Source organism: Bradyrhizobium iriomotense (assembly GCF_030160715.1).
GTDB lineage: Bacteria > Pseudomonadota > Alphaproteobacteria > Rhizobiales > Xanthobacteraceae > Bradyrhizobium > Bradyrhizobium iriomotense.
The window spans coordinates 1-86147 of record NZ_BSOW01000037.1; the positions used below are offsets into that span (position 1 = coordinate 1).

Annotated in this window: 95 protein-coding genes, 2 pseudogenes and 1 riboswitch; of the genes and pseudogenes, 54 read left to right on the forward strand and 43 right to left on the reverse strand. The window is 64.1% G+C overall.

Going from position 1 to position 86147, the window contains the following annotated elements:
• The coding region (locus QQL28_RS37200) for a flagellar biosynthetic protein FliO (protein ID WP_284273699.1) at positions 1–507 on the reverse strand (507 nt) is incomplete at its 3' end.
• Between the two features lie 351 nt (positions 508–858).
• On the opposite strand from QQL28_RS37200, the gene flgB reads away from it, so the two are divergent.
• From flgB to QQL28_RS37250, 10 genes are all read left to right on the forward strand, one after another.
• Positions 859–1263 (forward strand): flagellar basal body rod protein FlgB, encoded by a 405-nt coding sequence (flgB, locus tag QQL28_RS37205; protein WP_284273700.1) that lies wholly within the window; start codon positions 859–861, stop codon positions 1261–1263.
• Positions 1264–1282: 19 nt separating this feature from the next.
• Positions 1283–1708, forward strand: a complete 426-nt coding sequence (gene flgC / locus QQL28_RS37210) for a flagellar basal body rod protein FlgC (RefSeq protein WP_284273701.1) — start codon at positions 1283–1285, stop codon at positions 1706–1708.
• 17 nt (positions 1709–1725) lie between these two features.
• The gene (gene fliE / locus QQL28_RS37215) at positions 1726–2034 is read left to right on the forward strand and encodes a flagellar hook-basal body complex protein FliE (protein ID WP_284273703.1); all 309 of its coding nucleotides are present in this window, start codon (positions 1726–1728) and stop codon (positions 2032–2034) included.
• Between the two features lie 193 nt (positions 2035–2227).
• Complete coding sequence (fliQ, locus tag QQL28_RS37220) at positions 2228–2491, forward strand: flagellar biosynthesis protein FliQ (RefSeq protein ID WP_007612284.1); 264 nt, start codon at positions 2228–2230, stop codon at positions 2489–2491.
• 17 nt (positions 2492–2508) lie between these two features.
• On the forward strand, positions 2509–3279 hold the full coding sequence (fliR, locus tag QQL28_RS37225) for a flagellar biosynthetic protein FliR (protein WP_284273706.1): 771 nt from the start codon (positions 2509–2511) through the stop codon (positions 3277–3279).
• A gap of 10 nt (positions 3280–3289) precedes the next feature.
• Positions 3290–4369: a flagellar biosynthesis protein FlhB gene (flhB, locus tag QQL28_RS37230; protein ID WP_284273707.1), complete on the forward strand. Its 1080-nt coding sequence runs from the start codon at positions 3290–3292 to the stop codon at positions 4367–4369.
• Positions 4370–4524: 155 nt separating this feature from the next.
• The gene (gene cckA / locus QQL28_RS37235; RefSeq protein WP_284273708.1) at positions 4525–7110 is read left to right on the forward strand and encodes a cell cycle histidine kinase CckA; all 2586 of its coding nucleotides are present in this window, start codon (positions 4525–4527) and stop codon (positions 7108–7110) included.
• A 293-nt stretch (positions 7111–7403) separates the two neighbouring features.
• On the forward strand, positions 7404–8369 hold the full coding sequence (locus QQL28_RS37240) for a Tim44 domain-containing protein (RefSeq protein WP_284273709.1): 966 nt from the start codon (positions 7404–7406) through the stop codon (positions 8367–8369).
• A 146-nt stretch (positions 8370–8515) separates the two neighbouring features.
• Complete coding sequence (locus QQL28_RS37245) at positions 8516–9205, forward strand: lectin (RefSeq protein ID WP_284273711.1); 690 nt, start codon at positions 8516–8518, stop codon at positions 9203–9205.
• Between the two features lie 234 nt (positions 9206–9439).
• Positions 9440–10147, forward strand: coding sequence for a glutathione S-transferase (locus tag QQL28_RS37250; protein WP_284273713.1), 708 nt, complete (start codon positions 9440–9442; stop codon positions 10145–10147).
• Between the two features lies 1 nt (position 10148).
• On the opposite strand, the gene QQL28_RS37255 is transcribed toward QQL28_RS37250, so the two are convergent.
• The 3 genes from QQL28_RS37255 to QQL28_RS37265 form a co-directional block, all read right to left on the reverse strand.
• Complete coding sequence (locus QQL28_RS37255) at positions 10149–10823, reverse strand: methyltransferase family protein (RefSeq protein WP_284273715.1); 675 nt, start codon at positions 10821–10823, stop codon at positions 10149–10151.
• Positions 10824–10905: 82 nt separating this feature from the next.
• Entirely contained in the window at positions 10906–11079 is a 174-nt protein-coding gene (locus QQL28_RS37260) for a hypothetical protein (protein WP_284273717.1), read from the reverse strand.
• Between the two features lie 123 nt (positions 11080–11202).
• Positions 11203–11682 carry a hypothetical protein gene (locus QQL28_RS37265; protein ID WP_284273719.1) on the reverse strand — a complete coding sequence of 160 codons (480 nt, stop codon included), beginning with the start codon at positions 11680–11682 and terminating at the stop codon, positions 11203–11205.
• A 250-nt stretch (positions 11683–11932) separates the two neighbouring features.
• Between QQL28_RS37265 and QQL28_RS37270 the strand changes: the two genes are divergently transcribed.
• On the forward strand, positions 11933–13588 hold the full coding sequence (locus tag QQL28_RS37270; protein WP_284273721.1) for a fumarate hydratase: 1656 nt from the start codon (positions 11933–11935) through the stop codon (positions 13586–13588).
• Between the two features lie 134 nt (positions 13589–13722).
• Positions 13723–15678 (forward strand): DEAD/DEAH box helicase, encoded by a 1956-nt coding sequence (locus QQL28_RS37275; RefSeq protein WP_284273723.1) that lies wholly within the window; start codon positions 13723–13725, stop codon positions 15676–15678.
• A 41-nt stretch (positions 15679–15719) separates the two neighbouring features.
• On the opposite strand, the gene QQL28_RS37280 is transcribed toward QQL28_RS37275, so the two are convergent.
• From QQL28_RS37280 to QQL28_RS37305, 6 genes are all read right to left on the reverse strand, one after another.
• The gene (locus QQL28_RS37280) at positions 15720–16679 is read right to left on the reverse strand and encodes an SH3 domain-containing protein (protein ID WP_348522548.1); all 960 of its coding nucleotides are present in this window, start codon (positions 16677–16679) and stop codon (positions 15720–15722) included.
• Positions 16680–16694: 15 nt separating this feature from the next.
• On the reverse strand, positions 16695–16991 hold the full coding sequence (locus QQL28_RS37285; protein ID WP_284273726.1) for a hypothetical protein: 297 nt from the start codon (positions 16989–16991) through the stop codon (positions 16695–16697).
• Between the two features lie 105 nt (positions 16992–17096).
• Positions 17097–17651 (reverse strand): inner membrane-spanning protein YciB, encoded by a 555-nt coding sequence (locus QQL28_RS37290; protein ID WP_284273728.1) that lies wholly within the window; start codon positions 17649–17651, stop codon positions 17097–17099.
• A gap of 15 nt (positions 17652–17666) precedes the next feature.
• On the reverse strand, positions 17667–18236 hold the full coding sequence (locus tag QQL28_RS37295) for a hypothetical protein (RefSeq protein WP_284273731.1): 570 nt from the start codon (positions 18234–18236) through the stop codon (positions 17667–17669).
• Between the two features lie 76 nt (positions 18237–18312).
• Positions 18313–18789, reverse strand: coding sequence for an MAPEG family protein (locus tag QQL28_RS37300; RefSeq protein ID WP_284273732.1), 477 nt, complete (start codon positions 18787–18789; stop codon positions 18313–18315).
• Between the two features lie 87 nt (positions 18790–18876).
• Positions 18877–20274 carry a carotenoid oxygenase family protein gene (locus QQL28_RS37305; RefSeq protein WP_284273734.1) on the reverse strand — a complete coding sequence of 466 codons (1398 nt, stop codon included), beginning with the start codon at positions 20272–20274 and terminating at the stop codon, positions 18877–18879.
• Between the two features lie 108 nt (positions 20275–20382).
• Here QQL28_RS37305 and QQL28_RS37310 point away from each other — a divergent pair, with 108 nt between their 5' ends.
• Positions 20383–21117 (forward strand): TetR/AcrR family transcriptional regulator, encoded by a 735-nt coding sequence (locus tag QQL28_RS37310; protein WP_284273736.1) that lies wholly within the window; start codon positions 20383–20385, stop codon positions 21115–21117.
• Here the strand turns inward: QQL28_RS37310 and QQL28_RS37315 are convergent.
• Positions 21114–21716 carry a hypothetical protein gene (locus QQL28_RS37315; protein WP_284273738.1) on the reverse strand — a complete coding sequence of 201 codons (603 nt, stop codon included), beginning with the start codon at positions 21714–21716 and terminating at the stop codon, positions 21114–21116. The genes QQL28_RS37310 and QQL28_RS37315 overlap by 4 nt on opposite strands.
• Positions 21717–21882: 166 nt before the next feature.
• Here QQL28_RS37315 and QQL28_RS37320 point away from each other — a divergent pair, with 166 nt between their 5' ends.
• Positions 21883–22446, forward strand: a complete 564-nt coding sequence (locus QQL28_RS37320; RefSeq protein WP_284273739.1) for an SET domain-containing protein — start codon at positions 21883–21885, stop codon at positions 22444–22446.
• Positions 22447–22586: 140 nt separating this feature from the next.
• Here the strand turns inward: QQL28_RS37320 and QQL28_RS37325 are convergent, their stop codons facing one another.
• Both QQL28_RS37325 and QQL28_RS37330 read right to left on the reverse strand, forming a co-directional pair.
• Complete coding sequence (locus QQL28_RS37325; protein ID WP_284273741.1) at positions 22587–22985, reverse strand: hypothetical protein; 399 nt, start codon at positions 22983–22985, stop codon at positions 22587–22589.
• A gap of 34 nt (positions 22986–23019) precedes the next feature.
• Complete coding sequence (locus QQL28_RS37330) at positions 23020–23250, reverse strand: hypothetical protein (RefSeq protein ID WP_284273743.1); 231 nt, start codon at positions 23248–23250, stop codon at positions 23020–23022.
• Positions 23251–23350: 100 nt separating this feature from the next.
• On the opposite strand from QQL28_RS37330, the gene QQL28_RS37335 reads away from it, so the two are divergent.
• Positions 23351–24172, forward strand: a complete 822-nt coding sequence (locus QQL28_RS37335; RefSeq protein ID WP_284273745.1) for a helix-turn-helix domain-containing protein — start codon at positions 23351–23353, stop codon at positions 24170–24172.
• Between the two features lie 170 nt (positions 24173–24342).
• Positions 24343–25008: a DsbA family oxidoreductase gene (locus QQL28_RS37340; protein ID WP_284273747.1), complete on the forward strand. Its 666-nt coding sequence runs from the start codon at positions 24343–24345 to the stop codon at positions 25006–25008.
• A gap of 3 nt (positions 25009–25011) precedes the next feature.
• On the opposite strand, the gene QQL28_RS37345 is transcribed toward QQL28_RS37340, so the two are convergent.
• The 3 genes from QQL28_RS37345 to QQL28_RS37355 form a co-directional block, all read right to left on the reverse strand.
• Complete coding sequence (locus tag QQL28_RS37345; RefSeq protein ID WP_284273751.1) at positions 25012–26202, reverse strand: GNAT family N-acetyltransferase; 1191 nt, start codon at positions 26200–26202, stop codon at positions 25012–25014.
• A gap of 213 nt (positions 26203–26415) precedes the next feature.
• The gene (locus QQL28_RS37350) at positions 26416–26742 is read right to left on the reverse strand and encodes a hypothetical protein (RefSeq protein WP_284273756.1); all 327 of its coding nucleotides are present in this window, start codon (positions 26740–26742) and stop codon (positions 26416–26418) included.
• A 141-nt stretch (positions 26743–26883) separates the two neighbouring features.
• Complete coding sequence (locus tag QQL28_RS37355) at positions 26884–27288, reverse strand: hypothetical protein (RefSeq protein WP_284273758.1); 405 nt, start codon at positions 27286–27288, stop codon at positions 26884–26886.
• Between the two features lie 157 nt (positions 27289–27445).
• On the opposite strand from QQL28_RS37355, the gene QQL28_RS37360 reads away from it, so the two are divergent.
• Together QQL28_RS37360 and QQL28_RS37365 are read left to right on the forward strand one after the other, a co-directional pair.
• On the forward strand, positions 27446–27676 hold the full coding sequence (locus tag QQL28_RS37360) for a hypothetical protein (protein ID WP_284273760.1): 231 nt from the start codon (positions 27446–27448) through the stop codon (positions 27674–27676).
• 15 nt (positions 27677–27691) lie between these two features.
• Complete coding sequence (locus tag QQL28_RS37365; RefSeq protein ID WP_284273762.1) at positions 27692–29734, forward strand: pyrroloquinoline quinone-dependent dehydrogenase; 2043 nt, start codon at positions 27692–27694, stop codon at positions 29732–29734.
• A 51-nt stretch (positions 29735–29785) separates the two neighbouring features.
• Here QQL28_RS37365 and QQL28_RS37370 read toward each other — a convergent pair whose 3' ends face one another.
• Positions 29786–30067: a PilZ domain-containing protein gene (locus QQL28_RS37370; protein WP_284273763.1), complete on the reverse strand. Its 282-nt coding sequence runs from the start codon at positions 30065–30067 to the stop codon at positions 29786–29788.
• A 153-nt stretch (positions 30068–30220) separates the two neighbouring features.
• Here QQL28_RS37370 and QQL28_RS37375 point away from each other — a divergent pair, with 153 nt between their 5' ends.
• Complete coding sequence (locus tag QQL28_RS37375; protein WP_284273766.1) at positions 30221–30514, forward strand: HdeA/HdeB family chaperone; 294 nt, start codon at positions 30221–30223, stop codon at positions 30512–30514.
• Between the two features lie 3 nt (positions 30515–30517).
• Here the strand turns inward: QQL28_RS37375 and QQL28_RS37380 are convergent, their stop codons facing one another.
• On the reverse strand, positions 30518–30982 hold the full coding sequence (locus QQL28_RS37380) for a PaaI family thioesterase (RefSeq protein ID WP_284273768.1): 465 nt from the start codon (positions 30980–30982) through the stop codon (positions 30518–30520).
• Positions 30983–31336: 354 nt separating this feature from the next.
• Here QQL28_RS37380 and QQL28_RS37385 point away from each other — a divergent pair, with 354 nt between their 5' ends.
• The 3 genes from QQL28_RS37385 (at position 31337) to QQL28_RS37395 (ending at position 32507) form a co-directional block, all read left to right on the forward strand.
• Entirely contained in the window at positions 31337–31642 is a 306-nt protein-coding gene (locus tag QQL28_RS37385; protein WP_284273769.1) for a lysozyme inhibitor LprI family protein, read from the forward strand.
• Between the two features lie 80 nt (positions 31643–31722).
• A complete protein-coding gene (locus QQL28_RS37390; RefSeq protein WP_027526271.1) occupies positions 31723–31953 on the forward strand; it encodes a hypothetical protein in 231 nt (76 codons plus the stop codon).
• A 203-nt stretch (positions 31954–32156) separates the two neighbouring features.
• Positions 32157–32507, forward strand: coding sequence for a hypothetical protein (locus tag QQL28_RS37395; RefSeq protein WP_284273773.1), 351 nt, complete (start codon positions 32157–32159; stop codon positions 32505–32507).
• Between the two features lie 9 nt (positions 32508–32516).
• Here QQL28_RS37395 and QQL28_RS37400 read toward each other — a convergent pair whose 3' ends face one another.
• Together QQL28_RS37400 and QQL28_RS37405 are read right to left on the reverse strand one after the other, a co-directional pair.
• Positions 32517–32750 carry a DUF6894 family protein gene (locus tag QQL28_RS37400; RefSeq protein ID WP_284273868.1) on the reverse strand — a complete coding sequence of 78 codons (234 nt, stop codon included), beginning with the start codon at positions 32748–32750 and terminating at the stop codon, positions 32517–32519.
• 173 nt (positions 32751–32923) lie between these two features.
• Positions 32924–33112 carry a hypothetical protein gene (locus tag QQL28_RS37405; protein WP_254105043.1) on the reverse strand — a complete coding sequence of 63 codons (189 nt, stop codon included), beginning with the start codon at positions 33110–33112 and terminating at the stop codon, positions 32924–32926.
• Positions 33113–33403: 291 nt separating this feature from the next.
• On the opposite strand from QQL28_RS37405, the gene QQL28_RS37410 reads away from it, so the two are divergent.
• Positions 33404–33574 (forward strand): hypothetical protein, encoded by a 171-nt coding sequence (locus QQL28_RS37410; protein ID WP_284273776.1) that lies wholly within the window; start codon positions 33404–33406, stop codon positions 33572–33574.
• Positions 33575–34216: 642 nt separating this feature from the next.
• Positions 34217–34384, forward strand: a pseudogene (locus QQL28_RS37415) (DUF2798 domain-containing protein); the annotation flags it as partial.
• A gap of 592 nt (positions 34385–34976) precedes the next feature.
• Here the strand turns inward: QQL28_RS37415 and QQL28_RS37420 are convergent.
• The gene (locus QQL28_RS37420; protein ID WP_284273778.1) at positions 34977–35153 is read right to left on the reverse strand and encodes a hypothetical protein; all 177 of its coding nucleotides are present in this window, start codon (positions 35151–35153) and stop codon (positions 34977–34979) included.
• A gap of 430 nt (positions 35154–35583) precedes the next feature.
• On the opposite strand from QQL28_RS37420, the gene recA reads away from it, so the two are divergent.
• The 4 genes from recA to QQL28_RS37440 all read left to right on the forward strand — a co-directional run bounded on the left by recA (position 35584) and on the right by QQL28_RS37440 (position 38971).
• A complete protein-coding gene (recA, locus tag QQL28_RS37425; RefSeq protein WP_284273780.1) occupies positions 35584–36672 on the forward strand; it encodes a recombinase RecA in 1089 nt (362 codons plus the stop codon).
• Between the two features lie 265 nt (positions 36673–36937).
• Entirely contained in the window at positions 36938–37732 is a 795-nt protein-coding gene (locus QQL28_RS37430; RefSeq protein WP_284273783.1) for a hypothetical protein, read from the forward strand.
• 14 nt (positions 37733–37746) lie between these two features.
• Positions 37747–37980: a hypothetical protein gene (locus QQL28_RS37435; RefSeq protein ID WP_284273785.1), complete on the forward strand. Its 234-nt coding sequence runs from the start codon at positions 37747–37749 to the stop codon at positions 37978–37980.
• 13 nt (positions 37981–37993) lie between these two features.
• A complete protein-coding gene (locus QQL28_RS37440; protein ID WP_284273787.1) occupies positions 37994–38971 on the forward strand; it encodes a hypothetical protein in 978 nt (325 codons plus the stop codon).
• A gap of 155 nt (positions 38972–39126) precedes the next feature.
• Here the strand turns inward: QQL28_RS37440 and gcvP are convergent, their stop codons facing one another.
• The 3 genes from gcvP to gcvT are packed head-to-tail and all read right to left on the reverse strand — an operon-like array spanning position 39127 to position 43536.
• Positions 39127–41994 (reverse strand): aminomethyl-transferring glycine dehydrogenase, encoded by a 2868-nt coding sequence (gcvP, locus tag QQL28_RS37445; RefSeq protein ID WP_284273789.1) that lies wholly within the window; start codon positions 41992–41994, stop codon positions 39127–39129.
• Positions 41995–42009: 15 nt separating this feature from the next.
• A complete protein-coding gene (gcvH, locus tag QQL28_RS37450; RefSeq protein ID WP_284273791.1) occupies positions 42010–42378 on the reverse strand; it encodes a glycine cleavage system protein GcvH in 369 nt (122 codons plus the stop codon).
• 9 nt (positions 42379–42387) lie between these two features.
• The gene (gcvT, locus tag QQL28_RS37455; RefSeq protein ID WP_284273793.1) at positions 42388–43536 is read right to left on the reverse strand and encodes a glycine cleavage system aminomethyltransferase GcvT; all 1149 of its coding nucleotides are present in this window, start codon (positions 43534–43536) and stop codon (positions 42388–42390) included.
• A gap of 143 nt (positions 43537–43679) precedes the next feature.
• Positions 43680–43770, reverse strand: a riboswitch (glycine riboswitch).
• Positions 43771–43990: 220 nt separating this feature from the next.
• Here gcvT and alaS point away from each other — a divergent pair.
• On the forward strand, positions 43991–46669 hold the full coding sequence (alaS, locus tag QQL28_RS37460; protein WP_284273795.1) for an alanine--tRNA ligase: 2679 nt from the start codon (positions 43991–43993) through the stop codon (positions 46667–46669).
• Between the two features lie 6 nt (positions 46670–46675).
• Positions 46676–47899: a cyclic nucleotide-gated ion channel gene (locus QQL28_RS37465; RefSeq protein ID WP_284273798.1), complete on the forward strand. Its 1224-nt coding sequence runs from the start codon at positions 46676–46678 to the stop codon at positions 47897–47899.
• A 23-nt stretch (positions 47900–47922) separates the two neighbouring features.
• On the opposite strand, the gene QQL28_RS37470 is transcribed toward QQL28_RS37465, so the two are convergent.
• On the reverse strand, positions 47923–48429 hold the full coding sequence (locus tag QQL28_RS37470) for a DUF3455 domain-containing protein (RefSeq protein WP_284273799.1): 507 nt from the start codon (positions 48427–48429) through the stop codon (positions 47923–47925).
• 101 nt (positions 48430–48530) lie between these two features.
• Positions 48531–49745: an NADP-dependent isocitrate dehydrogenase gene (locus QQL28_RS37475; protein WP_284273800.1), complete on the reverse strand. Its 1215-nt coding sequence runs from the start codon at positions 49743–49745 to the stop codon at positions 48531–48533.
• 340 nt (positions 49746–50085) lie between these two features.
• Here QQL28_RS37475 and QQL28_RS37480 point away from each other — a divergent pair, with 340 nt between their 5' ends.
• Positions 50086–51282 carry a TrmJ/YjtD family RNA methyltransferase gene (locus tag QQL28_RS37480; protein ID WP_284273801.1) on the forward strand — a complete coding sequence of 399 codons (1197 nt, stop codon included), beginning with the start codon at positions 50086–50088 and terminating at the stop codon, positions 51280–51282.
• A gap of 137 nt (positions 51283–51419) precedes the next feature.
• Here QQL28_RS37480 and QQL28_RS37485 read toward each other — a convergent pair whose 3' ends face one another.
• Complete coding sequence (locus QQL28_RS37485) at positions 51420–52067, reverse strand: TetR/AcrR family transcriptional regulator (protein WP_284273803.1); 648 nt, start codon at positions 52065–52067, stop codon at positions 51420–51422.
• Between the two features lie 247 nt (positions 52068–52314).
• Between QQL28_RS37485 and QQL28_RS37490 the strand changes: the two genes are divergently transcribed.
• The 7 genes from QQL28_RS37490 (at position 52315) to cynS (ending at position 58936) form a co-directional block, all read left to right on the forward strand.
• Entirely contained in the window at positions 52315–52857 is a 543-nt protein-coding gene (locus tag QQL28_RS37490; protein WP_284273805.1) for an OsmC family protein, read from the forward strand.
• 37 nt (positions 52858–52894) lie between these two features.
• Positions 52895–54007 carry an acyl-CoA dehydrogenase family protein gene (locus QQL28_RS37495; protein ID WP_284273807.1) on the forward strand — a complete coding sequence of 371 codons (1113 nt, stop codon included), beginning with the start codon at positions 52895–52897 and terminating at the stop codon, positions 54005–54007.
• Between the two features lie 51 nt (positions 54008–54058).
• The gene (locus QQL28_RS37500) at positions 54059–54937 is read left to right on the forward strand and encodes a sulfurtransferase (protein WP_284273809.1); all 879 of its coding nucleotides are present in this window, start codon (positions 54059–54061) and stop codon (positions 54935–54937) included.
• A gap of 120 nt (positions 54938–55057) precedes the next feature.
• A complete protein-coding gene (locus QQL28_RS37505) occupies positions 55058–56440 on the forward strand; it encodes a CmpA/NrtA family ABC transporter substrate-binding protein (RefSeq protein ID WP_284273810.1) in 1383 nt (460 codons plus the stop codon).
• Positions 56441–56606: 166 nt separating this feature from the next.
• Complete coding sequence (ntrB, locus tag QQL28_RS37510) at positions 56607–57446, forward strand: nitrate ABC transporter permease (RefSeq protein ID WP_284273811.1); 840 nt, start codon at positions 56607–56609, stop codon at positions 57444–57446.
• A 6-nt stretch (positions 57447–57452) separates the two neighbouring features.
• The gene (locus tag QQL28_RS37515) at positions 57453–58376 is read left to right on the forward strand and encodes an ABC transporter ATP-binding protein (RefSeq protein ID WP_284273812.1); all 924 of its coding nucleotides are present in this window, start codon (positions 57453–57455) and stop codon (positions 58374–58376) included.
• 71 nt (positions 58377–58447) lie between these two features.
• On the forward strand, positions 58448–58936 hold the full coding sequence (cynS, locus tag QQL28_RS37520; protein WP_284273813.1) for a cyanase: 489 nt from the start codon (positions 58448–58450) through the stop codon (positions 58934–58936).
• 114 nt (positions 58937–59050) lie between these two features.
• Here the strand turns inward: cynS and QQL28_RS37525 are convergent, their stop codons facing one another.
• Positions 59051–59374 carry a DUF1476 domain-containing protein gene (locus QQL28_RS37525; RefSeq protein ID WP_284273814.1) on the reverse strand — a complete coding sequence of 108 codons (324 nt, stop codon included), beginning with the start codon at positions 59372–59374 and terminating at the stop codon, positions 59051–59053.
• A 315-nt stretch (positions 59375–59689) separates the two neighbouring features.
• Here QQL28_RS37525 and purC point away from each other — a divergent pair, with 315 nt between their 5' ends.
• Positions 59690–60457 carry a phosphoribosylaminoimidazolesuccinocarboxamide synthase gene (purC, locus tag QQL28_RS37530; RefSeq protein ID WP_008974302.1) on the forward strand — a complete coding sequence of 256 codons (768 nt, stop codon included), beginning with the start codon at positions 59690–59692 and terminating at the stop codon, positions 60455–60457.
• A 14-nt stretch (positions 60458–60471) separates the two neighbouring features.
• Positions 60472–60711: a phosphoribosylformylglycinamidine synthase subunit PurS gene (purS, locus tag QQL28_RS37535; RefSeq protein ID WP_014494125.1), complete on the forward strand. Its 240-nt coding sequence runs from the start codon at positions 60472–60474 to the stop codon at positions 60709–60711.
• 14 nt (positions 60712–60725) lie between these two features.
• Here purS and corA read toward each other — a convergent pair whose 3' ends face one another.
• Positions 60726–61742, reverse strand: coding sequence for a magnesium/cobalt transporter CorA (corA, locus tag QQL28_RS37540; protein WP_284273818.1), 1017 nt, complete (start codon positions 61740–61742; stop codon positions 60726–60728).
• 170 nt (positions 61743–61912) lie between these two features.
• Between corA and purQ the strand changes: the two genes are divergently transcribed.
• Positions 61913–62614, forward strand: a complete 702-nt coding sequence (gene purQ, locus QQL28_RS37545) for a phosphoribosylformylglycinamidine synthase subunit PurQ (protein ID WP_284273820.1) — start codon at positions 61913–61915, stop codon at positions 62612–62614.
• Between the two features lie 144 nt (positions 62615–62758).
• The gene (locus QQL28_RS37550) at positions 62759–63496 is read left to right on the forward strand and encodes a tetratricopeptide repeat protein (protein WP_284273822.1); all 738 of its coding nucleotides are present in this window, start codon (positions 62759–62761) and stop codon (positions 63494–63496) included.
• A gap of 44 nt (positions 63497–63540) precedes the next feature.
• On the opposite strand, the gene QQL28_RS37555 is transcribed toward QQL28_RS37550, so the two are convergent.
• Complete coding sequence (locus QQL28_RS37555; RefSeq protein WP_284273824.1) at positions 63541–64020, reverse strand: PaaI family thioesterase; 480 nt, start codon at positions 64018–64020, stop codon at positions 63541–63543.
• A gap of 183 nt (positions 64021–64203) precedes the next feature.
• Between QQL28_RS37555 and purL the strand changes: the two genes are divergently transcribed.
• Entirely contained in the window at positions 64204–66417 is a 2214-nt protein-coding gene (gene purL / locus QQL28_RS37560; RefSeq protein ID WP_284273827.1) for a phosphoribosylformylglycinamidine synthase subunit PurL, read from the forward strand.
• A 92-nt stretch (positions 66418–66509) separates the two neighbouring features.
• Here the strand turns inward: purL and QQL28_RS37565 are convergent, their stop codons facing one another.
• Entirely contained in the window at positions 66510–67694 is a 1185-nt protein-coding gene (locus QQL28_RS37565; protein ID WP_284273829.1) for an acyltransferase family protein, read from the reverse strand.
• Positions 67695–67894: 200 nt separating this feature from the next.
• Between QQL28_RS37565 and QQL28_RS37570 the strand changes: the two genes are divergently transcribed.
• The gene (locus tag QQL28_RS37570; RefSeq protein WP_284273831.1) at positions 67895–68068 is read left to right on the forward strand and encodes a DUF1328 domain-containing protein; all 174 of its coding nucleotides are present in this window, start codon (positions 67895–67897) and stop codon (positions 68066–68068) included.
• Positions 68069–68089: 21 nt separating this feature from the next.
• Here the strand turns inward: QQL28_RS37570 and QQL28_RS37575 are convergent, their stop codons facing one another.
• Positions 68090–68449, reverse strand: coding sequence for a DUF427 domain-containing protein (locus QQL28_RS37575; RefSeq protein ID WP_284273832.1), 360 nt, complete (start codon positions 68447–68449; stop codon positions 68090–68092).
• 187 nt (positions 68450–68636) lie between these two features.
• Between QQL28_RS37575 and QQL28_RS37580 the strand changes: the two genes are divergently transcribed.
• From QQL28_RS37580 to QQL28_RS37595, 4 genes are all read left to right on the forward strand, one after another.
• Positions 68637–68873, forward strand: a complete 237-nt coding sequence (locus QQL28_RS37580; RefSeq protein ID WP_027525381.1) for a BolA family protein — start codon at positions 68637–68639, stop codon at positions 68871–68873.
• A 34-nt stretch (positions 68874–68907) separates the two neighbouring features.
• Entirely contained in the window at positions 68908–70095 is a 1188-nt protein-coding gene (locus QQL28_RS37585; protein WP_284273840.1) for a low temperature requirement protein A, read from the forward strand.
• A gap of 77 nt (positions 70096–70172) precedes the next feature.
• Complete coding sequence (locus tag QQL28_RS37590; protein WP_284273841.1) at positions 70173–70712, forward strand: CbrC family protein; 540 nt, start codon at positions 70173–70175, stop codon at positions 70710–70712.
• 20 nt (positions 70713–70732) lie between these two features.
• Positions 70733–71401: a hypothetical protein gene (locus tag QQL28_RS37595; RefSeq protein ID WP_284273842.1), complete on the forward strand. Its 669-nt coding sequence runs from the start codon at positions 70733–70735 to the stop codon at positions 71399–71401.
• A gap of 110 nt (positions 71402–71511) precedes the next feature.
• Here the strand turns inward: QQL28_RS37595 and egtD are convergent, their stop codons facing one another.
• Positions 71512–72483, reverse strand: a complete 972-nt coding sequence (egtD, locus tag QQL28_RS37600) for an L-histidine N(alpha)-methyltransferase (protein WP_284273843.1) — start codon at positions 72481–72483, stop codon at positions 71512–71514.
• 173 nt (positions 72484–72656) lie between these two features.
• Positions 72657–73904, reverse strand: coding sequence for an ergothioneine biosynthesis protein EgtB (gene egtB, locus QQL28_RS37605; RefSeq protein ID WP_284273844.1), 1248 nt, complete (start codon positions 73902–73904; stop codon positions 72657–72659).
• A 296-nt stretch (positions 73905–74200) separates the two neighbouring features.
• On the opposite strand from egtB, the gene grxD reads away from it, so the two are divergent.
• The 3 genes and pseudogenes from grxD to QQL28_RS37620 form a co-directional block, all read left to right on the forward strand.
• Positions 74201–74533 (forward strand): Grx4 family monothiol glutaredoxin, encoded by a 333-nt coding sequence (gene grxD, locus QQL28_RS37610; protein WP_284273847.1) that lies wholly within the window; start codon positions 74201–74203, stop codon positions 74531–74533.
• Positions 74534–74536: 3 nt separating this feature from the next.
• A complete protein-coding gene (locus QQL28_RS37615; RefSeq protein WP_284273849.1) occupies positions 74537–75085 on the forward strand; it encodes an O-acetyl-ADP-ribose deacetylase in 549 nt (182 codons plus the stop codon).
• A gap of 2 nt (positions 75086–75087) precedes the next feature.
• A pseudogene (locus tag QQL28_RS37620) lies at positions 75088–76361 on the forward strand (serine hydrolase domain-containing protein); the annotation flags it as partial.
• 2 nt (positions 76362–76363) lie between these two features.
• On the opposite strand, the gene QQL28_RS37625 reads toward QQL28_RS37620, so the two are convergent.
• The 6 genes from QQL28_RS37625 to murI all read right to left on the reverse strand — a co-directional run bounded on the left by QQL28_RS37625 (position 76364) and on the right by murI (position 81532).
• Positions 76364–77431, reverse strand: a complete 1068-nt coding sequence (locus QQL28_RS37625; protein WP_284273851.1) for a threonine aldolase family protein — start codon at positions 77429–77431, stop codon at positions 76364–76366.
• A gap of 318 nt (positions 77432–77749) precedes the next feature.
• Positions 77750–77977 carry a hypothetical protein gene (locus QQL28_RS37635; protein WP_284273853.1) on the reverse strand — a complete coding sequence of 76 codons (228 nt, stop codon included), beginning with the start codon at positions 77975–77977 and terminating at the stop codon, positions 77750–77752.
• Positions 77978–78084: 107 nt separating this feature from the next.
• Complete coding sequence (gene rpsD, locus QQL28_RS37640; RefSeq protein WP_018647416.1) at positions 78085–78702, reverse strand: 30S ribosomal protein S4; 618 nt, start codon at positions 78700–78702, stop codon at positions 78085–78087.
• Between the two features lie 192 nt (positions 78703–78894).
• Positions 78895–79674 (reverse strand): acyltransferase, encoded by a 780-nt coding sequence (locus QQL28_RS37645; protein ID WP_284273858.1) that lies wholly within the window; start codon positions 79672–79674, stop codon positions 78895–78897.
• Positions 79675–79902: 228 nt separating this feature from the next.
• Positions 79903–80676 carry an HpcH/HpaI aldolase family protein gene (locus QQL28_RS37650; protein ID WP_284273859.1) on the reverse strand — a complete coding sequence of 258 codons (774 nt, stop codon included), beginning with the start codon at positions 80674–80676 and terminating at the stop codon, positions 79903–79905.
• A 58-nt stretch (positions 80677–80734) separates the two neighbouring features.
• Entirely contained in the window at positions 80735–81532 is a 798-nt protein-coding gene (gene murI, locus QQL28_RS37655) for a glutamate racemase (RefSeq protein ID WP_284273860.1), read from the reverse strand.
• A 175-nt stretch (positions 81533–81707) separates the two neighbouring features.
• Here murI and QQL28_RS37660 point away from each other — a divergent pair, with 175 nt between their 5' ends.
• Positions 81708–82265, forward strand: a complete 558-nt coding sequence (locus QQL28_RS37660; RefSeq protein ID WP_284273861.1) for a cytochrome b — start codon at positions 81708–81710, stop codon at positions 82263–82265.
• Positions 82266–82337: 72 nt separating this feature from the next.
• Here QQL28_RS37660 and QQL28_RS37665 read toward each other — a convergent pair whose 3' ends face one another.
• Entirely contained in the window at positions 82338–83144 is an 807-nt protein-coding gene (locus QQL28_RS37665) for a Crp/Fnr family transcriptional regulator (RefSeq protein ID WP_348522549.1), read from the reverse strand.
• A 216-nt stretch (positions 83145–83360) separates the two neighbouring features.
• Here QQL28_RS37665 and QQL28_RS37670 point away from each other — a divergent pair, with 216 nt between their 5' ends.
• Both QQL28_RS37670 and atzD read left to right on the forward strand, forming a co-directional pair.
• The gene (locus tag QQL28_RS37670) at positions 83361–83510 is read left to right on the forward strand and encodes a hypothetical protein (RefSeq protein ID WP_284273863.1); all 150 of its coding nucleotides are present in this window, start codon (positions 83361–83363) and stop codon (positions 83508–83510) included.
• A gap of 182 nt (positions 83511–83692) precedes the next feature.
• Positions 83693–84814, forward strand: a complete 1122-nt coding sequence (gene atzD / locus QQL28_RS37675) for a cyanuric acid amidohydrolase (RefSeq protein ID WP_284273864.1) — start codon at positions 83693–83695, stop codon at positions 84812–84814.
• A gap of 68 nt (positions 84815–84882) precedes the next feature.
• Here atzD and QQL28_RS37680 read toward each other — a convergent pair whose 3' ends face one another.
• Together QQL28_RS37680 and QQL28_RS37685 are read right to left on the reverse strand one after the other, a co-directional pair.
• A complete protein-coding gene (locus tag QQL28_RS37680; protein WP_284273866.1) occupies positions 84883–85188 on the reverse strand; it encodes a response regulator transcription factor in 306 nt (101 codons plus the stop codon).
• 51 nt (positions 85189–85239) lie between these two features.
• Positions 85240–86147: ABC transporter permease (locus tag QQL28_RS37685; protein ID WP_284273867.1), on the reverse strand; the 908-nt coding region annotated here is incomplete at its 5' end.

An 86147-nucleotide genomic window follows, 5' to 3' on the forward strand; every position in this document is an offset into this window, starting at 1 on the left:
GGCGGTGAAGCCGGCCAGCGGATCGCTGCGGCGCTCGGCGAGCGCAGGCGCGGGCCGGCGCACTTCGTCGGCGAAGGAGGGGCGCGCAGGCCGCGGCGGCGGCTCGGGCATTTGCGGCTCGGGGATGTCGAGCAATTCGGGGCGCGGCGAGGGTTCATCCCAAGCGGAGGGTTCGGGCATCGGCGCAAGGCGCGGCGGCTCGGCGTTCCCGGAACGTTGCGGCAACTGATCGCGACTCGCGGCCGCACGCACGATGTTGGGCTCGACGACGATGTCGGTCGGGCCGCCGATCATCAGGAGATGTTCGACATTGTCGCGCCGGACCAGCACCAGGCGGCGGCGGCCATCCACGGCGGCAGCGTCGATCACGGCGAGCCGGGGCATCCTGCCGCGCTGCGTATTGGCACCCAGCCGGTTCGTCGCGAATCGGCGAACCAGCCACGCGGCCAAGCCGATCAGCGCCAGAACGACGATGAATGCTAGAATAAAGGTCAAAGGGCCTTGCATGCTTGTCCCCGGCAAATGGCGCTTGTCTCACGCGGCCAACGGTCGAAATCCATACCGACCGCCAGCCCGCGACGCCCCAGAAGTTCGATCCCTTAACACCTCACGGCAAGTTCTGCCGTCCCCAGTTCTTAATAACCCATGAATCGTCCGATCCAAAACGACTTTCTGGGGAATTGTTCCGGAGCCAAGCGATTGGGTTAACGAGTGTTTTGGACGCGTAGAATCACGGGGGCGAAACCGGCGCGTCTCGAGGAGGGACATCTGCCGCCGGCATCTTAACCAGCCGTTAACCATACACGCGGCAAATTCTGCCTAGCGCCGGGCCTGATCCGGGGCAAGGAGCCGCAAGCCATGTCCATCAACGATCTCCCGGTGCTCTCGGCGCTTCGCACCAAGATGCAGTGGCACCAGGAACGCCAGCGCGTCCTGTCCGAGAACGTCTCCAATTCCGACACGCCCAACTTCCGGCCGCGCGACCTGGTCGAGCCCAAGTTCGACAAGACCGGCGCGGTCACCGGCTCGATGGGGCCGCTCGCAATGGCCCGCACCAGCGCCACGCACATGACGCCGTCCGGCGCGCCGTCGAGCTTCGACCAGAACAAGAATGCGGGCTTCGAGACACGCCCTGCGGGCAATGCCGTCAATCTCGAGGAGGAGATGATGAAGTCCGCCTCGAACCAGATGGACTACGCGGCCGCGACCTCGCTCTACTCCAAGAGCCTGCATCTCCTGAAGACCGCGATCGGCAAGGGCTGAGAATTGAGGGAGGCGCATCATGGCGAATGACAGTAGCGACTTTGCCCGCTCGATGGCGATTGCGACCTCCGGCCTGCGGGCGCAGGCCGGGCGAATGCGGGTGATCTCGGAGAACATCGCGAACGCGGACTCCACCGCCCAGAGCGCCGGCGGCGATCCCTACCGCCGCAAGGTGCCGACCTTCTCCTCCGCGCTCGATCGCACGCTGGACGCGCAGGTCGTCACCCTCGGCAGGATCAAACCCGACCAGTCCAACTTCCGCGTCAAATACGAGCCGAACAATCCGGCCGCCGACGCGAGCGGCAACGTCAAATATCCGAACGTGAACTCGGTGGTTGAAATGACCGACATGCGCGATGCGCAGCGGTCCTATGAAGCCAATCTCAACATCATCAGTGCAACGCGCCGGATGATCCAGCGCACGCTCGACATCCTCAAGACCTGAACAGGGGGCTGAACGCCATGGCTTCACCGACGATTGCCGCCAACGCCTATGCCAACCTCGCGCGCGTGCTCGAAAACAGCGCCACCGGCAAGGGATCGGAGACGAACGGCCCGTCCTTCGCCGCGCTGCTCAAGGATTCCATCGGCAGCGTCATGGAATCCGGTCGCAAATCCGATGCGCAGACCGTGGCCATGGCGAGCGGCAAGGCCAATGTGATGGACGTGGTGACGGCGGTGGCCGAAACCGACGTCGCCGTCTCGACCCTGGTGTCGGTGCGCGACCGGGTGATCCAGTCCTACGAAGACATCATGAAGATGGCGATCTGACTCCTCCCACTCGTCATTGCGAGCCACCGGGTCCGCGCGTAGCGCGGCCCGATGACAGGCTCCGCGAAGCAATCCAGAAGCTTTCCGCGGGCGCCAGTCTGGATTGCTTCGCTTCGCTCGCAATGACGGGGAGAGGGCGTCGCGCGGCTTGCCAGAGCGGTAGGGATACGACTTTGAATGAAGGAAGTGCGCGATGACCGGACCTGAAACGCTTGACGTGGCGCGGGATGCGATCTGGACGATCGTGATCGTGTCGTCGCCGCTGATGGTGGTGGGGCTCGTGGTTGGTGTCGTGGTGTCGCTGTTCCAGGCGCTGACGCAGATCCAGGAGCAGACCCTGATCTACGTGCCGAAGATCCTCGCGATCTTCGCGACCATGCTGCTGGCATTACCCTTCATGGCCGACGCGCTCCATTCCCACATGCTGCGGATCTCGTCGCGAATCATCGGCGGCTGAGGCAGTATGCGTAGACCATGCGCATCGACGTCTCGCTGCTGCCGGCGCTCGCCGCGGCCTTCATGCTTGCCTTCGCCCGGGTCGGCGCGATGGTGATGCTGCTGCCGGGCCTCGGCGAGACCAATATTCCGACGCGCATCAAGCTGTCGATCGCGCTGCTGCTCACGCTGATCATCCTGCCGCTGCATCGGAGCGCCTATCACGTCGACATGGGCTCGATCGCCTCGCTTTTGGTGCTGATGCTGCATGAAATCGCGATCGGCATCGTGCTGGGCGCGACCGCGCGCGTGACGCTCGCCGCGCTCCAGGTCGCCGGCGCCGTGATCGCGCAGCAGATGGGGCTCGGCTTCGTCACATCAGTCGATCCGACGCAGGGCCAGCAGGGCGTGCTGGTCGGCAACTTCCTCACCATGCTGGGCGTGACGCTGCTGTTCGCGACCGACAGCCATCACCTCGTGATATCAGCGCTCAACGACAGCTATGCGATCTTTGCGCCGGGCGAGACGATGGCAAGCGGCGATGTCGCTTCCCTTGCAACGCGCGCCTTCGCCGCCGCGTTCCGCCTGGGCTTGCAGCTCTCCGGGCCGTTCCTGGTGTTCGGGCTCGTCTTCAATATCGGGCTTGGCGTGCTGGCGCGGCTGATGCCGCAGATGCAGGTCTACTTCGTCGGTGTGCCGCTCTCGATCTTCGCCGGCTTCCTCGTGCTCGCCGTGGTGCTCGCGGCGATGATGGGTACCTTCCTCGATTATTTCATCGGTGTGATGCACCAGATGATGCCGCTGAAGTGACGGGCGCAACATGGCGGACGACAACGATCCCGAGAGTCAAACAGAAGACCCGACGCAAAAACGTCTCGAGGAGGCGCTCGAGCGTGGCGACGTCGCCAAGAGTCAGGAGATCAACACCTGGTTCATGATCGCAGGCGGCACGCTCGTGGTCTCGACCTTTTCCGGCTCGGTCGGCAGCGGGCTGGTGACGCCGATGCGCAACCTGCTCGCCAACTCCTGGATGATCAAGACCGACGGCGGGAACCTGCTTGCGCTGATGCAGCAGATCGAATTCGCGGTGCTCGCGGCGGTCGGCGTGCCCCTGCTGATGCTGGTGTTGGCGGCCATTGCCGGCAACATGCTCCAGCACCGGCTGGTATGGTCGGCCGAATCCCTCAAGCCTAAATTCAGCAAGCTCTCGCCCGCCGCCGGCTTCAAGCGCATCTTCGGCAAGCAGGCAGCGGCGAACTTCCTCAAAGGCATCGGCAAGCTGATCGCGCTCGGCGTCGTCATGACCATGATCCTGTGGCCCGAGCGGCACCGCATGGAGGCGATGGTCAAGCTCGATCCGTCCGCCATGCTGGGCGCCACCACCAGCATGACCATCCATCTGCTCGGCGCGGTGGTCGCCGCGCTCGCGATCGTCGCCATCGCCGACTATTTCTTCCAGTACCGCAGCTGGTTCCAGCGCCAGAAGATGTCGCTCCAGGAGATCAAGGAGGAGTTCAAGCAGTCCGAAGGCGACCCGCACATCAAGGGCAAGATCAGGCAGTTGCGGCAGCAGCGCGCCAAAAAGCGCATGATGGCGGCGGTTCCCAAGGCCTCCGTGATCATCACCAACCCGACCCACTATTCGGTGGCGCTGTCCTACGAGCGCGGCATGCAGGCACCGATCTGCGTCGCCAAGGGCGTCGACAATCTCGCCTTCAAGATCAGGGAGATCGCCAGCAAGCACGACATTCCGATCGTCGAGAACGTGCCGCTGGCACGCGCGCTCTACGCTACCGTCGAAATCGACCAGGAAATCCCCACGGAGCACTACCATGCTGTTGCCGAGGTCATCGGCTACGTCATGCGGCTGAAGCGCGGATTCGGCGCCGGACGGCAATAAAGCACCCGAAAAGTACCGGAAATGGCTGTAAACTGGGAATCAGCGTACGTTTCGCCCCTGCCGCCCTTGCGCCTGCGGGTCCGATTCAGGCAGGGAGGGCCCGTTGCGCGCGGTTCGCGCGTTCTTTTCCTGCCGACAGGCTGTGCTGACCTGGGATGACCGCCGAGACCGACCACAACCTGTCACGAGAGCCTGTTGCGGTGCATGAGCCGCCGCAGCGCTCGGGCAGCATTGCGCTGGTGTTTCTGGTCGCGGCGATGCTCGTGGCGGTCGCCGTCGGGCTGATGACGCTCGGCCGGACGCAGGCGCAGCCCTATATCCTGGGCATCCTCGCCGTGCTGGCGATGGTCGGTCTGTTCAACCTGTTCGCCTTCGCCGCCGGCATCGTGCGTTTCGCCGACCGCAATCTCGACGATCCCATCATCGCTCGCATCTCCGATCATGCCTTTGACGGGCTCGCGGTGACCGATCCGCGCGGCCATGTCGTCTATTCCAACGCGGCCTACCTGACCATGACAGGCGCCTCCGGCCCGCAGGACGTGCGGCCCGTCGAGCGCGTCTTCATCGGCAACCCTGATGTGTCGGAGGCCGTGTTCCGCCTGTTGAAAGCCGCCCGCGAAGGCAAGCGGCAGCAGGAGGAGGTGCGCATCTCCGGCCATGATGGCAGCCAGGGGCGCTGGCTGCGCATGCGGGTGCGCCCGCTCGGCACGGGCAAGCGCGAGGCCAGATATGCGGTGTGGTCGATCGCCGACATCACCCGCGACCGCGAGCGCCAGGAGGACGTGTTCCAGGAACTCCAGCACGCGATCGAATATCTCGATCACGCGCCGTGCGGCTTCTTCTCGGTCAATCCGGCCGGCGAGCTCGCTTACGTCAACGCGACGCTCGCCAACTGGCTCGACTATGATCTCGCCGAGATCGGCTCGGGCGGTCTCAAGCTCACCGACATCGTCTCCGGCGATGGCGCCTCGCTGCTGACCTCGATCGTGGCGGTGCCGGGCGAAGTGAAGACGGAAGTCTTCGACATCGATCTGCGCATGCGCACCGGCAAGACTATGCCGGTGCGGCTCTATCACAAGCTGGCCTTCGGAGCCGACGGCACGCCGGGCCCGTCGCGTACCCTCGTGATCAGCCGCGCCCGCGACGAGCGCAGCGATCCCGACCGCGCCGCCGAAGTGCGCTTCATGCGCTTTTTCGACCACACGCCGATGGCCATCGCCACGGTCGACCGCGGCGGCAATGTGGTGCGGGCGAATGCGCGTTACGCCAAGCTGGCGCAGGGCCTTGGCCTCGACAGCGCCAGCAAGTCGATCTTCCGCGCGATCAATTCGCGCGACCGGCAGTTCCTGATCGCGGCGATCAACCAGGCCGCCGAAGGGAAGGCCGACATCGCGCCGGTCGAGGTGGCGCTGGAGGGGCCGAAGGAGCGCTGGGGACAGTTCTTCGTCACGCCGGTCGACGAGGGCGAGAACGACGCCGAGGCCGCGATCGTGCACATGCTCGAGACCACCGAGCGGCGCGCGCTGGAGAACCAGATCAACCAGTCGCAGAAGATGGAGACGGTCGGCCAGCTCGCCGGCGGTATCGCCCACGACTTCAACAACGTGCTGTCCGCCATCATGATGGCGAACGACTTCCTGTTGAACGCGCACAAGCCGACCGATCCGTCGTTCCAGGACATCATGCAGATCAAGCAGAACGCGACGCGGGCTGCGACCCTGGTGCGCCAGCTCCTCGCATTCTCGCGCCGCCAGACGCTGCGGCCGCAGGTGCTCGATCTCGGCGATGCGCTCTCCGATCTCACCATGCTGCTCCGCCGGCTGATCGGCGAGAAGGTGAAGCTCGATCTCGTCCACGGCCGCGACCTCTGGCCAGTCAAGGTCGACGTCTCCCAGTTCGAGCAGGTGATCGTCAATCTCGCCGTGAACGCGCGCGATGCGATGCCCGACGGCGGCAAGCTGATCATCCGCACCGCCAACGTCGCCACGGAGGAAGCGGGCAAGCTCGCCTATAAGGGCATGCCGGCGGCGGACTATGTGCGGATCGAGGTCGCCGACACCGGCACCGGCATCCCCGCCGACATCCGCGACAAGATCTTTGAGCCGTTCTTCTCGACCAAGGAGGTCGGCAAGGGCACGGGGCTCGGACTCTCCACCGTCTACGGCATCGTCAAGCAGACCGGCGGCTTCATCTACGTCGATTCCGAGCCGGGCAAGGGCACCTCGTTCCACATCTTCCTGCCGCGGCATCATGCCGAACCCGAAGCGCAGGTCGAGACGCCGGTGACCGGCACCGCCGCTGTCGCCACGACCAACGGTGCGGCCAAGGAAGCGCCCGCGGCCGAGGCCAAGCCGCGCACCGATCTCACGGGGCAGGGCACCATCCTGCTCGTCGAGGACGAGGAGGGCTTGCGCGCCCTCAACGCGCGCGGCCTGCGCTCGCGAGGCTACACCGTGGTCGAGGCCGAGAACGGCGTCGAGGCCATGGAGGTGCTGGACGAGCAGAGCGGTGCGATCGATCTCGTCGTCTCCGACGTCGTGATGCCGGAGATGGACGGCCCGACGCTTCTGAAGGCGATGCGGGAGAAGAACCCCGACATCAAATTCATCTTCGTCTCCGGCTATGCCGAGGATGCCTTCGAGAAGAGCCTGCCCGAAGGCCAGCAGTTCGACTTCCTGCCAAAACCGTTCACGCTGAGCCAGCTCGTTGCTGCCGTGAAGGAGACGATGAAGGCGGGGTGAGGCTGGACAGGACAGGACCACGCGCAGCAAACTCCGAAGTCGTCCTGGCGAAAGCCAGGACCAATTACCCCGACAGTATGTTGCTCAATGAAGCTGTCGACACAGCCCACCAAACCAATGTGAGCCGGTGATAATTGGTCCTGGCTTTCGCCAGGACGACCGTGGGAGGCATCGCGACAACAATCCTACAGCAGGGGTAATTCCGCACCACCCCGCGACTGAGGGCCGCAGCCGCAGGTTCCGAAACCGGCTTCACTTTTGCGTTCCACAGCCCATCTTAGTGGCACTTCCCCATGCCGGGGATTTGGGAAACGCACATGAATTTCTCGTTACGCGGCCGCAGTCTCGTGAAGGCGATGGCCGTCATGCTGGCGCTAGCGCTGCCGACCGCGCTCGCGATCACTTCCGCCGACGCTCGTGTCGGTGGCGGCTTCTCGTCGGGCTCGCGCGGTTCGCGGACCTTCTCGGCGCCGCCGTCGACCTCGACCGCGCCGGGCACGACCACACCCTTCAACCGCACCTATAGCCAGCCCGGCTCGACCGCGCCGACGGGCGGCGGCCTATTCAACCGTCCGGGTGGCAGCATGCTGCGCGGGCTCGCGGCGGGCTTCATCGGCGCCGGCCTGTTCGGCCTGTTGTTCGGCGGCGGCCTGTTCGGTGGCCTCGGCGGCCTGTCGTCGATCCTCGGCCTGATCCTCCAGATCGTGCTGGTGGTGTTCCTGGTGCGGATGGCGATGTCCTGGTGGCAGCGCCGCCATACGCCGCAGGCGGCCTATGCCGGGGCGGGCGCAGGCAGCGGACCGCAGCCAAGCTATCGCAGCGGACTTGGTTTCGGGCTCGGCGCCAACAACGCGCCGCTGGAGATCCAGCCGGCCGATTACGAAAGCTTCGAGCGCCTGCTCGGCGATATCCAGGCCGCCTGGTCGAATGAGGATGTTGCAAAGCTGCATACGCTCGCGACGCCGGAAATGGTCGCTTATTTCGAGAAGGACCTGGCCGAGAACCGCGCCCGCAACGTCGTCAACAAGACTTCCAACGTGAAACTGTTGCAGGGCGATCTGGCGGAAGCTTGGCGCGAGGACGTGACCGACTATGCGACCGTCGCGATGCGCTTTGCGCTGACCGACAAGACGGTCGATCGCAACACCGGCGCGATCGTCGCCGGCGGCGAGCAGCCGAGCGAAGGCACTGAGGTCTGGACCTTCGCACGACGGCCCGGCAGCAACTGGGAACTGTCGGCGATCCAGCAGACCAACTGATCGCCCTAGTTCAGGGAACAAGGGCGTCGTGCTCCGGCACGGCGCCTTTTTGTTTGGGTACTTCACGTTACGGCGGCGGAATAATGCGGCGCGCCTCGGGTTCGAGTCAGGCGGCGGCCGAAATAAAATCACAACCGGAGGAAGCGATGACCCGTTTCGAGAAACCGACGACATCCCCAAGCCTCGCGCTCGCCGTGGCTGCGCTTGCCTTGCTCGCAGCGCCGTCTGCGCAGGCGCAATCCGCCGACATGACCTTCTTCGTCACCTCCAGCGGGCCCGGCAAGGGCGCCGATCTCGGCGGTCTCGATGGCGCCGACGCGCAGTGCCAGAAGCTCGCGCAGTCCGCCGGCGCCGGCACCAAGACCTGGCGCGCGTATCTCTCGACACAGGCTGCCGACGGCAAGCCGGCCGTCAATGCGCGCGACCGTATCGGCAAGGGGCCGTGGCAGAATGCGAAGGGCGCCGTGATCGCCAAGGACGTTGCCGACCTGCACGGCGCTGCCAACAATCTCACCAAGCAGACCGCGCTGAGCGAGAAGGGCGAGGGGATCAATGGTGTCGGCGACTCGCCGAACCGGCATGACGTTCTCACGGGATCGCAGGCAGATGGCACCGCATTTGCCGGTCCGGACGATCGCACTTGCAAGAACTGGACGTCGAGCACGCAGGGCGCCGCGATGGTCGGTCATCTCGATCGCCGGGGCCTGCGCGACGACGAGCCCTCGAAGTCCTGGAACAGCTCGCATCCGTCGCGTGGGTCCGAAGGCGGCTGCTCGCAGGCCGACCTAAAGAGCACCGGCGGCGACGGGCTGTTCTACTGCTTCGCGGCGAATTGAGCAGCGCCCAGCTCTCAATTCATCGTCATTGCGAGGAGCGAAGCGACGAAGCAATCCAGGCTGTCGCAGAGGAGCGATTCTGGATTGCTTCGCGGAGCCTGTCATCGGGCCGCGCTACGCGCGGACCCGGTGGCTCGCAATGACAAGCCGGTGGGGGACAGCATTTCCTCCCGCCAGCGACGGAACTTGCATCGCGTGCTATACTTGTCCTGGAATTGTCCGGGACCTCCCCCCATGAAATACGAGCTCTACTACTGGCCCGAGATCCAGGGCCGCGGCGAATATGTGCGGCTGGCGCTGGAGGAGGCGAAGGCGGCCTATGTCGACGTGGCGCGCGGGCCGCGCGGCACGGGCGCGATGATGAAGATGATGGATGCGCAGGGCTCTGCGCCGCCCTTTGCGCCGCCGTTCCTGAAAGCCGGCAAGCTCGTCATCGGCCAGACCGCCAACATCCTGCTTTATCTAGGCGCGCGCCACGGCCTCGCGCCAAAGACCGAAGCCGGCAAATTGTGGGTGCACCAGCTCCAGCTCACGATCGCCGATTTCGTGCTGGAGGTCCACGACACCCATCATCCGCTCGGGCCGTCGCTCTACTACGAGGACGCGCGGCCGGCCGCGAAGAAGCGCACGGCGGAGTTCTGGAAGGAGCGCGTGCCAAAATATCTCGGCTATTTCGAACAGCTTCTCGATGCCAATGGCGGCGTCTACGTCACCGGCCGCAGGCTGACCTACGCCGATCTCTCGCTGTTCCAGATCGTCGACGGCCTGCGCTATGCGTTTCCAAAGCGCATGCGCGCCTTCGAGAAGGAGGTCCCCGGCCTCGTCGCGTTGCGCGACCGTGTTGCGTCGCGGCCGAACATCAAGGCCTATCTCGCAAGCGAGCGCCGCATTCCCTTCAACGAGCAGGGCATCTTCCGCCGCTACAAGGAGCTCGACGCGTAACTTACCAGACGCCCGGCAGCAGCAGATGGCGCACGCGCGCGGCATAGTCGGCATAGCCGGGCAGGCCCTGGATCAGGGTGCGCTCTTCGATGCGGATGCGGATCGCAAACAGGACGAGGAACAGCGGCACCATCGCGACGCCCCACCATGAGCCGAGCAGCAGCGGCACGCCGAGGAAGAACAGCACCATGCCGCTGTACATGGGGTGCCGTACATGGGCGTAGGGTCCGGTCGAGACCACGTGCTGCGCGCGCTCGGTTTGCAGCTTCACCACGGGTGCGGCGAACGAATTCTCGCGAAACACCCATAGGATGAACGCCGTCGAGGTGAGGTACAGCACGAAGCCGAGCACCTGCAAGGCAAGCGGCATGTCGGAGGAGCGATGGCGTCGATCCAGACCCATCGCCACCAGCCAGATCAGTATCGCCACGATGAACGCGGCCATGAAGACCTTGTCGGCGGCCGGCTGCTCCTTCTGGATGACGGGTCGGAGGCGTTCGGCGAGCAGCGCCGGATCGAGCCGGTACAGCCACCAGCCGCAGAGCGGGCCGAGCAGGGCGGCGGTGATCAGTATCACCCATGCACCCGGCCAATCGAGCGTGCCGGCGCCCGCAAACAGCAGCGCGCCCATGCCGACGACGACGATCGAGTTCTGCAAGAGCAGTCTTGCGATCATGCGCGTTTCCCTGCAATTTGCACATGATGCTAGAGCCGCTATCTGGCAAAGATGCGGCCCGAAGGCGGGCGAGAAGCGGAGGTTAGGCGTACTGATCGATCCGCGTGCCCTGGCCCGGCGGCAGCGGCGGAGCCGGCGGCGCCTGATAGCTGGAGTCGGAATCGTTGGCCTTGGTCTGGTCGTCCTGCTGCTTGGTCGTGTCGTAGTTCGGCACCACGATCGCGATCGGGGGCGGCGCAACGGTGGAAACACTCATCCGCAAATCCTCACAGATTGAAACACGCGACCATGACCCGCGGGAGCCGAAGCTTCCGTGAAGCAGATCGTTAAAATGCGAGGGATTTTTGGGCGGATTCCTGGGCGCGCTTGCGCTTCCGGCTCACTCGTCCTTCGGTCGCGTTATCGCGATCGCGGCGTCGGTCTTGCTGCGCGTGCACTCCATGTTCAGCCGCTTGTAGCGCATCGACACCTTGTCGCCGCGCAGGATGCCCATGCGCTTCAAGCAGCGCGTCGTGCCCGTCGTGGTGTCGTCCTTGGGCAGCGTGAAGATGATCGCCGCCGCCGAGGCCACCAGATCGTAGAACTGCGGCGTCGGCCGCCGGTCGCCCTTGGCATAGAGCTCGTTGGAATAGGTCTGCCCCTGCGCGCGACAGCCGAGCGACAGCTCCTTCGCCGCCGGGTGGGTGAGATAGATGATGTTGGCGGCCTTGAAGTTGACCTTCAGCCCGTCGATGCCATTGCCGAGCTGCTTTGCGATGTCGTCGCACTGGTCCGCACGGGCGGGGGAGGCGAGGACGGCAAGGCCGGTAATTGCGGCGGCAAGCAGGATCGCGCCGCGGACGTTCAAGTTCAATGTCATGATGAAAAGCCCCTTCGGGCGGGCATTCAACAGTCGGCGGGACCGAAGTGCAAGGGGTGCAACCCGGCATGGTTGTGCAGGGGGCAGTGAACCGTGACCGCCGCACGACAGCGACCGGAACGACCGACCAGGGCAGCGAATCGAGATGGCCGGACGGCACAGAGCTCCCTTCCTTTTGCGCCAAAAATGCGCTTAGAACGCTTCTATGCCAGGGGCCTGCAAGAGGGCTCCAGAACCCGAGATCCACCCCATGAACGCTCCCACCGCCTTTCCCGACCAGTCCCAGCCCGTTCCGCCCTACAAGCACACCCCGCTGTTTCCGTTGGGCAAGGACGAGACGCCCTACAAGAAGATTTCCAGCGAGGGTGTGCGGGTCGAGAAGGTCCTGGGCAAGGACATGCTGGTGGTCTCACGCGAGGCGATGCGGGCGCTGTCGGAGGCGGCCTTCGGCGAGATCAACCACTATCTGCGGCCGGGGCATCTGAAGCAGCTCCGTGCGATCCTGGAAGACGGCGAGGCCAGCCCGAACGACAAGTTCGTCGCGCTCGACTTCCTGAAGAACGCCAATATCGCGGCCGGCGGCGTCCTGCCGATGTGCCAGGACACCGGCACCGCGATCATCATGGGCAAGAAGGGCTGCAACGTCATCACCGACGGCGAGGACGAGGCGGCTCTGTCGGAAGGCGCGCGTGATGCTTACTTGCGCCGCAACCTGCGCTACTCGCAGGTCGCTCCCCTGTCGATGTATGAGGAGAAGAACACCGCCAACAACATGCCGGCGCAGTGCGAGATCTACGCCGAGGGTGACGACGCCTACAAGTTCATGTTCATGGCGAAGGGCGGCGGAAGCGCCAACAAGAGCTTCCTGTTCCAGGCAACGCCCTCGGTGCTGACCAAGGACCGGCTGCTCGCCTTCCTCAAGGAGAAGGTGCTGACGCTGGGCACCGCGGCGTGCCCGCCCTATCACCTCGCGATCGTGATCGGCGGCACCTCGGCCGAGCTCTGCATGAAGACGGTGAAGCTCGCCTCCGCCCGTTATCTCGACGCGCTGCCGACCCACGGCTCGCCCGACGGCAATGCCTTCCGCGACGTCGAGATGGAGCAGGAAATCCACAAGATGACGCAGTCGCTCGGCGTCGGCGCGCAGTTCGGCGGCAAGTATTTCTGCCATGACGTGCGCGTGATCCGCATGCCGCGCCATGGCGCTTCGCTGCCGATCGGGTTAGGGGTGTCCTGCTCGGCCGACCGCCAGGTGCTCGGCAAGATCACCAGGGACGGCATCTATCTCGAGGAGCTCGAGCACAACCCGGCGCAGTATCTGCCGCGGGTCGAGCAGACGCTCGGCGGCGAGGTCGTCAAGATCGACCTCAACCAGCCGATGAAGGACATTCTCGCGACGTTCTCGAAGCATCCGATCAAGACGCGGGTGTCGATGACCGGCACCATGATCGTCGCGCGCGACTCCGCACATGCCAAGCTGCGCGCGCGGCTGGAGAAGGGCGAGCCGCTGCCGGACTACTTCAAGAACCATCCGGTCTACTACGCGGGTCCCGCGAAAACGCCCGAGGGCTACGCCTCCGGCGCTTTCGGTCCGACCACGGCAGGCCGCATGGATTCTTTCGTCGACCAGTTCCAGGCCGCGGGCGGCTCGATGGTGATGGTGGCCAAGGGTAACCGCGCGCCGGCCGTGCGCGAGGCCTGCAAGAAATACGGCGGCTTCTATCTCGGCTCGATCGGCGGCGCCGCGGCGAACCTCGCCGAGCACTGCATCAAGAAGGTCGAGGTGCTCGAATATCCCGAGCTCGGCATGGAAGCGATCTGGCGCATCGAAGTGGTCGATTTCCCGGCGTTCATCATCATCGACGACAAGGGCAACGACTTCTTCAAGGAGTTGAACCTGGGCTAGGCCGCGGCCTCGCAAGAGGTCGCGAAGCATCCTGATCAAGTCGCCACGCGTTCGGCCGTGCCGCTGGCCGGCGCGCGGCCTCGTTTCGTTCGGCCGGGCCATCTCTGCCTGAACCAACCAAGGCTATTCATCTCGTGTCATTCCCGACCACAAGTCCGCCGCTCGCTCGCGCTCTCGCCGAGCGCAACTACGACCGGCCGACCCCCGTTCAGATCGCCGTACTTGCGGACGAAGCTGTTGACCGCGACCTTCTCGTTTCGGCCCAGACCGGCTCGGGCAAGACCATCGCTTACGGGCTCGCCATCGCAAAGAATCTGCTCGGCAGCTCGGAGCGCTTCGAGCGGGCCGCCGCACCGCTTGCCCTGATCGTCGCGCCCACCCGTGAGCTCGCCTTGCAGGTCCATCGCGAGCTCGCATGGCTCTATCAACATGCGGATGGGCGCGTCGTCTCTTGCGTCGGCGGCATGGACCCGCGCCGCGAACAGCGCGAGCTTGCCGCCGGCGCTCACATCGTGGTCGGGACGCCCGGCCGATTGAGCGATCACTTGCGGCGCGGCCATCTCGACATCTCGGAATTGAAGACCGTCGTTCTCGACGAGGCCGACGAGATGCTCAATCTCGGTTTTCGCGAGGATATGGAATTCATCCTCGAGACCACGCCGGACACGCGTCGCACGTTGTTGTTCTCGGCGACGTTTCCGCGCGGCATCGTTGCCCTGGCAAAGCAGTATCAGCAACATGCCTTTCGGATCGAGGTTGCGGGCGACGAAGGCGGTCATGCCGACATCGAATACCGCGCCATCCGGATCGCTCCAGGTGACGTCGAGCACGCGGTCGTCAATGTCCTGCGTTTCTGGGAGTCACCGAGCGCACTGGTGTTTTGCAACACGAGAGATGCCGTCAGGCATTTGCAGGCGGCGCTGCTCGAGCGCGGTTTCTCCGTGGTCGCGCTCTCCGGCGAGTTGACGCAGAACGAGCGAACCCAGGCTCTGCAGGCGTTGCGGGATGGACGTTCCCGCGTTTGCGTGGCGACCGACGTGGCGGCGCGTGGCATCGATCTGCCGAGTCTCGACCTCGTCGTTCATGCCGATCTGCCGAATGACGCGGAGGTCATGCAGCATCGCTCGGGTCGCACCGGCCGTGCGGGCCGGAAGGGCGTCAGCGTCCTGCTGGTGCCGCCGGCGCGACGACGGCGTGCCGAACTGCTGTTGAACCTGTCCGGCACCGACGCCGTCTGGGGCACGGCGCCGCAGGCGGATGAGATCCGCAAGCTCGATCATGAACGCATGTTGAAGGATGCGGTGTTCACCGAGGAGACGACCTCCGACGATCTGGTGCTGGCGCGGGCCTTGCTCGCCGAGCGGTCGCCTGAGGATATCGCCGCCGCGCTCGCGCGTCTCTATCGCGCGCGGCTTCCTTCGCCCGAGGACATTCTCGATCCCGGTGAGGGGAGCGGCCGGCCACGCGACGGGCGCGGTCGAGAAAACGCGAGAACCTTGCGCGGCGATGACCGTCCCGCCGGGCCCCGATCGAAGACGGGAAAATCATCGTCCCGTCACGGCATGGCGGAGGCCAGCGTATGGTTTCGCGCCGCCATCGGACGAAGAAAGAATGCGGAGGCGCGCTGGCTGTTGCCGATGATTTGCCGTCGCGGCGGCATCGACAAGCGCGACATCGGCGCCATCAGGATTATGGACACCACCACCGAGTTCGAGATTTCGGAGCGGGTCGCGGAATCCTTCGCCGTCAAGATCCGGCGTCCGGACAAGGAAGACAGCATACGCATCGAGCCGATGGCAGACGCTCCCCAGGGACAGGTGCCTTCGGACAAGCGCACGCACGCGCCTCGGCGCGAGGCCGGCGACACCGATCACAGCGCGCGTCGCGGCGACGAGGCTCGTGACCCGACAACACGGAAGCAACGCGGCAAGCCGCACACCGACGGCGGGTCGAAATTCGGCAGCGATCCGGAGTTCGGAAAGAAGAAGCACAGGAGCAAGCCCGGCCACACCGGCCAACCGCACCAGGCAAGCGCATGGCCCGCGCAGGGCGCTCGCGGAAAGAAGGCAAAGAAGAAGCGTCGCGGCTGATCTGTCGAGAAGTAGCCAATCGGCGAGACGGACGGCTGAACTCAGCTACAGTTCGTGACCTGATTGGAGCAGAGCGAGCGCCACCAGCCGCGCACACCGTCGTGGCTCTCGACGAGGCCCCAATGCCCGCTACAGGCGAGAAGTCGCCTCGGTCCGCCATCCGTATCGAGTGCGCCGCCGAGCTCGCGCTTCGCCGGCGTCCATTTGGCGTCGACGAACGGGGCCTGGAATAATCCGCCCATGCGTGTGCCGCCGTTGGCGAAGGCTGCACCAACCTTGTTGGCCGCGACCCAGCCGCGTCCGGCATAGGGCTTGGGCGCGTTACGCGGATATTTCCTGTCGTCTTCATAGTCCTTGCCGGGCGGCTTCGCGCCCTCGATCAGAAACCAGCCGTCCCTGAAGCCGATAATGCGGAACTCGTTCAGCCAGCCGCCCTCGGGCGTGTTCTCGCTGCCGCCCATCTTGAGCCGATAGGGTGGGGGCAGCGTGCCGAGCACGCGCGCCTTCACCGACGGCTCGGCGCGCACGTTGAGGCCGTTCGGGTCCTTGTCCTCGGACCATGCACCGAGATCGCAGGGCTCGGTGCCATCGGGGAGCGCGTCGCGTCTTGTCGCAAGCTCGGCCTGGAGCTTGTCATACTCGCTCTCTTCGCTATCGGGATCGCTCATCGTGGTGTCGCGGTTGCCGCGCGCCGGATCGGTGCGCGGCTTCAACTCCGCCGACACCGCGCGCGTCGCATCCGGCGAGAGCTTGACGACAAGCACCTGACGCGGCGCGAACACGCTCGCGGGTGCCCTCGGATCGTTTGAATTGGAGCGATCGACCGCGAGGTAGCCGGTCATGCCGGCAGGATCGGTGCGATAGGCCTCGCCTGCGACATATCCCGCAGGCACCAGGGCGAGCGCGCTTGCGCGCCACGCCGGTTCATTGTCACTTGCACGGCTCCCCGTTGCAGTTGCGACGGACAGGACCGTCGCAGCGATGAGACGAAGAGCGCGCATGGGTGAAGAGGGCGGCTAGGCGCGCGTGCCGGTGAAGGGGAAGCTGCCCATCGGGCCGATGCCCATCTCACCGCTCATGCTGTCGCCGGAAACCGTTCCGATGAATTCGAGCGTCAGCGGCATCGGATTGGTGATCGAGACCTTCCAGTTGACGGCGTCGCCGCTGACCGCACCGTCGAAGATCTCGGCGGTGTTGCCTTCCGCGCCCTGCGTGCCCGTGAGCGTGCCGCCCGAGCTCGTCAGGCTCAGCGTCGCCTGGCGCTCACCCATCGGCGTCGTCATGGTCAGATTCCAGTTGCCGTCCACAGCCATTCCCGTCTCCCTAAACTGTCGTGGTGAGCCCGCGTTGCGCGGTCCGACCGGAGTTGAGCGTATAGCCCAACTCAAAGCCGCTGCCTAACGCTCTCTTCGCCGCAGTCAGGCGCGGGCGGCGGCGCGCAGGCGGCTGGTGATGATGATGCGGAAGATCACGTACTGGATGGCGAAGGCCACGATCTTGGCACCGACGGCGACGACCGAGACGTAGAACGCCCACAATTTGAGATCGCCGGTCCAGGCGACCGCGATGGTGCCGGCACCGAGCACGAACATCAGCACGGCCCAGGCATAGCCTGCGGCGGTGACGTATTCCGGAATGACGTCGGTCACGCGTGCCGGCATGTAGCGCAGCATCCAGCCGGGCTTGAGCATGATCGCGCCGATCGCGAAATGCGCGATCGAGGGCTTTGCCAGCACGAAGCGCGGATCCTGGGTGAGAATGGTGGCGGTCCCGAGCACGATGACGAGCGCGAGCGAGGCATAGGTCATGTAGCCGAGCGCCTTGCCCTTGACGCGGGCATAGATCACCTGCGCGATTGCCCCTGCAACGGCCAACGATGTCGCCAGGATGATGTTGTCGGTTACGAGATAGATGACCAGGAAGACGATGGTCGAGAGGAAATCGGAGGCGAGGCGGGCGAATACGTCCTTCATCGTCGGTCCTGTCGGTTAGGCGTTGGGCAGCGCGGCGGGCGAGCCGTACTTGATCCTGCGGTACTCAGGATACCACTTCGTGAAATAAAGTGCGCTGTTGCGGGCGGCGATCGCGACGGCAAGGCTCGACCAGATCGGCAGGCCGGGGACGTAGAGCAGCACGATGTTGGAAGCCATCATCAACAGCGCGGCCGCGGTCCAGGCGGCGGTGATCGTGTAGTTGGCGCGCAGGAAGCCCGGCATTGCCGCCGTCTCGGCGGGGACTTCTTCGAGGGCATATTGCAGCGTGAAGGGGCGGCGGGCCAGCATCGAGCCGAGCGAGATGATGAAGATGCCGGCATCGACCGACACTTTCACTGCGAGCGCGTTCAGCGCGGGATCGACGATTGCGAGGTAGACGCCAATGCCGGCGAACAGGATCGCCGATCCGGCGGCGAGGATCTTCACGGAGCGGCGGCGCAGGACGTCGATCGTGATGGTGGCAAGGCAGATCGCGGACGCCGTGAACACGCTGACCTTTGCCGAGACCAGGAACATCAGGAAGCCAAAGGCGCCATAGGGGGCAAGGATCAGGAAGATTGTCATGAGCCGCCTCGATCAAGCCGATCTTTACAGTGTAAAGATCAATAATTCAGGCCGAAGGCGTGGTCAAGCAAAATCTTTACAGTGTCAAAATGATGTGAATGACCTGTAAAAAATGAATTACGGCAATGGCTTGCGACGATATTTCGTCGGCGAAATCGCCCAGCGGCAGCCGCGACAGGATTGTCAGGGCGCACGTGATCAACAGGCAAATGGTGACGGTAATGCCGCCGACGCGGCCGATCTGAAACCGCAGCGAGTTCGGCGCGGCGGAGATGCCAAAGGGGTGCAGCAGCCGCGACAGCACGAGTGCGCCCATCAGGAGGTGAATGCGCAGTGCGGATGCGCCCGACATCTCGATCATGGCCACCATCAGCGTGATGATCGGCACATATTCCATGAAGTTGCCATGGGCGCGGATCGCGTTGCGCAAGCTCGTGTTGCCACCATCGCTGAAGGCGGCCTTGTTGCTCCGCCGCAGCCTGATCACCTGGAGTGCCAGCGCGGCGTAGATCAGGGCGAGGACCGCGAGATAGAAGGCGGTGATGGCCGGCATGTGCATGAGGCTTCCTCGTGACGCATCCGCAGTGTCATTCCTGGGCGCGCCGCTTCGCTCCGCCCCGGAATGACCGAAGGGGAGGGCTTACGCCGCTCCGACCCAGTTGCCGTGAAAGCCGTCGGGCACGCGGTGGCCGAGCTGCACGAGCGCGACAGGGCCGTCCTCGACATCGGTGGCGTTGAACACGGCGAGATCGCTGCGGTTCTCGCGGGCGCGCCAGACCACCGCGAGCAGCCAGCCGTCGCCTTCCGCGGCATCCTTGCTTCGCTCGACGAATACCGGCTCCGAAATGCTGTCGCCGGCCGGCAGCAGATAATGGCCGAGGCGGTTTCCCGCACCATTGACGTGCACGATGCCGGACAGTGCGGTGAACATCGGCAGTTTTGGATTGGCGCAGGCGTACCAGCCGTGGCTGGTCTTCGATCCTGCACGCCGGTCATCGACGCGCGGGAATTCGCCGGTGAGATCGTCCAGATAAGTCTGCTGGAAGCGGTCGGTATTCCCGGCGAGATCGAAGGTCCAGCGGCAATGCCGCGCGAACGATTTCTCGGGATTGGTCGGCCTGCCGTCGGGATGCGGAAACAGCGGTGCCTCCTCGAACTGCATGACGTCGGCGACGATGCGGTTACCGTCCTCCCAGGCGTTCATGACGTGGAAGACGTAGCAGGCTTCGGTGCGGAACCAGACGATGTCCTCAGGTTTGCCGTTGCGCTTCATCACGCCGACATAGGCGCCTTTCTCAGGATCCCAGGCATAGGGCGGCCGGCCCTTCATCGCGCGCTCCATGCTGCCCGTGATGGGCAGGATCGGAAACAGCACGTGGTTCTCGGTGACGATGAAGTCGTGCACCATGCTGGCATAAGGCGCCTCGAAACGCGTAAAGCGCGTCGCGTTGCCTGCGGCGTCGATCGCGCCGTAGGAGAGGGTGGGCGTGAGCGGGCCGCTCGCATTGTAGCCGAAGAACACCATCTCGCCGGTCACGGGATCGATCTTCGGATGTGCGGTGAAGGGGCCGGCGATGCGGCCCTGGTAGTTGCAGTAGCCGCGCGTAGCGAGCGTGCCCGGCTCGATCTCGGTCGGCAGATGGCCTTCCTCGAGCGCGAGCAGCTTGCCGGCGTGGAAGATGACGTTGGTGTTGGCGACGCCGCCGTCGGTCGCGCTTGCCGGCGCATCCGGCAGCTTGCGGCCGAAGCCGCCGAACAGCGCGCGGCCGGCATCGTGTTCGGCCTGCCATTTCGGCGTGCGGACCCAGCGGTTGCGATAGCTGGCGCGGCCGTTTTCGAGATGGAAGGCGTGCAGCATGCCGTCGCCGACGAACCAGTGCGCGCCGGGTGAGTCGAACTGCGGATTGGGGCCGTTGCGGTAGAGCGTCCCGTTCAATTCGCGCGGCAACTCGCCGACGATTTTCAGGAACGGCGCGTCGGCCTCGAACGGGATCGGCGCGCGATTGGCCGGCACCTGGCTGAACACATCCTGCTGCATGGCGGATCTTCCCTGATCTTTACATCGTAAAGATAACGCTAGTGCCACTTCAAGCTTCGGTCAAGCGAAATCTTTACACTGTCAAAATGACGTCATATAACGGCAGTCATGGCCAAGACCGAAACCATCCGCCGTGCACGCCCCAGAAAATCGCCATCATCCGCCGCGAGGGAGCGGCCGCGCCGCGCCGCGAGCGCAAAGGCCGAGACGCCCTATCATCATGGCGCGCTGCGCGAGGCGCTGCTGAAGGCGGCGGAGAGCGTGCTGGAGCGCGACGGGCTCGCCGGACTGACGCTGCGTGCGGTGGCGCGCGAGGCGGGGGTGTCGCATGCCGCGCCGACCCATCATTTCGGCGATCTCACCGGCCTCGTCAGCGAGCTCGCCGCGGTCGGCTTCCGCCAGTTCAACGCGGCGATGGCCTCGGCCTGCAATGCCGCGACGACGCCACTCGAGCGGGCGCTGGCGCGACCCAAGGCCTATGTCGCCTATGCGCAGGCCCATCCCGGCATGTACGGCATCATGTTCCGCACCGAGCGGCTCGACTATTCCAGGCCCTCGCTGCACGAAGCCGCGGAGGCCTCCTTCGCGGGACTTGCCAACGCCATCGGCGCGATGCGGCAGGAGCAGATCAACCGCGATACCATGACGCTCGACCAGGCGGCCGCGATCGCGCGCGCCTGGTCCATGGTGCACGGCTTCACCATGCTGCTGCTCGACGGTCGTCTCGAGGACATTCTGGAGCGGCTGCCGAAAGGCACCACGCCCGAGCAGCTTTTGGAAGCCATCCTGAAGTCGACGGTGACCGGGAAGTTGCCGGTCGAGAGCGGCGCGGCCAATCCCTAACGCGTGGCGAGCTCGATCGCGCGTCCGCTTGTGCCGATGATCTTCACCTCGTCCTTGCCGCAGGTGAAGTCGCGCGCATATTGGTCGGCGGCCTTGCGCGCCAGCTCGTTGGCGTTCGCATTCGCCTTCACGTCGACATAGGCCACATGGCAGACTGGGCCCGGCGGCAGCCGCGTCACCGCGAGCATCGCCTTGGTGTTCGGCCGTCCCTCCTTGTCGAGATCGGCGCCGTCGGCGATGTGCCACCGCTGGATGATGGCGAACGGTCTTGTGCCTTCGGCGCGCCATTCCACCGTGTATTCGGTGGAATTGAAGGGGTGGAACCAGAGCTGCGCGGCCGGCTCCCTGGCGGCAAGCGTGCGGTTGCGGCCGACCGAGACCACCTCGCGCAGATCGTCCTCGGCAATCAGCACCACGAGCCCCGCCTTGCCCGGGCAGACCCGCGTCGTGCTGCCGTCGGGCTCGCTCGGCTTGCCGATCTGGCGGCAATCCTTGGGCGCGGTCGAGGTGTAGGTGCTGCCGAAGGATTGGGCGCCGGCCTGATCAAACGCGGCGCAGACGAGCAGTGCAGTCAGCCATCCGAGTGTGACATGCTTCATGACGAAGTCCTCATGCCGCGGAACTCCCCTCATTCAGACGTGTTCGTTGTGGGGAAGGTTCAAACGGGGCGTTGAGACACCTGACATGGCCGCGGAATCGTTCTAGAAGAGCGCCTTCGCCTGCCCAGGCAGGCCTCTCGTTCGTGTTTATCGTATTCGTCTGATCATGCCAGCCATCTCCTCGAACAAGCCCTATCGCGTCGGCCGCTCCAAGACCGGACTCGGCCTCTTCGCCACCAAACCGATCAGGAAGGGCACCCGGATCATCCGTTATTTCGGACCGATCCTGGACTCGCGGATTCCCGAGCAGGACGACATCGAGAACAAATACCTGTTCGAGCTCAACGGCCGCTGGACCATCGACGGCTCGGTGCGCAAGAACGTCGCTCGCTACATCAACCATTCCTGCCGGCCGAACGCGGAATCCGACGTGCGCCCGCGTGAGCGCAAGGTCTTCATCCGCGCGATCAGGAACATCGAGGCCGGCGACGAGATCAACTACGATTACGGCACCGACTATTTCAAAGCCTATCTCAAGCCGATCGGCTGCAAGTGCCCCTCCTGCGAGAAGAAGCGCAAGAAGCTCCGCGCCGAGGCGCGGGTCGAGCGGGCCAAGGTGAAGGCGCGCGCCGAGCGCAAGGCGCAGAAGGCGGCTGCGAAGGGCGCGGCGAAGAAAAAGCTCAACGGCAAGCACTTCAAGGGCAAGGTCAACGGGCAGGCGCGGGTGTAAGCCGCGACCTCCGCCGTCATGCCCCGCGAAAGCGGGCATCCAGTACTCCGCGGCTTCTCGGCTCACTCACTGCTGTCTCTGGAATACTGGGTCGCCCGGTCGCGCCGGGCGACGACTTCTCTGCGTGGTCGCGATGCGCATCACGCCATTGCAGCACTCCCGCTCCTCCGCAACCCCACATACTGCAACTCCGCGAACACGCCGGTCGCGATCGCCTGGGCGACGACCATGAGCTCGCCGGCAAGATTCGGCGACACCGCGCCGGAGAATAGCAACGCGATGCTCGCCACCGTCCAGGCGGCGTTGCCGACCACGACGAGGATCACGAGTGCTTTCGGCACCGAGCTGCGCGAGGCGAGCCATCCGACCAGTGCGGCATAGGCGATCAGGAACAGGCCGGTCTCCCGCAGCAGCGCCTCGGGCAGATTGAAGAGCGAGGCGAAGACGCCCGCGCCGAACGTGAGACCGACGGCCGAGACACCGCTGAAGATCGCGTCGGCGAGCAAGGCACGGCGCAGGAAGGTGGATGCGAAGATCATGGTCGTTCTCCTTCTGTGGGCTTCGGGGTGAAGATCAGCGCAGGCCGCGCCAGACGGCGCGAATGATGCGTGCGAGACGGAACGGGCGGAGGCTTTTTCCCACGCTGTGCTCGAAGGCCAGCACCTGCGCGAGCACGAAGTCGCCGGTCGAATGCATCAGCGGTTCAGGCATGTTGAGACTGCGCGCGAGCATGCGGGTCGCAAACTTCACCGCCCAAGGCAGCAGGGTATCGGGAATGGTCCGGTAGAGAAGCAGCACGATCATGGTCATCTCCTGTTGCCCGAGAAGATGAGCCATGGCCCTGCTCAATTCGATTACGTCCGGGGTAATGGAAGGGCCGAAATACGCATGCTAGTTTTCGACCATGAACGCACATGCATCCACGGCGCGAGCCGAGCGCGCCCAACCGATCCATATCGGCGATCACTTGCGCGACTGGCGGCAGCGCCGCCGCATGAGCCAGCTCGATCTCGCGGGCGAAGCGGAGATTTCAGCGCGGCACTTGAGCTTCGTCGAGACCGGCCGCGCGACGCCCTCGCGCGAGATGGTGTTGAAGCTCGCCGAGCGGCTCGATGTTCCCTTGCGCGAACGCAACGTGCTCTTGGTTTCGGCCGGCTACGCGCCGGCCTTTCCGCAGCGCCCGCTGGAGGATCCGGCCTTGAAGTCAGCCCGCCAGGCGATCGACCTCGTCCTCAGGGCGCATGAGCCGAACCCGGCGCTCGCCTACGACCGGCACTGGAATCTGGTCTCCGCCAACCGCATGGTGGCGCCGCTCCTCGATGGCATCCCGCAGCGGCTGCTCGGCCAGCCCTTCAACGTGCTGCGACTCGCCTTCCATCCCGAGGCGCTCGCGCCGCGCACCGTCAACCTCGCCGAATGGTGCGGGCATCTCCTGGAACGGCTGCACAGGCAATGCGAGGCGACCGCCGATTCTGAACTCATCAAACTCTACAATGATCTGAAGAGCTATCCCATTCCAGCGCGCTCCGCGCCGCTCTCGCATGACAATGTCGCGATCCCGTTCAAGCTGCGGCATGAGGGCGAGATACTAAGTTTCTTCTCCACCACCATGGTGTTCGGCACGCCCGTCGACATCACGCTGTCGGAGCTGGCGCTGGAGACGTTCTTCCCGGCCGATGAGCACACGGCGGAGCGGCTGAAGCAGATGGCGGCCAAAATGGCCTAAAGCATGATCCGGAAAAGTGTGAAGCGGTTTTCCGAAAAGATCATGCGCAAACAACAACCTAAAGCGCGATGAAGATTCATCCCAATCTGATCGCGCTTTAGCGCCCTTGCCTCGGGGCGCGTTCGGCCTATCTTCCGGCGGAACCAATGGTCCGCCCGAAGGAGATTGCCATGAGCACGCTCAAGCCGCTTCAGATCGACGTCGTCTCCGACGTGGTGTGCCCCTGGTGCTATATCGGCAAGCGCCGAATCGAGAATGCGCTGGCGCTGGTGCCGGACGTGCCGGTCGAGCTCAACTTCCGCCCGTTCTTCCTCAATCCCTGGGTGCCGCGCGAGGGCATCAGCCGCGAGGAGTATCTGACCAAGAAGTTCGGCTCGGTCGAGGCCTATAAGGGCATCGCCGGCCGCGTGGTCGCGGCCGCGGGCGAGGAGGGCCTCATTTATCGGCCCGATCTCGTGCAGCGCCAGCCCAACACCACCGACTGCCACCGCCTGATCCACTGGGCGGAGGCTGCCGGCAAGGCGCCTGAGATGAAGCAGCGGCTAATGGAGCTCTATTTCCGCGACGGCGGCGATCTCACCGATGTGAACGTGCTGGTGCAGGCGGCGGCCGATGTCGGGCTCAGTGCTGACGACGTGCGACGACGGCTCGGCACCGACGAGGACGTGGCGCTGATCTCGGCCCAGGCGCAGGAGGCCGCCGAGAAGGGCATCTCCGGCGTGCCGACCTACGTCTTCGCGCAGAAATATGCCGTCTCCGGCGCCCAGGATCCGAACCTGCTCGCCCGGGCCATCCGCCAGGTGTCGGAGGAGATCAACGCGCAGGCGGCGGAGTAGGCGTTACCTGCGAATCAGGTGAAGCACTCGCCGCGCGGTGTCCAGTGCGGCATTGCGGGCGACAAGGGCCGCATGGATCAGCGTCACCATCCGATCGTTGCGCCTCAGCGGAATCAGCACGTCGCCGATCGCAAGGCGGCCGCGCCAGATCGGGTTGATCATCGGGTGATTCGCGCTCGCGGTGGAATCGGCGCTCGCGACCGCGGGATCGGCGCAGAGATGGCGCGTCAGCTCGAGCGTGAGCTGCACGCCCGGCGAATACTTTGCAAACCGCTCCTCGATGCCCAGCTTGAAGAAGAAGGCGCGATCCTGGTGGCGCAGCACGATGCCGGCGGCAACCGGCGTCGTCCCGGCGCGCAGGCTGATGATCTCGCATTGGCCGGTTTCGGCGAGCGCGGGCGCGGCGCGGCGAATGAAGCTGGCATCGCCTGCGTGCTGGATCAGGGCGGTGCCGCGCTTGCCTTTCCAGCCGCTCGCCTCGAGCTGCAAGAACGTTTCGAGCGCTGCTTTGACCTCGTCGGGCGTGCGTGCGACGTCGAACGTGAGCGGACCATGCACTTCGAGTCTGTGCCGCTGGCGCCGAAGCTCCTTGAGCTTCTTCGCCCCGAGCGCATCGCGCAGCAGCGTATCGCCATCCTGCGTCGCATCGAGACTGGCGCGGACATGCGAGCTCAGCACGCGCGGCCTCAAGCCGTCGCGGGTCGAGATTGGAGTCAGTGATCTCATCGCTGCGCCATCGAGCGCGACGTCGCGCAGGATCAGCGCATGGGCGCCGGCATCTCGTGCCCGATCGAGCAGGCGCGCTGCGGCTTCGCTCGCGGTGTGACGATCAAGCAATGGGCTGCACAGCGTGCCGTAGGGATGCGCGCTCACCAGCGCGGGCAGGGGGATTTTCCAGGCGCGCCACAGCGAGACGACCGGCATCAGCCCGATCAGTTGCGCAGATGTGCTCACTGCGCGCAGCGCCATTGCGCCGGTGCGGCCCCGGGCAGTCGCACTGACGGCGAGCTCCCAGGGCGGCAGATAATAGCCGTTCGGCTCGATCGCCTGCGCGCTGAGCGCCTGCCATTGCCCCAAATCGACTGAGGCAAGCGGGACGAGCGGTGCGGTGTCGGAGAGGTTGCGGGCGCGCGGAGCCGTGGCATCGCTCGCCGATGCGCCCTTGATCGCAGCTCGATGTGCGATATCGACCACGTCCAGTCGTTCCCCGTTCACGCCGGCCGGGCCGGAGCCCGAGCCGCGTCACAGGCTCATGCTTAGCGCAAAGATTGGAAAATACGGTTGGCGCAAGGCTTCAATTCGAGCGGTAGCGTTAACGTCCTGTTGACCATTCGCCTGAGACCTCGCACGAGAAAGGGACCGCACGGCCATTCCATGCGGTCCCCACGATCTCGATTGTGAATGGAGCTACCAGCGATCCTCGCCAACTCCCACGCCTACGCTGACGCCTGGCGCGCGAATGCCGACGCCCGCACGCGGTTCGTCCCAGTCGCGATAGGTGCGTCGCTCATAGTAGCGCTCGCGCGGCATGTAACCGTAGGAGTCGCGGACGATCACGCGCGCGCCGTTGTGGGTACGATAGCAGCGGCCCGCGTCGTCGCAGACGAGGCGCACCTGCTGCACGAGATCGGGATTGGTGTATTCGCTGGTCGTGTAGATGTCGGCAGCCTTCGCGGCTCCAGTCGCGGCCAGGGCCCCGACGCCTGCCAGCAGCGCAACAATCGTTGTCCTCATCAGTCTTCTCCGTGGCAACTGCCCTCGGGGTGACAAGAGTGGGCGCACGCATTCGTTCCGGGTGTTTTTTCGGGTTTTTCCCGGAACACGGCTGATGTTCTGGGGAACATGATGAGATTGCTCGGACGAAGAAACTGTTCCCTAGATCGGCTCGTAGGTTTCGGATCCGCAGATGTCGTCGGCTTCTGCGCGCCGCCGGTCGACGACCTTGCCGCTGCTGATGGTCACGACGTAGGTCTGGGCACCGAGCGCGGTGCCAGTCGCCGAGGTGAGCTGCGCGCGTACGCAGGACGTCCAGCCCAGCCCGCGAACCTCGTGATGGGGCGGGGCGACCTGCACCTCGCGCGGATATGACGCCGCCATGAAGACGACGTCGATCTGCTCGCGAACGATTTTCTTGACGTCCGGTGGCGGTTCGGGGGGCGGCTGCTCGGCGTCCTTCATGCGCATGAATTCGGGCACCGGCGCACGGCTGTCGGCGAAGCCGCACGCGCCGAGCGCAAGCGCGCCGGCGAGTAGTGCCGCATGAGCAACGATCCGTAGCATCCGTGAAGATCCCCTGCGTCCCGAAAGATGGGTACGAAGACGGCCGATCGAAGTCCCCCTCGATCAACAATTCCTGAGCGGGACCGAAGGGCCGGTGGGGATTTGCCAATAAGGCAATGCAGGCTAGGCTGATACGCCAGATGGGAGGGATTGACGCATGAGGATTCTTGTCGTCGCGGTGACCGTGCTCGCATTCGTTGCCGCGCCTGCACAGGCCCAAATGGGCGGCCGGCGCCACGGCAATGACGGTCCCAAGACCGAGAAGAAGGCTCCCGAGGTCGACGAGAAGGCGTACAAGGCCGCCCTCGAGCGCATTCCCGATCCCAAGGAGAAATACGACCCATGGGGCGGGGCGCGCCAGGCCGAGCCCGCCAAGAAGCCGAAATAGCTCCGGGCGAGTCCCATGATCCGCGTGCGCCATCTGGTCGGTCTGCTCGCGATCCCGTTGCTTGCTTCTGCGCCAGCGTTGGGTGCGGATGCGGGCTGGAGTTCTTGGGGCGGCGACCCCGGCGGCCAGAAGTTCTCGACGCTGAAGCAGATCACGCCCGACAATGTCGGCAATCTCGTTCGCGCCTTCGAGTATCACACCGGCGATCTCGTGACGCGTCCGCCCGAGGTGATGAAGCGGACGAAATTCGAGACCACGCCGCTGTTCGTCGAGGACAGCCTGATCTTCTGCTCGCCCTTCAACGAGGTGATCGCGCTCGATCCCGGCACGGGTGCCGAGAAGTGGCGCTACGATCCGGAGATCAGAACGGATTATCGCCCCGCTAACCGCTTCGTCTGTCGCGGCGTCACCTATTGGCTCGATGACCAGGCGCCGGCGAATGCCGCCTGCCGGGCCCGCATCTTCATGGGCACCAACGATGTTCGCCTGATAGCACTCGATGCCAACACCGGAATTCCCTGTGCCGGTTTCGGCGACAGGGGCGAGGTCAGGATCGACGTCGGCATGAAGCTGGAATGGCCCGGCGAATTCCAGATCACCTCGCCGCCCGCGGTCGGTCGCGGCGTCGTCGTGGTCGGCTCTGCGATCGGCGACAACCGGCGCGTCAACGCGCCGGCGGGCACGGTGCGCGCCTTCGACGCGCGCAGCGGCCAGCCGCGCTGGAGCTTTGAGCCTCTGAAGCACGACGGCATCGAGGCCGGCCACGCCAATGTCTGGGCACCGATGTCGGTGGACGAGGCGCGCGGACTGGTGTTCTTGCCAACGACCTCGCCGTCGCCGGATTTCTGGGGCGGCAAACGCCCCGGCAACAACGAGCACGCCAATTCGGTCGTAGCCCTGCGTATCGAGACCGGCGAGCTCGCATGGTCGTTCCAGGCCGTGCATCATGATGTCTGGGACTATGATCTGCCGGCGCAGCCGACGCTCGCGCGCATCGAGACCGGTGAGGGCCCACGCGACGTCGTGATCCAACCGACCAAGCACGGCTTCGTCTTCGTGCTCGATCGCGACAGCGGCAAGCCGGTGTGGCCGGTCGAAGAGCGCGCCGTGCCGCAAGGCGGAGCGGAGGGCGAGAAGCTGTCGCCGACGCAGCCGTTTCCGACGCATGTGCCGGCGCTGACGCAGCAGACGATCTCGGCCGACGATGCCTTCTCGCCGTTTCCGGCCTTCATGCACTCAGCCTGCGCAGAGCGCTTTGCAAGCGCGCGCAACGACGGTCTCTTCACGCCGCCATCCACGCAAGGCACGCTCGAGTTTCCGTTCACCGGCGGCGGCGTGAACTGGGGCAGCGCGGCGTTCGATCCCGTCAACCAGATCCTCTATGCCAACACCAGCCGGGTTGCGCATCTCATCAAGCTGATCCCGCGCGCGGAGGCGGCCGGCTTCAATCCGCCGCCGGGCCATGATTTCGGTCAGCAGCAGGGTGCGCCGTTTGCGATGTCGCGTTCGGTGGTGATGTCGCCGGTGGGGCTGATCTGCGTCAAGCCGCCATGGGGCGAGACGGTCGCCGTCGATCTCAAGGCCGGCAAGATCCTCTGGCGCTCGACGGTCGGCACCACCGAGGATCTCGCGCCGCTCGGCCTGCCGTTTGCGTGGGGCACGCCGCTCGTCAACGGCGTCGCCATCACGGCGGGCGGTCTTCTCTTCACCGGCGCGATGGATGCCTACTTGCGCGCCTTCGATGCGCGCGATGGACGTGAACTGTGGCAGGGCCGCCTGCCCGTGCCGGGCATTGCCAATCCCATGACCTATCTCTGGAAGGGCGAGCAATATGTCGCGATCGGCGCCGGCGGCCATTCGGAAGGCGGCACGTCGATCGGCGACAGCGTGGTTGCGTTCCGCCTGGCGCGGGCAGGGGAGTCGCCGTCGCTGGTGTCGCGTACGCTCGATCGTCCCGGCGGCCGGTTCTGGGCCGCGGTCTCCGTGCTGATGCTCGCGACGATCGCGCTCGTCATTGCCGGCCTGCGCTGGCGCGTGAGTCGTCGCAGGACGGTCTAGTCGCCTGGCGCGAAAGACGCGTTTTGCGAACCGCGGTTCACAGCCTGCGCGTTACTGTTCGAAGGCGAGACCGAGGCGTTTGTCGTTGCGCCACACGGTGCGGCACTTGCGCGCGAACTGATCGCTGGAGATCGACAGGGTAAACGACGGCGGCAGCAAAACGCGGCCGTCGAGGTCGATTGCAGCGCCTCCGCTCGACAAATTGCGCACCGTGCAGGCAACGCCGCGGCTCTCAAAGGTGATCGTCCCACCTTTGAAAACCCGATGTCGCTGCGCTGCACGCTTCTCAATCATGTCCGTTAATCCAAACTGACAGTGCGTAAAATACGGCATGGAAATTACATCAAACTAAATTCAATGAACGCCGTGCTTGCAGAGCGCTTTACACTTCGTTTACGACAATGCGCGGAGGCGCGCGTTCGTTGCGCTTTCCGGTTTCCCGAAGAGACCGATCAATTGTGGCGTCCTGCGCCAATGGAGATTCTGATGAAGACCACGATTTCGATTTTGTTCGCTGCTGTCATTGCCATGTCGTCCGCTCCCGCCAACGCCACCAAGCTCGATCTGTCGACCATGAGCTGCAAGCAGTTTCTCGAGAGCGGCGACGACACCATCAAGCTGGTGCTGACCTGGATGGACGGCTGGTACAAGGGCGACGAGGACAACGCCATCATCGACACCGACGTGTTCGTCGACAATGCCAAGAAGTTCGGCACCTATTGCGGCAACAACCCGACGGTCAGCATCGTCACCGCCGCCGACGAAGTGCTGGGCAAGTAAGAGTTACCCGGGCAGCATCGCAAACGCGCTCGACACCATCGCCACCGGCTTGTTGTCGGTGGCGGACAACAGCGTGACGCGACCGAAGCTCATGGTGCGTCCGAGCCGCACCACCTTCGCATCCGCCAAGACGTCCGACGATGAGACCGCGCGCATGAAGTGCGTTGTCTGGTCGACGGTCGTCATCGGCCTGTAGCCGCGATTGGCGGCGAGGATCGCGATCACCATGGAGGTATCGGCGAGCGCCATCAGGGCCTGGCCGCAGACCACGCCGCCGCTGCGGCACAGCCGCTCCGAGAACGCCATGCGCAGCACCGCGCCGGGCTGCCAGTCCTTATCGTCCGGCGGCGGCTCGTGGTCGATGCGTTCGACCGAGAGGCCGAGATCCTGAACCCACGGCGCGAACACGTCGCCCAGCACGCGCCTCGCCTCCTCGATGCCGAATTCCGTCGTTGGCTGCGCTGGCATGAATTCCGTTTCCCCCTGTTGCCCGATGTTTCGGCTATTCTGCACGGTACGGCACGGCAAAGTCACCCCGTCCCGGCGCTTCTGGGCCGGCTTGAAAATGCCAGACTTCGCCCCCTATGATGCCGCGCCTTTCGAACAGGGTGGATGATGTTGCGGCGATTTGTCTTGGTGTTTTGCTTGGGCCTGGTCGGGCTTGCCCTGGGCGGGTGCACCAAATGCGGCCCGATCTGGGACGATTGGCTGCAATCGCCAAAATCCTGCAAATCGGATCGTTTCTAGCGGGTCGTACGGCGATTGCGGCGTCACGGGCTGACGACGCGCCGAACCGGCCATCGATGACCAAGGAGTGACGTGATGAAGGCTTTCCGTGTGGCGGCGCTGCTGGCGATCATCGCCGGGCCGGCCTACGCGCAGCAGATGCCCCACATCAATATGATGCAGGATGCGCCGGGCAAGACCGACGAAGAGAAGGCGGCCGACGCCGAGCGCGACCAGCGCTATAAGGAGACGATGAAGAAGATTCCGGACGCCAAGACCTCCAGCGATCCCTGGGGCGGCATGCGCGCCGATCCCCCCAAGAATGCTGCGCCAAAGACCTCGGTCGCGCCCAAGGCCTCTGCTGCGGCCAAGAAGACCAAGACCGCTCCGACCGCCAACTGACCGTCCCAGCCGGCCGGACTCCTCTTCGCTGTCCGATCTCCCTATATTCAAGGGGGCTTAGGGGGTGAAGGAGTTGCGGCATGGTGTTTCGCCCGCGGGATCTTGCCGACCGGATGGCGCGCCGGCGCAAGGCGGGCGACGGCTATTTGCGCGAGACCTTCACATTGCCCCGCGAGGCGGCCAGGGCGAAGGCGCAGGCCTTCTTCGCCCGCTATCCCAAGGCAGGCTATATGAGTGAGGTCGAGAGCTGGCGCGAACTGCCTGGCGGCGACATCGAGTTCACGATGCGGCGCCTGCCGAGCGCCGACTAAAGCGCGATGAGATTAGGATGAATCGACATCGTGCTTTAGGTTGTTGTTTGAGCATGATCTTTCCGGAAAACCGCTTGGCACTTTTCCGGATCATGCTTTAGGTCGCTTTGAACCGGCCTTCGGCTTGCAGCAACTTTTAGTCTTTTTCGGAAACCCCGTTCAAAGCTTTGCGGCTTACGGTCTCCTCTTCCCAGGGGAGAGCGATGGCTCGGCACCGCAAAGATCTCGGCGCCCGCAGACATGTGCGGGTTGATCTCTACAGGCCCGGATTTCTGATTCCGGCGCCCGACGCGCCATGGATCGAATGCACGATCGTCGATGTCTCCGACGACGGCGTGTCTCTCGACGTCGGTGCGCTGCCGGTGCCGAAAGTGTTCGGCTTGTCGTTCACGACCGGCGGCGAGGTGATCCGCATCTGCATCCTGACCTGGCGCAATGGCGAGCGCGTCGGGGCGCGCTTCGTTCGCGTCGGCGATTTGCGGCGGAAGCGCCAGCGCGAGGCGGCCAGGAAGGCGGCAGAGAGGCCCGCGGGCAGGGCGGCCGGACGCGGTTAACCTCGGAGCCTAATCAAAGGATTCCGCGACGATTCGAATCCGGAAGACCGGTTGCTTGGCCTCGTCCAGGAGCTCCATGTGCCATTCGGAGTTCTCTTGCAGCTTGCGCGCGATACCGGCGGCCATGTCGGCGCAGACATGGGTCATCTCCTTCCAGGCCGCATCGCGGTCGACGAATTCGCTGGCCTGCTCGGATGAGCCCGAATAGCGGCCGTTCCGGATCCGGAAGAAATAGAGCGGCATGGCTGCACCGATCGGGTAATGGCCGCGCCCCGGGGCCATGAAGGCGCGCAGTGCAATCCCAAACGGCAGGCAGATCAACTCCGGAACTCTACGGGATTCATAAGCAGCACAGCTATATACACCGCAACCGGGGGGCGCGGCGGGGTCTCGCCGACAATGTCCTCGCGACCGGCTCAGGCCGTCTTGCGATCGATGGCCTTGAGCTCCCGGTCGATACGCAGTTGCACGCGACGGATGGCAAGGAGATCGATCTTGGTCTCGGTCTTGCCGGTCTTGACCGTTTCACCGATGCGGAATTGCCACTGCCAGACGCCTTGTATCGCCGTCTTGGCCACGGTGAACTCGATGCCCCTGTGATTCATGGCCTACCTCCACGATTCACCTTTGGTTAACATAACATGCTGAACGTCATAATATTCCCCTCGGTCCGTCAAATCTGCCGCTAAGCCGTGGATAATGCAACGAAATCCTTTGCTCCGCGCGTGGTGCGAAGCAGACGAAGGGGCGTTGGGAAAGATGCCGCCGACAATTGGTGCGGTGCAAATTTCGGCAGGGCTGAAGGAACCAGTCGGCTGGCCGCGCATTGGCTCGGCAGGATTCATCCAACGCCATTCGGCTTAAAACCCGGCGGCCCGGTAACGCGTTCGGATTCCATGAAGCAGATCGTCGACCTCCTCAAGCGGGTCTGGCAACGCGGCCGGCCCGAGACAGATGGCTACATCCTGCGCGCAAGCGAAGGCGACGACCGTTCGAGCATGGCAGATTTCGTCCGCATCCTTCAGATGCACGACCGGGAGGGCGGCCGGACCAATTATCCGAATTGACCTGTTCCTGCTGCTTGGCGCGACAGGAACTTTGTTCATGGCCGGAGAACCACGGGTTCCACGAGCGATATGTCCTGCGAGCGACACGTGGCACGAACGCGGCATGTATCGTGAATGTGCAGCGGTAATGTGCAGCGCGTTGCGGCTGTCTTGCGAAAGGCTGTGCGGGTTCGGATGGAACCGACACGAGTGAGGACAGATCCTCGATTCGGGTTTCGTGTTGCAATGTTTGATCGCCCATGACAACGCTAGGTTTCATTATAGGGTAGTTGCTAACTTGACCTCGTAAGAAACTCGACCTCGTAAAAGAGGATGGCGTGGGCTGGCTTCGTAATCTCGTGGTGCGCTGGGGTGCGCGAAACTTTTCGCTGGTCTGTCCGCATTGCAGACAGCCGGCATCGCCTGCGGCCTTCAGGCGCGGGCGCTACAGCCTCGGCGAGGACACGCTCGCTTGCGAGCGATGCGGCGAGACGAGCGTGATCACCTTCTGGCGATTCGAGGGACTGTCGAAACAGTCGCCTGGCTGCGGTGGAGACGAATCCGCCGGGCCGCCGCTCGCGCCCGGGTCGCATCGCGCGGTGAGATGAGGTCGCGGCACGTGCCTTGCTTCGCCCGTGGCGGGTCGACAGACAAAGGCGCCTCATGCTCGGCATTTCCCGTCGCTACAGCCACTTCGTATTCGGCGCGATCCAGTCCGGCCTGACCTGCCTGATCGCCGCCGCCATTGCGAGCCTGCCCGCAAGCACAGCGCCCGACTTCGTCAAACACTGGCTCGCGTCCTGGCTGATCTCCTGGGCCGCGATGCTGCCGGATCCTTCTCTCTGCGGCTGACGCGCGAGCCCTAGAGCATGATCCGGAAAAGTGCGAAGCGGTTTTCCGAAAAGATCATGCTCAAACAATAAGCTAAAGCGCGATGACGATGTCATCCCAATCTCATCGCGCTTTAGGGATTGCGGGACAGCGAAAAAAAGCCCCGCCAGGGGAGAGCCGGGCGGGGCAGAAGGTTATTGGAGGCTGAGGTGCTGGGCTGCAACACCGTAGCCAAGCGAGGTTAACCCGCGCAGCTTACAGGGAGCTTACAGGCAGCAGCAGGCGATTGGCTCTTCAAGGCTGGATTGCGAATAGGTCGCCTTGCCATCTCAAGTACGAATCCCGTCCCAATTCCGACACCCACTCGCAGAAATTACGACACAGCAATTGAGGAGACTCAGCGCGTTCGGCGACGCCATGGGGGAACGTGGCCCGCCGATAGGGGTGGCATATGGATAATGTAGAGCGATCATTCGCCGCTGCGACGGCGATGGGTTTTGTCGTGCTGGTCGTGGGGCTCATTCTGTTGGCCGTGCTGTAGGCCGGCACGCGCGGAGAGAAGAGGCCGCTTGGCGGTGCGTCCTTGCTCGCTTCACGGGCCAAAACTGCGGACGGTGGCGATGAGAAAGGCCGCGGCGAGCGTGAGCGATATTGCGGCGGCCATGCCCTTTGCGAGCCCCTTCAGTCCCGGCCTTGGCAGCACGAGAGTGGTGGCCATGATCGAAAGTCCGGCAGCGACAGCGGCGATCTTGAAGACAACCGAAGGCATCTTTTCCACCGTTTCTTGGTCGGCGTCTGCCGAGTGATAAACGGCTTAAGGGGCTGTCGAAATCAACTCGGCGTCACCTGGGATCACGAGAGGCCGGCTCCTTTGCATGGGGTTGTTTTGGCGGATTTTGGTGAGAGCCCGACGCCGTCTCGACCTTGAACGATTTCCGCGCGGCGGTGGAATGGCACCAATTGCCCATCCCTTAAGCCTAATCCATCTGGTGGATGAACAGGTTGTGGCAGGTCACGAACAAATTTGGACACTCCGAAATTCAGCTTAAGCCACTAGGGGTTAAAACAGGCCAGTGCCCGCGAGGCGCAAAAGAACATATTGCGAACCTGGAACAAACAGTGTACATTACTTTTATCGCCGACCCGCTTCGCCAACCGTTTGTCCTCTAGCGAATCCCCGCAATAAGGAGCACGACCAGATGTCCGCCACTGCCCTGCGTATCGTCGAAGGATCTTCCATGGACAAGAGTAAAGCCCTGGCTGCCGCGCTCTCTCAGATCGAGCGCCAGTTCGGCAAGGGTTCGGTGATGAAGCTCGGCAAGAGCGACCGTTCGATGGACATCGAGGCGGTGTCTTCCGGCTCGCTCGGGCTCGATATCGCGCTCGGCATCGGCGGCCTGCCCAAGGGGCGCATCGTCGAGATCTACGGGCCGGAATCCTCGGGCAAGACGACGCTGGCGCTACACACGGTGGCGGAAGCGCAGAAGAAGGGCGGCATCTGCGCCTTCATCGATGCGGAGCACGCGCTCGATCCGGTCTATGCACGCAAGCTCGGCGTCAACATCGACGATCTCCTGATCTCCCAGCCCGACACCGGCGAGCAGGCGCTGGAGATCTGCGACACGCTGGTGCGTTCGGGCGCGGTGGACGTGATGGTGATCGATTCGGTCGCGGCGCTCGTGCCGAAGGCTGAGCTCGAAGGCGAGATGGGGGAATCGCTGCCCGGTCTCCAGGCGCGGTTGATGAGCCAGGCGCTGCGCAAGCTGACGGCCTCCATCAACAAGTCCAACACCATGGTGATCTTCATCAACCAGATCCGCATGAAGATCGGCGTGATGTACGGTTCGCCGGAAACCACGACCGGCGGCAACGCGCTGAAGTTCTACGCCTCGGTCCGCCTCGACATCCGCCGCATCGGCGCGATCAAGGAGCGCGACGAGGTCGTCGGCAACACCACGCGCGTGAAGGTGGTGAAGAACAAGCTGGCGCCGCCCTTCAAGCAGGTCGAGTTCGACATCATGTACGGCGAGGGCGTGTCCAAGATGGGCGAGATCCTCGATCTCGGCGTCAAGGCCGGCATCGTTGAAAAGTCCGGCGCCTGGTTCTCCTATGACAGCCAGCGCCTCGGCCAGGGCCGCGAGAACTCCAAGGCGTTCCTGAAGGCCAACCCCGACGTCACCGCCAAGATCGAGACCGCGATCCGGCAAAACTCCGGTCTGATCGCCGAGCAGATCTTGGCCGGCAATTCCGAGCGCGACGCCGACGGCGAGGAGCCGGCGGAGGAGTAGGACCTAACACCAGTCAAGTTTCGCGAGGGCGGGCGCTGAGGACGTTGAGTTGCCGACGTCTTCGGTGCCCGTTTTCGTCTTGTGTTGTAGTGATCAGGTGGGGCGATGAAGCGTCTGATCTTGACCAGTCCATCCGGTAGTGAGCTCGCCAAATCGGGGCTGGCCGAGCACGTCGTTTTCTTCTTCACTTCCAGTGGGGGCCGTTGCCCTCTCCTGAATCTGTGGCGTTGCGGCGCCGTTCTGACGAAACCCTGAGGCTGCGAGCATGGCGCGGCTCATTGTGACAACAGACTCGTCCACCGCCGGCGCCATCCAATACGCCGGCCTTGCCGATCTCGTGATTGCGATTGAACGCCGGCTTGTCTGGGGACCGATGCTATCAGCTGCGGAGCTCGACGCGTTCTTTGCGCCGCGTACAACGCAGCTACCCGGCCTTCATTGGCTCGACGATACGCCTGACTGGCGCCTCGAAGAATGGGGTGTGAAGGATCGAGGATTTATCGAATTGTTCGCGGCATGTGACTCGTTCGAGTTCTGGCAGGGGCCCGAGCCAAATGCGCAATTGATCCTGCTCTGGCTGCTCGATCATTGGCGCCGCGGGAGCGCTGCCAGTTCCAGCTTCATGGTGCGCCATCTGTACATGGACATCGGCGACATCGATCCACGGGAGCTTGCCAAGCCTTACCCGTTCGTTGACGAGATGAGGCCTTATACTTTCAAATTGGCCGGCCGTGCGTGGCGCGCCTATTGTGCGCCGTCACCGCAGAGTTGGCAGAATCTCTTCAAGTTGAATTTGGTCGGACTGCCGCAACTCAGTCATTGCGTGCACGCACTCCTCGAAGAGCTTCCGGGGCCCGCCTCAGGTCTTGGAGCCACGGAAAAGCAGATACTGACACTCGTCGCGCGGGGCGACGCGCAGCCCTTCGATTGCTTCCCCGGCTATCGGAAGCGCAACGAGCGGCGCGTGTACGGATACTGGGAAGTCGGCGCGTTGCTCGATGGGCTCGCGCGGTGCGGGAGGCCGGCGGTGTCAGGACTGGATGAAGGCCCTTTTCCCTGAACTTGCACAAAGATTTGGATCGCCTCGAGCGCTACAAGCGATCGCGGTTGTCGCTGACCGAGTTCGGGAAGGCGGTGCTGGCAGGCGACGAGGATTTTCGCCGCCACAACCCGATCGATCGTTGGTGGGGTGGCACTCACCTGACCAGCGAACGGATCTGGCGTGGTGCCGCGAGACCCGTTCGCTGGTTGCACCTCGCTGATGTGCGCGTCATTAAAAGCATTCCTGATTTGCGTATCGATTTTTGATTGAGAGGTGACCGTGTCGCATTTGATCCTGACCACGAACGATCGCGCGGCGGACACTCTGCGCGAGGCCGGCATGACGAACGTCGTCCTCGGCTTTTGCCTTCGCTTCGTGCAAGGCCGACTGCCATCCGAAGAACAGCTTGTGGTGGGGCTGGAGCGACGGTCGGCGAAGCACTGCAATAAAGGCGATCACTGGCTCGACGACGTCTGTCGGGAATGGCTGAAGGATTTCGGCACGCGCGATATCGGCCTCTTCGAACTTTGCGAGAAGTTCGACTCGATCGAAGTGTGGGTCGATCCTCAGCCCAACGATCAGCTCGTGCTTGTCTGGCTGCTGGACCTTCTTCGCCCCTACAAGGAGATCACGACGAAGCTGAGCCTGGTGCACACCGATGACACCGTTGCGAACTATGCTCCGCAATCTGTCGCGATATGGAAGCTGCCGGCGTTCAAGGTCACGGACAGTCACCTGACGATGGCGAGCCGAGCCTGGCAGGCCTGGCGTGCGCCGACGCCCGAACCGTGCTTCGATCTGCTCATGAAGGATCTGGCCATTCTGCCCCGGCTGCGGTCGGCTCTGGTCGCGATGCTCGAAGAATTGCCTGACCCGCTGACAGGTGTCGGCACGAGCGAAATGGGTATGCTGGGGTTTATCGAAGATGGAGGTACCGAGCCGCGCGTGGTGCTCCGTGGGGCTCAGGATACGTTCGATGAGCGCGAGGCCGGTGAGTTGCTCTATGAGTTGGCGGAGGGCAAAGCGCCGGCAATCTTTGAACTTGGCGAGGAGCCGCCGCGCACAAGCGAGGAGGTACGTTCCTTTCGGTATAAGGGGGGACGGCTCGCTCTTACCGAACTCGGGCGATCCGTTGTGGCGTACGAGGAAAACTTCCGCCGCCATAACCCGATTCACCGCTGGTGGGGCGGTACCGAATTGACCAACGAACGGCTCTGGCGGTGGGATCGCGAAACCCGATTGTTGGTCGCGCCTTAGATAAGCGTTCAGTGCCGTAGGGTGGGCAAAGCGGAGCGTGCCCACCACCTTTGCATGCGGTGAAAGAGGGTGGGCACGGCGCTGCGCGCCTTTGCCCACCCGACGAGACTGGCGTTGGCATGCGCAAAGCCGTTCGCTGGTTGCGCCTTAGCGCTTTACTCCGCGGCTTCCGCGTAATCGCTCACCGGCGGGCAGGAGCACACGAGGTTGCGGTCGCCGTAGACGTTGTCGACGCGTCCCACCGGGCACCAATACTTGTCGGTGCGCGAGACGCCGTCGGGGAAGCAGCCCTCAGTGCGGCTGTAGGCGCGGGCCCAGTTGTCGTCGGCGATGTCGTGCACGGTGTGCGGCGCATGGCGCAAAGGCGAAGCTTCGATCTTGAAGCGGCCGGCCTCGACCTCGGCGATTTCCTTCCGGATCGCGATCATGGCGTCGCAGAAGCGATCGAGCTCAGCTTTCGATTCCGACTCCGTCGGCTCGATCATCAGCGTGCCCGGCACCGGGAAGCTCATGGTCGGCGCGTGGAAGCCGTAATCGATCAGGCGCTTGGCGATGTCGTCGACGGTGACGCCGCTCGTCGTCTTCAGCGGCCGCGGATCGATGATGCATTCGTGCGCGACGCGGCCCTTCGCGTTCTTGTAGAGCACGGGGAAATGCGCATCCAGACGAGCCGCGATATAGTTGGCGTTGAGGATCGCGATCTCGGTCGCGCGCTTCAAACCTTCGCCGCCCATCATCAAAATGTAGATGTACGAGATAGTCAGGATCGAGGCCGAGCCGAACGGCGCGGCCGAGACCGGGCCGACCACTGTGTCAGCCTTCGTTGCGGGATGGCCGGGAAGGAATGGGGCAAGATGCGCCTTCACGCCAATCGGGCCCATGCCCGGGCCGCCGCCGCCATGCGGGATGCAGAAGGTCTTGTGCAAATTGAGATGGCTGACGTCGGCACCATAATCGCCGGGCCGTGACAGACCGACCTGTGCGTTCAGGTTCGCGCCATCGAGATAGACTTGGCCGCCATGGCCATGGACGATGTCGCAGATCTCGCGGATGTGCTCCTCAAACACGCCATGCGTGGAGGGATAGGTGATCATGACTGCGGCAAGATCTTTCGCGTGCTTGTCGGCCTTGGCGCGGAGATCATTGACGTCGACGTCGCCGTTCTTCTCGCAGGCCACGACGACCACCTCCATGCCGACCATCGCGGCGGACGCCGGATTGGTGCCGTGGGCGGACGAGGGGATGAGGCACACCTTGCGGTCGCCTTCGCCGCGCGCGATGTGATAGTCCCGGATCGCGAGCAGGCCGGCATATTCGCCTTGCGCGCCCGAATTCGGCTGGAGCGAGATCGCATCATAGCCGGTGATGTCGCACAGCCACTTCTCAAGCCGCGCGAACAGCGCGTGATAGCCGCGTGCCTGCTCGCTTGGCGCGAACGGATGCAGGTTGCCGAACTCCGGCCAGGTCAGCGGCATCATTTCGGTGGTCGCGTTCAGCTTCATGGTGCACGACCCGAGCGGGATCATGGCGCGGTCGAGCGCGAGGTCGCGGTCGCTGAGCTTGCGCATATAGCGCAGCATCTCGGTTTCCGAGCGATGCGCATGGAATACCGGATGGGTGAGGAAGGGCGTCGCTCGCTTCAACGCCTCGGGCAGTGCCTCGCGCGTGGTCGCGTCGATCTCGGCATAGGCGAGCTTACTGCCGAAAGCGCGCCAGACCGCCTCGATGGTCGCCGGCGTCGTGGCCTCGTCGAGCGCGATGCGCAGGCCGTCGCTGCCGAGGCCGAGATTGATCTTTTCGGCCGCCGCACGCGCGACGATCTCGTCGCGCTTCGCGCCAACGTCCACGCTGATCGTGTCGAAGAAGTTTTCGGAACGTGGCGCGAAGCCGAGCTTGCGCAGGCCCGCGGCCAGCACGGCGGTGCGGCGATGCACATTGCGTGCGATCTGCAAGAGGCCTTCGGGGCCGTGATAGACCGCATACATCGAGGCGATCACGGCAAGCAGCACCTGCGCGGTGCAGATGTTGGAGGTCGCCTTCTCGCGGCGGATATGCTGCTCGCGGGTTTGCAGCGCCAGGCGATAGGCGGGTGCACCACGCGAGTCCACGGAGAGGCCGACGATGCGGCCGGGCAGCGAGCGCTTCAGCGCATCGCGAACCGCCATGTAGGCCGCGTGCGGCCCGCCATAGCCCATCGGCACGCCAAAGCGCTGCGCCGAGCCAATGGCGATATCTGCGCCGAGCTCGCCGGGCGAGGCGAGCAGCGTCAGCGCCAGCAGATCGGCGGCAACGATCGCAAGCGCGCCCTTGGCGCGCAGCGTCGCAATTGCCGGCCGCAGGTCGCGCACCGCGCCCGAGCTGCCCGGATATTGCAGCAGCGCACCCAGCACGTCTGTCTTGTCGAGATCGGTGAGGGGATCGCCGACGATCAGGTTCCAGCCCAGGGGCTCCGCGCGGGTGCGCATCACCGCGAGGGTCTGCGGATGCACGTCCTTGTCCACGAAGAAGGCTTGCGCCTTCACCTGCGAGTGCCGCTCCGCGAGCGCCATGGCCTCCGCCGCAGCCGTCGCCTCATCGAGCAGCGAGGCGTTGGCGACATCGAGCCCGGTGAGATCGCAGATCATGGTCTGGAAGTTGAACAGCGCCTCCAGCCGGCCCTGGCTGATCTCGGGCTGGTAGGGCGTGTAGGCCGTGTACCAGGCGGGATTCTCCAGGATGTTGCGCTGGATCACCGCCGGCAGAATGGTGCCGGAATAGCCTTGGCCGATCAGCGAGGTGAAGACCTGGTTTTGGGCTGCGAGCTCAGCCATGTGCGCGATGGCTTCCGTCTCGCTCAAGGCCTTGCCGAGATCGAGGGGAGCTGCCTGCCTGATCGAAGCCGGCAGCGTCTCCGCCATCAGCGCGTCGACGCTTTTGGCGCCGACCGTCTCCAGCATCGCCGCGACATCGCGCGCGGAGGGGCCGATATGGCGGCGTACGAAAGAGGCGGCGGTATCGCCGTTGGATTTGCGGTGCGCGGTCATCGCTTGCTCCATCGCTTAAGCCGTGTGCGCCTTGTAGGCGGCTTCATCCATGAGACCGCCGAGCTCGCTCTTGTCGGCAATCTTGATCTTGAAGAACCAGGCCTTGCCTGCGGCATCCGAATTGACCAGCGCCGGCTCATCGACGACCGCCTGGTTGACCTCGAGCACCTCGCCCGAGATCGGCGCGTAGACGTCGGACGCCGCCTTCACGGACTCGACCACGGCCGCGGCTTCCGTCTTCTTCAACGCGCGGCCGACCTTGGGCAGCTCGACGAACACGACGTCGCCGAGCTGCTGCTGGGCGTAATCGGTGATGCCGACGGTTGCGACATCGCCGTCGATATCAAGCCATTCATGGTCGGAGGTGTACAGCGTCGTGGTCATTCTCGATCCTCAGCGTTTGTAGGTGTTTTTCACGAATGGCATGGCGGCGACGGTGAGCGGCAGCCGCTGGCCGCGCACTTCGGCAAACAGCTTCGTGCCGAGCGCGCTCTGCGCGGTGGGCACATAGCCCATTGCCACCGGCGCATTCAGGCTCGGGCCAAAACCGCCCGAGGTGACGGTGCCGACCGCCTCGGTCGTCGTCGCGTCCGCAAACAACAGCGCGCCTTCGCGCACCGGCGCGCGGCCCTCGGCGCGCAGGCCGACGCGGCGGCGGCTCGCACCCTGGTCGAAATGGGCAAGGATTTTCTGGGCGCCGGGGAAACCGCCGGCGCGGGCGCCACCGGTGCGGCGGCTCTTCTGCACCGACCATTCCAGCGCGGCCTCGACCGGCGTGGTCGCAGTATCGATGTCGTGGCCGTAGAGGCAAAGCCCGGCCTCGAGCCGCAGGCTGTCGCGGGCGCCAAGCCCGATCGGCAACACCTCGGAATTTGCGAGCAGCGCCTTGGCGAGGCGCTCGGCGTCAGCGGCCGGAACCGAGATCTCGTACCCGTCCTCGCCGGTATAGCCCGAGCGCGACACGAAGCAGTCGATGCCATCGACCTTGCGCGGGCCGGCGTCCATGAACTTCATGGAAGGCGCCTCTGCACAAAGTTTCGCCAGCACGGCTTCGGCCTTCGGACCTTGGAGAGCAATCAGCGCACGCTCGGTCAGCGAATCGATGATGCAGCCTTCGGTGAGGTGCGCGCGCAGATGCGCCTCGTCCTCGGCCTTGCAGGCGGCATTGACGACCAGGAACAGGTGATTGCCGAAATTGGCGACCATCAGGTCGTCGAGAATGCCGCCGTCGGCATTGGTGAACTGGGCATAGCGCTGCCGCCCCGGCGCAAGCGCCACGATGTCCTGCGGCACCAGGCGCTCCAGTGCTCTTGCCGCGTCCTCGACCGTGCCGGACTTCGACCGGAGCGCGATCTGGCCCATATGGGACACGTCGAACAGGCCAGCGGAGCTGCGGGTATGCAGATGCTCTTTGAGGACGCCCGCAGGGTACTGCACGGGCATTTCATAGCCCGCGAACGGCACCATCTTGCCGCCGAGGGACACATGCAGCCCGTAAAGGGGGGTACGTCTGAGGGAGTTTTTGTCGTCGCACGCAAGCATCACAGGGGCCCTCGCGGTTCCCGGGGAGGATTCCCCGAAAAACCAGTCGAAGCCCCATCTGTCGCTGTGCCTGAGAGTATTATCCCGTCGGCGGGTGCCACCCGGGCCTCGATGCCCGTCGGCGCCTCTTTCCAGATGCTGTCAAAGCCACGCGGTCCTTTTGCCTGAGAGTTTCCGGGGCGGTTGCTCCTTCGGCGCCGGCTACCTGAAGCCGGTCTCTCCCGACGTGGCCGTACGATACAGATAGGTACAGAACACAGGCCGGCCAAGGCTGTCAACGCGGCCGCAGCTTCTATCAACGGCCGATTGCGCGCCTGCGGCAACCCTCTGATCTCTCTGCACAGTTTCTGGACAGGGCAGCCCACCTTGTCTAAAAGCGCTATCGCCCGCAGATATCAGCCTTAATTTCAGGTTTGGGCGGATTCTGGCGGATCTTGCACCCGATTGGATGAACATGAGCGGCGTCAACGAGATCAGGTCGACCTTTCTGAACTTCTTTGCCAAGAACGGCCACGAGATCGTGCCGTCCTCGCCATTGGTGCCGCGCAACGACCCGACGTTGATGTTCACCAATGCCGGCATGGTGCAGTTCAAGAACGTCTTTACCGGCGTCGAGAAGCGCCCCTATCAGCGCGCCACCACCTCGCAGAAATGCGTGCGCGCCGGCGGCAAGCACAACGACCTCGACAATGTCGGCTACACCGCGCGCCATCTCACCTTCTTCGAGATGCTCGGCAACTTCTCGTTCGGCGACTACTTCAAGGAGCGCGCGATCGAGCTCGCCTGGAATCTGATCACCAGGGATTTCGGGTTGAAGAAGGACAAGCTGCTCGTCACCGTCTATCACACCGACGACGAGGCGGCCGGCCTGTGGAAGAAGATCGCGGGCTTCTCCGAGGACCGCATCATCCGCATCCCGACCTCGGACAATTTCTGGGCGATGGGCGATACCGGCCCGTGCGGCCCGTGCTCCGAGATCTTCATCGATCGCGGCGAGCACATCTGGGGTGGACCTCCGGGCAGCCCGGAAGAGGACGGCGACCGCTTCCTCGAATTCTGGAATCTGGTGTTCATGCAGTTCGAGCAGGTGACGAAGGAGGAGCGCCAGCCGTTGCCGCGCCCCTCGATCGACACCGGCATGGGGCTGGAGCGCATGGCCTGCATTCTCCAGGGTGTCGACAGCGTGTTCGAGACCGATCTCTTCCGTCAGCTGATCGATGCGACCGCGTCCGCGCTTGGCAGCGGACCGAATGAGCAGACCGTCGCCTCGTTCAGGGTCATCGCCGACCACCTCCGCTCCGCGGCCTTCCTCGTCTCCGACGGCGTGCTGCCCTCGAACGAGGGCCGCGGCTACGTGCTGCGCCGGATCATGCGCCGCGCGATGCGCCATGCGCAGCTTCTGGGCGCGAAAGAGCCGCTGATGCATCGCCTGGTCTGGGCGCTGGTGCGCGAGATGGGCCAGGCCTATCCGGAGCTGGTGCGCGCGGAAAGGCTGATCGAGGAAACGCTGCGGCTGGAAGAGACCCGCTTCCGCAAGACGCTGGCGCGCGGCCTTGCCATCCTCGACGAGAAAAGCGCGTCCTTGAAGAAGGGCGACATGTTCGATGGCGACGTCGCTTTCACGCTGTATGACACATATGGCTTCCCGCTGGATTTGACGCAGGACGCGCTGAAGTCGCGCGGCATCGGCGTCGACCAGGCGTCGTTCACCGACGCGATGGAGCGCCAGAAGGCCAAGGCGCGCGAGTCCTGGAAGGGTTCTGGCGAAGCTGCCTCCGAAGCGATCTGGTTCCCGCTGCGCGAGATGCTCGGCGCCACGGAATTTTTGGGCTACGAGACCGAGAGCGCCGAAGGCGTGGTGTCCGCGCTGGTGAAGGACGGCAAGGAAACCGACGGTCTCAAGGCCGGCGAGTCAGGTGCGATCGTGCTGAACCAGACACCGTTTTATGCGGAGTCCGGCGGCCAGGTCGGCGATACCGGCGTGATGGTCGGCGAGGGCGGAATCAAGTTCCGCGTCACCGACACGCAAAAGAAGCTCGGTGATCTCTTCGTGCATATCGGCACGGTGGAACAGGGCGAGCTGAAGGTCGGCACCGCGTTGCAGCTCGAAGTCGATCACGCTCGGCGGTCCTCGATCCGCGCCCATCACTCGGCGACGCATCTTCTCCACGAGGCGCTGCGCCAGGTGCTCGGCGATCACATCGCCCAGCGCGGCTCGCTGGTCGCGCCCGATCGCCTGCGCTTCGACTTCGTGCATCCCAAGCCGATCACGCCGGAGGAGCTCGCCCGCGTCGAGGACATCGCCAACGACGTGGTGCTGGAGAATGACGAGGTCACCACCCGCATCATGGGCGTGGATGAAGCGCGCGAAGCCGGCGCGCGTGCGCTGTTCGGCGAGAAATATGGCGACGAGGTCCGCGTCGTCTCGATGGGCAAGACCGCGCGCGAGCACGGTGCCAATGCACTCGGCTGGTCGGTCGAGCTCTGCGGTGGCACTCACGTCAAGCGCACCGGTGATATCGGCCTGATCACGCTGACGGGCGAGAGCGCGGTCGCCTCCGGCGTTCGCCGCATCGAGGCGCTGACCGGACGCCACGCGCGCAAGCACGCCAACGACACCATGGCGCTGGCGAAGACCGCGGCCGCCGAGCTGCGCACCTCGCTCGAGGACGTGCCGGCGCGCATCACCGCGCTGATGGACGAGCGCAAGAAGCTCGAGCGCGAATTGTCCGATGCCCGCAAGAAGCTCGCGATGGGCGGCGGTGCATCGTCCGGCAATGGCGCAGCCGCGGGCGTGCGCGAGGTCGGCGACGTCAAGCTGATGGCGCGCGCGGTCGAGGGCATCGAGATGAAGGATCTCAAGAGCCTTGCCGACGACGGCAAGAAGCAGATCGGCTCCGGCGTGGTCGCCATCGTCGGCGTCACCGAGGACGGCAAGGCCGGTGTCGTGGTTGGTGTCACCGCCGACCTCACCTCGCGCTTCAACGCCGTCAATTTGGTTCGCGTCGCCTCCGAAGCGCTCGGCGGCAAGGGTGGCGGCGGCCGGCCCGACATGGCGCAGGCCGGCGGGCCCGACGGCGCCAATGCGGCGGCGGCACTGTCGGCGATCGAAAAAGCCATGATCGGCGCGTAGATCGCCGTGCGCCTCGTTCCTCGAGGACGTGGCCTTCGCGATCCCAATCTGAGGGATCGCCTCTACGAGCTCCTGGAGCACGATCCGCTGGCCTATTCCGCCGGATCGCGCTTCATCCAGGTCATCATCTGCGTCATCGTGCTCGACGTCGTGGCGATGACGCTCGCCTCTGTGCCGGATCTGGACGTCCAATTCGACGCGCTGTTCACAGGCGTCGCCATTCTCGCCGTGATCGTGTTCGCGCTGGAATATGCGGCGCGGTTGTGGACGGTCGCGGGCCATACGCAGCGCAAGGCGTCGGCGCTTGCCGATCGGTTCTCCTACGTCTTCTCCGCGCTCGGCATCATCGATCTCATGGCGTTCCTCCCCGCGGCTGTTGTGCTGGCCACGGGGCGGCACGCGACGTTGGCGGAGCTCGGCGTGCTGCCGTTCTTCAAGCTGATCCGCTATTCGCCGGCGATGCGCTCGCTGCTCGCCGCCATCCATGCCGAACGGCGCGCGTTGATCGGATGCATCGTCATCCTGATCGGCGTGGTGCTCACCTTCGCCTCGCTCCTCTATGCCATCGAGCGCGAGGTGCAGCCGGAGAAGCTCGGCACCATCCCGCAGGCGATGTGGTGGGCGATCGTGACGCTCGGCACGGTCGGCTATGGCGACGTCGTTCCGGTGACGCCGCTCGGCAAGTTCGTCTCAGTCTTTGCCATCATCAGCGGCTTTGCCATGATCGCGTTGCCGGTCGCGATCATCTCCTCGGCCTTTGCGGAGGAGGTGAGGCGGCGCGATTTTGTCGTCACCTGGGGGATGCTGGCGCGGGTGCCGCTGTTCTCGCACCTGACCGCATCGGAGATCGCCGATATCATGCGGCTGCTGCGCGCCCGCACCATCGAGCAGGGCGAGATTTTGGTGCGGCGGGGCGATGCCGCCTCCTCAATGTATTTCATCACCGCCGGCGAGGTCGAGATCGAGCTGCCGAGCCAGCATGTGCGGCTTGCCGACGGCACCTTTTTCGGCGAGATCGCGCTTCTCCACAAGACCAAGCGCAGCGGCACGGTCACCGCCACGCGCAAGACGCGGCTCTTGTTGCTGGACGCCCAGGATTTTCACGCGCTGATCGAGCGCATGCCGACGCTCGCGGCCCATGTCCGCCAGACCGCAGAGGCCCGGCTCGGCGAGACCGGCGACCTTGCGGTCGCCGAGCTCGCGCAGGCGGAGAAGGAAAATGGTGGCTGAGCGGGCTGATCAGCCCCGGGGCGCTAGCTCTTGCGCAGGAAGATGTAATCCGCGGAGTAGGGCGCGCTTTTGAACTCGCCGGCCTTCTCGCAAGCACCCTCGAGCTTGCCGCCATGTGTGTTGATGCGCTGGACGGTGGTGACGGGCGTCAGAACGCCGCTGCCGCGGCGCGAGGCGACCTCGAGCTTCAGCCAGGGGATGTCGCCTGCGCTAGCACCCGGCGCGTTGCCGATGGCCTTGCCGACCACGGCGCTGCCGTCGGCATTCTCCCAATTGGGACCTGCATAGTGCCGGCCGACGGTCTTGCCCTCGGCGAGCAGCGTCGCGATCGGCTCGCGGAACGCCCAAGCGAGCTTACCGTCGGTGCCCGCCTTGCACTCATAGACCTGCGCGCCCTCGGCGTGGACGCTGAGCACGACGCTCTCACCGGGGGCGGTGATGGCCTCGGGCAGCGCCGACTCCGCCGCTGCGGCAGGTCCGATCATGGCTGAGAGTAGCAGGCAGGGGATGGCGAACTTGATGATGGACATGCGTGGCCTCCGCGCAATGGTGTCAAAATGAATGGGCCGCGCTTGGGCGCGGCCCATAATGATGTCTAACCCCGATCAGGCGAAAATCATGCGCAGGCGACTTAGGCCGCCAGCGCCTTCGTCAGGTTCTCGGCGACCTTGTCGAGGAAGCCGGTGGTGGAGAGCCAGCGCTGGTCGGCGCCGACGAGGAGCGCGAGATCCTTGGTCATGTAGCCGTCCTCGACGGTGTCGACGCAGACCTTCTCCAGCGTGGCCGCAAACTTCGCCAGTTCCGGATTGTTGTCGAGCTTGGCGCGGTGGGCGAGGCCACGGGTCCAGGCGAAGATCGACGCGATCGAGTTGGTCGAGGTCTCCTTGCCCTTCTGGTGCTCGCGGTAGTGGCGGGTCACGGTGCCGTGGGCGGCTTCGGCTTCCACCGTCTTGCCGTCGGGCGTGAGCAGGACCGAGGTCATCAGGCCGAGCGAGCCGTAGCCCTGCGCGACCGTGTCGGACTGCACGTCGCCGTCGTAGTTCTTACAGGCCCAGACATAGCCGCCGGACCACTTCAGCGCCGATGCCACCATGTCGTCGATCAGGCGGTGCTCGTAGGTCAGGCCCTTGGCGTCGAATTCTTTCTTGAATTCGCGGTCGAAGATGTCCTGGAAGATGTCCTTGAAGCGGCCGTCATAGACCTTCAGAATCGTGTTCTTGGTCGAGAGATAGACCGGGTAGTTGCGCATCAGGCCGTAGTTGAACGAGGCGCGGGCGAAGTCGATGATGGAGTCGTCGAGATTGTACATCTCCATGGCGACGCCGGCGCCGGGGGCCTTGAAGACCTCCTTCTCGATCACGGTGCCGTCCTCGCCGACGAACTTCAGCGACAGCGTGCCCTTGCCCGGGAACTTGATGTCGGTGGCGCGGTACTGGTCGCCATAGGCATGGCGGCCGATGATGATCGGCTTGGTCCAGCCGGGCACGAGGCGCGGCACGTTCTTGCAGATGATCGGCTCGCGGAAGATCACGCCGCCGAGGATGTTGCGGATGGTGCCGTTCGGCGACTTCCACATCTGCTTCAGGTTGAATTCCTTCACCCGGGCCTCGTCCGGGGTGATGGTGGCGCACTTCACGCCAACACCGACCTTCTTGATGGCTTCGGCGGCGTCGATGGTCACCTGATCGTTGGTCTGGTCGCGGTACTCCATCCCGAGGTCGAAATACAGGAGCTGGACATCGAGGAACGGGTTGATCAGCTTGTCCTTGATGTACTGCCAGATGATCCGGGTCATCTCGTCGCCATCGAGTTCGACGACGGGGTTGGACACCTTGATTTTTGCCATGATCGGGGAAGCCTCTTGGGAACGGCGCTTTCGGGGCGCCAGCGGGAATATCCGCCGCCTCTTAGCATCCGGAAGCGGCGCGCGAAAGCCAAGGGATTATGCACTTTTAGCCCATCCAGCATCCCCGACATGGGGGAGCCGCGGCGGCGCTGTGGCCAGCGGCGGCGCTCAAGTTTCGGGCGAGATTCAAAAGCCGAATCTAACCCCGTTATTTCGCTTGAGAATTCTGTCAGGACAGGCAAACGAGGGCGCAACCAGGCGGCCGGTCGGCCGCCGGCTTGAATCAATTCCTAAGGCGGCCTCTCCAAGGCCTTGAGAACCAGCGTGAAAGCAGAACGAGATGTCGGGGACTGACAAGAGCAAGGCGGGCCTCGCCCTCGACGGTCCCATCGTGATCCTGGTCGAGCCGCAGCTCGGCGAGAACATCGGCATGACGGCCCGCGCCATGGGCAACTTCGCACTGAGCCGCTTGCGCATCGTCAACCCGCGCGACGGCTGGCCCAACATCGCCGCCCAGCGCGCCGCAGCCGGTGCCGACCATATTCTGGAGCGGGTTGAGCTGTTCGATACCGTCGAGCAGGCGGTCTCCGACCTCGACATGTTGTTCGCCACCTCCGCCCGGGCCCATGATCAGGCCAAGCCGGTGGTCGGCCCGGAAGCGGCGACGAAAGAGATCGCCGGCCATATCGCCAGTGGCGGAAAGGCCGGCATCCTGTTTGGCCGCGAGCGGTGGGGGCTGACCAATGAGGAGGTCGCCCTCGCCAACCGGGTCATCACCTTCCCGGTTAATCCCGGCTTCGCCTCGCTGAACCTCGCGCAGGCCGTGCTGCTCGTCGGCTACGAATGGTTCAAGCGGGCGACATCCGGCGCGCTGCCGCATGGCATGCCCGAGCGTTCCGAGCGCGCCTCGCAGCACCAGATCCAGGCCTTTTTCGACAACCTCGTGCGCGAGCTCGACCGGGTCGAATTTTTGCGCCCGGCCGAGAAACGCGACACCATGCTGGTCAATTTGCGCAACATCTTCACCCGGATGGAGCCGACCAAGCAGGACATGCACACCTTGCACGGCGTGGTGATGGCGATCGCGGAAGGGCGCAAGGGCCCGGCCAAGGGTGGGGTGCTCGACGGCGAGCAGGCGACGCGGCTGCGCGCGCTGCTGGCCGAGCACGGCCAGGGCGGGGCGCCCGACAGCGGCTCCACCGTGCGCGGGCTCGCGCGCCTGCTTCGCCGCAACCCGACCGATGCCGAGCGCCTGCTCTGGCAGGCTCTGACCTGCGACCGCCGCTTCGCCGGCCAGTTCAAGCGCCAGACCCCGGTCGGCCGGCAGATCCCCGACTTCGTCTCGTTTCCGCACCGGCTCGCGATCGAGCTGGTCAACCCGAGCGAGAGCGAGACCATCGTCGCCGATCGCGCGGCGCGGCGGGCGTGGCTGGAGGCGCGGGATTATCGGGTGCTGGAGATTCGGGCGGCGGATGTGGAGCGGGATATCGAGCCGCAGCTTGCGGCGCTGCAGGCGATGATGTCGCAAAGCGCATAGGTTTCGTAGGGTAGGAAAAGCCACTTGTCCGCCGTAGCTCGAAGAGCGAAGGCGGAAGCGCGTGCCCACCAAGTCGCTCGACGAGGTTGAGACAGTGGTGGGCACGGCGCTCCGCGCCTTTGCCCACCCTGCAAAGATCACACGGCTTCTAGCTGTTCGGCCGCGCGTTTCTTCTTCCCCTTCGGCATCCCGAGCAGCGGGCTCGCCGCGAGCGCCGCTGTATCCGCCACGCCCGGATCGCGCGAGATCATCGCGGCGACGATTGCGCCGTCGATCAACAGCCCGAGCTGATGCGCGAGCACGGCTGGCTCGCTCGAGCCGAGCTCGCCGGCGAGCTTCTCGATATGGCCGAGCACGATCTTCTTGTGCTTCAGCGCGATGTTACGGAATTGCTTGGCGTCCTTGTCGTGCTCGCCGACGGCGTTGATGAAGGGGCAGCCGTAGAAGCGCTCCTCCGCGAACCAGCTCTTCAGCGCCGGAAAGATCCGCGTCAGCTTCGCCTGCGCGTCGCCGCCGCCCGCTTCCATGGCGCCGATGAACCATTCGCGCCACTGCTTGCCTTCGCTCTCCAGCACTGCATTGACGAGGTTGGTCTTGGAGCCGAACAATTTGTAGAGCGTGGTCTTCGCCGTGCCGGCTTCCTCGATGATCGCGTCGATGCCGGTGGCATTGATGCCGTTCTTGCAGAACAGATGCGTTGCGGCGCTCAGGAGGCGCCCGCGCGCGGATTCATCTTCGCCAGCGGCGGCGTGGGGCGAAGTCTTCTTCGATGACGTCTTTGCCATGAGTCCAAACTTACCCGCAGCCGCGCCGCATCAGCAAGCCGCATCTGTTCCGCGCCGAAAAGATTCGCAGGGGAAAGCTCATTTGCATCGCCTTTGAGCAGGAGGCGGCTGATCAATCCGCAGGCAGCGCCGGCTAAGCGGCTCCAATGCTTCGCGTTTTGTTTTTGGCCGTCTCTGGCACGCTCCGTGCAAGAAAACAGACCGTTCGGTACACTGCCGGTTTCCACGCCTCCCAGGGAGAAAACTGATGACTGCCGTCGTTCAAAAGACAGTGCTGACGGGTTGCCTCGCGCCCATCGACAAGAATGGCCTCGAGCAACTGATCGCCAACGGCAAGGCCAATCCGAAGATCATCAAGACCTTGAAGTGCAAGACGGTGGCGGAGGGCAAGTTCCGCCACGCCAACTACATCCGCAACCTGCCGCCCTACATCGTCGACGAGCCGCCGGGACTTCTGGGCGACGACACCGCGCCCAATCCGTCCGAGGCCTCGCTCGCCGCGCTCGGCTCCTGTCTCGCCGTCGGCCTGCACGCCAACGCCGTGCATCGCGGATGGATCGTCAACAAGCTCGAACTCGAGCTCGAGGGCGACCTCAACATCACCGCGGTCTGGGGCACCGGCGACACCTCGGACAAGCCGGTCGGCTTTACCGATGTGCGCGTCAAGGTCGACATGGAGTGCGAAGGCATCTCGCAGGACGAGGTCAGCGCGCTGGTGGCGCATGTGAAGAAATGGTCGCCGGTCGCCAACACCTTCACCCGTCCCGTCAATCTCGAGGTCGGCATCTGAGCTGACGGCAAGCAGGGCAAAGGTGCGGGAGAGGATCATGGGTTCACTGGCTTTATCGCGGGTCGAAGCTGTCGATCAGCCCGCGCCTTCGCTCGTCGACGAGGTCGCCAGGATCGCGCGCGAGGCACTCGCGCCGCTGGCGGCCGGTATAGATGCCGGCTCGGTCTACCCGGCCGAGGTGCTGCGCCAGTTTGGCAAGGTCGGCGCCTGGGGCAGTCACGTCCCGCAGGAAGGACCTGCCGATCTGCGCTGCGCCATCCAGTCGATGGCGGCGATCGGCGAAGTTTGCGGCGCCACCGCCTTCATGGCGTGGTGCCAGACCACGCTGGTCTGGTACGCAGCGAACTCGACCAACCTGCGGCTCGCGAAACGTTTTGGCGACGGGTTTTCGACCGGCCGGCTGCTTGGCGGCACCGGGCTCTCCAACCCGATGAAGAGCTTCTTCGGCATCGAGAAGCTGAAGCTGAAGGGCCGCAAGGTCGAGGGTGGCTACATCGTGCGCGGCGCGCTGCCCTGGGTCTCCAATCTCGGTCCCGATCACTACTTCGGCACGATCTTCGAGCGCGAGGACGAGCCTGGCCTCGTGATGTTCCTTGCCGACTGCGCAGACCCCGCAATCACGCTGACGCCCTGCAAGCCGTTCCTCGCCATGGACGGCACCGGCACTTATGGGGTGCAGTTCCGCGACGCCTTCGTGCCCGACGATCTGATCCTCGCCGATCCTGCCGGGCCCTTCGTGAATAAGATCCGTGCCGGCTTCATCCTGCTTCAGGCCGGCATGGCGCTCGGCGTGATCCGGGACTGCACCAACATCATGGACGAGGTCGCCGCGCCGCTCGGTCACGTCAACCGCTATCTGCCGCAGCAGCCGGAGAATTTTCGTGATCTTGCCGCGGAGCTCGAGGCCGAGACCATGGCGCTGGCGCGCGATCCCTACAATGCGGACGAGACCTATTGGCGCAAGGTGATCGCACTCCGGCTTCGCGCGGGCGAAGTCAGCGTCGCCGCTGCGCACGCCGCGATGCTGCATTGTGGCGCCCGCGGCTACCTGAAAAGCCACCGCGCGCAGCGACGGCTGCGCGAGGCCTATTTCGTCGCGATCGTCACGCCGGCCACCAAGCAGCTGCGCAAGATGCTCGCCGACGCCTGAGATTTACGAGTCCACCCAAGACCACCACCAACCTCAACGGAGAGGCCGCCAATGACGGACGTTCTGATCTCTGCCAGCGAACTTGCCGATCTCTTGAAGACCGAGCCGTGTGTCGTCATCGACACCCGCAACCCCGACGCCTATGGCGCCGGGCATCTCCCCAACGCCGTGAACGTGCACGACATCTTCACCTATCTCGCGACATCGACGCCGGAAGGCATCCACGAGCTGAAGACCAAATTCGCCGATGCGTTCGGGGCTGCCGGTCTCTCGGGCAAGGAAACCGCCGTGGTCTACGAGCAGTCGATGAATTCGGGCTTCGGCCAGTCCTGCCGTGGCTACTACCTGCTCACGATGCTCGGCTATCCCAAGGTGAAGGTGCTGCATGGCGGCTTCGACGCCTGGGCGGCCGCTGGCTTCCCCGTGACGAAGGACGTGCCGGCGCCCGCCAAGGCCTCGTTTGCGATCGTGCCTGAGGCCGGCGACATCCTGATCGATGCCAAGACCATGCTCGGCGCGGTCGGCAAGCCCGGCATCGCCATCCTCGACGTGCGCGACGTCGACGAGTGGATCGGCGACAGCTCATCGCCCTATGGCAAGGATTTTTGCCCGCGCAAGGGCCGCATCCCCGGCGCGGTGTGGCTGGAATGGTACCGCATGATGAAGCCGACCGCCGAGGGCCCGCGCTTCAAGTCCAAGGACGAGATTTTGGCGGAATGCGCCACCGTTGGCATCTCGCAGACGACGCCGGTCTATCTCTACTGCTTCAAGGGCGCGCGGGCCTCGAACACATTCCTGGCGCTGAAGAACGCAGGGGTGAAGGACGTGCGGATGTATTTCGGTTCCTGGAACGAGTGGTCGCGCGATCCGTCGCTGCCGATCGAGCAGGGCCTGCCGGTCGCTGCCCAGGTAACAGGCAAGGCGGCATAGAACCTGCATGTTTCTCGCCGCCCGGCTGCGCAAGGCGCGTAGCCGGGCGGCGATGGAATTTTGACCGACGCGGCGGCCAACGACGTTCGTCGCGCGGGCGTGACAAAGGGGCGCAGCAGCATGTCCACGTTCGACGATCCCTTCGACGCCGACCGCAGCCTTCGCGCAGCCTGCGTCTGTGGCCAGCATCGCTCCGCCGCGGAGCATGAGCAGTCGGCGCTGGCGCTGCGTTGCGAGCCGGCCGAGAGCGAGGACAAGCGTTACGAGGGCGTGGTGGCATCCGCCGTGATGCGCGCGATGTTTCCTCAAGACGCCGCGCGCCGGGCCTTCCTGAAATCGGTCGGTGCGTCGACGGCGCTTGTTGCGCTGTCGCAGTTTTTTCCGCTCAAGACCGCGACCGAAGTGTTTGCCGGAGCGAGCGCGCCGGAGAAGAAGGACCTCAAGGTCGGCTTCATCCCGATCACCTGCGCAACGCCGATCATCATGGCGGCTCCGCTCGGCTTCTATGCCAAGCACGGCCTCAATGTCGAAGTGGTGAAGACCGCCGGCTGGGCGGTGATCCGCGACAAGACCATCAACAAGGAATACGACGCCGCCCACATGCTGGCGCCGATGCCGATCGCGATCTCGCTGGGACTTGGCGCGAACGCGATCCCCTTCACCGTGCCCGCGATCGAGAACATCAACGGGCAGGGCATCGTGCTCGCGGTGAAGCACAAGGACAAGCGCGAGCCGAAGGATTGGAAGGGCCTGAAGTTCGCGATTCCCTTCGACTACTCCATGCACAATTACCTCTTGCGCTATTACCTCGCGGAGAACGGGCTCGATCCGGATACCGACGTGCAGTTGCGCTCGGTGCCGCCGCCGGAAATGGTCGCCAATCTCCGCGCCGACAACATCGACGGCTTCCTCGCGCCCGACAACATCTGCCAGCGCGCGATCTATGATGGCGTCGGCTTCATGCATCTCCTGTCGAAGGAGATCTGGGACGGCCATCCCTGCTGCAGCTTTGCCGCCAGTCGCGAGTTCATCACGACGGCGCCGAACAGCTTTGCGGCACTGACGCGGGCCATCGTCGATGCCACCGCGTATGCGTCCAAGGCGGAGAACCGCAAGCAGATCGCCGAAGCCATCGCGCCTGCCAACTACATCAATGCGCCTGTTACCGTGCTGGAACAAGTGCTGACCGGCACCTATGCCGATGGTCTCGGCGGTGTAAAGACGGACGAAAAACGCGTCGATTTCGATCCGTTCCCCTGGCAGTCCTTCGCGGTTTGGATGCTGACGCAGATGAAGCGCTGGGGCCAGATCAAGGGTGACGTCGACTACAAGGCCGTCGCCGAGCAGGTGTATCTGGCAACCGATACCAGGAAGCTGATGACCGAGATGGGCCTGACGCCGCCTTCGAGCGCGTACAAGTCGTTTGCGGTGATGGGCAAGACGTTCGATCCGGAGAAGCCGGACGATTACGTCGCGAGCTTCAAGATCAGGAAGCAGTCGTGAGGATGCTTCTTTCGCCAATGTCGTCCCGGCGAAGGCCGGGACCCATAACCCCAGGGAGAAGTTTGGCGAAGACTCGCATTTCGGTACTCCTACCGATCGCGATCGATAGATTCCGCGGTATGGGTCCCGGCCTTCGCCGGGACGACGTGTGGAGAGGTTTTGCAAGATGACCTCATCCCTCCGTCTTCGCGCAGGGCTCCTTTCTATCGCATTGCTAGCCGCCTTTCTCGGCATCTGGCATCTCGCCACGCGCTCGACCGCGACGGTCGCCGCGATGAATCCCGAATACGCCAAGCTGATGGGTTTGACCGCAACGCAGGGCAAGTCTGCGATGCCCGGTCCGCTCGATGTCGGCGCAAAGCTCTGGGAGCATTTGAGGCGGCCGTTCTACGACAACGGGCCCAACGACAAGGGTCTCGGCATCCAGCTCGGTTATTCGATCGCGCGTGTCGGCACCGGCTATCTGCTGGCCGTGCTGGTCGCTATCCCGCTCGGCTTCCTCATCGGCATGTCGCCGCTGCTCAGCAAAGCGCTGGATCCTTTCATCCAGGTGCTGAAGCCGATCTCGCCGCTCGCCTGGATGCCGCTGGCGCTCTACACCATCAAGGATTCCTCGATCTCGGCGATCTTCGTGATCTTCATCTGCTCGGTCTGGCCGATGCTGCTCAACACCGCCTTTGGCGTCGCGAGCGTGCGCAAGGAATGGATCAATGTCGCACGCACCCTCGAGGTTGGCACCATCAGGCGCGCCTTCACGGTGATCCTGCCGGCCGCCGCGCCGACGATCCTCACGGGCATGCGGATTTCCATCGGCATCGCCTGGCTCGTGATCGTCGCGGCCGAAATGCTCGTCGGCGGCACCGGCATCGGCTACTTCGTCTGGAACGAGTGGAACAATCTTTCGATCACCAATGTGATCATCGCGATCCTCCTGATCGGGCTCGTCGGCATGCTGCTCGACCAGATCCTCGCGCGCTTCACGCGCATGGTCACGTTTCCGGAGTGAACGGTGGTGACCGACAAATTCATCTCCATCGAGGGCATTGCTAAGCGCTATCCGGGCGCGGGCGGCGGCACGACGGCCGTGTTCGAGAATCTGTGGCTGTCGATGGCGCGCGGCGAGTTCGCCTGCGTGATCGGCCACTCCGGTTGCGGCAAGACCACGGTGCTCAACATCCTCGCCGGCCTCGACACGCCGAGTGCGGGCGCGGTGGTCGTCGACGGGCAGGCGATCGAAGGCACGAGCCTGGATCGCGCGGTGATCTTCCAGAGCCACGCGCTGTTGCCCTGGCGCACGGTGCTCGGCAACGTCGCCTATGCCGTAAGCTCGAAATGGCGCAAATGGGAGCGCGCCAGGGTGAGGGCGCATGCGCAGACCTTCATCGACCTCGTCGGCCTGACCGGCTCGGAGCACAAGCATCCCTCGGAACTGTCAGGCGGCATGAAGCAGCGCGTCGGCATCGCCCGCGCGTTGTCGATCACGCCGAAGATCATGCTGATGGACGAGCCGTTCTCGGCGCTGGACGCGCTGACGCGCGGCACGCTCCAGGACGAGGTGCGGCGCATCTGCCTCGAGACGGGGCAGACCGCGTTCATGATCACGCATGACGTGGATGAAGCGATCTACCTCGCCGACAAGATCTTCCTGATGACCAATGGCCCTGGCGCGGTACTTGCCGAGGTCGTCGAAAATCCACTGCCCAAGGACCGCGGCCGCTCGGACCTGCATCGCCATCCGCTCTACTACGCGCTGCGCAACCACATCATCGATTTCCTGGTCAGCCGCAGCAGGAGTTTTGCGACCGAGAAGCCCGATCACGATCCGCGCAAGGTGCCGCTCGTGCATGTCGGCAAGCCCGGATTGACGATCGCCTCCAGCGGCGACGAGCAACGACAGACGCGAATACCCCCAACAAATCCCGGCTTGACCGGCTGATTATTGACGCATGGTCTTTCGGAAAACCGTTCACACTTTTCCGGATCATGCTTTTGCAGAGGAGACCTGACATGAAGCGTTCCGATCTCACCGAAAAGCTGCTCGACATCAAGCGCGAGAAGGGCTGGAGCTGGAAATACATCTGCGACAAGATCGGCGGCTATTCGGAGGTGCTGATCGTCGGCGCGATCATGGGGCAAATGAAGCTGACCAAGCCGCAGGCCGCCAATGCCGGCGAGCTATTCGGGCTGTCGAAGGCCGAGGCGGCGATGCTCAACGAGGTGCCGATGCGCGGCACCGCCACGCCGATGCCGCCGACCGATCCGCTGATCTACCGCTTCTACGAGATGGTGATGGTCAACGGCCCGGCCTGGAAGGCGCTGATCGAGGAGGAGTTCGGCGACGGCATCATGTCGGCGATCGACTTCGACATGGCGATCGAGCGCGTTGCCAACCCCAAGGGCGACCGCGTCAAGATCACCATGAGCGGCAAATTCCTGCCGTACAAATATTACGGCGCCAGCGGCAACGTGCCGGACTACGGCTTCAAGGAGGAGTGACAAACCGTCATTCCGGGGCGATGCGCAGCATCGAACCCGGAATCTCGAGATTCCGGGATCGCGTCTTCGGCGCGCCCCGGAATGACGGCAATCGGGGCGCGGTCACGACAAGCGTTATTTCCCGGCCTTCACCTCGGCTGCGGCAACCGCGGCGAACTCGGTCATTTTGGCGCGAATCGCCTGCTCGGTGATCGCGACGCCCTTGGCGGTCAAATCGCCCAAAATCTTGCGCAGGACGTCACCGTCGCCGGCTTCCTCGAAATCGGCTGCGACAACCTCCTTGGCATAGGCCGTGGCCGCATCGCCCGCGATGCCGAGCTTCTCGGCGGCCCACAGGCCGAGCATCCGGTTGCGGCGGGCCTCGGCCTTGAATTTCTGCGCCTCGTCGAGGGCGAATTTCTTCTCGAAACCTTCCTCGCGCTTGTCGAACGTGGTCATGCTTCTCCGTCCCAATTTCCTGGCTGAATCCGGCCGTGACGCCGCGTTGCGGTGACCCCGGGCCATGCCTAGATAAGGGGCACGAATCGGCAGAACAACGAGCCGTTAAGCCGCAGGCAAGACGGTATAAGTTGGTCCCGGAAGAGCCGGATCGATTGTGCTGGGACAGCCAATCGGATAGGTTGCCTAAAGGTTTGGTTCCTGTTCTGTTTCTATGGGTTCCGGGCCGTTCACGGCAGCTCCGCTGTGGGTCGTAATCCTTGTCAACCGGAGCACACCAAATTCATGGATTTTAACAAAACACGGTACATCCCCATGAGCCGTCGGCGTCGTATTTATGAAGGCAAGGCAAAGGTTCTTTACGAAGGTCCCGAGCCCGGCACCCTGATCCAGCACTTCAAGGACGATGCCACCGCGTTCAATGCGAAGAAGCACCAGGTGATCGAGGGCAAGGGCGTCCTCAACAACCGGATCTCGGAGTACCTGTTTCAGCACCTCAACGACATCGGGGTGCCGACCCATTTCATCCGCCGCCTCAACATGCGCGAGCAGCTGATCCGCGAGGTCGAGATCGTGCCGCTGGAGGTGGTGGTGCGGAACGTTGCCGCGGGCTCGCTATCGCAGCGGCTGGGCATCGAGGAGGGCACGCAGCTCCCGCGCTCGATCATCGAATTCTACTACAAGAACGACCAGCTCAATGACCCCATGGTGTCGGAAGAGCACATCACCGCTTTCGGCTGGGCGACGCCGCAGGAGATCGACGACATCATGGCGCTTGCCATCCGCGTCAACGACTTCCTCACCGGCCTCTTCCTCGGCATCGGCATCCGCCTCGTCGACTTCAAGATGGAATGCGGCCGCCTGTTCGAGAACGAGATGATGCGCATCATCGTCGCCGACGAGATCTCGCCCGACTCCTGCCGGCTCTGGGACATCAAGTCGAACGAGAAGCTCGACAAGGACCGCTTCCGCAGGGACCTCGGCGGTCTGCTCGAGGCCTATACCGAAGTTGCAAAGCGCCTCGGCATCCTCATGGAGAACGAGCGTCCGGCGGGCTCGGGCCCGGTGCTGGTGAAGAGCTAAGAGGGATTATCGACGTGAAGGCACGTGTCACCGTTACCCTGAAGACGGGCATTCTGGATCCGCAGGGCAAGGCCATCGAAGGCGCGCTGAAGTCGCTCGGCGTCGACGGCGTCGCCAGCGTCCGTCAGGGCAAGGTGTTCGACATCGAGCTCGCCGGCGCGGACAAGGCCAAGGCGGAGGCCGCGCTGAAGGAAGCCGCCGACAAGCTGCTCGCCAACACTGTCATCGAGAACTACCGCGTCGAGATCGTCTGAGCTCGCGTCGTGCTTTACAGCCACCCGGCGCGGCGGAAGCGCCAGTAGAGCGCGATGCACGCAGTCACCATCAGGCCCAGCACGACGAAGTAGCCGTACTCCCACTCGAGCTCCGGCATGTGCTTGAAGTTCATGCCGTAGATCCCGGCAACCGCCGTTGGAACTGCGATGATCGCAAGCCAGGAGGCGAGTCTCTTCGAGACCACGGTCTCCTGCGCCTGGCCGACCAGGAGGCTCGCCTCGAACGCGAACGCCAGCACCTCGCGCATGGAATCGATGCGCTCCTGGATGTTGCGGACGTGGTCGGTGACGTCGCGGAACAGGGGCTGCATGGTCGGGCGCACCATCGACAGCTCGTCATGCTCCAGCCGCCGGCAGACTTCCACTAGGGGGCCGATGGCGTTGCGCAGCCGCAGAAGGTCGCGGCGCAGCATGTACAGCCGCTCGATCTGTGGCTTGGTGATCACGTTCGACAGCACGTAATCCTCGATCTCCTCGACCTCCTCATGAATGCTCTCGAGCACGGGGGAGTAGTTGTCGACGATGAAATCGAGGATGGCATAGAGGATGTAGTCCTCGCCGCGGGCCAGCGCCCGCGGGCAGCTCTCGCAGCGCTCGCGCACCGCCGTATAGGACGTCGAGGCGCCGTGACGGACCGTGACGAGATAGCCGTCGCCGACGAAGATGTGTGTCTCGCCGAAGGCGATTCGGCCCTCGATCAGTTGCGCGGTCCGCGCCACGATGAACAGGGCCTCGCCATATTGCTCGATCTTCGGCCGCTGATGGGCGTGGTTCGCGTCCTCGATCGCGAGCTCGTGCAGGTCGAATTGCTTCTGAACGGCGCTGAGCAGCGCCATGTCCGGCTCGTGCAGCCCGATCCAGACGACATGGCCGGGCTTTGCCCGCCAGCTCGAGGCTTCGCTGATCGCGACGTTGGCGACGCGCCGGCCGTCGACATAGGCGCCGGCCGCAACGACGCCCTCGGTGGAGACCGGTTCGGCTGGGGATGTAGGCGACGACGGGACGTTCATGGCTGCAATCCCGGGCAAAATCGTTCGGGCGGAGGGTGGGCTATGGCCTGTGTACAAAGCCGTCAGGCGAGGCTAGCACTGGTAAAATCCGCGTCAAATGGATATGTCTCCTCACGATTTGGCGTGCTGCGCCAGCCCGATTCCAATCCTCGTCCCGGAACTGAAAAGCCATGAAAGCCGCCATCCTCGTCTTTCCCGGAATCAACCGCGAGCGCGACATGGCGCGTGCGCTGAAGCTGATCTCGGGTCACGAGCCGGCGATGGTCTGGCACGCCGAGACCTCGCTCCCGGCAGGAACCGATCTCGTCGTGGTGCCCGGCGGCTTCTCCTATGGCGATTACCTGCGCTGTGGCGCGATTGCGGCGCGCGCGCCGGTGATGGATGCGGTGCGCGACTATGCGGCCAAGGGCGGCCTCGTGCTCGGCGTCTGCAACGGTTTCCAGATTCTCTGCGAATCCGGCCTTTTGCCGGGCGTCTTGATGCGCAACGCGCGGCTGAAATTCATCTGTCACGACGTGCATCTGCGCGTCGAACGCTCCGATACGCCCTTCACCCGCGGCTACAATGCCGGCCAGGTGATCCGCGTGCCGGTCGCCCATGGCGAGGGCAACTACGAGGCCGATGAGGAAACCATCAAGCGGCTCGAAGGCGAGGGGCGGGTGCTCTATCGCTACTGCTCGGCCGAAGGCGTCGTCGACGAGGCCCATAACATCAACGGCGCGGCGCATTCCATTGCCGGCATCGTCAACGACAAGGGCAACGTGCTCGGCATGATGCCGCATCCGGAAAACCACGTCGAAGACATCATGGGCTGCACCGACGGCCGTGGCCTGTTCGCCGGCCTCGTCGCGCATCTCGACCGCGCGGCGTGAACCGCATCACGCGACATCGCGACTGACGGAGGGTTGTTCGAGCGGGCGCGAAGGCGCTCGCGATCCGAACAACTCTGGATTGTTTCATTGCGCTGACATGCTATCAAGGGTGTCGGTGCCATTGATACTTACGTCGGATTTCGCATGCCCGTTGCCCTGATCGTCCTGCTGCTCGAGATCACGCTCATCTGGCACGCGGCGCGCACCGGGCGCTTGCGGCCCTGGGCGTTCATCGTCCTGATGGTGCCGTTGATCGGCTCGCTCGCCTACATCGTGGTCGAGCTCATTCCCGAATGGTTCTCCAGCCCGCAGGCGCGGCAGGCGCGCCAAAACTTTGCCAACCGGCTCGATCCGGAAAAGCGCTATCGCGAATTGCAGGATCGCCTCGCCGCGACCGACACCATCGCCAATCGCGCCGCGCTGGCCGAGGAATGCGCGAAGATCGGGCGGCTCGGCGAGGCGGAGCGGCACTACGATCACATCCTGAAGCTGCCGATGGGGCACGACCCTATCTATGCGCTCGGCAAGGCGCAGGCGGAGTTTTCCGGCAATCGTCCGGCCGATGCGCTGGCGACCCTCGACGATCTCCAGAAGCAGTGGCCGGAGTTCGATTCGGCCGAGGCGCATCTTCTGTACGCTCGCGCGCTCGCCGAGGTCGGACGTCTCGACGAGGCGCTCGAGGAATATCACGCCGTGTCGGGCTACTTCCCCGGCGCCGAGGCGCGGGTGCGCTATGGCATGCTCTTGCAAATGGTCGGCCGCACCGCGGAGGCGCGGGTGGTCTTCAACGAGCTCCTGATCCAGATGCGGCGCGCACCGAAATATCTTCGCGATGCGCAGGCCGAGTGGCTCTCGATCGCCGAGAAGCAGATCTCGACCTGAGCAGCCCGCGCGAGCTCGCCGTCGCGCGCGGTGCGGCTCCCGGGTTAGCCGCCGGCCGGCGATGGCGGCTTCCGCTTCACCCGCTTGATCGTGCCAGAGAAGGTGAACAGCCTGCGCTCGCCGGCCATCATCTCCCCGCGCAGGAAGATCAGCGAGCCGCCGGCGCGGGTGACCTCGCCGGTGCACTCGATCAGTTCGCCCTCGTGCCCGGCATCGAGGAATTCGCAGGCAAAATTGACGGTTACGCCCCGGCCGTCCAGCGCATGGCGGCCGATCGCGAAAAGGCAGTAATCGGCGAACGCCATGAAGCACCCGCCATGGACGTTCTGGGACCCGTTGAGATGCTTTTTTTCGACCCGGAAGGCGCAGCGGACGCGGCCGTCGTCCTCGAAGCGGTGCCAGAAGGGGCCGATATGGTTCTCAAAACTGTCGCGAATCCAGGTCTGCCAGCCCTTGAATTCCCCCTCGGTCGCGACATGCAGGTCGGGGCGCTGGGGAGGCGTCATTTTGGTCAGCTCGTGCAAGGAATGGGGCCTTCAAATGAGGGGTTCTTGCCCTTAAATCCGATCCGTCCGCGCTGTGCAATTCCTGTTCCCGCGGGCCCCTTCTGCAAAACTATGGACAGTGGGAAAATGCGCCTTAAAGGGCTTTTCCCAGGCCGTGGATGTTCCTAAGAACGGCCAGACCCCGCCGAAAGCGCCAAATCCATGCTCAAGAACGAACCGAAGATCACCCCCGAACTGGTCGCCGCCCACGGGCTCAAGCCCGATGAGTATGAGCGTATCCTGAAGCTGATCGGGCGGGAGCCGACCTTCACCGAGCTCGGCATCTTCTCGGCGATGTGGAACGAGCACTGCTCGTACAAATCCTCGCGCATCCATCTGCGCGGCCTGCCGACCAAGGCGCCCTGGGTGATCCAGGGTCCCGGCGAGAATGCCGGTGTGATCGACATCGGTGACGGCCAGGCGGTGGTCTTCAAGATGGAGAGCCACAACCATCCGAGCTACATCGAGCCCTATCAGGGCGCGACCACCGGCGTCGGAGGCATCTTGCGCGACGTCTTCACCATGGGCGCCCGGCCGATCGCCTGCCTGAACGCGCTGAGCTTTGGCGCGCCCGAGCATCCCAAGACGCGGCACCTCGTCTCCGGCGTGGTGGCCGGCGTTGGCGGCTACGGCAATTCCTTCGGGGTGCCGACGGTCGGCGGCCAGGTGCGTTTCCACACCCGCTATGACGGCAATATCCTCGTCAACGCCATGGCGGTCGGGCTCGCAGATACCGACAAGATCTTCTATGCGGCCGCCTCCGGCGTGAACATGCCGATCGTCTATCTCGGCTCCAAGACGGGGCGCGACGGCATTCATGGCGCCTCGATGGCGTCGGCCGAGTTCGACGACAAGTCCGAGGAGAAGCGTCCGACCGTTCAGGTCGGCGATCCCTTTGCCGAGAAGCTGCTGCTGGAAGCCTGTCTCGAGATCATGGAAAAGGGCTGCGTCATCGCGATCCAGGACATGGGCGCGGCGGGGCTCACATGTTCGGCGGTCGAGATGGGCGCCAAGGGCGACCTCGGCGTCGATCTCGATCTCGACGCCGTGCCGACGCGCGAGACCGGCATGAGCGCCTACGAGATGATGCTCTCGGAGAGCCAGGAGCGCATGCTCATGGTGCTCAAGCCCGAGAAGGAGAAAGAGGCCGAAGCGATCTTCGAGAAGTGGGGGCTGGATTTCGCCGTGGTCGGCTACACCACGCCCACCAAGCGCTTCGTGGTCAAGCATGGCGGCGACGTCATGGCCGACCTGCCGATCAAGGAGCTTGGCGACGAGGCGCCGGTCTACGACCGGCCGCATGTCCCCTCAAGCGCACTGCCGATCGTGCACGCGCGCGAAGTGGCGGCGCCGATGGGCATTGGTGCTGCGCTCGAGAAGCTGATCGGCACGCCCGAGCTATGCAGCAAGCGCTGGGTCTGGGAGCAGTACGACCACGTCATTCTCGGCAACACGGTGCAACGCCCCGGCGGCGATGCCGCTGTCGTTCGCGTGGAGGACGGGCCGAAGGGCCTTGCGATGACCGTCGACGTCACGCCGCGCTATTGCGAGGCCGATCCATTCGAGGGTGGCAAGCAGGCGGTGGCCGAAGCCTGGCGCAACATTACCGCGGTCGGCGGCAAGCCGCTCGCGATCACCGACAATCTCAATTTCGGCAATCCGGAGCGGCCCGAGATCATGGGCCAGTTCGTCGGCTGCCTGAAGGGTATCTCGGAAGCCTGCCGCGCGCTGGATTTCCCGGTCGTGTCCGGCAACGTGTCGCTCTACAACGAGACCAACGGCCGCGCGATCCTGCCGACGCCCTCGATCGGCGGCGTCGGCGTGCTCGATGATTTCACCAAGTCCGCTTCGCTCGCTTTCAAGGCCGAAGGCGAGGCGGTCCTGTTGATCGGCGAGACCCATGGCTGGCTCGGCCAGTCGGTCTACCTGCGCGACCTCTGCGGTCGCGAGGAGGGCGCGCCGCCGCCGGTCGATCTCGCCGCCGAGAAGCGCAATGGCGACGTCGTGCGCGGCATGATCCATGCGGGCACCGCCACCGCGGCGCACGATCTCTCCGACGGCGGCCTCCTGGTCGCACTGGCCGAGATGGCGATGGCCAGCGGCATCGGCGCGCGCCTGTTGGCTGCGCCGGCCGCGCTCGTGCCGCACGCCTACTGGTTCGGCGAGGACCAGGCGCGCTACATCGTGACCGTGCCCGAAACGCAGGCCGGCCTCGTGCTTGCAAAGATGCGCGGCTGCGAGGTGCCCTGCGTGCGCATCGGCACCACCGGCGGCGACACGATCGCGATTGCCGGCGAGGCGCCGGTCAAGATCGAGACGCTGCGCACCGCGTTCGAGCGCTGGCTGCCGGAGTACATGGGCGCGAAGGTGGCGTAAGCCGCGTAGCCCGGATGAGCGAAGCGACATCCGGGTCTTCTTTGTGCGATTTCCCGGATATTGCCGCTCATCCGGGCTACGGCTTTCCAGCCTCACAACACCCGTGTGGCGCCGGGAATCTTTCGTAGCGCTGCGGTGGCGGCCCAGCTCAGGATCATCGTGAGCACGAACGCGATCGTTGCCTTGACGATCGCCGGCAAGCTGGCGTCGAACATGAGATACTGAATCCACAGCACGATCGGATAGTGCACGAGGAACATGCCGTAGGCTTCGCCCTGCATGCGGTCGAGCAACGTCGGTCCCGGTGCTTTCGAGTGCAGGAAGAAGGCGAGGATCGTCAACATGATCGACGCCGAGTACAGCACGAAGAAACTGCCGTAGATCGAATGGTACCACCACGGCAGCACCGGCGGATTACCGAGGATCTCGCGCTTGACGTAGATCATGCACCACATCCCGACGTAAGGGATCAGCGTCACGAACAGCCAGTTCCAGCGGCTCTTCGGCAACTGGCCATCCGCGCTGAGCACGCCGGTCGAGATGCTGGCGCAACCCACGCCGGCGCCGATGAAGAAGTAGGAAGCATAGAGCAGCACCCGGCTGGCCTGCACCGAGAACGGCCCGAGTTCGAACCAGTGATTGACGCCGTAGTGGATCAGCATCGGGATGTAGGCGATCTCGCTGACGATCCAGAGCAGCAGCCAGAACCGCCACGGCTCATTGAAGCCCAATTGTGAGATACGGTTGATCGGAAACACCAGCGTCGACGAGACCCGGTAGAGCAGGCACGCCGTAATGTCGAAGGCGAGCAGCACCCAGACGAACCAGACCGGGCCGCTTGGCCACGGCCCGACCGTCACTGTCTTCCACCAGAACGCCGAGAAGGTGAGATCAGAACCTCCCTGCAATGCCAGCGCATAGTAGGCGAGCGGGATCAGCGTCAGCGCGCAGACGGCGAAGGGAAGTCCGAGCCGCAGCAGGCGGTCGCGGATGAAGGTCAGCGGCGTCTTGTGGCCGAGGCCGGGCCATACGAACAGTCCCGACAGGAAGAAGAACATCGCCATGAAGAAGGAGTCGTTGGCGAGTACGATGAGGTCGAACCCGATCCACTCGGTCGGATCGGTGTGACCGAAATAGGTGTAGGGGATGACGGCGTGGTGCAGCAGCACCACGACGGTCAGGAACGTCCGCGCCCGATCCAGCGACAGGTTTCGCGCTTTGCTTTTGGAGGCGGGGCGGACATCCGCACCAACTGCCGTCTGTGAGATGGTGGTCATATTCGCCCCCCGGTGGCGTTTCTCCTTGTCACGGATGTTGCCGCCGGGACAAGCATTCAGCAAGGTCTGTTTCGGTTAGCTATGGGTCTGTCTCGCGCCGCACCAGTGGCGGAGGAACCGGTCCGTTCCCTGCACGTTAGAGTTCACGAAAACTTCAATTGCCCGTCAGCTTCGGCGGCGCGGCCTCGCGGAGCGGGGCGATGACCATCCTGAAATGGGCGCTGATCTTCCTGTTGATCTCGATCGTGGCCGGCGTGCTCGGCTTTACCGGTATTTCGGCGGCCTCCGCCGACGCTGCGCGCTTCCTGTTCTACGTCTTCGTCGTGATCTTCCTGGTGCTCCTGGTGTTGGGGCTCACGATATTCAGGGTGTAGCGGCGCTGTATCACGCCACCGCTACCCGACTTCCTCGATCTTCACCTTGTCCGGATAGAAGGCGAGATGGCCGGAGATCTCCGTCATGGCGGGGAAGGGCGTCTCGTAGGTCCAGATCGCGTTGTCCAGCGTTTTGCCATCGGCCTTGACGTTGAAATAGCTCGCGTCCCCCTTGTAGGGACAATGGGTGACGCGGTCCGTCCGTTCGAGCAAGGCCATGTTGGCGTCCTCCCGCGGTACATATTGCACGGCCGGATACCGGGCCTCCTTCAGCGTCAGCGCCTTCGTGGTGTCTGCAATCACGACGTCGCCCGCCGTCACGCGGACGCGCCTCGGATTGTGAGTGATGGTGATGGGGTGGTCGGGGCCCGGAAGCTTCATGATTTCACGCCTTTTTGGTCGATTGGCCGCGCGGCACTTTGTCGTGCCTTTATCCCGCTTGAAGGCCGAATATAGTCCCTGGAAGCGTGACCTAGAAGGCCGTTCACGCTAAGTTTGGGCCTGCCGGTCCCGGGGACCCCGGCAGTGATTCGAAAGCTTGGGTTGCGAAGACAGGAGCGAGAGCAGAATGCCAATGGACGCCCACGATATCGAGGCGATGATCAAGGCAGCGATCCCCGATGCCGAGGTGACGATCCGGGACCTCGCCGGTGACGGCGACCATTATGCCGCGACCGTGATCTCGGAATCCTTCCGCGGGAAGTCCCGCGTCCAGCAGCACCAGATCGTATATCAATCGCTGCGCGGCCAGATGGGCGGCGTATTGCATGCGCTGGCGCTGCAGACCGGCGTGCCGGGAAGCTGACGGCAAGCTGAACTTTTTTGCGGCGGGGTAGACGATGGCTGCGGACAATCCACGCGGCGCGATGTTTCGTGTCATCGTGCCGGACCAGCCGAGCCGCGTGACCTATGTCGAGCTGTTCTTCGATCTCGTCTTTGTCTACGCAGTCACGCAGATTTCGCACACGCTGCTCGGCCGTTTCACACCGCTCGGCGCGGTACAGGTCACGCTGCTGTTCCTCGCGGTGTGGTGGGTCTGGGTCTACACCGCCTGGGTCACCAACTGGCTGAACCCCGAGCTGACGCCGGTCCGCGTCCTGCTCTTCCTGATGATGCTGGGCGGCCTCGTGCTGTCGACCTCGATCCCGACCGCGTTCGAGGGGCGTGGGCTGTGGTTTGCGATCGCGTACGCATCCATGCAGGTCGGACGCACCGCGTTCTGGCTGTTCGCAACCCCGCCGCACCGGATCCCGGTGCGGCACAATGCGATCCGCATCCTGACCTGGCTCTCGGTCTCTGCCGTACTGTGGATCGCCGGCGGCCTTGCGGAGGGCGAGACGCGGCTCTGGTTCTGGATCGCGGCTGTCGTCTTCGAATACATCTCGCCGGCCGCGCGCTTCTGGGTCCCGAGACTGGGATTTTCGTCGATCGAGGCCTGGGCCGTCGAGGGCGGCCATATGGCCGAGCGCTGCGCCGGCTTCATCATCATCGCGCTCGGCGAGGCCGTCGTCGTCAATGGCGCGACCTTTGCGGAATTGAGCTGGACCGGCGAGAACATCTTGGCCTTCCTCGCCGCACTCCTCGGCAGCATCGCGATGTGGTGGATCTATTTCCACAAGGGCGCGGAAGCGGGATCCGAGCTGATCTCGAAATCTGCCGAGTCCGGCCGGCTGGCGCGGCTCGCCTACACCTACCTGCACATGCCGATCATTGCCGGCATCATCCTGACCGCCGTGTCCGATGAACTCGTGCTGAAGCACCCGACCGGACATTCCGATTTCAGGACGGTGTTGAGCACGGTCGGTGGTCCCCTGGTGTTCCTGGTCGGCACCATCCTGTTCAAGCACGCCATCCGCGGCTTCCTCCAGCTCTCGCACGGCGTCGGCATCGTCATGCTTCTGGCGCTGGGCTGGTTCGGCGGCGAGCTGTCGCCGCTCTGGCTCTCGATCGCGACGACGGCGATCCTGATCGTGGTGGCAGTGTGGGAGTCGGTGTCGTTGCGCGCGAAGCCTGAGAAGGCTGATTGAACCGCGGGTGCCGATCGGACGTCTAACGACGAGGCGCTTTTCGCCAGAGGATATCCCTCATCAAGGCTCCGACAGACATGGATCTTCCCGTCTTCCGATATCATCCTGATCCGATTGCAAGCGGCAGCATCGTTGCGTCCGAGGTGCAATGCGTCTGCTGCGATCAGCGGCGTGGCTTCATCTATATGGGGCCAAGCTATTGCGAGGCGGAGCTCGAAGAGGCGCTCTGTCCGTGGTGCATCGCCGACGGCTCGGCGCATGAGAAATTCGACGCGAGCTTCGTCGACGAAGCGCTTTTCCCGGACGATGTTCCGAGCGAGGTCGTCGAGGAGATCGCCTTTCGCACCCCGGGCTTTGCGGGCTGGCAGCAGGAGCAGTGGATGGCCTGTTGCGGCGATGCGGCCGCTTTCATCGAGCCTGCCGGCCATGCCGAGATCCGCGCGCGCCATCCGCAACTCGAGGGCACATTGATGATGCATATCGTGCAGGATCGCGGCATTTCCGGCAGCGCCGCGACGCGTTTTCTCACCTCGCTCAACCGCGACCACGGGCCGACGGCTTACGTCTTCTGCTGTTGCCACTGCGACGCCAAGCTCGCTTACATCGACTGTCTTTAGCCAGGGCACGCGGAGTCGACATGAGCCATGCCTTCCTGGGCTGCATCACGTGCCTCGCGGTCATGACCTTCTCGTCGATCCCCGGCTTGGCCGGCGATACGGTCCCGCTCGACGTCGAGCTCAAGCTGACGGACCAGGACTACAAGCCGCTCGCGGGCGTGCCGGTTCGTCTGGTGTTCGGCACCTCGGACTGGCAGGTGCCCAATGCCGGCACGCGCGTCGTCACCACGGATGATGGCACCGCGCGCCTGACGGCGCAGGCCGTCATCGACCGACGTTGGAACTTCAGCAACATCGGCTTCACGCCATTCAGCATGCCGTTTCGCGCCGACCATCTTTTTCTTGCGGCCGAGCTCGAATTCATAATTCCAAGACGGAACGGCGCGGATGCCGTTCATCAGTTTCTCTACACCGCCGATATCGATCGGATGCCGGATGGGGATTGCAGCACGCTGGATCTCGACAAGGTCTACGAGGCGGGGCCGGACGGCAGATTCACCAGGCTCGTCGGCTCCAACGCCGCGGGCCCGAATTTCGACGGCATGATCGAGGGGTGGAGGCTCGAGAGCGCCGGATACAGGATGTGGGATTCCATGCTGACGCCGGTCAAGGATGAGCTGACCGGCACGAGCAAATGGCACCTGAAGCTCGGCTTGATACGCCGGCCGAAGCCCGTTCTGGTGCAATAGAGCATGATCCGCAAATGTGCGAAGCGGTTTTGCGAAAAGATCATGCTCAAACATAAGCTAAAGCGCGATGACGATTCATCGCAATCTCATCGCGCTTTAGGCCGTCTTGACTATTCAGACGTGACCAGCGCATGCACGGAGAACATCCGTGCCGCATCGGTCCAGCTCTCCCGCACCCGCCAGCCGGCGCCGCGCGCCAACGCTGAAAACCGCTCCAGGCTGTATTTGTAGCTGTTCTCGGTATGAATGCTTTCGCCCGGCCGGAACGAGAAGCTCGTCCCCAGCATCCGCACGGTCTGGCTCTTCCTGCTGATCAGGTGCATCTCGATGCGGTGCTGCTCGCGATTGTAGATCGCGCGATGGATGAAGGCGGAGAGATCGAAATTGGCGCCGAGCTCGCGGTTGATGCGCACCAGCACATTGAGGTTGAAGCGGGCGGTGACGCCGGCCGCGTCGTTATAGGCGTCGTGGAGCACGCGCTCGTCCTTTTCGAGATCGGCACCGACGATCATCAGCGCGCCCCGGCCCAAAATCTCTCGCGCGCTCCTCAGGAACGCCTGGGCTTCGTGCGGTTCGAAATTGCCGATGGTCGAGCCGGGGAAGAAGCCAACCTTCGGCAGCGAGGCGACCGCGGACGGCAGCTCAAAGGGCGCAGTGAAGTCTGCGGCCACGGGATGGATGCCGAGCGAGGGGAAATCCCGCCGCAGGCCGTTCGCTTGCTCCTGAAGGAAATCGCCGGAGATGTCGACGGGCACGTAGGCGGCGAACCTGCAATGCTTCAGGAGCAGGCGGACCTTCGTGGTTGCGCCGGCGCCGAACTCGACCAGCGCCGCATGCTCCGGGATGATTTTCGCGATCTCGCTGCCGCGCTCGCGCAGGATCGAGAGCTCGGTGCGCGTCGGATAATATTCCGGCAGGCGCGTGATCGCCTCGAACAGCTCTGATCCCGTCGCGTCGTAGAAATATTTCGGTGACAGCTTTTTCGGCTGCTGCGACAGATCTCCGATGGTGTCGCGGGCAAAGGCGGTGGTCTGTTCGTCAGGAAGATGGGCTTCGGCCAAAGCGCTGGCGTGCACATTCATGATACTCTCCTGAACGCGCTGTCCGGCGCGCGGTTGTCGTCGGATGAGAACGCTAAGGCGCGATGGGATCGGATAAATCAACATCGCGCCTTAGATTATTGTTGGAGCATGATCTTTTCGAAAAACCGCAGCACGCTTTGCGCTAACGCGGCCCTTCGGGTCCGGATCATGCTCTAGTCGTAGTCGGCGAGGCGTAATCCCGTGAATTGCCAACGGTGGTGCGGGTAGAAGAAGTTGCGATAGGTGATACGGCTGTGACCGCCCGGAGTTGCAAGCGAAGAGCCGCGCAGCACCAGCTGATTGACCATGAACTTGCCGTTGTACTCGCCGAGCGCGCCTTCCACCGCTCGGTAACCGGGATAGGGCGAATATGAGCTGCGGGTCCATTGCCAGACGATGCCGAAGGCATCGTTGAGCTGGCCGGCGCGGGCCGCCACCTCCCATTCCATTTCGGTCGGCAGGTGTTTTCCGGCCCAGCGCGCGAAGGCATCCGCCTCGTAATAGCTGACGTGGCACACGGGCGCGTTGGGATCGACCGGCTTGAGGCCGGCGAGCGTCATCATGTACCAGCTACCATCGATCTCGCGCCAGTGGCCCGGCGCCTGCCAGCCCTCGTTGCTGACCGTGGCAAAGCCGTCCATCAGCCAGAGCGGCGCGGCTCGGTAACCACCGTCGCGCATGAAGGCGAGCCATTCGGCGTTGGTGACGAGATTGCGCGCGATCCTGACTGGACCTACGAGCGCGCGATGCGCCGGCTTCTCATTGTCGAAATGAAAGCTGTCGTCGGCGTGTCCGATGCTGTGGATGCCTTCGTTCAGGGGCAGCCACTCTGCGCCGGTCTTGTTCGGGGCCGGGAAGCGCCACTCGGGATCGTAAGCGGGCAGGACCGGATTCTGCGCAAAGGCATGCAGGATGTCCGTGAACATCAACTCCTGGTGCTGCTGCTCATGATTGAGGCCGACTTCGACCAGTGGGCTAATGGTGCGAAGCTTGGCTTCATCAGCCTCGCGGAAGAATTTGACGACGGCCGCATCGACATATGTCCGATAGGCCGTGACTTGTTCGGCGCTCGGCCGCGTGATGTCGCCGCGGCGATGCCGGGCATGGCGTGGACCGGCGCTGACGTAATAGGAATTGAACAGGAATGCGAAATCGGGATGGAAGGGCTTATAGCCCGGACAGTGCTCGCCGAGCAGAAACTGCTCGAAGAACCAGGTCGTATGCGCGCGGTGCCATTTCGTTGGGCTCGCATCGGGCATCGACTGGATCTGCTGGTCCTCTGGGCTCAGCGGGCCTGCGCGCCGCTCGGTCTCGTTGCGGACCGCGAGAAAGGCGTCAACCAGACGCTCGGCAAGGCTGCCGGAATCGGACAACGGTGACAAAAGAGGGGGGCTGGCCGTAGCGGAAGCTTGTTTCGTCACGGTTTTCTCCGGATGGACAAGAGAACGTTGCAGGCGCGGCTCGGTTCCAGGAAACACGTTCGTCCTAGATAGGGCCCCCGTTACGGGAATAAAGTCCTCCCCAGCTATAATATTAGTGTCATCAGGCTATGGAGCGGCGGGGCTCGGGCGGGGCGTTTCCCCGCATGGCAGGGCGGCGTCGCCGCCATTTTACTTTGGATGCACAATAGTTTGGGCTACATATATAGGCCGGTATCAGGCTAGATGGGCCGAGCCGGCCCGAAGCGATCAGGGCTCCGCCCCGGAAGGACATGGATATGAGCATCGAGGAATTCATCGACAGCGAAGTGAAGTCGAACGACGTGGTTCTGTTCATGAAGGGCACGCCGCAATTTCCGCAGTGCGGTTTCTCCGGCCAGGTCGTGCAGATCCTCGACCACCTCGGCGTTGGCTATAAGGGCCTGAACGTTCTCGAATCCGCCGAGCTGCGCAATGGCATCAAGGTCTATTCGAACTGGCCGACGATCCCGCAGCTCTATGTGAAGGGCGAGTTCGTCGGCGGCTGTGACATCGTGCGCGAGATGTTCCAGGCCGGCGAATTGCAGCAGCTCTTCTCCGAGAAGGGCGTTGCGGTCAACGCCGCGGCCTGATCCTTGGCGATGCTGACGCGCCGGATCGGTGGCGCGCAGCTCGAAATCATTGTTGCCGACATCACGACGCTCGGCGTTGACGCCATCGTCAACGCCGCCAATACGTCGCTCCTCGGCGGCGGCGGGGTGGATGGGGCGATCCACCGGGCCGCCGGCCCGGACCTCGTCGCCGAGTGCCGCATGCTCCACGGCTGCAAGACGGGTGATGCCAAGATCACGCGAGGCTATCGGCTGAAGGCGGCCCATGTGATCCACACCGTCGGGCCGGTGTGGAATGGCGGCACCCTCGGCGAAGACGATCTGCTCGCCTCCTGCTATCGCCGTTCGATGGAGCTCTGTCGCAAGCGCGGGCTCGCTTCCGTGGCGTTTCCTGCGATTTCGACCGGCATCTACCGTTTCCCGGCGGACCGCGCCGCGCAGATTGCGGTCGCTACCACGGTCGAAGCTCTGGCGACGACCCCTTCCGTCACTCAGGTCATCTTCTGCTGTTTCTCCGAGCCAAGTGCCGTCTTGCATCGTGAGGCGCTGTTGGCGCACGGCGCCGGCGATTGACGATGAGGCCGGGCCGTCGTTCCGTCGAAGGACGTCTGGCCCTCCTACGTTGGCTGTTTGTCTGCGCTGGGCTCTTGGCATTCGCCGCGGTTGCAGCGGCAGAAGACCTGCTTGCCGGCCACGAACTCGATCCGCAGAAGCTTGCGCCCGTCAGCGACTATCTCAGCGGTGAGGTCGCGGCCGGCAAGATTCCCGGCGCGATCCTGCTGATCCAACAGCACGGCAGGCCCGTCCTCTACGAGAAATTCGGCCTGCGCAACGTCAAGACGGCGCAGCCGATGACGGACGACACCATCTTCCGCCTTTATTCGATGTCGAAGCCGGTCACCTCGGTTGCGGCGATGATGCTGGTCGATGACGGCAGGCTTGGTCTCGACGATGCTCTGTCGAAATACATTCCGGCCTTCGCCGATGTGAAGGTCGGCATCGCACGGCCCGATGGCAAGCTGGAGCTCGAACCGCTGGCGCGGCCGATCACGATCCTCGATCTCTTGCGCCACACTTCCGGGATCACCTATGGCTTCTACGGTGACAGCCCCGTGCGCAAGCTCTATGCGCAGGCTGGCCTGTTCGACAGCGATCCCGACAATGCCGAGTTCGTCGCGCGCCTGGCGCGGTTGCCGCTGGCTGAACAGCCGGCGACGCTTTGGGACTACGGCCATTCGACCGACGTGTTGGGGCGGGTGATAGAGATTGTCTCGGGCGGAGCGCTCTATCAGTTCGAGAAGGAGCGGTTGCTCGATCCCTTGGAGATGCGCGATACGGCCTTCTTCGTCGCCGACGACGCGAAGCGGTCCCTGGTTGCCGAACCCTTGCCCAACGACTGGTTCGACCGTCCCGTCGCGGGGATCAGGGAGGCGGCCGCGCCGCATCGGTGGGAGTCCGGTGGCGCCGGCTTGGTTGGCACCATCGGCGATTATGCGCGCTTTGCGCAGATGCTGCTCAACGGCGGCGAGCTCGATGGAAGGCGCTATCTCAGCGCGAGACGGTCGCACTGATGACGTCGGATCAGATCGGCGAGGGGACCGGGATCGGGAAAGATCCCGAGTTCGATTTTCCTGGTCCTGATAGCGGCTTCGGCCTGGGATTTGCGGTGCGGACGGATGCGACCGCGCCGCTGCCCGTCGGCGAATATCGCTGGGATGGCGTCGGCGGCACCTTCTTCTTTATCGATCCCGCCGACGACATGTTCGTCATCTGCATGATGCAGTCGCCGTCGCAGCGCGGGCCGATCCAGACCGAATTGAAGCGGCTGGTCTACGAGGCGATGGGCGCTGATCACGCCCCGCGCACGATCTCGCGTACGTGGCCGATCGTTTCCTCGATCATCGCCGCGGTCACGTCGAGATGCGTGCAGGCGCGGATGCGGCCATCCATCATCGCAAGCATCACGCCGCGCTGGCGCAAGGCAGCGACCATCTTATCGCCAGCGACGCCTGCGCCGTCGGGCTTGAAGAACACGAGGTTGGTCTCGGGCTCCTGCACCTCGATGCCTGCGATTTGCGCCAGCCCGCGCGCCAGCGCGCGCGCATTGGCGTGGTCGTCGGCGAGCCGGTCGACGTGGTGATCGAGCGCGTAGATGCAGGCGGCCGCGCAGACGCCGGACTGCCGCATCGAGCCGCCGAGGCGCTGCTTCCACTGCCAGACCGCGTCGATGAAGTCGCGTGAGCCGGCGAGCGCGCCGCCGATCGGCGCGCCCAGGCCTTTCGAGAAGTCGATCCAGGCCGAATCCCAGCCTGCAGTCATGTCGCGCGCGGCGATGCCGGTGGCGACGGTCGCGTTGAGCAGGCGCGCGCCGTCCATGTGGGTGGCTAGCCCATTCTGCTTCGCAATCGCGACGATCTCGTCCAGCGCCGCCTTCTTCCAGATCGTGCCGCCGCCGATATTGGCGGTCTGCTCGACGCTGACCACCGTCTGCGACGGTTGATAGCGCGTGCGCGGATGCAGCGCCTTGCGGAACGTTTCGGGCGTGAACTGTCCGTCAGGGCCGGGTAGCTGCGTGACCTGGAAGCCGCCGAGGGCTGCATGCGCGCCGCCTTCGCGCGCGATGATATGCGCGGTCTCATGCGCGAGGATCTCGTCGCCGGGACGGCAATGCACCAGCGTTGCGGTGACATTGCACATCGTGCCCGAAGGCATGAACACCGCGGCTTCCTTGCCGAGCAGGTCCGCAACGCGCTCGCAGAGCGCATTCGTGGTCGGATCGTCGCCGACCTGCTCGTCACCGACCTCGGCACGCGCCATAGCCTCGCGCATTGCGGGCGTCGGCCGCGTCTGCGTGTCAGAGAGCAGGTTGACGCGCACCGGCGGCGCCTTCGGATCGACGGGGGGCGGGGTATAGAGCATCAGCATTGCTCCTTGCGCAGTTCCATTCGCTGGTTGTCAGCGGTTCTTTGGGGGACGTCGAGCGGCGTGACGAAATCGCATAATAACGATTTCCGTCGCGGTCACGCGATAATCGATCAGATAGGGATAGGGGTTGACAGGGAGGCGGCGCACGTTCGCTCGAGTCGCCTGCCGTCCTGCATAGGGGATGGTCCTGCAGCAGCGCAATCAGAGCAACAATGCGGTCGCGTACGTGAGCTGCTCCCTGCGGCGATCGGGATTCGATGTAAGTCAAAGCATTGTCGATCTGGGCGAGCGCCCGCCGTGTGTAACGGACCTTCACAGCCCGTGCTTTGCCCACATTGCGCGTACTTCGTCGGCACTGGCAAGCTCGCCGCGGGCGATCTCGGCCTCAGCCTCGACCAGATCCGCTTCTTCTGCCTCTGTGAGCTGGATCGGTGGTTGGTCGACGCCTGCGAGCTCGAGCAGCGCTCGCGCCAGCTCGTCCTGCTCTGAGTCGGGTAGGACCGATACTTTGCTAAAGGCCTCGTCCAAAAGACGCGTCATGATCAAGCTCCACCGCGTGCAATCATAGCACAGATGGATCGAGAAATGGGAGTGACCGGCCGAAACGATAAGGCCCCGGTTTTGCCGGGGCCTTTCGAGCTTCGTTATCAGCGCGAATAGAATTCGACGACCAGGTGCGGCTCCATCTGCACCGGGAACGGCACGTCGGAGAGGCCGGGGATGCGCGCGTATTTCGCGGTCATCTTGCCGTGGTCGACTTCGAGATAGTCGGGCACGTCGCGCTCGGGGAGCTGGCTCGCTTCGAGAACGTGGGCGAGCTGCTTGGAGGCTTCCTTGACCTCGATCACGTCGCCGACCTTGAGCTGATAGCTCGAGATGTTGACCTTGCGGCCGTTCACCTTGATGTGGCCGTGGTTGATGAACTGACGCGCGGCGAAGATCGTGGAGACGAACTTGGCGCGGTACACGACCGCGTCGAGACGACGCTCCAAGAGGCCGATCAGGTTCTCGCCGGTGTCACCCTTGAGGCGGCTCGCCTCGACATAGATGCCGTGGAACTGGCGCTCGCTGATGTTGGCGTAGTAGCCCTTGAGCTTCTGCTTGGCGCGGAGCTGCACGCCGAAGTCGGAGAGCTTGCCCTTGCGGCGTTGGCCGTGCTGGCCGGGGCCGTACTCGCGGCGGTTCACGGGGCTCTTCGGGCGGCCCCAGATGTTCTGGCCCATACGGCGATCGATCTTGTACTTCGCCTCACTGCGCTTAGTCATCGCGTCCTCTTGATAGAGTTAGGTTGGTTTGAGGAAACGCGCCCTCCTGTGTGACCGGGAAACCCCGGCACCGACAGGCCCCATCCCCAAAGCTTCAAGGGACAAGGCCACGGGTCGCGAAACGCTTCGCGGGCCGAAATCGGCCCGCGAGCAGGCGGCTTTTAGGAGAAATCGGGCCGTCCTGTCAATCTTTTACGTCGCCACGGCCCGGATCGGCTTGGGCTCCGCTGCCTGCCGGCTGCCGCGCAATTCGGCAGCGATTTCAGTGTTCAGGGCCTGTTCCAGCCGGGTCAGGACCCGGGCGATCGGTGCGGCATCGGTAATCCGGTGATCCCAGCGAAGGACGACATTGATGGTCTGGTCCGGCTCGGCCACCCCATAGCTCAGGATGAACGGTCCCGGCGTGATGGCATGCAGTTCGCCCCCGCCATAGGCTGCAACCGAGGTGACCGAATAGCTGCCGAAGAAGCTGGCGCGCTGGCGGCCGAAATTGAGCCCGATCAGCCACGCCAGCCGGCGCAGCGGCAGCGGCAGGCGCATCGCCAGCATCATCTTGCGAACCATCGGCACGTCCCGAAGCGGAGCCTCCTTGGCATGCCGGATCAGGGCGTCGATCTCGGCCAGCGGCAGGGCATCCGGGCCGGCAATCCGCTGCGCCACCACGCATTCCTCGCCGTCCACGACGCGCGCGATCGCTACCATCGCCACGCTTTTGGGCAGCTCATAGAAGGTCGGCCATGGCCATTTGGCGTAGAGGGTGCGCAGGATCGGCTCGTCCCTGGCGACGAGCGCGAAGGCCTTGACGAAGATCGCAGCCCAGCCGGCCGGCACTTTTGCACTTGCGCGGGCCTCGAGCAGGGGACGGATCTGGAGCGGCCGCGACAGCGAGACAAAGGGCACGCCCATCGAGGCATGCATGAGGTCAAAGACCATGCGCCGGAGCAGTGAGATTTTCCTGGGTGTACCGCGCATCGTCCTCGGGTTTCCGCGGGCTCAAATAGGTGTGGCGAGTCGATCGTTCGCCCGCCGCCCTGATCTAGCATGAACCAGCCGGCTTGCAGCCAGCGGGTTCATGATCATGCCCTTGTCAGGTTCAGAAGAAGGTTCATAAATTTCGGGTATAATCATGTCATTTCAATGCGTTAAATGATTGATTTGATGTGGCCCGCAATCGACCTTGAGAATCGCTCGAAGGGCGGCCTACCGCCTGATCCCCTCGAACGCCGACATGATGCCGCGCTGGAACAGCGACCAGTCGAAGCCAAGCGCGATCGCACGGTAGCCGCGGTCGATCAGGCGGTTGGCCTGCTCGGCAGTGCGCGCGACCCCGCCGATCGGCACACCGCTTTTGAGGATGCCTGCCTCGGCCCGGGCGATCAGGTCCGATAGCTCCGGGTCGTCCATCTGGCCGCGCTTGTTGATGGAGGTGGCGAGATCGCCGGGACCGATCACGGCGATGTCGATGCCGGGCGTAGCCATGATCTCGTCGATGCGGTTGACCGCCTCGACATGCTCGATGGTGATCATGCAGAGCATCTCGTCATCGGCGGAAGCCATGTAGTCGGGCATCGACTGGCCCCAGCGGAACGGCGCATGGAAGGGACCCCAGAGACGATCGCCACGCGGCGGATAGCGCACGCTGCGCACCGCCTTCTCGGCTTCCTCGCGGCTCGTGATCATCGGGAAATTGATGCCGAAGGCGCCGATGTCCATCGGGGCCTTGGCAAGCCAGGGCTCGTTGGCGGCGATGCGCACCAGCGGCGTGCACTGCGTGCCCGTGGTCGCGGCGATCATCGCATGCGCTTCGGTCAGGCCGATCGGCCCGTGCTCGAGATCGACGATGATCCAGTCGAGCGAGCGCGCCATGATTTGTACGGTCTGCACGCTCGGAATGGTCGCGATCGCTCCGAAGGCGGGGCGGCCTTCGCGCCAGAGCTGGCGGAGGCGGTTGAGCGGCGTTGATGTGGCTGACATGGCCGGAACCTGCGGGATAGGGCGGTGCAACCTAGCAGCGTGCCACCGACGCGGAAAGTCAGGCCGGGATGCGCCCGCCGAAGAATGGCGTCAGTGCAGGTCCGAGCCTATGGGCGCGCTTGGATGTGAAAACGATTTCGGCGCCGGACTGGACGAGATCGGTGACGCGCGGGCCGAGCAGGTCCGAAACGCGGCGCGCGATCGCCGGGGCCGGATCGATCCAATTCACCCGCCACGGTGCGAGCTTGATCAACCGGTCAAGGAGTAGCGGATAATGCGTGCAGGCGAGCACGATCGTGTCGGTGCGCGCCATCGTATCCTCGGGGTTTCCGACGAAGCAGGGTTTCAGCTCCGCGAAAATGTCGCCGTCGCCGACCGTGGTGCCGCTCAGCGCAGCCTCGGCGAGCGACGCGAGCTCGGGCGAGCCGACCAGCGTCACCTCGCAGCCTTGGCCGTGATCCCGGATCAGCGCCTGGGTATATTCGCGCTTGACGGTGGCCTTGGTGCCGAGCACCGAGACACGACGGGTCTTCGACTGCGCGCAGGCCGGCTTGATCGCCGGTACCGTGCCGACGAAGGGCAGGCGATAGGCGGCGCGCAAGTGGCCCATGACCGAAACGGACATGGTGTTGCAGGCAATCACCATCAGGTCAGGCTTGTGCGCGGTGATCAGATCGCCGACCAGCGGCACCACGCGGGCGATGATCTCGTCCTCGCTGTGATGGCCGTAGGGGAAGAAGGCGTCGTCGGCGACGTAGACGTAATGCGCATCGGGGCGCGCCGCGACGACCTCGCGCAGGACGGTGAGCCCGCCAAGGCCGGAATCGAATACCAATATCGTCGGGGAGTCTGCCACGCGGTTACCCTAGCCTTGCCATGGTTACCATTCGGTTTTTGGGGCGCTTTTGCGGCAGATGCGGGTTCGGCCCAATTTTGAACGATTCAAATCGCCTCGATCGTACTCGCCCGCTATCAGATCGCGCGATGCTGCGCCGCAGTTGGGGACGTCTGCGAAATTCGGGGGAGCCGACATGATCAGAAACACGCCTGCCGGCTGGGGCAGTATCTCCCGCTGGTTTCACTGGATCCTCGCGGTCGCGATCATCGGCATGATCGGTTTCGGCTGGTGGGTCAACCACGTGCCGGCGCGGCCCGACCGCTTCTTCTATCGCTCGATCCACGCCGACATCGGCTATGTGGTCCTGCTGCTCACCGTCATTCGCCTGGCTTGGCGTATCGGCAACCCGACGCCGGCGTTGCCGGACGACAGCCGTCCCTGGCAGAATATCGCCGCGCGTATCAGCCATGGCGCGCTCTATCTCGTCGTCATCCTGGTCGCGATGCTCGGTTGGGCCCATTCCGGCGCGCATACGCCCGATTACTCCAGCTTCTTCGGCCTGTTTCACGTGCCGCAATTCACCTCTCCCGATCGTGAGGCGGCGCGCGCCTATGAAGACCGTCACATCCTCTTTGCCTATGTGCTGCTGGCTCTGATCGTGGTTCACGTCGCCGCCGCCGCCTGGCACCACTACATCCGCCGCGACCGCGTCGCGGTGCGGATGCTGACGGAGGATGCGAAGGCGGGGTAGGGGTGCGGTTCCTGCCCGTCGCAACGTCATGCCCGGGACGAGCCTGGGCATGACGACGGCGAGTATTGCGTTCTAGGCGATCCTGTTGGTGGTCGTTGCTCGCTCCGCCTTGAGCTGGTCCTGCAAGCGCGAGATGTTTTCGAGCAGGCGCTGGCTCGCAAGGACCAGGAAGTAGTAGCCGAACTGCGGATCCTGGAAGTAGATCTCGAGCAGCCGCTCATAGGTGATGGTGAGCACCTGGCCGTCCTCGATGCACTCCACAGTTCCGGTGCGCTGGTTGTTCGGCGTCAGGAAGCCGAGCTCACCCATCAGGCGGCCAGGCGGGATCTCGATGTTGATCTCCTTGACCAGAAACTTTCCGGTCACCGTCAGGAACATCTCGTTGGCGGGGTCGTGGATCTTGAAGAGCGTGTCGCCGCGGCGGTACTTGCGCTCGGTCATGAAGGGCTTGAGCCATTCCATCGACATGTCGCCCTGCGTCGCGTGGCGCGCTTTCTTGACGAGCTTGAGCATCTGGCGGAGACGAACGCCGTTGATGGGGACCAGCAGCAGATACAGCAGAAAGGTCGAGGTGTTGCCGGACAGCAGGCCATAGATGGCGAACAACGCGCAGCCGATCATGTTGGCAACCCGCAGCGGCACCATGGTCTGCATCAGAAGCGTCGCGACGAAGAAGAACGCGCCCACGACGGCGAACAGATTGGCCAGCGTGATGTTGGCCAGGAAGATTTCCAGGAGCCGGTTGAACAGGGCATCGTAGGTGATGTTGTTGGGATCGAGGCCCATCTGGACCAGGATCTTCGCGATCCTGAGATTATCCGCAGCCGTATCTAGAATGCGGTTCAAAATCGACGAGATATCTGCGCTGGACGTCATCATAATTCCCCACGCCTCAAGCCGTCGGTTACTTCCGGATACGGATAATCGAAATCAATAGCGATCGTTTGAGTAAGATGACCGGCGGATTCGATGCAAGCGGCCAATTCTAGCCCGCGCGGCGGTTTCGGCAATTGTCCACTCGTCGGACCCGAAAGCCCGTCAGAACGGACCTCATTCGAGGCCGTAGGCACCAAAAGCAATGTCGGGTGAGCCATCATGTCCGATTCTTGCGACTATTTTCGTGCGCACATGATCGTGGCCACCCGCAAGGCGCTTGCCTTGCCGGCGGCTGAGCGGGCGCTCACCGAGGCTGACGACGGTCCGCAGGAAATGACCGAGCCGCCGCCGACCAACCTGTCCGGCTGAGCGCGCGGCTGCCTTTGACGACGTGGAATGGTCGTCAGCGCCCCCTGCTGCAATTCTGTGCAGCGGTTCGATGACAGCCTGACGAAAGCGACAGCAAATCTTGCAGTCTGGAAATCCCCGTCCTGGCCACTATGCTCGTTGCGCGGCCGGCTGCTGTACGCCGCGCCGCGAAGGGGGATGGCATGCGCACAACATCTGTCGGCGTCGTTCGTATTCCCACCAAAGGGCCGGGCGACGTCGCGGGCCTTTTGGGGATGATCGAGCAGGGCGAGATCGATCCGAAGGCGATCCTCGCGATCCTGGGCAAGACCGAGGGCAATGGCGGCGTCAACGACTTCACACGCGAATATGCCGTCGCTGCGCTCTGCACGGCGCTTGCGCCGCATGTCGGGCTCGAGCCTCATCGGGTCGAGCAGCGCATCGCCTTCGTGATGTCCGGCGGCACCGAAGGCGTGCTGAGCCCGCACATCACCGTCTTCACGCGCAAGAGCATCGCGCAGGCGCCGGCCGGTCTTGCCGACAAGCGGCTCAGCATCGGCATGGCACAGACCCGCGACTTCTTGCCCGAGGAGCTCGGCCGCAGCGCGCAGATCGAGGAGACAGCGAAAGCGGTGGTATCAGCCATGGCGGATGCCGGCATCACCGAGCCGAAAGACGTGCATTTCGTCCAGATCAAATGCCCGCTCCTGACCAGCGACCGTGTCGAGGCGGCATCCGCGCGCGGCAACACGACCGTGACGACCAGTGCCTACAGCTCGATGGCCTATTCGCGCGGCGCTTCCGCGCTCGGCGTCGCGGTGGCGCTCGGCGAGATCGAGGAAGGGATCCGCGATCAGGATGTGCTGCGGCGGTTCGAGCTGTTCTCGAAGGTGGCCTCGACCTCGGCGGGGATCGAATTGATTCACAACGTCGTCATCGTGCTCGGCAACTCGGCGTCTTCGGCGAGCCCGTTCGAGATCGGCCATGCCGTCATGCATGACGCCATCGATGCTGCTGCCGTGATCGAGGCGCTCGCAAGCGTGGGGCTGAAGGCCGGATCGACGGCGAATACGGGCCGCGAGCTCGTCAACATCTTCGCCAAGGCGGAGGCTTCGCCGAACGGCAACGTCCGCGGCTTTCGTCACACGATGCTGGAGGATACCGATATCAGCGCGACACGACATGCCCGCGCCGCCGTTGGCGGCCTGATCGGCGGTCTTGCAGGAAGTGGCGCCGTCTACGTCTCCGGCGGTGCAGAGCATCAGGGGCCTCCGGGCGGTGGCCCCGTTGCCGCCATCGTGCGGGTCGCCGATGATTCCGATTGAGCGCAGCGGAGGGAGTATCCCCGTGCTCATCGGTGTTCGGCCGGCTGACGGCGGCCAATGTAACGCGTTCACTTCGCGGCGCTGTTCACGCTGCGATGCTGGATCGACACGGGAGCCGAATTGAGCGTCGGACCGGAGGCGCTCACCAGGTCACTGCGCAGTGATGGCGAGGCCGCGTGAAGCGCGAAGATGATGGCAATCTGGGTCCGGTTCTGAAGGCGGTATTTGCGCATGATGTTGCCGATATGCGCGCGAACCGTATTTTCGGAGATCTTGAGTTCGTAGGCGATGTTCTTGTTCTGCATGCCTCGCGCAATGAGCATCATGAGCTCGCGCTCACGCGGCGTTGGTGTGATCGGTACGCTTGTATTCATGACCAATTCCTCCCTGGCATGAAGGTTGACGTGACCATCCCGGCATTTTTCTCACTCCACCTTGAGCGCTTCGATCGGACTGAGCTTGGAAGCCATGTGGGCGGGATAGAACCCGAAGATCACACCGGTCACGGCTGAAAATCCAACGGCAAGGCCAATCGACCGCATGTCGATCGCGGTGATCCAGCCGGCCAATCGCGCCACCGATATCGACAGCGTGATGCCGCCGACGACTCCAATGGCGCCGCCAAGAAGACAAAGAACGAGAGCTTCACAAAGAAATTGCAAACGAATATCGCGCATCCGGCCGCCGAGCGCGCGGCGAATTCCGATCTCGCGGGTGCGTTCGGTGACGGAAACGATCATCACGTTCATGATGCTGATGCCGCCGACGAGGAGCGAGACCGAGGCGATCGCGAACAGCAGCAGCGCGACGGTGCGGATGGCGCCCTGTTGCGCCTCCATGGCGGCCGCGGGATCCTGCACCTTGAAATCGTCGGCCTGGCCAGCGGGAATCCTGTGTCGTTGCCGCAGCAGGCCTTCGATCTCGCTGGTCGCGCCCGCCATCTGGGTATCGGAGGCGACCTTGACGAGGATATAGGCGATGGCGTCGCGGTTGATGCCGCTCGCGCTGCCGAGAAAGCGCAGCTTGGCGGTGGTCAGTGGAACGAAGGCGACATCGTCTTGCGACGGACCCTTGCGATCGAGCACGCCGATGACTTCGAGCGGGACCTGCATGATCCTGACTTGCGCGCCGATCGGATCATCGCCCGGCGCGAACAGCTCTTTGGCGGCGGCACTGCCGAGGATGACGACCTTCGCGGCGCTCGCTTCCTCGGCCGCGGAGAAGTATCGACCGGACGACAATTGCCAGTCGCGCACCATGAAGTGCGAGGTGGTCGTGCCGTTGATCGTGGTGTTCCAGTTCTTGCTTTCCCGGATGACTTGCGCGGTGCCCG

Bases quoted from the DNA above. Each gene is read 5' to 3' on its own strand.
- flgB (WP_284273700.1), top strand. From the start codon at position 859: ATGTCCATCAACGATCTCCCGGTGCTCTCGGCGCTTCGCACCAAGATG.
- flgC (WP_284273701.1), top strand. From the start codon at position 1,283: ATGGCGAATGACAGTAGCGACTTTGCCCGCTCGATGGCGATTGCGACC.
- fliE (WP_284273703.1), top strand. From the start codon at position 1,726: ATGGCTTCACCGACGATTGCCGCCAACGCCTATGCCAACCTCGCGCGC.
- fliQ (WP_007612284.1), top strand. From the start codon at position 2,228: ATGACCGGACCTGAAACGCTTGACGTGGCGCGGGATGCGATCTGGACG.
- fliR (WP_284273706.1), top strand. From the start codon at position 2,509: ATGCGCATCGACGTCTCGCTGCTGCCGGCGCTCGCCGCGGCCTTCATG.
- flhB (WP_284273707.1), top strand. From the start codon at position 3,290: ATGGCGGACGACAACGATCCCGAGAGTCAAACAGAAGACCCGACGCAA.
- cckA (WP_284273708.1), top strand. From the start codon at position 4,525: ATGACCGCCGAGACCGACCACAACCTGTCACGAGAGCCTGTTGCGGTG.
- QQL28_RS37240 (WP_284273709.1), top strand. From the start codon at position 7,404: ATGCCGGGGATTTGGGAAACGCACATGAATTTCTCGTTACGCGGCCGC.
- QQL28_RS37245 (WP_284273711.1), top strand. From the start codon at position 8,516: ATGACCCGTTTCGAGAAACCGACGACATCCCCAAGCCTCGCGCTCGCC.
- QQL28_RS37250 (WP_284273713.1), top strand. From the start codon at position 9,440: ATGAAATACGAGCTCTACTACTGGCCCGAGATCCAGGGCCGCGGCGAA.
- QQL28_RS37255 (WP_284273715.1), bottom strand. From the start codon at position 10,823: ATGATCGCAAGACTGCTCTTGCAGAACTCGATCGTCGTCGTCGGCATG.
- QQL28_RS37260 (WP_284273717.1), bottom strand. From the start codon at position 11,079: ATGAGTGTTTCCACCGTTGCGCCGCCCCCGATCGCGATCGTGGTGCCG.
- QQL28_RS37265 (WP_284273719.1), bottom strand. From the start codon at position 11,682: ATGACATTGAACTTGAACGTCCGCGGCGCGATCCTGCTTGCCGCCGCA.
- QQL28_RS37270 (WP_284273721.1), top strand. From the start codon at position 11,933: ATGAACGCTCCCACCGCCTTTCCCGACCAGTCCCAGCCCGTTCCGCCC.
- QQL28_RS37280 (WP_348522548.1), bottom strand. From the start codon at position 16,679: ATGCGCGCTCTTCGTCTCATCGCTGCGACGGTCCTGTCCGTCGCAACT.
- QQL28_RS37285 (WP_284273726.1), bottom strand. From the start codon at position 16,991: ATGGCTGTGGACGGCAACTGGAATCTGACCATGACGACGCCGATGGGT.
- QQL28_RS37290 (WP_284273728.1), bottom strand. From the start codon at position 17,651: ATGAAGGACGTATTCGCCCGCCTCGCCTCCGATTTCCTCTCGACCATC.
- QQL28_RS37295 (WP_284273731.1), bottom strand. From the start codon at position 18,236: ATGACAATCTTCCTGATCCTTGCCCCCTATGGCGCCTTTGGCTTCCTG.
- QQL28_RS37300 (WP_284273732.1), bottom strand. From the start codon at position 18,789: ATGCCGGCCATCACCGCCTTCTATCTCGCGGTCCTCGCCCTGATCTAC.
- QQL28_RS37305 (WP_284273734.1), bottom strand. From the start codon at position 20,274: ATGCAGCAGGATGTGTTCAGCCAGGTGCCGGCCAATCGCGCGCCGATC.
- QQL28_RS37310 (WP_284273736.1), top strand. From the start codon at position 20,383: ATGGCCAAGACCGAAACCATCCGCCGTGCACGCCCCAGAAAATCGCCA.
- QQL28_RS37315 (WP_284273738.1), bottom strand. From the start codon at position 21,716: ATGAAGCATGTCACACTCGGATGGCTGACTGCACTGCTCGTCTGCGCC.
- QQL28_RS37320 (WP_284273739.1), top strand. From the start codon at position 21,883: ATGCCAGCCATCTCCTCGAACAAGCCCTATCGCGTCGGCCGCTCCAAG.
- QQL28_RS37325 (WP_284273741.1), bottom strand. From the start codon at position 22,985: ATGATCTTCGCATCCACCTTCCTGCGCCGTGCCTTGCTCGCCGACGCG.
- QQL28_RS37330 (WP_284273743.1), bottom strand. From the start codon at position 23,250: ATGATCGTGCTGCTTCTCTACCGGACCATTCCCGATACCCTGCTGCCT.
- QQL28_RS37335 (WP_284273745.1), top strand. From the start codon at position 23,351: ATGAACGCACATGCATCCACGGCGCGAGCCGAGCGCGCCCAACCGATC.
- QQL28_RS37340 (WP_284273747.1), top strand. From the start codon at position 24,343: ATGAGCACGCTCAAGCCGCTTCAGATCGACGTCGTCTCCGACGTGGTG.
- QQL28_RS37350 (WP_284273756.1), bottom strand. From the start codon at position 26,742: ATGAGGACAACGATTGTTGCGCTGCTGGCAGGCGTCGGGGCCCTGGCC.
- QQL28_RS37355 (WP_284273758.1), bottom strand. From the start codon at position 27,288: ATGCTACGGATCGTTGCTCATGCGGCACTACTCGCCGGCGCGCTTGCG.
- QQL28_RS37360 (WP_284273760.1), top strand. From the start codon at position 27,446: ATGAGGATTCTTGTCGTCGCGGTGACCGTGCTCGCATTCGTTGCCGCG.
- QQL28_RS37365 (WP_284273762.1), top strand. From the start codon at position 27,692: ATGATCCGCGTGCGCCATCTGGTCGGTCTGCTCGCGATCCCGTTGCTT.
- QQL28_RS37370 (WP_284273763.1), bottom strand. From the start codon at position 30,067: ATGCCGTATTTTACGCACTGTCAGTTTGGATTAACGGACATGATTGAG.
- QQL28_RS37375 (WP_284273766.1), top strand. From the start codon at position 30,221: ATGAAGACCACGATTTCGATTTTGTTCGCTGCTGTCATTGCCATGTCG.
- QQL28_RS37380 (WP_284273768.1), bottom strand. From the start codon at position 30,982: ATGCCAGCGCAGCCAACGACGGAATTCGGCATCGAGGAGGCGAGGCGC.
- QQL28_RS37385 (WP_284273769.1), top strand. From the start codon at position 31,337: ATGAAGGCTTTCCGTGTGGCGGCGCTGCTGGCGATCATCGCCGGGCCG.
- QQL28_RS37390 (WP_027526271.1), top strand. From the start codon at position 31,723: ATGGTGTTTCGCCCGCGGGATCTTGCCGACCGGATGGCGCGCCGGCGC.
- QQL28_RS37395 (WP_284273773.1), top strand. From the start codon at position 32,157: ATGGCTCGGCACCGCAAAGATCTCGGCGCCCGCAGACATGTGCGGGTT.
- QQL28_RS37400 (WP_284273868.1), bottom strand. From the start codon at position 32,750: ATGCCGCTCTATTTCTTCCGGATCCGGAACGGCCGCTATTCGGGCTCA.
- QQL28_RS37405 (WP_254105043.1), bottom strand. From the start codon at position 33,112: ATGAATCACAGGGGCATCGAGTTCACCGTGGCCAAGACGGCGATACAA.
- QQL28_RS37410 (WP_284273776.1), top strand. From the start codon at position 33,404: ATGAAGCAGATCGTCGACCTCCTCAAGCGGGTCTGGCAACGCGGCCGG.
- QQL28_RS37420 (WP_284273778.1), bottom strand. From the start codon at position 35,153: ATGCCTTCGGTTGTCTTCAAGATCGCCGCTGTCGCTGCCGGACTTTCG.
- recA (WP_284273780.1), top strand. From the start codon at position 35,584: ATGTCCGCCACTGCCCTGCGTATCGTCGAAGGATCTTCCATGGACAAG.
- QQL28_RS37430 (WP_284273783.1), top strand. From the start codon at position 36,938: ATGGCGCGGCTCATTGTGACAACAGACTCGTCCACCGCCGGCGCCATC.
- gcvP (WP_284273789.1), bottom strand. From the start codon at position 41,994: ATGACCGCGCACCGCAAATCCAACGGCGATACCGCCGCCTCTTTCGTA.
- gcvH (WP_284273791.1), bottom strand. From the start codon at position 42,378: ATGACCACGACGCTGTACACCTCCGACCATGAATGGCTTGATATCGAC.
- gcvT (WP_284273793.1), bottom strand. From the start codon at position 43,536: ATGCTTGCGTGCGACGACAAAAACTCCCTCAGACGTACCCCCCTTTAC.
- alaS (WP_284273795.1), top strand. From the start codon at position 43,991: ATGAGCGGCGTCAACGAGATCAGGTCGACCTTTCTGAACTTCTTTGCC.
- QQL28_RS37470 (WP_284273799.1), bottom strand. From the start codon at position 48,429: ATGTCCATCATCAAGTTCGCCATCCCCTGCCTGCTACTCTCAGCCATG.
- QQL28_RS37475 (WP_284273800.1), bottom strand. From the start codon at position 49,745: ATGGCAAAAATCAAGGTGTCCAACCCCGTCGTCGAACTCGATGGCGAC.
- QQL28_RS37480 (WP_284273801.1), top strand. From the start codon at position 50,086: ATGTCGGGGACTGACAAGAGCAAGGCGGGCCTCGCCCTCGACGGTCCC.
- QQL28_RS37485 (WP_284273803.1), bottom strand. From the start codon at position 52,067: ATGGCAAAGACGTCATCGAAGAAGACTTCGCCCCACGCCGCCGCTGGC.
- QQL28_RS37490 (WP_284273805.1), top strand. From the start codon at position 52,315: ATGACTGCCGTCGTTCAAAAGACAGTGCTGACGGGTTGCCTCGCGCCC.
- QQL28_RS37495 (WP_284273807.1), top strand. From the start codon at position 52,895: ATGGGTTCACTGGCTTTATCGCGGGTCGAAGCTGTCGATCAGCCCGCG.
- QQL28_RS37500 (WP_284273809.1), top strand. From the start codon at position 54,059: ATGACGGACGTTCTGATCTCTGCCAGCGAACTTGCCGATCTCTTGAAG.
- QQL28_RS37505 (WP_284273810.1), top strand. From the start codon at position 55,058: ATGTCCACGTTCGACGATCCCTTCGACGCCGACCGCAGCCTTCGCGCA.
- ntrB (WP_284273811.1), top strand. From the start codon at position 56,607: ATGACCTCATCCCTCCGTCTTCGCGCAGGGCTCCTTTCTATCGCATTG.
- cynS (WP_284273813.1), top strand. From the start codon at position 58,448: ATGAAGCGTTCCGATCTCACCGAAAAGCTGCTCGACATCAAGCGCGAG.
- QQL28_RS37525 (WP_284273814.1), bottom strand. From the start codon at position 59,374: ATGACCACGTTCGACAAGCGCGAGGAAGGTTTCGAGAAGAAATTCGCC.
- purC (WP_008974302.1), top strand. From the start codon at position 59,690: ATGAGCCGTCGGCGTCGTATTTATGAAGGCAAGGCAAAGGTTCTTTAC.
- corA (WP_284273818.1), bottom strand. From the start codon at position 61,742: ATGAACGTCCCGTCGTCGCCTACATCCCCAGCCGAACCGGTCTCCACC.
- purQ (WP_284273820.1), top strand. From the start codon at position 61,913: ATGAAAGCCGCCATCCTCGTCTTTCCCGGAATCAACCGCGAGCGCGAC.
- QQL28_RS37550 (WP_284273822.1), top strand. From the start codon at position 62,759: ATGCCCGTTGCCCTGATCGTCCTGCTGCTCGAGATCACGCTCATCTGG.
- purL (WP_284273827.1), top strand. From the start codon at position 64,204: ATGCTCAAGAACGAACCGAAGATCACCCCCGAACTGGTCGCCGCCCAC.
- QQL28_RS37565 (WP_284273829.1), bottom strand. From the start codon at position 67,694: ATGACCACCATCTCACAGACGGCAGTTGGTGCGGATGTCCGCCCCGCC.
- QQL28_RS37570 (WP_284273831.1), top strand. From the start codon at position 67,895: ATGACCATCCTGAAATGGGCGCTGATCTTCCTGTTGATCTCGATCGTG.
- QQL28_RS37575 (WP_284273832.1), bottom strand. From the start codon at position 68,449: ATGAAGCTTCCGGGCCCCGACCACCCCATCACCATCACTCACAATCCG.
- QQL28_RS37580 (WP_027525381.1), top strand. From the start codon at position 68,637: ATGCCAATGGACGCCCACGATATCGAGGCGATGATCAAGGCAGCGATC.
- QQL28_RS37585 (WP_284273840.1), top strand. From the start codon at position 68,908: ATGGCTGCGGACAATCCACGCGGCGCGATGTTTCGTGTCATCGTGCCG.
- QQL28_RS37590 (WP_284273841.1), top strand. From the start codon at position 70,173: ATGGATCTTCCCGTCTTCCGATATCATCCTGATCCGATTGCAAGCGGC.
- QQL28_RS37595 (WP_284273842.1), top strand. From the start codon at position 70,733: ATGAGCCATGCCTTCCTGGGCTGCATCACGTGCCTCGCGGTCATGACC.
- egtD (WP_284273843.1), bottom strand. From the start codon at position 72,483: ATGAATGTGCACGCCAGCGCTTTGGCCGAAGCCCATCTTCCTGACGAA.
- grxD (WP_284273847.1), top strand. From the start codon at position 74,201: ATGAGCATCGAGGAATTCATCGACAGCGAAGTGAAGTCGAACGACGTG.
- QQL28_RS37625 (WP_284273851.1), bottom strand. From the start codon at position 77,431: ATGCTCTATACCCCGCCCCCCGTCGATCCGAAGGCGCCGCCGGTGCGC.
- QQL28_RS37635 (WP_284273853.1), bottom strand. From the start codon at position 77,977: ATGACGCGTCTTTTGGACGAGGCCTTTAGCAAAGTATCGGTCCTACCC.
- rpsD (WP_018647416.1), bottom strand. From the start codon at position 78,702: ATGACTAAGCGCAGTGAGGCGAAGTACAAGATCGATCGCCGTATGGGC.
- QQL28_RS37645 (WP_284273858.1), bottom strand. From the start codon at position 79,674: ATGCGCGGTACACCCAGGAAAATCTCACTGCTCCGGCGCATGGTCTTT.
- QQL28_RS37650 (WP_284273859.1), bottom strand. From the start codon at position 80,676: ATGTCAGCCACATCAACGCCGCTCAACCGCCTCCGCCAGCTCTGGCGC.
- QQL28_RS37660 (WP_284273861.1), top strand. From the start codon at position 81,708: ATGATCAGAAACACGCCTGCCGGCTGGGGCAGTATCTCCCGCTGGTTT.
- QQL28_RS37665 (WP_348522549.1), bottom strand. From the start codon at position 83,144: ATGATGACGTCCAGCGCAGATATCTCGTCGATTTTGAACCGCATTCTA.
- QQL28_RS37670 (WP_284273863.1), top strand. From the start codon at position 83,361: ATGTCCGATTCTTGCGACTATTTTCGTGCGCACATGATCGTGGCCACC.
- atzD (WP_284273864.1), top strand. From the start codon at position 83,693: ATGCGCACAACATCTGTCGGCGTCGTTCGTATTCCCACCAAAGGGCCG.
- QQL28_RS37680 (WP_284273866.1), bottom strand. From the start codon at position 85,188: ATGAATACAAGCGTACCGATCACACCAACGCCGCGTGAGCGCGAGCTC.